98 protein-coding genes, 1 tRNA gene and 7 pseudogenes (2 of these 106 cut by a window edge) are annotated in these 115343 nt (G+C 62.9%); 64 read left to right on the top strand and 42 right to left on the bottom strand.

Annotation, left to right across the window (positions count from 1 at the left end; genetic code table 11):
- From NKL06_RS09455 to NKL06_RS09445, 3 genes are all read right to left on the bottom strand, one after another.
- Positions 1-404 carry the start of an SH3 domain-containing protein gene (locus NKL06_RS09455; protein WP_023692384.1) on the bottom strand. The gene continues 442 nt to the left of window position 1, outside the view, so 404 of the gene's 846 nt are visible here — the first part of the coding sequence; it begins with the start codon at positions 402-404; the stop codon falls past the left edge of the window.
- 275 nt (positions 405-679) lie between these two features.
- Positions 680-1966 carry an NAD(P)/FAD-dependent oxidoreductase gene (locus NKL06_RS09450; protein WP_023692383.1) on the bottom strand — a complete coding sequence of 429 codons (1287 nt, stop codon included), beginning with the start codon at positions 1964-1966 and terminating at the stop codon, positions 680-682.
- Positions 1967-2086: 120 nt separating this feature from the next.
- Positions 2087-3523, bottom strand: a complete 1437-nt coding sequence (locus tag NKL06_RS09445; protein ID WP_023681878.1) for a glutamine synthetase family protein — start codon at positions 3521-3523, stop codon at positions 2087-2089.
- Positions 3524-3670: 147 nt separating this feature from the next.
- Here NKL06_RS09445 and NKL06_RS09440 point away from each other — a divergent pair, with 147 nt between their 5' ends.
- Positions 3671-4378, top strand: coding sequence for an HAD family hydrolase (locus NKL06_RS09440; protein ID WP_023692382.1), 708 nt, complete (start codon positions 3671-3673; stop codon positions 4376-4378).
- A 30-nt stretch (positions 4379-4408) separates the two neighbouring features.
- Here the strand turns inward: NKL06_RS09440 and NKL06_RS09435 are convergent, their stop codons facing one another.
- The 3 genes from NKL06_RS09435 to aceA all read right to left on the bottom strand — a co-directional run bounded on the left by NKL06_RS09435 (position 4409) and on the right by aceA (position 6731).
- Positions 4409-4870, bottom strand: a complete 462-nt coding sequence (locus tag NKL06_RS09435; protein WP_023669317.1) for a response regulator — start codon at positions 4868-4870, stop codon at positions 4409-4411.
- A 276-nt stretch (positions 4871-5146) separates the two neighbouring features.
- Positions 5147-5389, bottom strand: coding sequence for an SMc00767 family acetate metabolism repressor (locus NKL06_RS09430; RefSeq protein WP_023669318.1), 243 nt, complete (start codon positions 5387-5389; stop codon positions 5147-5149).
- Between the two features lie 52 nt (positions 5390-5441).
- Positions 5442-6731, bottom strand: a complete 1290-nt coding sequence (gene aceA / locus NKL06_RS09425; protein ID WP_023681876.1) for an isocitrate lyase — start codon at positions 6729-6731, stop codon at positions 5442-5444.
- A gap of 246 nt (positions 6732-6977) precedes the next feature.
- On the opposite strand from aceA, the gene NKL06_RS09420 reads away from it, so the two are divergent.
- From NKL06_RS09420 to NKL06_RS09390, 7 genes are all read left to right on the top strand, one after another.
- Complete coding sequence (locus NKL06_RS09420) at positions 6978-8405, top strand: helix-turn-helix domain-containing protein (RefSeq protein WP_023692381.1); 1428 nt, start codon at positions 6978-6980, stop codon at positions 8403-8405.
- Between the two features lie 149 nt (positions 8406-8554).
- Complete coding sequence (locus tag NKL06_RS09415; RefSeq protein WP_031196137.1) at positions 8555-9454, top strand: DUF2167 domain-containing protein; 900 nt, start codon at positions 8555-8557, stop codon at positions 9452-9454.
- A 161-nt stretch (positions 9455-9615) separates the two neighbouring features.
- On the top strand, positions 9616-10569 hold the full coding sequence (locus tag NKL06_RS09410) for a DMT family transporter (protein ID WP_023692379.1): 954 nt from the start codon (positions 9616-9618) through the stop codon (positions 10567-10569).
- Between the two features lie 425 nt (positions 10570-10994).
- Positions 10995-12092 carry a polyamine ABC transporter substrate-binding protein gene (locus NKL06_RS09405; RefSeq protein WP_023681872.1) on the top strand — a complete coding sequence of 366 codons (1098 nt, stop codon included), beginning with the start codon at positions 10995-10997 and terminating at the stop codon, positions 12090-12092.
- Positions 12093-12175: 83 nt separating this feature from the next.
- Complete coding sequence (locus NKL06_RS09400) at positions 12176-13315, top strand: ABC transporter ATP-binding protein (protein WP_023692378.1); 1140 nt, start codon at positions 12176-12178, stop codon at positions 13313-13315.
- A gap of 9 nt (positions 13316-13324) precedes the next feature.
- Complete coding sequence (locus NKL06_RS09395; RefSeq protein WP_023681870.1) at positions 13325-14290, top strand: ABC transporter permease subunit; 966 nt, start codon at positions 13325-13327, stop codon at positions 14288-14290.
- Complete coding sequence (locus tag NKL06_RS09390) at positions 14287-15105, top strand: ABC transporter permease (protein WP_023692377.1); 819 nt, start codon at positions 14287-14289, stop codon at positions 15103-15105. The genes NKL06_RS09395 and NKL06_RS09390 overlap by 4 nt, the downstream gene beginning before the upstream one ends.
- A 42-nt stretch (positions 15106-15147) precedes the next feature.
- Here NKL06_RS09390 and NKL06_RS09385 read toward each other — a convergent pair whose 3' ends face one another.
- Positions 15148-17001, bottom strand: a complete 1854-nt coding sequence (locus NKL06_RS09385) for an AsmA family protein (protein ID WP_023692376.1) — start codon at positions 16999-17001, stop codon at positions 15148-15150.
- A gap of 363 nt (positions 17002-17364) precedes the next feature.
- Between NKL06_RS09385 and NKL06_RS09380 the strand changes: the two genes are divergently transcribed.
- Positions 17365-19335: an acetoacetate--CoA ligase gene (locus tag NKL06_RS09380; RefSeq protein ID WP_023692375.1), complete on the top strand. Its 1971-nt coding sequence runs from the start codon at positions 17365-17367 to the stop codon at positions 19333-19335.
- A 265-nt stretch (positions 19336-19600) separates the two neighbouring features.
- Here NKL06_RS09380 and NKL06_RS09375 read toward each other — a convergent pair whose 3' ends face one another.
- The gene (locus tag NKL06_RS09375) at positions 19601-23620 is read right to left on the bottom strand and encodes a PAS domain S-box protein (RefSeq protein WP_023692374.1); all 4020 of its coding nucleotides are present in this window, start codon (positions 23618-23620) and stop codon (positions 19601-19603) included.
- 324 nt (positions 23621-23944) lie between these two features.
- On the opposite strand from NKL06_RS09375, the gene NKL06_RS09370 reads away from it, so the two are divergent.
- Together NKL06_RS09370 and NKL06_RS09365 are read left to right on the top strand one after the other, a co-directional pair.
- Positions 23945-24403 (top strand): phasin, encoded by a 459-nt coding sequence (locus tag NKL06_RS09370; RefSeq protein ID WP_023669330.1) that lies wholly within the window; start codon positions 23945-23947, stop codon positions 24401-24403.
- A 346-nt stretch (positions 24404-24749) separates the two neighbouring features.
- A tRNA-His gene (locus NKL06_RS09365) sits at positions 24750-24826 on the top strand.
- Between the two features lie 469 nt (positions 24827-25295).
- Here the strand turns inward: NKL06_RS09365 and NKL06_RS09360 are convergent.
- The 3 genes and pseudogenes from NKL06_RS09360 to NKL06_RS09350 form a co-directional block, all read right to left on the bottom strand.
- A pseudogene (locus NKL06_RS09360) lies at positions 25296-25418 on the bottom strand (glutathione-dependent formaldehyde dehydrogenase); the annotation flags it as partial.
- A gap of 187 nt (positions 25419-25605) precedes the next feature.
- A pseudogene (locus NKL06_RS09355) lies at positions 25606-25719 on the bottom strand (SDR family NAD(P)-dependent oxidoreductase); the annotation flags it as partial.
- Between the two features lie 68 nt (positions 25720-25787).
- The gene (locus NKL06_RS09350; protein WP_023807591.1) at positions 25788-26165 is read right to left on the bottom strand and encodes a hypothetical protein; all 378 of its coding nucleotides are present in this window, start codon (positions 26163-26165) and stop codon (positions 25788-25790) included.
- 415 nt (positions 26166-26580) lie between these two features.
- Between NKL06_RS09350 and NKL06_RS09345 the strand changes: the two genes are divergently transcribed.
- A complete protein-coding gene (locus NKL06_RS09345) occupies positions 26581-26925 on the top strand; it encodes a hypothetical protein (RefSeq protein WP_081725440.1) in 345 nt (114 codons plus the stop codon).
- Positions 26926-27595: 670 nt separating this feature from the next.
- Here the strand turns inward: NKL06_RS09345 and NKL06_RS09340 are convergent.
- Complete coding sequence (locus NKL06_RS09340; RefSeq protein ID WP_023807590.1) at positions 27596-28402, bottom strand: IclR family transcriptional regulator; 807 nt, start codon at positions 28400-28402, stop codon at positions 27596-27598.
- 229 nt (positions 28403-28631) lie between these two features.
- Here NKL06_RS09340 and NKL06_RS09335 point away from each other — a divergent pair, with 229 nt between their 5' ends.
- The 4 genes from NKL06_RS09335 to NKL06_RS09320 are packed head-to-tail and all read left to right on the top strand — an operon-like array spanning position 28632 to position 33141.
- Positions 28632-29684, top strand: a complete 1053-nt coding sequence (locus NKL06_RS09335) for an ABC transporter substrate-binding protein (RefSeq protein ID WP_023807589.1) — start codon at positions 28632-28634, stop codon at positions 29682-29684.
- Between the two features lie 27 nt (positions 29685-29711).
- Positions 29712-31211: a sugar ABC transporter ATP-binding protein gene (locus NKL06_RS09330; protein WP_198027046.1), complete on the top strand. Its 1500-nt coding sequence runs from the start codon at positions 29712-29714 to the stop codon at positions 31209-31211.
- Complete coding sequence (locus tag NKL06_RS09325) at positions 31208-32173, top strand: ABC transporter permease (protein WP_023686801.1); 966 nt, start codon at positions 31208-31210, stop codon at positions 32171-32173. Before NKL06_RS09330 ends, NKL06_RS09325 begins: the two co-directional genes overlap by 4 nt.
- A complete protein-coding gene (locus tag NKL06_RS09320; protein ID WP_023695084.1) occupies positions 32170-33141 on the top strand; it encodes an ABC transporter permease in 972 nt (323 codons plus the stop codon). Before NKL06_RS09325 ends, NKL06_RS09320 begins: the two co-directional genes overlap by 4 nt.
- Here the strand turns inward: NKL06_RS09320 and NKL06_RS09315 are convergent.
- A complete protein-coding gene (locus tag NKL06_RS09315; protein ID WP_023692366.1) occupies positions 33115-34056 on the bottom strand; it encodes an amidohydrolase family protein in 942 nt (313 codons plus the stop codon). The genes NKL06_RS09320 and NKL06_RS09315 overlap by 27 nt on opposite strands.
- 71 nt (positions 34057-34127) lie before the next feature.
- Between NKL06_RS09315 and NKL06_RS09310 the strand changes: the two genes are divergently transcribed.
- Genes NKL06_RS09310 through NKL06_RS09295 form a run of 4 tightly spaced genes read left to right on the top strand, consistent with a single transcriptional unit; the run spans position 34128 to position 38052 of the window.
- Positions 34128-35453: an alanine racemase gene (locus tag NKL06_RS09310; protein WP_023686803.1), complete on the top strand. Its 1326-nt coding sequence runs from the start codon at positions 34128-34130 to the stop codon at positions 35451-35453.
- A 38-nt stretch (positions 35454-35491) separates the two neighbouring features.
- Positions 35492-35836 carry a RidA family protein gene (locus NKL06_RS09305; protein WP_023686804.1) on the top strand — a complete coding sequence of 115 codons (345 nt, stop codon included), beginning with the start codon at positions 35492-35494 and terminating at the stop codon, positions 35834-35836.
- A gap of 2 nt (positions 35837-35838) precedes the next feature.
- On the top strand, positions 35839-36849 hold the full coding sequence (locus tag NKL06_RS09300; RefSeq protein WP_023686805.1) for a succinylglutamate desuccinylase/aspartoacylase family protein: 1011 nt from the start codon (positions 35839-35841) through the stop codon (positions 36847-36849).
- 21 nt (positions 36850-36870) lie between these two features.
- The gene (locus NKL06_RS09295; RefSeq protein ID WP_023807587.1) at positions 36871-38052 is read left to right on the top strand and encodes a hypothetical protein; all 1182 of its coding nucleotides are present in this window, start codon (positions 36871-36873) and stop codon (positions 38050-38052) included.
- A gap of 75 nt (positions 38053-38127) precedes the next feature.
- Here the strand turns inward: NKL06_RS09295 and NKL06_RS09290 are convergent, their stop codons facing one another.
- From NKL06_RS09290 to NKL06_RS09280, 3 genes are read right to left on the bottom strand one after another with little or no spacing between them, the layout of a single operon-like run.
- Positions 38128-38979 carry a TIGR01459 family HAD-type hydrolase gene (locus NKL06_RS09290; RefSeq protein ID WP_023686807.1) on the bottom strand — a complete coding sequence of 284 codons (852 nt, stop codon included), beginning with the start codon at positions 38977-38979 and terminating at the stop codon, positions 38128-38130.
- Entirely contained in the window at positions 38976-40265 is a 1290-nt protein-coding gene (locus NKL06_RS09285) for an FGGY-family carbohydrate kinase (RefSeq protein WP_023807586.1), read from the bottom strand. Before NKL06_RS09285 ends, NKL06_RS09290 begins: the two co-directional genes overlap by 4 nt.
- Entirely contained in the window at positions 40249-41292 is a 1044-nt protein-coding gene (locus NKL06_RS09280) for a class II aldolase/adducin family protein (RefSeq protein WP_023681852.1), read from the bottom strand. The genes NKL06_RS09285 and NKL06_RS09280 overlap by 17 nt, the downstream gene beginning before the upstream one ends.
- 192 nt (positions 41293-41484) lie before the next feature.
- Here NKL06_RS09280 and NKL06_RS09275 point away from each other — a divergent pair, with 192 nt between their 5' ends.
- The 7 genes from NKL06_RS09275 (at position 41485) to NKL06_RS09245 (ending at position 49012) form a co-directional block, all read left to right on the top strand.
- Positions 41485-42267 carry a DeoR/GlpR family DNA-binding transcription regulator gene (locus tag NKL06_RS09275; RefSeq protein WP_023686810.1) on the top strand — a complete coding sequence of 261 codons (783 nt, stop codon included), beginning with the start codon at positions 41485-41487 and terminating at the stop codon, positions 42265-42267.
- Positions 42264-43643 (top strand): FGGY-family carbohydrate kinase, encoded by a 1380-nt coding sequence (locus NKL06_RS09270; protein WP_023692363.1) that lies wholly within the window; start codon positions 42264-42266, stop codon positions 43641-43643. The genes NKL06_RS09275 and NKL06_RS09270 overlap by 4 nt, the downstream gene beginning before the upstream one ends.
- 44 nt (positions 43644-43687) lie before the next feature.
- Complete coding sequence (locus NKL06_RS09265; RefSeq protein ID WP_050587058.1) at positions 43688-45184, top strand: sugar ABC transporter ATP-binding protein; 1497 nt, start codon at positions 43688-43690, stop codon at positions 45182-45184.
- On the top strand, positions 45181-46173 hold the full coding sequence (locus NKL06_RS09260) for an ABC transporter permease subunit (protein ID WP_023692361.1): 993 nt from the start codon (positions 45181-45183) through the stop codon (positions 46171-46173). Before NKL06_RS09265 ends, NKL06_RS09260 begins: the two co-directional genes overlap by 4 nt.
- Positions 46174-46249: 76 nt before the next feature.
- Positions 46250-47188 carry an ABC transporter substrate-binding protein gene (locus tag NKL06_RS09255; RefSeq protein WP_023670567.1) on the top strand — a complete coding sequence of 313 codons (939 nt, stop codon included), beginning with the start codon at positions 46250-46252 and terminating at the stop codon, positions 47186-47188.
- A 66-nt stretch (positions 47189-47254) separates the two neighbouring features.
- On the top strand, positions 47255-48148 hold the full coding sequence (locus NKL06_RS09250; RefSeq protein WP_023692360.1) for a sugar phosphate isomerase/epimerase family protein: 894 nt from the start codon (positions 47255-47257) through the stop codon (positions 48146-48148).
- Positions 48149-48769: 621 nt separating this feature from the next.
- Positions 48770-49012 carry a DUF768 domain-containing protein gene (locus NKL06_RS09245; protein ID WP_023670565.1) on the top strand — a complete coding sequence of 81 codons (243 nt, stop codon included), beginning with the start codon at positions 48770-48772 and terminating at the stop codon, positions 49010-49012.
- Positions 49013-49111: 99 nt separating this feature from the next.
- Here NKL06_RS09245 and NKL06_RS09240 read toward each other — a convergent pair.
- Together NKL06_RS09240 and xseA are read right to left on the bottom strand one after the other, a co-directional pair.
- A pseudogene (locus NKL06_RS09240) lies at positions 49112-49317 on the bottom strand (P1 family peptidase); the annotation flags it as partial.
- Positions 49318-49325: 8 nt separating this feature from the next.
- Positions 49326-50999 carry an exodeoxyribonuclease VII large subunit gene (xseA, locus tag NKL06_RS09235; protein ID WP_023692358.1) on the bottom strand — a complete coding sequence of 558 codons (1674 nt, stop codon included), beginning with the start codon at positions 50997-50999 and terminating at the stop codon, positions 49326-49328.
- Between the two features lie 91 nt (positions 51000-51090).
- Here xseA and NKL06_RS09230 point away from each other — a divergent pair, with 91 nt between their 5' ends.
- Positions 51091-53289 carry a bifunctional diguanylate cyclase/phosphodiesterase gene (locus NKL06_RS09230; RefSeq protein ID WP_023692357.1) on the top strand — a complete coding sequence of 733 codons (2199 nt, stop codon included), beginning with the start codon at positions 51091-51093 and terminating at the stop codon, positions 53287-53289.
- Between the two features lie 6 nt (positions 53290-53295).
- Here NKL06_RS09230 and NKL06_RS09225 read toward each other — a convergent pair whose 3' ends face one another.
- On the bottom strand, positions 53296-54252 hold the full coding sequence (locus NKL06_RS09225) for a LysR substrate-binding domain-containing protein (RefSeq protein WP_023692356.1): 957 nt from the start codon (positions 54250-54252) through the stop codon (positions 53296-53298).
- A gap of 178 nt (positions 54253-54430) precedes the next feature.
- Here NKL06_RS09225 and NKL06_RS09220 point away from each other — a divergent pair, with 178 nt between their 5' ends.
- Positions 54431-54721: a DUF1127 domain-containing protein gene (locus tag NKL06_RS09220; protein WP_023692355.1), complete on the top strand. Its 291-nt coding sequence runs from the start codon at positions 54431-54433 to the stop codon at positions 54719-54721.
- Between the two features lie 232 nt (positions 54722-54953).
- On the opposite strand, the gene NKL06_RS09215 is transcribed toward NKL06_RS09220, so the two are convergent.
- From NKL06_RS09215 to NKL06_RS09200, 4 genes are all read right to left on the bottom strand, one after another.
- On the bottom strand, positions 54954-56015 hold the full coding sequence (locus NKL06_RS09215; protein WP_023692354.1) for a DUF937 domain-containing protein: 1062 nt from the start codon (positions 56013-56015) through the stop codon (positions 54954-54956).
- Between the two features lie 90 nt (positions 56016-56105).
- Positions 56106-57479 (bottom strand): glutamate--cysteine ligase, encoded by a 1374-nt coding sequence (locus NKL06_RS09210; protein WP_023692353.1) that lies wholly within the window; start codon positions 57477-57479, stop codon positions 56106-56108.
- 114 nt (positions 57480-57593) lie between these two features.
- Positions 57594-58328 carry a 16S rRNA (uracil(1498)-N(3))-methyltransferase gene (locus NKL06_RS09205; RefSeq protein ID WP_023692352.1) on the bottom strand — a complete coding sequence of 245 codons (735 nt, stop codon included), beginning with the start codon at positions 58326-58328 and terminating at the stop codon, positions 57594-57596.
- Between the two features lie 31 nt (positions 58329-58359).
- On the bottom strand, positions 58360-59007 hold the full coding sequence (locus tag NKL06_RS09200; RefSeq protein ID WP_023692351.1) for a hypothetical protein: 648 nt from the start codon (positions 59005-59007) through the stop codon (positions 58360-58362).
- Positions 59008-59093: 86 nt separating this feature from the next.
- On the opposite strand from NKL06_RS09200, the gene NKL06_RS09195 reads away from it, so the two are divergent.
- Both NKL06_RS09195 and NKL06_RS09190 read left to right on the top strand, forming a co-directional pair.
- Complete coding sequence (locus NKL06_RS09195; RefSeq protein WP_023692350.1) at positions 59094-59792, top strand: type 1 glutamine amidotransferase; 699 nt, start codon at positions 59094-59096, stop codon at positions 59790-59792.
- Positions 59793-60069: 277 nt separating this feature from the next.
- Entirely contained in the window at positions 60070-60210 is a 141-nt protein-coding gene (locus NKL06_RS09190; RefSeq protein WP_006206855.1) for a hypothetical protein, read from the top strand.
- Here the strand turns inward: NKL06_RS09190 and NKL06_RS09185 are convergent.
- From NKL06_RS09185 to NKL06_RS09175, 3 genes are read right to left on the bottom strand one after another with little or no spacing between them, the layout of a single operon-like run.
- Positions 60207-60974: a metallophosphoesterase family protein gene (locus NKL06_RS09185; protein WP_023681837.1), complete on the bottom strand. Its 768-nt coding sequence runs from the start codon at positions 60972-60974 to the stop codon at positions 60207-60209. The genes NKL06_RS09190 and NKL06_RS09185 overlap by 4 nt on opposite strands.
- A gap of 55 nt (positions 60975-61029) precedes the next feature.
- Entirely contained in the window at positions 61030-62166 is a 1137-nt protein-coding gene (locus NKL06_RS09180; protein ID WP_023681836.1) for an alpha-hydroxy acid oxidase, read from the bottom strand.
- A gap of 12 nt (positions 62167-62178) precedes the next feature.
- A complete protein-coding gene (locus NKL06_RS09175; RefSeq protein WP_023692349.1) occupies positions 62179-62976 on the bottom strand; it encodes an FCD domain-containing protein in 798 nt (265 codons plus the stop codon).
- A gap of 205 nt (positions 62977-63181) precedes the next feature.
- On the opposite strand from NKL06_RS09175, the gene NKL06_RS09170 reads away from it, so the two are divergent.
- From NKL06_RS09170 to glcF, 4 genes are all read left to right on the top strand, one after another.
- Positions 63182-64504, top strand: coding sequence for a DUF3422 family protein (locus NKL06_RS09170; protein WP_023686827.1), 1323 nt, complete (start codon positions 63182-63184; stop codon positions 64502-64504).
- A 259-nt stretch (positions 64505-64763) separates the two neighbouring features.
- Complete coding sequence (locus NKL06_RS09165) at positions 64764-66260, top strand: FAD-linked oxidase C-terminal domain-containing protein (protein ID WP_286439457.1); 1497 nt, start codon at positions 64764-64766, stop codon at positions 66258-66260.
- 234 nt (positions 66261-66494) lie between these two features.
- Positions 66495-67706 (top strand): FAD-binding protein, encoded by a 1212-nt coding sequence (locus NKL06_RS09160; protein ID WP_023692347.1) that lies wholly within the window; start codon positions 66495-66497, stop codon positions 67704-67706.
- 4 nt (positions 67707-67710) lie between these two features.
- Complete coding sequence (gene glcF, locus NKL06_RS09155) at positions 67711-69036, top strand: glycolate oxidase subunit GlcF (protein WP_023692346.1); 1326 nt, start codon at positions 67711-67713, stop codon at positions 69034-69036.
- 4 nt (positions 69037-69040) lie between these two features.
- Here the strand turns inward: glcF and NKL06_RS09150 are convergent, their stop codons facing one another.
- On the bottom strand, positions 69041-69961 hold the full coding sequence (locus NKL06_RS09150) for a bifunctional 5,10-methylenetetrahydrofolate dehydrogenase/5,10-methenyltetrahydrofolate cyclohydrolase (RefSeq protein ID WP_023692345.1): 921 nt from the start codon (positions 69959-69961) through the stop codon (positions 69041-69043).
- Positions 69962-70228: 267 nt separating this feature from the next.
- Positions 70229-70972, bottom strand: a complete 744-nt coding sequence (locus NKL06_RS09145; RefSeq protein WP_023692344.1) for a L,D-transpeptidase — start codon at positions 70970-70972, stop codon at positions 70229-70231.
- Between the two features lie 209 nt (positions 70973-71181).
- Here NKL06_RS09145 and NKL06_RS09140 point away from each other — a divergent pair.
- Positions 71182-71819: pseudogene (locus NKL06_RS09140) on the top strand (DNA-3-methyladenine glycosylase I).
- Positions 71820-71945: 126 nt separating this feature from the next.
- Here NKL06_RS09140 and NKL06_RS09135 read toward each other — a convergent pair.
- Positions 71946-72191 carry a hypothetical protein gene (locus tag NKL06_RS09135; RefSeq protein WP_023692341.1) on the bottom strand — a complete coding sequence of 82 codons (246 nt, stop codon included), beginning with the start codon at positions 72189-72191 and terminating at the stop codon, positions 71946-71948.
- A gap of 203 nt (positions 72192-72394) precedes the next feature.
- Between NKL06_RS09135 and hisS the strand changes: the two genes are divergently transcribed.
- From hisS to NKL06_RS09110, 5 genes are all read left to right on the top strand, one after another.
- Positions 72395-73900 (top strand): histidine--tRNA ligase, encoded by a 1506-nt coding sequence (gene hisS, locus NKL06_RS09130; RefSeq protein WP_352580185.1) that lies wholly within the window; start codon positions 72395-72397, stop codon positions 73898-73900.
- Positions 73901-74072: 172 nt separating this feature from the next.
- Positions 74073-75191, top strand: a complete 1119-nt coding sequence (locus tag NKL06_RS09125; protein ID WP_023807582.1) for an ATP phosphoribosyltransferase regulatory subunit — start codon at positions 74073-74075, stop codon at positions 75189-75191.
- Positions 75188-75889: an ATP phosphoribosyltransferase gene (gene hisG, locus NKL06_RS09120; protein ID WP_023692339.1), complete on the top strand. Its 702-nt coding sequence runs from the start codon at positions 75188-75190 to the stop codon at positions 75887-75889. Before NKL06_RS09125 ends, hisG begins: the two co-directional genes overlap by 4 nt.
- Positions 75890-76123: 234 nt before the next feature.
- Complete coding sequence (locus tag NKL06_RS09115) at positions 76124-77884, top strand: AMP-binding protein (RefSeq protein ID WP_023692338.1); 1761 nt, start codon at positions 76124-76126, stop codon at positions 77882-77884.
- Positions 77885-77979: 95 nt separating this feature from the next.
- Positions 77980-79083, top strand: coding sequence for a calcium:cation antiporter (locus NKL06_RS09110; RefSeq protein ID WP_023692337.1), 1104 nt, complete (start codon positions 77980-77982; stop codon positions 79081-79083).
- Positions 79084-79190: 107 nt separating this feature from the next.
- On the opposite strand, the gene NKL06_RS09105 is transcribed toward NKL06_RS09110, so the two are convergent.
- Positions 79191-80099 (bottom strand): hydrogen peroxide-inducible genes activator, encoded by a 909-nt coding sequence (locus NKL06_RS09105; RefSeq protein WP_023667719.1) that lies wholly within the window; start codon positions 80097-80099, stop codon positions 79191-79193.
- A 140-nt stretch (positions 80100-80239) separates the two neighbouring features.
- Between NKL06_RS09105 and katG the strand changes: the two genes are divergently transcribed.
- Positions 80240-82435, top strand: coding sequence for a catalase/peroxidase HPI (katG, locus tag NKL06_RS09100; RefSeq protein ID WP_023692336.1), 2196 nt, complete (start codon positions 80240-80242; stop codon positions 82433-82435).
- A gap of 64 nt (positions 82436-82499) precedes the next feature.
- On the opposite strand, the gene NKL06_RS09095 is transcribed toward katG, so the two are convergent.
- On the bottom strand, positions 82500-83177 hold the full coding sequence (locus NKL06_RS09095) for an MIP family channel protein (RefSeq protein ID WP_023681822.1): 678 nt from the start codon (positions 83175-83177) through the stop codon (positions 82500-82502).
- Between the two features lie 319 nt (positions 83178-83496).
- Between NKL06_RS09095 and NKL06_RS09090 the strand changes: the two genes are divergently transcribed.
- The 7 genes and pseudogenes from NKL06_RS09090 to NKL06_RS09060 all read left to right on the top strand — a co-directional run bounded on the left by NKL06_RS09090 (position 83497) and on the right by NKL06_RS09060 (position 89436).
- On the top strand, positions 83497-84786 hold the full coding sequence (locus NKL06_RS09090; protein ID WP_023692335.1) for an RsmB/NOP family class I SAM-dependent RNA methyltransferase: 1290 nt from the start codon (positions 83497-83499) through the stop codon (positions 84784-84786).
- A 74-nt stretch (positions 84787-84860) separates the two neighbouring features.
- Entirely contained in the window at positions 84861-85313 is a 453-nt protein-coding gene (locus NKL06_RS09085; RefSeq protein WP_023692334.1) for a TspO/MBR family protein, read from the top strand.
- Between the two features lie 84 nt (positions 85314-85397).
- Entirely contained in the window at positions 85398-85856 is a 459-nt protein-coding gene (locus tag NKL06_RS09080) for a PaaI family thioesterase (RefSeq protein WP_023686843.1), read from the top strand.
- Positions 85856-86521 carry a 5'-methylthioadenosine/S-adenosylhomocysteine nucleosidase gene (locus NKL06_RS09075; protein WP_023807579.1) on the top strand — a complete coding sequence of 222 codons (666 nt, stop codon included), beginning with the start codon at positions 85856-85858 and terminating at the stop codon, positions 86519-86521. The genes NKL06_RS09080 and NKL06_RS09075 overlap by 1 nt, the downstream gene beginning before the upstream one ends.
- A gap of 55 nt (positions 86522-86576) precedes the next feature.
- Positions 86577-88139 carry a glutamine-hydrolyzing GMP synthase gene (gene guaA / locus NKL06_RS09070; protein ID WP_023692332.1) on the top strand — a complete coding sequence of 521 codons (1563 nt, stop codon included), beginning with the start codon at positions 86577-86579 and terminating at the stop codon, positions 88137-88139.
- A 282-nt stretch (positions 88140-88421) separates the two neighbouring features.
- Positions 88422-88698, top strand: a pseudogene (locus NKL06_RS09065) (Arm DNA-binding domain-containing protein); the annotation flags it as partial.
- A gap of 189 nt (positions 88699-88887) precedes the next feature.
- Positions 88888-89436: a hypothetical protein gene (locus NKL06_RS09060; protein ID WP_023692331.1), complete on the top strand. Its 549-nt coding sequence runs from the start codon at positions 88888-88890 to the stop codon at positions 89434-89436.
- Positions 89437-89608: 172 nt separating this feature from the next.
- Here the strand turns inward: NKL06_RS09060 and NKL06_RS09055 are convergent, their stop codons facing one another.
- The 3 genes from NKL06_RS09055 to NKL06_RS09045 are packed head-to-tail and all read right to left on the bottom strand — an operon-like array spanning position 89609 to position 91536.
- Entirely contained in the window at positions 89609-89917 is a 309-nt protein-coding gene (locus NKL06_RS09055; RefSeq protein WP_155927194.1) for a MucR family transcriptional regulator, read from the bottom strand.
- Between the two features lie 28 nt (positions 89918-89945).
- The gene (locus tag NKL06_RS09050; RefSeq protein WP_280939971.1) at positions 89946-90137 is read right to left on the bottom strand and encodes a hypothetical protein; all 192 of its coding nucleotides are present in this window, start codon (positions 90135-90137) and stop codon (positions 89946-89948) included.
- Between the two features lie 52 nt (positions 90138-90189).
- The gene (locus tag NKL06_RS09045; RefSeq protein WP_023692329.1) at positions 90190-91536 is read right to left on the bottom strand and encodes a family 1 glycosylhydrolase; all 1347 of its coding nucleotides are present in this window, start codon (positions 91534-91536) and stop codon (positions 90190-90192) included.
- A 711-nt stretch (positions 91537-92247) separates the two neighbouring features.
- On the opposite strand from NKL06_RS09045, the gene NKL06_RS09040 reads away from it, so the two are divergent.
- The 7 genes from NKL06_RS09040 to NKL06_RS09010 all read left to right on the top strand — a co-directional run bounded on the left by NKL06_RS09040 (position 92248) and on the right by NKL06_RS09010 (position 99905).
- A complete protein-coding gene (locus NKL06_RS09040) occupies positions 92248-93462 on the top strand; it encodes an ROK family transcriptional regulator (protein ID WP_023681814.1) in 1215 nt (404 codons plus the stop codon).
- Positions 93459-94712, top strand: a complete 1254-nt coding sequence (locus tag NKL06_RS09035) for a M20 family metallopeptidase (protein WP_023692328.1) — start codon at positions 93459-93461, stop codon at positions 94710-94712. Before NKL06_RS09040 ends, NKL06_RS09035 begins: the two co-directional genes overlap by 4 nt.
- Before the next feature lie 31 nt (positions 94713-94743).
- On the top strand, positions 94744-95805 hold the full coding sequence (locus NKL06_RS09030; protein WP_023667731.1) for a substrate-binding domain-containing protein: 1062 nt from the start codon (positions 94744-94746) through the stop codon (positions 95803-95805).
- 69 nt (positions 95806-95874) lie between these two features.
- Positions 95875-96936 (top strand): substrate-binding domain-containing protein, encoded by a 1062-nt coding sequence (locus NKL06_RS09025; RefSeq protein WP_023692326.1) that lies wholly within the window; start codon positions 95875-95877, stop codon positions 96934-96936.
- A gap of 35 nt (positions 96937-96971) precedes the next feature.
- A complete protein-coding gene (locus NKL06_RS09020; RefSeq protein WP_023692325.1) occupies positions 96972-97940 on the top strand; it encodes an ABC transporter permease in 969 nt (322 codons plus the stop codon).
- A 12-nt stretch (positions 97941-97952) separates the two neighbouring features.
- Positions 97953-99152 carry an alanine racemase gene (locus NKL06_RS09015; protein WP_023692324.1) on the top strand — a complete coding sequence of 400 codons (1200 nt, stop codon included), beginning with the start codon at positions 97953-97955 and terminating at the stop codon, positions 99150-99152.
- Between the two features lie 9 nt (positions 99153-99161).
- Positions 99162-99905, top strand: coding sequence for an ATP-binding cassette domain-containing protein (locus NKL06_RS09010; protein ID WP_023686849.1), 744 nt, complete (start codon positions 99162-99164; stop codon positions 99903-99905).
- 23 nt (positions 99906-99928) lie between these two features.
- Here NKL06_RS09010 and NKL06_RS09005 read toward each other — a convergent pair.
- A pseudogene (locus NKL06_RS09005) lies at positions 99929-100182 on the bottom strand (MBL fold metallo-hydrolase); the annotation flags it as partial.
- Here NKL06_RS09005 and NKL06_RS09000 point away from each other — a divergent pair.
- Positions 100142-100477 carry a hypothetical protein gene (locus NKL06_RS09000; RefSeq protein ID WP_023807576.1) on the top strand — a complete coding sequence of 112 codons (336 nt, stop codon included), beginning with the start codon at positions 100142-100144 and terminating at the stop codon, positions 100475-100477. The pseudogene NKL06_RS09005 and the gene NKL06_RS09000 overlap by 41 nt on opposite strands.
- On the opposite strand, the gene NKL06_RS08995 is transcribed toward NKL06_RS09000, so the two are convergent.
- Positions 100458-100787, bottom strand: a complete 330-nt coding sequence (locus NKL06_RS08995; protein WP_023692322.1) for a GMC oxidoreductase — start codon at positions 100785-100787, stop codon at positions 100458-100460. The genes NKL06_RS09000 and NKL06_RS08995 overlap by 20 nt on opposite strands.
- A 120-nt stretch (positions 100788-100907) precedes the next feature.
- Here NKL06_RS08995 and NKL06_RS08990 point away from each other — a divergent pair, with 120 nt between their 5' ends.
- Positions 100908-101432 carry an ABC transporter permease gene (locus NKL06_RS08990; protein WP_050587046.1) on the top strand — a complete coding sequence of 175 codons (525 nt, stop codon included), beginning with the start codon at positions 100908-100910 and terminating at the stop codon, positions 101430-101432.
- Between the two features lie 204 nt (positions 101433-101636).
- Here the strand turns inward: NKL06_RS08990 and NKL06_RS08985 are convergent.
- The 6 genes and pseudogenes from NKL06_RS08985 to NKL06_RS08960 all read right to left on the bottom strand — a co-directional run bounded on the left by NKL06_RS08985 (position 101637) and on the right by NKL06_RS08960 (position 108538).
- A pseudogene (locus NKL06_RS08985) lies at positions 101637-102487 on the bottom strand (sugar phosphate isomerase/epimerase family protein).
- Positions 102484-103509: an ABC transporter permease gene (locus NKL06_RS08980; protein WP_023667740.1), complete on the bottom strand. Its 1026-nt coding sequence runs from the start codon at positions 103507-103509 to the stop codon at positions 102484-102486. The pseudogene NKL06_RS08985 and the gene NKL06_RS08980 overlap by 4 nt, the downstream one beginning before the upstream one ends.
- Positions 103506-104513, bottom strand: a complete 1008-nt coding sequence (locus NKL06_RS08975; RefSeq protein WP_023692321.1) for an ABC transporter permease — start codon at positions 104511-104513, stop codon at positions 103506-103508. Before NKL06_RS08975 ends, NKL06_RS08980 begins: the two co-directional genes overlap by 4 nt.
- Positions 104506-106020, bottom strand: a complete 1515-nt coding sequence (locus NKL06_RS08970) for a sugar ABC transporter ATP-binding protein (protein WP_023692320.1) — start codon at positions 106018-106020, stop codon at positions 104506-104508. Before NKL06_RS08970 ends, NKL06_RS08975 begins: the two co-directional genes overlap by 8 nt.
- Before the next feature lie 80 nt (positions 106021-106100).
- Positions 106101-107093: a substrate-binding domain-containing protein gene (locus NKL06_RS08965; RefSeq protein WP_023692319.1), complete on the bottom strand. Its 993-nt coding sequence runs from the start codon at positions 107091-107093 to the stop codon at positions 106101-106103.
- A gap of 365 nt (positions 107094-107458) precedes the next feature.
- Complete coding sequence (locus NKL06_RS08960) at positions 107459-108538, bottom strand: substrate-binding domain-containing protein (protein WP_023692318.1); 1080 nt, start codon at positions 108536-108538, stop codon at positions 107459-107461.
- 1011 nt (positions 108539-109549) lie between these two features.
- Here NKL06_RS08960 and NKL06_RS08955 point away from each other — a divergent pair.
- From NKL06_RS08955 to NKL06_RS08930, 6 genes are all read left to right on the top strand, one after another.
- Entirely contained in the window at positions 109550-110572 is a 1023-nt protein-coding gene (locus tag NKL06_RS08955) for a LacI family DNA-binding transcriptional regulator (protein WP_023667745.1), read from the top strand.
- Between the two features lie 173 nt (positions 110573-110745).
- Positions 110746-111759, top strand: coding sequence for an SIS domain-containing protein (locus NKL06_RS08950; protein ID WP_023692317.1), 1014 nt, complete (start codon positions 110746-110748; stop codon positions 111757-111759).
- A gap of 28 nt (positions 111760-111787) precedes the next feature.
- Complete coding sequence (locus tag NKL06_RS08945) at positions 111788-113110, top strand: ABC transporter substrate-binding protein (protein ID WP_023686870.1); 1323 nt, start codon at positions 111788-111790, stop codon at positions 113108-113110.
- Between the two features lie 11 nt (positions 113111-113121).
- On the top strand, positions 113122-114081 hold the full coding sequence (locus NKL06_RS08940) for a carbohydrate ABC transporter permease (RefSeq protein ID WP_023682778.1): 960 nt from the start codon (positions 113122-113124) through the stop codon (positions 114079-114081).
- Positions 114078-114938, top strand: coding sequence for a carbohydrate ABC transporter permease (locus NKL06_RS08935; RefSeq protein ID WP_023692316.1), 861 nt, complete (start codon positions 114078-114080; stop codon positions 114936-114938). The genes NKL06_RS08940 and NKL06_RS08935 overlap by 4 nt, the downstream gene beginning before the upstream one ends.
- A gap of 21 nt (positions 114939-114959) precedes the next feature.
- Positions 114960-115343 carry the 5' portion of a sugar phosphate isomerase/epimerase family protein gene (locus NKL06_RS08930; RefSeq protein ID WP_023692315.1) on the top strand. It continues 471 nt past the right edge of the window, so 384 of the gene's 855 nt are visible here — the first part of the coding sequence; it begins with the start codon at positions 114960-114962; the stop codon falls past the right edge of the window.

Genomic DNA, 115343 nt, shown 5'->3' with positions numbered 1-115343 from the left:
TCGCTGTTGGATTGCGCCGCAGTCCAGCGCGGATCGTTGGCCGACAGCGGCGGCATCGCAGCCCCACCCACAGCGACCGTCGATGAAACCGCGTCGCCCTTGCGCGCGGCTTGTGGCGCCGCTACCGCGGTAGCCGTCGCCGCGACCGGGGCAATCTTGGTCGTCTTGACCGGAAAAGTCGGAACGTTCTGCTGTGTGCTGGCGATCGCTTGCCGGTCGTTGGCCGGCAATGCCAGCCAAAGCGCTATGCCCGCCACACCAAGCAGCGCTGCGGTGCCGACCGCGGCGATCACCAGATGCGAATTCGTGCGCACCCCCTGCCAGAAGGAGGGCCGCATGTCATAACCGAATTGCATGGCGAAGCGCCGACGTTCCGGCGCGCCGAAACTGAAGGGCTCGTTCACTCTTGCCACCTCCAAAAGATGAGCCGGTGTTCTTTCGATCGGCGCCGGCAGCCCGGCATTCGATCGGCATCGGTCCCAACAACAAAGCGGGCAGGCCCGCAGAAATCCCCGTTCAATCGCCCAGAACCGGCATCCTTTGCCCTTGATTGTGGCATCAGTGCGCCCTCAGGGGAATTGTGCGCTCTTGTTAAGGATTCTGCAACGTCTCGCTGCGGCAACCAACAGCTCAATAGAATCGGCTCAGTACCAGCCACGGCTGATATGAGATACTTTCCCTATATTCGGTCCCTCAGGGCAAACCAGTTCAGTGCCAAGAACAATAATGGCGTTCTAAATCGCCGGCCGCCGGGAAAAGCCGGGATGTTCAGGTCCTCGATCAGCTTCAGTCTGTCGCGGTTGCCGGCGACGGTCTGGGCATAGAGCTTGCCGAAGAAGTTCGACAGCATCACGCCGTGGCCGGAATAGCCTCCGGCCGAGATCACATTGGGCATCACCTCGCGCACGAACGGTTTCCTGGGCATGGTGATGCCGACATAGCCGCCCCAGCCATGGGTGATCTCGACATCGCTCAGTTCCGGATAAAGCTCGGCTATCTGCCGGCGGATATGGACATGGATGTCCTTCGGATCGTTGACGCCATAGACCTCGCGCCCGCCGAACAGCAGCCTTCCATCCCTGGATTTGCGGAAATAACGCACGACGAAACGCGAATCGTCGACCGCCTCGCCGCCCGGCAGCACTTTCGAATCGACGCCCAGCGGCACCGTCGCGCCGATGAAGGAACCGATGGGCATGATGTGCGCGGCACTCACCGGCTCGAGCGTGCCGCCATAGGCATTTACACCGATCAGGCATTTCTGGGCGGTGATGGTTCCTCTCGAAGTCGTCACCCTGACCTTGCCGCCGCTGGAGGTAACACCGGTCGATAGTGTCTGCTCGAACAGGTGCGCGCCGGCCGCTGCCGCGACCTTTGCCGTGCCGATCACCAGTTTCATCGGGTGGATGTGTCCGGTGCCGGTGTCGCGGGTGCCGCCGAAGTAGCGTGTGGAGCCCAGCCGTTCGGCCGTTTCCCTGGCATCCATGAAGGCGATGTGCGGATAATTGAAGCGGCCCGCCATGATCTCGGCATGCGCCTTGTAGTCGTCGAGATAACGCGGCTTGTGCGCCACGGACAACTGGCCGGGCATATAGTCGATGTCGATCTGGTTGACGGCGGCGAATTCGAGCAGGTGCGCTTTCGCCTCCTCGGCAAGGTCGAACAGCGCCTTGGCGCGGGAGAAGCCGTATTCGGCCTCCATCTCTTCGGCCCAGGCGCGCTGGCCCGTGCCGAGCTGGCCGCCATTGCGCCCTGAAGCGCCGTCGCCGAAGCGATGCGCCTCGATCAGAACGACGTCGGCTCCCGCCTTGGCCAAATGAGCGGCCGCCGACAGCCCGGTGAAGCCACCGCCGACGACGACGACGTCGCAGCTGCGGTCGCCGTCCAGGGCAGGGTACTCAGGGCGTGGTCCGGCTGTGTCTTCGTACCAGGAGCGACCGGGGGAGATAGGTGATTGGTAAGGCATGGGGACACCAGCCAATGGTGAATGGTGAATGGCTGCGAGACGCACGACGTCTGCGCTCATCCATCCAATATGAAACTACTCACCATTCACTATTCACCATTCACACGACGAAGTCGCCGCTCACACGTTGAGCAACAGATACTCCCGCTCCCACGGGCTGATCACTTCCATGAAGGTCTCGAACTCCGCCCGCTTGATCGCTGCATAGGTTGCGGCAAAGGACTTGCCCAAAAGGGCGCACAGCTCCTCGTCGCCCTCAAACAGGTCGACGGCTTCGAGCAGGCCGCGCGGCAGGTCGATCTCATCGGCGTTTGCGGTGGTCAGCACCGGAGGCTCGGCCTTGATCTTGTTGGTGATGCCGATCAGCCCGCAGGCAAGTGAGGCCGCCAGCGCCAGATAGGGGTTGGCGTCGGAAGACGGGATGCGGTTTTCGACACGCCGCGCCGCCGGATCCGAGCGCGGCACGCGGAACGCCGTGGTGCGGTTGTCATAGCCCCATTTGTTGTTGACCGGCGCCGAGGCCGACTGCGTCAGCCGGCGGTAGGAATTGACGTAAGGGGCAAACATCACCAGCGCGTTCGGCACATGCTTCTGCATGCCGCCGATGAAATGGAAGAAGTCGTCGGTTTCCGAGCCGTCCTTCGCCGAAAAGATATTCAGCCCGGTCTTCTTGTCGATGATCGACTGGTGGATGTGCATGGCAGAACCTGGCTGGCCCTGGATCGGCTTGGCCATGAAGGTGGCATAGATCTCATGCTTGAGCGCTGCCTCGCGGATGGTGCGTTTGAACATGAACACCTGATCGGCGAGCTCGACCGGATCGCCGTGACGCAGATTGATCTCGAGCTGGCCGGCGCCTTCCTCGTGGATCAGCGTGTCGATCTCCAGGCCCTGGCTTTCGGAGAAATGGTAGATGTCGTCGATCAGTTCGTCGAACTCGTTGACGCCGGCGATCGAATAGCCGGCTCCGCCGCCGATTGGCCGCCCGGAACGCCCGACTGGTGGCGTCAATGGGTAATCCGGGTCGGGGTTCTTGCGCACTAGGTAGAATTCGATCTCGGGCGCCACCACCGGCTTCAGCCCGCGCTTGTCATAGGCTGCTACCACGCGCTTCAGGACGTTGCGCGGCGTGAACTCGACCGAACGGCCATCCTGATGGACGAGGTCGCAGATGACGGCGGCCGTCGGGTCTTCTTCCCACGGCACGACGGTCAACGTCGACAGATCCGGCATCAGCTTTAGGTCGCCATCATCCTCCGGATAGTGGAAACCGTTGCCGTCCTCGGGATAGCCGCCCGAAATCGTCGTCATGAACACTGCCGATGGCAGCGCCAGCGAGGTGTTGGAAGTGAATTTCTTCGACGGCATCATCTTGCCGCGCGCGACGCCAGCCTGATCAGGCGTGATGCATTCTATGTCTTCGATGCCGCGCCATTCCAGCCAAGCGCTGACTTCCTTCCAGTTCTTCACGCCGCGTTGATTTTTCACGAAGGCAGGCGTTCGGACGCGTCCTCCGCGGGTCGACGGACGGACTTCCTTTTTCGCAGGCGGCATCATTCACCAGTTTGGGTTGCAATTATCACAGTATAGCTGTTGCCGGTGATGGAAGGGAAGGGGAGCTGCCTGTCTTCGGCTTCCTGGTTGAAAATCGCGCCACGCAGATTAGGGTCAACCTCCCGCAGATCGAGCAGCAGAAGACACCGTATGCCAGGCAAATTGACCACCATCGGCTTCGACGCCGACGATACCCTATGGCAGAACGAACAGTTCTTCCGCCTGACCGAGAAGCATTTTGCAACCCTACTCGCCGACCATGGCGAGGCCGAGCACATTTCGGCACGGCTGCTGGAGGCCGAGAAGCGCAACCTTGCCGTCTACGGCTTCGGCATCAAGGGCTTTACCTTGTCGATGATCGAGACGGCAATAGAAGTGACCGAGGGCCGTGTGCCGGGGTCGACCATCGCCGAAATCCTCGCCGCCGGCCGCGACATGCTGGGACATCCGGTCGAGGCTTTGCCGCATGCGCGTGAGACCGTGGAAAGGCTCGCCGGCGCCTACCATCTGGTGCTGATCACCAAGAGCGATCTGTTCGACCAGGAGCGCAAGCTGGCGGCGTCCGGCCTTGGCGACCTGTTCGATGCCGTCGAGATCGTCAGCGACAAGAGCGCCGCCACCTATGCCAGGATCTTTGGCCGTCACGGCAGCCCGCAGACCAGCATGATGGTCGGCAATTCGCTCAAGTCGGACGTGGTGCCGGCCATCGAGGCCGGCAGCTGGGGTGTGTATGTGCCGCACGAGCTGACCTGGGTGCTCGAACACGTCGAGCCGCCGGTCGAGGCACCGCGTTTTCGTCAGCTTGTCGATCTTGGCGAACTGCCGGCTTTGATCGAGAGCATCGGCAAGGAACGCTGACCGCCCCGCACGTGTTCGGGCGGATTGCGATCAGCCGCGCCCGAGGCTGATCAGCCGGTCGACCACCGGCTGCAGCCTTTCGGTGGTGATCGGCTTGGTTACCACCACATCGACCACGCTCGACAGGCCCAGGCTGTCGGGCGTGCCGGTCTTGGTTGAAAGCAGGATCACCTTGGGGAGCGACCGCCCAGATGTCCGCCGCAAGGCGTCGATGGCCGCCATTAGCGCGCGGCAGTCCTCGTTGTCGGGGCCGCCATCGAGAACGACGGCGCCCGGAATGAGGGTTCGCAATGTCTTGGCCGCCATTTCGGGCGACTCGGAGATCGGCTTCAGTCCGGACTTCTCGACGATCTTCGACACCACCACCCGGTTGATCGGCGATTTTCCAACGACCAGCACGTGGGAGAAATCCGTTGATATCTCGGAGTTCGCGTCCCTGCTTGACGAATTCAGATGTTTGGCGGTGTCGGTCTCGCGGTTCACAGGGCACATGGGCGGGGCGGGCACTCGGCGCTGCTTCAATGCAGGGTTGAAATCCGAGAGCCAATTGGCGTGAGATCGCCCGCCATGTCAAGCTGAAATGACGGACCTGCGAAATATAGCCGGAAATATTAAACCTCGGAGACAAGGTCTGTTTTCGAACTGTAGTTAAGTTTACGCTCAAAAGCGAAAGTCACCCGCGCTGAAAACCCGCGGGTGACGTTGAAATCGGCCAGTGAGCGACGGGGCCCATAGGTTCCACAAGCACAAAGCTTCCGTAAGGGAAGATCAGCCGTGACTCTTCTGCGTGACGATCACCGGGATCAGCAGGTCGCCCCAATTGCCGTCGCCGCCATGATGCCGGGCCGAGCGCACCAGTTCCACCGAGACGCCGGCCTCCACTGCCTTCATCACCGATTGATTGAGCCGGTGCAGGTCGTTGGCCAGCATGCGGATGGTCGCCTGTTGGTCGACACTCATCGTGGTGGACTGCTCTTCTGCACGTTCCTTGACGCGGCTTATCGATGCCATTTTCTTCTCCCTTGCCCTTCGGGCGTTTCCTCTGTTGGTTATGTCGATCGGTTCATTCCGCTGCCGGCTTGAACTGGACGTGCTCGGTCGATTCATGCATGGCGGTGGTCGACGACTGGCCGCCGCTAATTGCCATCGACACGGCGTCGAAATAGCCGGTGCCGACCTCGCGCTGGTGCTTGGTCGCGGTGTAGCCGTGGACTTCGGCCGCGAACTCGGCTTCCTGCAACTCGGAATAGGCCGCCATCTGCCGCGCCTTGTAGCCGCGGGCCAGCTCGAACATGCCGAAATTGAGCTGGTGGAACCCGGCCAATGTGATGAACTGGAACTTGTAGCCCATGGCGCCGAGCTCGCGCTGGAACTTGGCGATCGTCGCGTCGTCGAGGTTCTTCTTCCAGTTGAACGACGGCGAGCAATTATAGGCGAGCAGCTTGCCCGGATGATGCCTGCGCACGCCTTCGGCGAATTTCTTGGCCTGCGCCAGATCGGGCTTGGATGTTTCGCACCAGATCAGGTCGGCATGCGGCGCATAGGCAATGGCGCGCGCGATGCACGGTTCGATGCCGTTCCTGACCTGGTAGAAGCCTTCAACCGTGCGGCCGGCATCGTAGTCGACGAAAGGCTGGTCGCGCTCGTCAATGTCGGAGGTCAGAAGCTTTGCCGCTTCCGCATCGGTGCGTGCCACGACTAGCGTCGGCGTGCCCATCACGTCGGCCGCCAGACGCGCCGCGTTGAGGTTGCGGATATGCGCGGCGGTCGGGATCAGCACTTTGCCGCCGAGATGGCCGCACTTCTTCTCAGAGGCCAGCTGGTCCTCATAGTGGACGCCGGCAGCGCCGGCCTCGATGAACGCCTTCATGATCTCGAAGGCGTTGAGCGGTCCGCCGAAGCCGGCCTCGGCATCGGCGACGATCGGCGCGAACCAGGTGTCGACCGACAGGCCGTTGCCTTCCGAGGTCTCGATCTGATCGGCGCGCTGCAGCGTGCGGTTGATGCGCTTGACCAGTTCGGGCGCCGCATTGGCGGGATAGAGCGACTGGTCCGGATACATGGCCGACGCGGTGTTGGCGTCGGCGGCGACCTGCCACCCCGAAAGATAGATTGCCTTCAGCCCGGCACGCACCTGCTGCATCGCCTGGTTGCCCGACATGGCGCCGAGTGCATTGACGAAGTCTTCCTCGTGGATGAGCTTCCACAGCCGGTTGGCGCCCATTTCGGCAAGACTCTGGCGTATCTGGACCGACCCGCGCAGCCGCTTCACATCGTCCGGCGAATAGGCTCGTTCGATGCCGTCGAAGCGGCCTTCGGGCGCGGATGGGACAAGATTGTAAAAATCAGTCATTGGTCACTCCAGATCAATCGATGTCAGTGTCTTGAAACGCCGCGCCCTGGGATGGTGTGCGTCGTCTGTGTGTGACTCATTTACATTGCGCCGCGACGAGAGCGAGGAAAACCGCCATTTCCGGTAAAAAATAAGAGAAAACCTGTGTTGTGTTTGACTGCTTGCCTGTAAATCTGTCATGATTGTAAAAAGATGGTGCGCCGTTCATCGCTCGCAAGTCGTGTAAATTCCTGTCAAGGAAAGCCGATGGCCGACCAGAAGATATTCGCCGGGCCGCGCATCCGCCGCATCCGCATCGCCAAAGGCCTGACCCAGACGGCGATGGCCGAGGGGCTCGGCATCTCGCCGTCCTATCTCAACCTGATCGAGCGCAACCAGCGGCCGCTGACGGTGCAGCTGATCCTGAAGCTGGCCTCTGTCTACAAGGTCGACCCGCATGAATTGCAGGGTGAGGCGAGAGGGTCGATCTCGGCCTTGAAGGAAGTGTTCGGCGACCCGCTGCTTGCCGGTGAGCTGCCGGGCGACCAGGAACTGATCGAACTGGCCGAGGCCGCCCCCAATGCATCGGCTGCGATGATAAAACTGTTTCGCGCTTACCGCGAGCAGGCCGAGCGGCTGTCCGATCTCAACGAGCTTCTGGCGCGCGAGGGCCGCGCCACGGCGCTGTCCGGTGCGCGGCTGCCGATCGACGAAGTGCACGAGATTTTCGAGCGCCGGCCGAACCATTTTGCAGCACTGGAGGAGGAGGCCGAGGCCTTCACCTCGATGCTCGACCCCGGCGACGATCTGTTCGGCGCGCTGAAGGCGTGGCTGAAGCGCGAGTATGGCATCGTCGTCAAGGTGCTGCCGGTCGCCACCATGCCGAACTGGCGCCGCCGTTATGACCGTCATTCGCAGCGTCTTTTTCTATCGGAGCGGCTGTCGCCGTTCGACCAGTTGCGCGAAGTCGCCATGGAGGCCTGCCTGATCCGCATGACGGTCGCTGTCGCCGGCGAAATTCAGACGCTGAAGCTCGGTACGGACGAAGCCCGTCGGCTCGCCCGCTTCGAGTTCGGCCGCTACGCCGCCAATGCCTTGATGATGCCCTATCAGGCATTTCATGCCGCCGCCGTGCGGGCTCGTTACGACATCGATGTGCTGCGCTCGCGTTTCGGCGTCTCCTTCGAACAGGCGGCGAACCGCCTGACCATGCTGCAGCGTCCTGGCTTGTCCGGAGTGCCGTTCTTCATGCTCGAGGTCGACAATGCCGGCAATCGCTTCCGCAAGGCCGGCGGCCAGGGCTTTCCGCAAAGCCGCTTTGGCGGCGGCTGCCCGAAACTGCCGGTCCATGCCGCTTTCGCTTCGCCTGGCCAGATCCTGGTCGAGGCGGTGGAAATGCCCGACGGCGCCGAGTTCCTCTGCATCGCCCGCACGCTCGAGGGGCCGCAGGGTTCGTTCTCCGAGCGTCCGCGCCGCACCGCGCTGCTGTTGGGCTGTGATATCGGCTTTCGCGACGAGACCGTCTATGGCGCCGGGCTGCCGGCAAAGGCCGGACAGGGCGCCGCCACGCCGGTCGGTCCCGCTTGCCGGCTGTGCGAACGCATCGGCTGCCTGGCCCGCGCCGAGCCGCCGGTGACCCGTCCGCTGGGCCTGGACGAGATGGTGACGGGCCTGAGCGCCTTCGATTTCCAGTGATGCTTCTCGGGCTGGAGGTCGCGGAAGACCGCAGCTGTTTGCGCTAAGCAATAGAGCGCGGCCCGAACCATCGCCGAACCAAATATTGATTAAGCATCGGCGCTGCGCTATCGAAGGTGAGCTGCAGGGCAGCCAAGGGGGGGCGGCTTATGAACAGGAAAGCTTTGTGGCTTGGCGTGGCGCTTGCCCTTTTGGCGGGGCCTGTTCTGGCAGAAAAATCCTCGGAATTCTTCAAGGACTATCAACAGTATAGTGACGACGGCAAGGCATTCCTGGACAAGATCGATCCAAAGACCGGCGCGGTCGACCTTCCCGAAGGCATCCATCTCGATCTCAAGGACAAGTTCTATTTTCTGGGCAAGAAGGACGCGACGTCCGTCCTGACCGAGGCCTGGGGCAATCCGCCTGATACCGCGTCCGAAGCAATCGGCATGATCTTCCCGGCCAAGTACGAGCCCATCGCCGGCAACGGTTGGGGCATCGAATTGCGCTATGAAAAGATCGGCCATGTCGATGACGCCGACGCGGCATCCATCGACTACACCGAACTGCTGAGCAGCATGCAGGCGGACACATTGTCGGCCAACGATCAGCGGGTAAAGGACGGCTTTCCCCCGATCAAGCTAATCGGCTGGGCCTCGCCGCCGGTCTATGATTTCGTCCACAAGCGGCTGCACTGGGCCAAGGAACTGCAGTTCGGAGACGATACCGTCCACACGCTCAATTACGACGTCCGTTTCCTCGGCCGGGAAGGCGTCTTCGTGATGAGCTACATCGCTACGGTTGAACAATTGCCGGAGATCAAGCAGAGCCTGGACGAAGTGCTGGGCGTGGCGGACTTCAGCACCGGCAAGAAATACACCGATTTTCTGCCCGGCACCGACACGGTCGCCGCGGTTGGCATTGGCGGCCTCATCGCCGGAAAACTCGCGGCAAAGGCCGGCCTGATTGCGGTCGCGGTCATCGCCCTGAAAAAGTTCGGCATTCTGCTGCTGGTACCGTTGGCCGGTCTTTGGCGCTTTATCCGCGGCAACAAGGGCACGTCCTAGAAACGGCGGTGTTTGCCCGTATGGCTGCCGGTTGGCGGTGCGCCAAAGGGAATGCCGGGCTGGATCACGTCCGGCGGTAGCCTATGCGCTAGGCGAATACGGCACGTTTCTGTCGTCCATTGTGCATCATGCCGCCCCGAGATAGCCGACAGTGGCACCCCATGACCGATACCGCATCTTCTCCAATCGCCGCACCGCCGATCGTCTCGCCTCGCGAAGAGCGGGTCGGCTTGCTGCTGGTGTTCCTGTCGGCGCTGATGTGGAGCTTTGGCGGCACCATCGCCCGCTTCATCGACACCGCTGACAGTTGGACCGTGGTGTTCTGGCGATCGCTGTGGGCGGCTGTGTTCCTGATTTGCTTCATGGCCTGGCGCGACGGCTGGCGCGGCATGTTGCGGCTGTTTCGCGACATGGGCCTGCCCGGCCTTGCCGTGGCCGTCTGTTTCGCCACGGCGTCGACGTGCTTCGTTGTCGCGCTCGCCTACACCACCGTTGCCAATATCCTGTTGATGCAGGCCGGTGTGCCGCTGCTGGCGGCATTGCTTGCCTGGGTGCTGTTTCGCGAACGCGTCGCCATCGCGACCTGGGTGGCGATCGCCGCCGTCATCGCCGGCGTCGCCATCATGGTGTCGGAATCGCTCGACGGCGCCGTATCGCCCATCGGCGACGGGCTGTCGCTGCTGATCGCCGTCATGTTCTCGATCGCCACTGTCATCACCCGGCGCTTCGCCCATGTGCGCATGACGCCGGCGACGTGCCTCGGCACGATGCTGGCAGCGGCTTTCGCCGCATCGCAAGCCACGCAGTTTGCCACGTCGACCCACGACATGGCTTTCCTGTTTGCCTTAGGCGTTATCAATCTCGGCCTGGGCCTTGCCTTCTTCGCCACCGGCGCGAGGCTGGTTCCGGCGGCGATCGCAGCACTCCTCGGCACGTTCGAGCCGATCCTCGGACCGATCTGGGTCTGGCTCGTTCATGGCGAGGTGCCCTCGGTGCGCACCATCATCGGCGGCGCGGTGGTGGTCGCCGCGCTGCTCGTCCATATCGCGCTTGAATTCAAGCGCCAGGCGAGGCCTGCACGGCCGGGGACCACTGGCCTGCCATCCCCTAATTGACCCGCCTTTCCCTTGGTTGAGCCCGTCTTCCCTAATAACGCCCGTCTTTCCCCAATTAGCGAAGCCGCACGCCCTATTGACCGAGCTTCCCCGCGCGGGCCATTGACAACCTTGCTGCGGCACGGGCAGGCTGGGGCACGGCAACAACAAGACAGGCTTATCTTGCCAAGTGTCCCCGCCGGTCGGACCAAGACCGGACCACAGCGTCGTATCCCTGCCAGCGCCGCGGCGAAAGCCTCTGACGGCGTCAGCGCGCCCGCCATGCGGGCACACAGAGCCATCATCTGCCGCTCGTCGAACCGCCCGGACGGCGCTGGCAGTTCATGCTTGTGGCTGCCCGGAAAGCTCAATACTCTGAAGCAAATGCCCAATCGCGCTCGAACAGCGACGACTTGGCGAAGGAACACTCATCAAAGGAGAACAGCATGATCCGCAAAGCGCTCTGGCTTTCGGCAACCTCGGCATTTCTGACGCTTTTCGCCGTTGGCGGCCATGCCGAGGATCGCGTCGTCAACGTCTTCAACTGGTCGGATTACATCGACAGTTCGATCATTGACGACTTCACCAAGGAGACCGGCATCAAGGTCGTCTACGACACCTTCGATTCCAATGAAATCCTCGAAACCAAGCTGCTTGCCGGCGGCAGCGGCTATGACGTCGTCGTGCCCAGCGGCAACTTCCTGGCCCGCCAGATCCAGGCCGGCGTGTTCCAGAAGCTCGACAAGTCGAAGCTGCCCAACATTTCCAACATGTGGGACACGGTTTCGGAGCGCACCGCCAAATACGATCCGGGCAACGAATATTCGATCAACTACATGTGGGGCACGGTCGGCATCGGCTACAACATCAAGAAGGTGAAGGCTGCACTCGGCACCGACAAGATCGACAGCTGGGATGTGTTCTTCAATCCCGACAGCCTGGCCAAGCTGAAGGACTGCGGCGTCTATGTGCTGGACTCGCCGGCCGACATCATCCCGGCGGCGCTCAAATATCTCGGCCTCGATCCGAACAGCACCTCACCTGACGACATCGCCAAGGCCGAGGAGACGTTGCTGAAGGTGCGGCCGTATATCCGCAAATTCCATTCGTCCGAATACATCAACGCGCTCGCCAACGGCGATATCTGTTTGGCGGTCGGCTGGTCGGGTGACGTCTTCCAGGCGCGCAACCGCGCGGTCGAGGCCAAGCAAGGCGTCGAGATCGGCTATTCCGTGCCCAAGGAAGGCGCCCAGATGTGGTTCGACCAGATGGCGATTCCCGCCGATGCGCCGCATGCCGCCGAGGCACTCGAATTTCTCAACTACATGATGAAGCCGGAAGTGATCGCCAAGTCGTCCAACTATGTGCTGTACGCCAACGGCAACAAGGCTTCGCAGCAGTTCGTCGACAAGGCACTGCTGGATGATCCGGCGGTCTATCCGGACGCCGAGACCTTGAAAAAGCTCTATACGGTCCAGCCCTACGATCCCAAGACCCAGCGCCTGATCACGCGCAGCTGGACCAAGATCGTCACCGGCCAGTAAGCAATGCGACATGGTCCCGGCAGCCACCTGCCGGGACCATTCTTCTCTGGGGCAAGAAGCAAAAAAATAGGACGGAGTGGGACATGAAATCGCTTGGCAGCATCCGCAGGGATTTCGCGCCATGGAACGACCCGAACGCCAAGCCATATATCCAATTCGAGAACGTCACCAAGAAGTTCGGTGACTTCACCGCCGTCAACAATCTGTCGCTGACCATTTTCGAGCGCGAGTTCTTCGCCCTGCTCGGCGCGTCGGGCTGCGGAAAGTCGACGTTGCTGCGGATGCTTGCCGGCTTCGAGGATCCCACCGCCGGCCGTATCCTTCTCGACGGCCAGGACTTGCGCGGCATCCCGCCCTACCGCCGCCCGGTCAACATGATGTTCCAGTCCTATGCGCTGTTCCCGCATATGAGCGTGGAAAAGAACATTGCCTTCGGCCTCAAGCAGGAAGGCATGCCGGGACCGGATATCGAAAAGCGCGTCGCCGAGATGCTGAAGCTGGTGAAGCTAGAGCAGTTCGCCAAGCGCAAGCCGCACCAATTGTCGGGCGGCCAGCGCCAGCGCGTCGCGCTCGCCCGCTCGGTTGCCAAGCGGCCAAAAGTCTTGCTGCTCGATGAGCCGCTCGGCGCGCTCGACAAGAAGCTGCGCGAGGAAACGCAGTTCGAGCTGATGGACCTGCAGCAAAATCTCGGCCTTACCTTCGTCGTCGTCACCCACGACCAGGAAGAGGCGATGACCATGGCCGACCGCATCGCCATCATCGACAAGGGCGAGGTGATGCAGGTGGCGACGCCGGCGGAAGTCTATGAGGCGCCGAGCTCACGCTTCGTTGCCCACTTCGTCGGCAATGTGAACATGTTCGAAGGCAAGGTCGCCGAGCGTGCGGCAAACACCACGCGCATTACCGGCGCGACAGGGGCCCAGATCGTCGTCGAAAACAGCACCGATACAAAGGCCGGTTCCGACATCGTCTTCGCCATCAGGCCGGAGAAGATCAAGGTGTCGTCGAAGAAACCGGCCGACGCAGTCAATGCGCTTGAGGGCGAGGTCTACGACGTTGCCTATCTCGGCGACATGACCGTCTACCACATCCGGCTGGATGACGGGCAGATGATCAGGGCAAGCGCGCTCAACGCGGCGCGAGTCACCGAGGACCCGCTGACCTGGAACGACCGCGCCTGGGTCTCCTTCCGGCCGGATGCCGGCGTCGTGCTGACGCGGTAGGGAGCGGCCATGTCCAACATCGCCATCACCGACGCCGGTCCATCGGCCGCGGCCAAACCATTGCCGACGCGGCTCGCCAGCGGCTTCGTCAGCCGGCTCGTCATCATCGTTCCCTATCTCTGGCTGCTGTTCTTCTTTTTCATTCCGTTCATTATCGTCTTCAAGATTTCGCTGTCGCAGTCGGCGATCGCCATGCCGCCCTACACGCCGGTGCTCGATTTCAGGGATGGCATTTCCGGATTCGTTGCCCGCTTCCGCGAACTCAGCTTCGACAATTATGTCTGGCTGACGCAGGACGCGCTTTACTTCAAAGCCTATGTCACCAGCGTCATCATCGCGGCGATCTCGACGATACTGACCTTGCTCGTCGGCTTCCCGATCGCTTACGGCATGGCGCGCGCGCCGGCGACGATCCGCCCGACCTTGCTGATGCTGGTGATCCTGCCGTTCTGGACGTCGTTCCTGATCCGCGTCTACGCCTGGATCGGCATCCTCAAGCCCGAGGGGCTGCTCAATCAACTGCTGCTGTCGCTGAACATCATCGATCAGCCGCTGATCATCCTCAACACCTACACGGCGATCTTCATAGGCATCGTCTATTCCTATCTGCCATTCATGGTGCTGCCGCTCTATTCGTCGCTGGAAAAAATGGATTACTCGCTGATCGAGGCGGCAAAGGATCTCGGCTGCCCGCCGACAGCCGCCTTCTGGAAGATCACCTTTCCGCTGTCGCTGCCCGGCGTCATCGCCGGCTGCCTGCTGGTGTTCATCCCGGCCGTTGGCGAGTTCGTCATTCCCGACCTGCTCGGCGGGTCGCAGACGCTGATGATCGGCAAGACCTTGTGGAATGAATTCTTCGCCAACCGTGACTGGCCGGTGTCGTCTGCCGTCGCCGTTATCCTGCTGCTGCTCCTGATCGTGCCGATCATGCTCTTCCAGCAGGCTCAGGCACGCGCCCAGGAGCAAGACAAATGAACGCCACCTGGAGCCGCTTCAACGTCACCTCGGTCGTGCTGGGCTTTGCCTTTCTCTATCTGCCGATCGTGCTGCTCATCGTCTTCTCCTTCAACGAGTCGAAGCTGGTTACCGTCTGGGGCGGCTTCTCGACCAAATGGTATGCCTCGCTGTTTCACAATCAGGGGCTGATGGACGCCACCTGGGTGACGGCGCGTGTGGGGGTCATCTCCGCCACGGTGGCAACGGTGCTCGGCACGCTGGCAGCGCTGACCTTGACCCGCTACACCCGCTTCAGGGGCCGCATCCTGTTTTCCGGCATGGTGTTTGCGCCGCTGGTCATGCCGGAAGTCATCACCGGCCTTTCGCTGTTGCTGCTGTTCGTTGCCGTCGGTCTCGACCGTGGCTTCCTGACCGTGACGCTTGCTCACATCACCTTGACCATGTGCTTCGTGGCTGTCGTCGTGCAGTCGCGCCTGGTGTCGTTCGATCGTTCGCTGGAAGAAGCTGCCTTGGACCTCGGCGCAACGCCGGTAAAGACCTTCTTTCAGATCACGCTGCCGGTGATCATGCCGGCCATCGTCTCCGGCTGGATGCTGGCCTTCACCTTGTCGCTTGACGATCTGGTGATAGCCTCCTTCACCTCCGGGCCTGGCGCCACCACGCTGCCGATGAAGATCTACAGCCAGGTGCGTCTCGGCGTGACGCCGGAAATCAACGCCGCCTGCACCATCCTGATCGCCGTCGTGGCGGTAGGCGTTATCATCGCTTCGGTCGCCAACAAGCGGCGTGAGGTGCAACGCCAGCTCGACGAACGGGCCGCGCAGCGCGGTTGATTGCGTCAAACGAGGGATAGGGCGGTCCCGGTAAGGGTCCGCCTATTCGCCTGAGACGCCGCGGCTGATCGGCGAGATGAACGGCGTGCTCCAGGTGCCGCCGACGAAGAATGACGACTGGTTGGATCCCTGCTGGCCATTGACCGGTGCCGCTGCCGGGTCGGCCTGGGTGACACCCCCCGAAAGCGCCAGCCCGCGTCCGCCGTAAGAGGCGATGCCGGACAGCCAGACCTTGTATTTCGCCGAATTGGCCTCGGCCTTGTCCAGCCTTGCCACACCCTTCGAGATGGTGGCCTTGAGCTCGGCGCCGTCCATCGGCAGTGTCCCGTCCGAGACGTCGTCGAGCGCGAAGAAGCCGCCCTGTTCCGTGTGCTTCAGAAATGCCGGCAAATTGAGCCCGCTCAGCGCGCCCGGCCCGAACGTCGCAGAGACCGAGCCGTCGGCGTTCTCGAAGATCGAGTCCCAGGATTTGCCCGGCCCTTTGAGAATGACCGAGACAGTGCCGGTGCTGGCCGGCACCAGCCGCGTCATTCCGGCCGCGGTGCCGAAAGCGGCGCCGTCAATGTCGGAGGCGAGCAGCCGGATCTCGACCTGCGAGCCCTCCGGTTTACGGTCGAAACGCAGGCTGCTTTGCACGTTGCCGCCAAAGGCCGACGCATCGGAGATATCAAAGACGGCAAGCCCGTTCTTCACCTGCGCCGTAGCGGCGACGTCGGCAAGCTGGATTGCGCCGGCCGAGGCATGCGCCGCTGACAGCCTCAGATCGAGATTGATCCGGTCGGCGAAGCTGGTGTCGATTTCGCCGGGACCGGTTTCACCGGTGGGCGCCAGCGGCGTGAAGGCCGAAAACAGCGACCTGAGGTCGAGCGTGTCGAAGGCGAGTGTGCCTGATATCACCGGCAAGGCGTCGCCGAACGAGAAATCCAGCGCCCCCATTCCCGGGTTGCTGTCGAGCGTCACCGCGGTGTTTTCGAATTTGACGCGGCCGGCGGTCGCCGTGATCTTGCTCGAAATCGAGACCGAACCGATCGCCGTACCAGGAGCAATGCCGGCCTGCGACCATTCCAGCACGCGCCGCAGCGAGGGTGCGGCGAATTTCGCCTGGCCATCGAAATAGGCGTTTTGCGACATGCTGGCCGTGCCATCGAACGAGAAGCTGGCCGGCGCTGCCTTGAACGAAAACGTGACCGGTGCGGCGCCGCCGGCAAACAGCACCAGCGGCTTGGGCGAGGCGGCATCGACGGTGACGCTCTCTCCGCGCCAGATTCCGGTCGCCGACAAGGTCGCGTTGCTGTTCATCGCTGCCCAGCTCGCCTGGCCGGACAGGCTGGTCAGCAATTCGACGTCCTTGCCGCCGATGGAGGCGACCATGCGGCCGTCCCTGAATTCCACTGTGCCGAACGGATCGGCGGGCAGCTTGCTCAGGTCCGGCTTCGTCGGATCGGCGTTGACTAGGCCGCGCGCCGTGTCGATGGAGCGGGTGATGCGTCCGCCCGTTGGTATGGCGGGCAGGAATATGCCGTTTGCGGCGCGCTGGACCCGGATTGTCGGCCGCACCAGCCGCGCCGTCGAAAACACCACATCGCCCTGCAGCGCCGCCATCGCCGAAAGGTCGACCTCGACCCGTTCGGCCTCGATCACCGGCGGCGCGTCGGTCTCGGTCCACTGGGACAGCGTGACGTCGCTCAATATGGCGCGGAACTTCGGCCACACCTCGATGCGCGGCGAACCGGCGATGGTGACCCTGAAACCGCTCCACGCGCTCATCTCCCAGGCGATGCGATCGCGCACGATCCGGGTCGAGGCAAACAGCGGCAGAGCGGCGACGACCAGCGCGATGACGAGCACGGCAACGCCGATCGCCCATATTCCGCGCCGGATCAAAGGTGATGGCATATTGCCCCGGTTGCTTTCATTCCGATAAACGCCTGACGGGTGTAACCGCCAGTCGTCACCACGCCTTCCAGCCGTCACTACGACTCAGGGCTGAGGCATTTCAAGTCTTTATGGCCCGGCGATGGCAATTGCGCACATATGGCCGAGTTTAGCGGAACAAAATCTTGCTCTGCCGCACGGTGGTAGGCATAAGCGATGCAGCTTCAGCCTGTTACGAGGCGCGGCGTTTTTGGGACAGCGGCGCCTGTAAAGCTGAGGCTAGTGCATGTCGCCCGGAAGAGTGCAGCGGTTCCGGGACAACGACGTGCATCAAACAAAAGCATATCTATCTTGCGACGCGACGGGCTTCAAGGAGGATCGATCATGGCTGCCGAAGCACCGCTCTGGACTCCGACGCAAGACCAGATCGACGCAACACCACTGACCGCGTTCATGAAGGCAGCAGCGGCCAAAAGCGGCACATCCTTCGCCTCCTACGCCGAACTGCACCGCTGGTCGGTCGAGGATCGCGAGGGCTTCTGGAGCCTGCTGTGGGACTTTTGCGGCATTGTCGGCGACAAAGGGACCGATGCGGGCGAGCCCGTGCTCGTCGATGGCGACAAGATGCCCGGCGCATCGTTCTTTCCCAAAGCGACGCTGAACTTCGCCGAAAACCTGCTGAAGAAGACCGGTTCCGGTGACGCGATCGTCTTTCGCGGCGAGGACAAGATCGAGCGGCGGCTGTCGTGGAGCGAACTGCACCAGCTGACCTCGCGCTTTCAGCAGCTTTTCCTGTCGCTCAAGGTGAAAAAGGGCGACCGCATCGCGGCGATGATGCCCAACATGCCGGAAACCGTCGCCGCCATGCTGGCGGCCGCCTCCATCGGCGCGGTCTGGTCGTCCTGTTCCCCCGATTTCGGCGAGCAGGGCGTGCTCGACCGTTTCGGCCAGATCGAGCCGGTCATATTCATTGCGCCGGACGGCTATTGGTACAATGGCAAGGCAATCGAGGTAGCCGACAAGATCGCTACCGTTGCGGCGAAGCTCGAAACCGTCCGCAAGGTCCTGATCGTCGACTATCTCGGTACCTCGCGCGATATCGCAGCGATCATCGACAAGGCCGTGGCGCTCGAAGAGGCGCTGTTACCCTTTACCGCCAAAGCGGTCACGTTCGAGCGGCTGCCGTTCGCGCATCCGCTCTACATCCTGTTCTCGTCAGGCACGACCGGCATTCCCAAATGCATCGTCCATTCGGCCGGCGGCACGCTGGTCCAGCATGTCAAGGAACACCGGCTGCATGCCGGACTCATCGAAGGCGACCGCTTCTTCTACTTCACCACCTGCGGCTGGATGATGTGGAACTGGCTGGTGTCGGGCCTGGCCTCGGGCGCCACGCTGCTGCTCTATGACGGCTCGCCCTTCCACCCCGACGGCAATGTGCTGTTCAGCTTCGCAGATGCCGAGAAGATGACCTTTTTCGGCACCTCGGCCAAATTCATCGATTCCGTGCGCAAGGCCGGGCTCAAGCCGATCCGCAGCCATGATCTGTCGAGTGTGCGGGCTATTTCCTCCACCGGCTCACCGTTGTCGCCGGAGGATTTCCGCTTCGTCTATGACGGCATCAAGAAGGACGTACATCTCGCCTCGGTTTCCGGCGGCACCGACATCGTCTCCTGTTTCGTGCTCGGCGTACCGACGCAACCGGTCTGGACCGGCGAGATCCAGGGTCCCGGCCTCGGCCTTGCCGTCGATGTATGGGACGATGACGGCAAGCCGATCCGCGAGCAAAAGGGTGAGCTGGTCTGCACAAAAGCGTTCCCGTCGATGCCGATCGGCTTCTGGAACGATCCTGAGGGCAAGAAATACCAGGCCGCCTATTTCGAGCGCTTCGACAATGTCTGGTGCCACGGCGACTTCGCCGAATGGACCGCGCATGGCGGCATGATCATCCACGGCCGTTCCGACGCGACGCTCAATCCGGGCGGTGTGCGCATCGGCACGGCGGAGATCTACAATCAGGTCGAACAGATGCCGGAGATCCTTGAGGCGCTGTGCATCGGTCAGGATTTCGACAATGACGTCCGCGTCGTGCTGTTCGTGCGGCTGGCCGCCGGCGTGACGCTGGACGAGGATCTGGAAAAGCGCATTCGTTCCAAGATCCGCAGCGGCGCCAGCCCGCGCCACGTGCCGGCAAGGATCGTCGCCGTCAGCGACATTCCGCGCACCAAATCGGGCAAGATCACCGAGCTTGCAGTGCGCGACGTGGTGCATGGCCGCGCCATCAAGAACAAGGAAGCGTTGGCCAATCCAGAGGCGCTGGAGCTGTTCAGGAACCTGCCGCAGCTGGCTGAGTGACGCGGCCGGGATGGTTAACCAGATATGTCGGTCGAATTTACCTAGATTTCATGAGTGGTACACATTCGTAAATTTTTTGGACGGCCGGTAAGGAGTTGTTAAGGCCCGGCGTCGATAGTCGCACGTAACTTGAGGGAGAAATCCCGTTCCTCGTCCCCTGAGGATCAGATTCGCTCAAGCCCCCGTTGTGACAGCAAATCCCATTTAAGGCGTCCTGTTGGACGCCTTTTCTTTGTCCGGGATTCTCGCCCGGGAATGGCCGGCCCTATTCGGCCAGCACCCGCGTCGACGGGAAGGCGACCTCGACCAGCGTCCCTTCGCCCGGCGTCGAGGTGATGGTGAAGCGGGCGCGGTTGGCTTCCACCATCGCCTTGGTCAGCGGCAGGCCGAGACCGGTGCCGTCGCCACGCCCGCGCTTCAGCGCATTGATCTGCTTGAACGGCTTCAGCGCCTGCTCGATCTCGGCATGGCTCATGCCAATGCCGGTATCGCGCACCCGCATGACAACGTCGCCGGAGGTTTCATAGGCGGTCGACACGATCACCTGTCCGCCGGCTTGCGTATAGCGAATGGCATTGGACAGGATGTTGAGCGCGATCTGGCGCACGCTTCTGAGGTCGGCGACCACTTCGGGCAGTCGCGAGGCGAAGCTGGAGCGAATGATGACACGCTCGCGGTTGGCCTGCGGCTGCATCATCGCCACAGTCTCGGCCAGCGTATCGTTGAGCGACACCGCCTCGTAGTCCATTTCCTGCTGGCCGGCCTCGATCTTCGAAATGTCGAGGAGGTCATTGACGAGATCGAGCACATGGTTGCCCGAGCGGTTGATGTCTCTGAGATAGTCGCGGTAGCGGTCATTGGCTACCGGGCCGAACTTCTCGTCCACCATCAGCTCGGAAAAGCCGATAATGGCGTTGAGCGGCGTGCGGATCTCGTGGCTGATGCGGGCGAGGAAATCGGTCTTCTGCGAGGAGGCGCGCTCGGCCACCGCGCGCGCCTGGGTCAGATCCTCTTCGGCCCGCTTCCACTGCGTGATGTCGCGCACCACGGCGCAGAAGCCGCTGTCATTGGGCAGCCTGCCGATGGTCATGAACAGCGGGATGAAGCGCCCTTGCGCCTCGCGCCCGATCACCTCGCGGCCATCGTTCATCACACTCGCCACGCCGGGCTCGGACAGGCCGTTCAGATAGTCGCGGGCCGCGCGCTGGCTTTCGATGGCAAACAGCGAGGCGAACGGTTTACCGCTGACGTCGTCGCTGTCGAAGCCGAACAGCGCCTCGGCCGGCCGGCTGATCGAGCGGATGTCGCCGTCGCGGCCGATCAACACCACACCATCGGTCGCGGTGTCGATGATGGTGCGCATCTCGGCAATGCGCGCTTTGAGTTCGGAGACATCGGGCTGCGTCTGCTCCTCGGCTGCGAGATGCGCAACCATCGGCGGCTCGTTATCGCCGGTACGTCGCACCACCAGCATCAGCGCCTTGCCGGCGCGCCACGGCACCGAACGCAAAATGGCTTCGATCGGAAATTCCTGGCCCTCGCGCGTCTTCAGCTTGAGTGTGTGGTCGCTTTCGCCGGCCGTTTCTGAATAGGGATCGGCAAACAGCGCGTCGAGCCCGCCGGCGTCGCTCAGGTCCTCAAGCGTGTCATAGCCGGTCAGGCCGAGGAATTCCTCATTGGCGTAATGAAGCTCGTCGCCCGAATGGATGAGCAGCGGCACCGGCAGCTTGCCGAGGATCGACGTGTCAGGGGCCTTGTGTTCATCTCCGGCCGAGAATGCCGAAGGCATGAACCCCTCAAGCTTGAGCGGCGGCACTTTCAGGCGCTGTGGTTCTGCCGGCACTGTGTCCGCATCGCCGGCCTTGTCCCCGTCTTCCACGGCCGAGTCAGTCGCCTCGTCGGACGGCGCCCAATCCTCATTGTCCTCGGCATCGCGGAAATCGGCCGACGTCATGCTGTCGTCTTCACCGGCATTGGCCGGCGTCTCGGCAACAACCGGCTGTGACTCTGCGGCCTCGACGATCTCTTGCGCTTGCGTATCATCCGGTTCGGGAGCCGGCGCCGGTTCGTCTTTGGAAGACGTCGCTTCCGTACTGTCTCCGGTGACGGAGCCTGGTTCGGGATCGGCATAGTCGAGCAGGGAGCGCGACACTGTCGGCGCCTTCGCCTCGCCTGCTTCGCTGTCCGCAAGGCCGTCGTCCGGCTGCTCGCCGTCAAGCCGCGCCAGGTCCTTTTCGTCCTCGGCATCGCTTTCCGGCGGTTCGGCCTCAGCCGTTTCGCTTTCGGGCGCGGAGGCCGACGGTTCAGCCGCGGCAGCCGGGCCGGCTTCGTCCGGACTCGAGACCTCGGCGGCTTGCCGGGCTGGAGCGGCTGTTTGAGCCTGGTCCGCTTCGACATGGTCCGGTTTGGGATGATCTCCCTTGGCCCGCTCCAGCCTGGCCTCGTCCGGCGTTGTTTGACTGGTCCTGGTCGGCTCGGCCTGCTTGCCGGCATCCGGCTGCTCCGGGGGGGGATTGTCCTTCTTCAGCCGCTCGCCGATTTCGCGGAAAGCGCTGCGCTCCAGCGTCGACAGGCCCCTCTCGCTTGTCGGCTGCTTGTCGTTGGCGGGCTGCCGATGCTCGGCCAGCCGGATGACCTTGTCGGCAAAACGACGTTCCTGCTTCGGCACGATGGTCAGTGCCGGCACTTCGCCCTCGAACGGATCGGCCGCCCTGGGAGCTTCCGCCACGGGCTGTTCCGGGGCCGGCTCGGCTGCTGCCGCTGGCGCGCCATTGGGGACCAGCGCCATGCCGATTGCTTCCGGATCGACCACCGCATCGCCGGCGCGGGCGACGCCGAAACCACGAAAACCTTCGAAGGCGCGGCTGCGGCCATAGACAGGCAGTGCTGCCAGATCGACCGGTATCTTCAGGTCGGAGCCGGCAACCGGCCACAGTACCGAGCGGCCCGACCAGGTGTCGCGCCGTTCAAGCAGGCCCGCGATCTCGCCCGAGGCGTCGAGGCCGAAAATTGTCGCGACGTCCTTGAAGCGGCGGCCGATCACGTCGGCGGCGGCTTTGCCGACAATGTCGCCGAATTCCGGCGACAGCGCGCTGAACTTGCCCTCGGCGTCGGTGCGCCAGACGAAGCGCAGCGGCGGCGCCGAGCGGTCGATCTCACGTTTGGCGGGAGGCGCAGCCGGTGGGGCTGCGTCAGAGGGCAGGGCGGGCGCAGCGGCACTGCAGTCCAACTGCGCACTCTCGGCCGGGGAAACAGAGTCCGGCTCGGCCTGCGCCGGGCTGTCCGGCTCGCCAGCCTGCGGCTCTTCGCCGGCATGGAAGTACCAATGATCATGTTGCGCCGGCGCGCTGTCATTCGCCGCCTGCTCGCGGCCGGTCGTCTGCTCGCGATGGTCCGCCTTTGTATCGGTTGACGCCGAAGCATCATGCTCGGTGGCAGCCCGACCTGTCTCCCCGACATCAGGCGCGGCCGCGAGTGGGGCGCCCTGATTCCCGCTTGCGGTGGGGTGGTCAGCCACCGCATCCACCGTTACCGCGTTCTCCGCGGCGGCTTGCGCCGGGCCATCGTCGACCTGCGCTGCAGCAGGTTCGGCATCCAGCTCGCCGACAGGATTTTCCTCACCGAGCTGATCCTCGTCGATGACCACCAGCAGATGCCTGGACTCGGTCAGGCGCGCGAAGCCGGCCGGATAGGACGTGGCGCCGCCGGGAACCAGCCGCTTGACGATGCGGTCGTCCTGGCTCGCCACGTCGGCGACAAGCGCGGCCAGCGTCTCAGGCCGGATGGCGAGCGCGCCAAAGCCATCCGAAGCCGCCTCGACAGTGCCGGCGGCGTCGACAAAGGCGATGAAATGGCCGTCTTCGGTAAAGCCGCTGATGGCGCGGGCCGCAATGTCGGCAGCACTGCGCGAGCCGGCCTGCGCTGCCGGCACCACCAGCATAATGGCGCTTTCGCCGTCCGGCATAGTCACCGCACTGGCCAGGAAGCCGACGGCGCGGCTGGTGATGCCGGTCGCCAGCCGTACCGTAATGGCGCGGTCGCTGCCGATCTGCGGGAAGCCCGCGGTCGCCATGATCTGGCGCCTGGCGATCAGCGGCAGCTGAGCCGAGGCGCCGATGATGGCCTCGATATCGGGATAGCCGAACACCGCAGCGCCCGGGCCGTTGGCCCAGATCACCTGTTCGAGGTCGGCCGACAGAATCGCGATCGCGTCGCCGGCGGCGAAGCGCTGGCGAACCGCATCAAGCACGGCGACATCGAGGAAAGAGTAGTTCTCGGAAGGCATGCGCTTGGCGGACCCTTTCGGTGAAACCTCTTGGCGAACCCCTCTTGGCGAACCTACAAGGCGGGCAATTTGCAGTTAACGCTTTGTTAATAAAAGCCCGCGCGGCGAAGGTCCACAAGCCATGGCGGGAAGCAGGTGGAATCTCTGGCCACTTGGTTAACAGCGTCTCGGAATGTCCCTGGATAACCTCTTGGGTGACGCATGGGAAGAAATTTATGGTGCACTGCAACAAAGATATTGCATCGCACAAAAAAACCGCTATATTGCCATCATACATGAACGAGACGGCTTTTTGTCAAAGCCGCTACCCCGAAAGGATGGAAAATGACCAAGGCCAAGACCGCTGAGACCATCGAAAACGTCGAATTCCCGAGCTTCGACGCTTCCAAGGCAACCGACCAGATCCGCGCTTTCGCCGAAAAGGGCGTCGAGCAGTCGAAGGAAGCCTACTCCAAGCTGAAGACCGGCGCCGAAGAGACCCAGAAAGTCCTGGAATCGACCTTCGAGACTGCCAAGACCGTTTCCAGCGACCTGTCGCTCAAGACCATCGCCGCTCTGCGCGCCAATGCCGAAGCCGGCTTCTCGCATCTCGAGGCCCTCATCGGCGCCAAGTCGCTGTCGGAAGTGGTCGAACTGCAGACCGCCTTCCTGCGCAAGCGCGTCGAGACCACGGTCGAGCAGGCCAAGGACTTCCAGGCTGTTGCTTCGAAGGCTGCCGAAGACGTCTCCAAGCCGGTCAAGACCGCTTTCGAGAAGGCCCTGAAGGACATCAAGGCCGCCTAATAATTGCGCACAACTCTGCGATGCATCAAAACGTCGCATTTCGTCAGACAAATAGGTGTGCGATAGAGTTGTCCAAATGAATACCCGGCGAGTGGAACCTCCTCCCTCTGCTCTCCGGGGTGACCAGCCAGCACCTCCTCCCGCTGGCTCGTAACAGGAAAAGGCCGGCACCTCCTCCCGCCGGCCTTTTTCTTTTGCCGAAGAAACCGGCGCCTGTTGGCAGAACCGGCTTTGCCTTATCAAAGGCCTTGAATTAGTCTCTGATAGACCGTATTGGACGCATCGCCGAACGACAGAGCGGATCTCGGAGAATGAATTTTCACCACGATCTGGCTCAGGCGAACGTGCCGTTGTAGCTCAGATGGTTAGAGCGCCGGATTGTGGATCCGGAGGTCGCTGGTTCGATCCCAGCCAACGGTACCATCGAATTTCCCGCTAAAGTATTGATTGCCGATCCCGACGATCCACGAGAGATCAAGACACCTGTATGGCCCTTTCGGCAGGGCAGGAAGACCCTGACTGCGCACACACACCGCGGTGCGGATACCCGCGCCGCAGCTTAGGTTTCATCTTACTCCAGCGGTTCGTCGGTCGGCCGAGGCGTCGTGCCTGCCTGACGAGGACGGCCGGCATTGCGATTTGCAATACGGCTGTCGAGCGGCGATCTGGACGCTTGCTGGGCGCCAGCGGTCTTGGGTGCCGTCGGCCTGGCGCCGGAATCGCTGTCTTCAGCATCGCGACGGGGATGTGGCAGGCCGGCGGCGTCAGGCGACCTGACCGGGGGTGTGGCGGCCGGGTTTGTCGATGCGGGTTTATCCTTGGCCATTTTCAACTCTCGCCTTTTCAGCATGCAGACGGCCGGACAACAAAGTCGGGCCATTGGATAGAACGGTCAGCCGTGCGGGCGCATCACCACTTTGATGCAGCCGTCCTCCTTGTCGCGGAAGGTTTTGTAAAGCTCGGGCCCGGCCTCGAGGCCAGCCGGATGGGTGATCACGAATGACGGGTCGATATCGCTGTTGTGAACTTTCTGCAGCGATGTCGCGTTCATCCTGGATCGTCGGATCGGCCACCTGATCGCAGCGTATGTCGCCTTTGCCGTGCCATGTGAGGGCCTGCATGTGCTGTTCCTTGACGACAAGCTCTGCAAGCCCGAACTTGGCTTGATGTGAAATGTTCCCGCTTCGAACGAGCATCCGGCCTCAACCCTTGGCGGCCGAGCCGGGTTCGGCCATGCCGCAATGCTGCTCGGCCAGGGTGCCGGCCGGCGTTCCATGCGCCGCTGCAACCTGCAGCTTGTTTTTCCAGCCGCTGATCGCCTGCTGCCACGACCGCATCCCTGATCGCTTCGCAGGGCAGAGGTTTGGCGCAAGCGCAGGATCTGCTATCGCGCCAGCATCGCGGCGACAACGAACACGACGGCGGCAACGACGACAAGCGCGACAATGGCCAGCACCGGGCCGTTTTTACTCGGGGCCGGAGCGCGCTCGTCGTCCGGCCGCCGCATTGCATTGGCGAAGCTTGCTTGATTAGCGAAAGCCGGCGTGCCCGTCGCTGCGGGAACCGGCACGGCGCCGGTGTCTGCCGCTTCGGCATCGGTTTCCATAGGCGCCGCCGCCGGGTCGAATCCCGGCGTCTTGTCCTCTGTCACCCCAGACTGAATATCGCCTCTGTCTTCGGCCGGGTTACGTTCGACGTTCATGATGATGCTCCTGCCGCTGGCCCGGGCTTCCCCAACCGCGAGCGGATCAGGATGTTCCATCGGGCGGAATCGCCAACAACCAGGAGCAAATTTCAGATAGCCTTCAAACAGATGTCCCTGGTGGCAACGCGGGCCTTGCAACCAGTCAGCACCGGATTGGTGGTCTCGTTGTAATCGGCCATGGTCGGCAGCGCGGCAGATTCGGCAAAGTTCCAGTCTGGCTCGCAATGCCTGCTTACGCACACCGCCGCTCGTTGACCTTGAGCTGGCTCGTTCCAGCCACTCCAACCCAAATTGCCAGTCCGGCTCCAGGCGGCGCGCTGTTTGTATTCCGTGGGAACATCAACAGCGCCAGCGAGTTCGGTATGTGCAGCGAGTTCCCTGTTCGCCGCATGGCCAACGTCCGGAACTCTTGACCGTCTCGCGTCTTCGCTCCTGGAGCGCGGGCCACTCCTCTTAGCCCAAGGTTGCGATCATGAGCAGAAACATTCCGGAAAAGCGGGCCAGGCAGGGTGGCTTGGGGCGACCGGTCCTTGGCGTGCTCTTGGCCGGCCTTGTCTTGGCGCTCGTTGCCTGGGGGATCGCTGAAATCTATGGCGAGCAGGCTAAGACACCGGCGACACAACAAAACAGCCGGGTTCCATCGCCAGATACTTACAGCCCAAATCCAGGCGAAACGGACCCGGCAAACTCCAAGGCCGATGATGTGAATGGTGAACCGGTGGACCGAAATCCCAAGCTCGACAAGGATCCAACGCCGCGATCAAGCACTGGCGGGGATCAGCCAGGGACACCGCCAACTCAACCTGCTTCGCCATAGCGTTCGGACCTGTTGATGAACACATCCAACAGCAGATGCGGAAATGTGGAGCGGCGATTTCAGCCAATTTCAAGAGCCGGGTCTGTCAATAATCGCCGGCGCTCTCTGATAGCTGGGGAGCCACAAAACCTCCGCTGATTCTTACCGCTTGCTGGATGGCACTGGCGGCTCCAGACCGACTGCGCGCTGTGTCACGCCGGCAGACCTTTGCACCTCTGGGCGCTTTTGAACTTGCAAGTCGATGGAATCGGGCAAGCTGGGTGTAGATGATGCAGTCGTCATCTTATCGAGGTCCGGCAGCAACACCATCTTTGCGTAGCGTGGAGGAACCAGATGGCCTCCGAAAACAGCGAATATCCCGCACACGAATAAAGCGAGAAGCAGGGCCGTAAGCACATCTGTGAAAATCTCGACAAATCTCATGTGCTCGCTCCGCGCGTAAGGATCCCGCCGCGCTCTCGACAGTAAGAGCGGCGGGATCCTCAACCGGCGATGAAGGGACTTTGATCGACGGTCTTCTCCTAATGTGGCTTCCGGTTGCGTGTTCCCTGGTTTGGACCTTATCCACCGACTATGGGACTAAGGTCCGGAACCTAAATGGAACCAATGGGGAAGAGCGGAATCCATGTGCCTTTAAGAGGCTTCAACCTGAGGGCACGACGGCTGATCGTCAGCCTCCCGCCAGAGACAGTCCACGGGCGCGCTCGCGCAGCAACGCAAGCAGTTCGTCGCGCCGTGGCTCCGGCGTGTCGACGGGTAACACCAAACACAAGGTCCTTTTGATGGCGCCGTAGCCGTCACGGATGGGGGCCGCCATGCACCAGGTGAAACGGTCGGCCAAGGCTGTGGTCTCGCTGAAACCCTGCCGGTGGGCCAAGGCAACATCGGCAAAGAATTCGGCTGGTGCAATGATGCGGCCGTCGGGAAGCCTGTAGTCGCCAGATGGGATGAAATCCCTCAACTCTTGCTCGTTCATATGGCCGAGGAGCAGCCGTCCGGATGCCGTCCATGGGATCGGCACCTCAACCCCAACATCGCTTGAGATCCGGAACGGGCCTGGGGAATCTCGGCAGTCAAGAACGACGTATTTGTTGCCACGCAGGCCGCATAGCTGGACCGTCTCGCCTGTCTCGGCGGCCAACTTATCCAAGGTCTCGATGATGCGACGGTAATGGGCATTGTGATGTGAGTAGGCCCAGCCGAACAGATGCATGGCGCGTCCGAAATAGACGTAACCTTCACCGCCGACGTTTTCGAGCATTTCGGCGTCGAGCAGGCTGTTGACGATCTCGTAGGTGGTCGAACGCGGCGCGCCGATCATTTTGGCGATGTCGCCGACGCGCATTGGCGCGCGGTGCCGCAGCAACGCCTCGAGCAGCATGATGACGCGGTCAATGCCGCGTCGTCGTTCGCCGTTGCGCGGCTCCGCGCCGGCTTCCTTCCCGATCGCATCGTTAGTGCCGTCGCTCATGACCATCCGCCAAAATCATTTCGGTTCTCGTCTCAAGGCGCTTGAAAGATGTCAAGGCTCGGTCTAGCATCCAATTTGTCCGATATACAGACACATTGTCTGAAATACCAGACAAACTAACGAGCCTGACGCAGACAAATCCCGAGAGGACACACGGTTTCCAAGACCCGGCGACCGACGGGTTTCCTCGCCCTTGTTCTGCACGTCGAGGCCACAACCTCTGAAGGGAACAGTCATGATGAAATCACCGTTTTTCGCATCCGCCAGCGCGCTTTGCCTCGGTCTCGTGCTGAGCTTTGGCGTCGCCTCGCAGGCCAATGCCGCCGCCAACTGCATCAAGGGCGACCGCAAGGCGCCGTACACGATCGGCTGGGCCAACATCTATTCCGTGCCGACCTGGATGAAGCAGACCCAAGGCACGATCGAAGCCGAAGTCGAGACCCTGAAGAAGCAGGGACTGGTCGACAAGCTCGTCGTCACCGACGCTCAGGGCGATGCCAACGTCCAGATCCAGCAGATTCAGTCGATGATCGATTCCGATGTCGACGCCATCATCCTGATCGCCGGTTCGTCGACCGCACCGGCACGCGTTCTGGCCGACGCCTGCGCCAAGGGCATCGCCATCATCAACTTCGACAGCCTCGTCGATACCGACAAGGTCACCGCCAAGGTCAATACCGATTCTTCGCAGTGGGGCGACCAGGCGGCCAAGTTCCTGATCGACGCTATCGGCGGCAAGGGCAAGATTCTCATCCTCAACGGCCCGGCCGGGGTTTCGGTCAGCGATGACAGGCGCAAAGGCGCCGACGCTGAGCTCAAGGCCCATCCCGACGTGACGGTGCTTGCCGAGACCAACACGCCCTACAACGTCGCGCCGGCACAGGAAGCCGTCACCAGCCTCCTCTTCGCCAACCCCGAGATCGACGGCATCCTGTCGCTCGGCGGCGCTCTGTCGGCAGGCGCCGTGCTGGCCCTCGACAAGCAGGGCCGTGAACAGGTGCCGATCACCGGTGAGAACGCCCGGCAGTTTTTGGAACTCTGGAAAGAAAAGGGCTTGAAGAGCTGGGCGACGATGCAGCCGAACTGGCTCGGCGCCTTCGCCACCTACACTGCCGTCCAGGCGCTGGAAGGCAAGAATGTGCCGGCTTTCGTCAAGATTCCGCTGCCGGTAATCGACAATTCCAACATCGACGAATATCTCGCCCGGGCCAAGGACTTCCCGGCTGACGGCTACATCTTTTCTCCTTACGATGAGGAGCTGTTCAAGAAGCTGCTGGCTCAGAAATAAGCCTGAAGGGTTGTAGCGTTGACAACCATGGCTCCGCTGCTCGCGGCGCGGGGTGTGTCGAAGTCTTTCTTCGGCAACCCCGTCCTGTGCGACGTTTCAATCGCTCTCCAGCCGGGCCGCGTGCATGCGCTGCTCGGCGAGAACGGCGCCGGAAAGTCGACCTTGATCAACCTTTTGTCCGGCGCCTTGAGACCGGATGGCGGGACGATCGAGGTCGATGGACGCGCGGTCTCACGCATGACGCCGGCTGTTGCGCGGCAGGCCGGCATCGCCGTCGTCCAGCAGGAACTCAGCCTGACGGCCAGTCTTTCCATCGCCGAAAATATTGGTCTCGGCGCCTATCCCAAACGGTTCGGCCTGATCGACTACCGCGAACTCGCTGCGCGGGCGAGGGCCGCATGCGAACTTGTCGGCCTGCACGAGCCGCTGTCGACGCCGGTCGGGAATCTGTCGCTCGGCCGCCGCCAAATGGTGGAGATCGCCAAGGCGCTCTACCGCCGGCCGCGCGTGCTCATTCTCGACGAACCGACATCGTCGCTATCGGCAACCGAAACCAAAATCCTCACCGATCTGCTGCAGCGGTTGCGCGGCGAAGGCATCGCCATTCTCTACATCTCGCACCGACTGAACGAAGTCATGGCGCTGTGCCAGCACGTCACCGTGCTGAAGGACGGCACCTGCACGGCCGACCGCACCCTGGAAGGCACCGACGCCGCCGGGTTGGTTCGGCTGATGGTCGGCCGCGATCCCGGTGATCTTTTTCCGCAATGGCAGCCTTCCAGTTTGCTTGCCGACGCTATCTCCGTCCGAAATCTTTCGGCCGGCCTGATGCGCGACGTCGATCTGGATATCAAAACGGGCGAAGTGCTTGGCATTGGCGGCCTGGTCGGGCAAGGGCAGGAAGATCTGCTGCTCGGTCTCTACGGCGCCATTCCGGCACGGACGGCGTCGGCGACCGTCAACGGCGCCTCCGGCCTGCCCGGCGGCGTGCCGAAAGCCAACGCGCTGGGGCTGGCCTATGTGCCCGCGGATCGCAAGCGCGAGGGCCTGCACCTGATCCATCCCATCATCACCAACATGATGCTGCCCGCCTTTGCCAGGCTGCCGGCGCTGAAGCTGCGCAGCCGCCGCGCAGAGCGCGAGACGGCCAAAAGCCTTGCCGCCCAACTCGGCATCAAGGGTCACCTCGGCCGGGCGGCGCAGGCTCTATCGGGCGGCAACCAGCAGAAGGTGGCGCTGGCGAAATGGATGCCGCACGACCCGTTGGTGCTTCTGCTCAACGATCCGACGCGCGGCGTCGACGTCGAAACCAAGCGTGAGATCTACATGATGCTTCGCAATTTCGCCGCCGCCGGCAAGGCGGTCGTGCTGCTCAGTTCCGACACGCCCGAACTCGTGCACCTTTGCGACCGTGTAGGCATCGTCCGCGAAGGCCGCATCGTCGCCATGCTGGCGCGTGGAGCGCTGAGCGAGGAAGCCATCGTCTCCGCGGCGATGGGCGCCGAACAGCGGAAGGTTGCGGCATGAACACATCTTCCTCCGCCCGGCAGACCGGCGCGCTCTACTGGCCGGTGCAACTGCGTCGCAATGTCGGCGTGCGCAGCCTGTTTGCCGTCGTCCTGGTGTTTCTCATCGCCTATGGCGTCCTCTTTCCGGGTCTGTTCACGGCGTCCGGCTTCGCCAAATTCACGCAGAGCTGGTTTCCATTGGCTCTGGTCGCGATGGCGCAGGCGATCCTGATGCTCACCGGCGGCATCAGCCTGGCCATCGGCGCGACGGTCAGCTTGGGCGCGGTCATCGCCGCGACGACGATGGCCGGGCCGCTGGGCGTCGCCGGGGGCACTGCCGCGGTGGCGCTGACGGGCCTCGGCATCGGGGCGGCGACCGGCTTCATCGTGGTACGGCTTCGGCTGCCGGCCATCGTGGTGACGCTTGCCGGGTCGTTCATCATCGGCGGCGCCGCACTGCTGATCCTGCCGCGGCCCGGCGGCGCAATCCCGGCGTGGCTGTCCGACCTGCTTGCCGGCAACACACCGGCGGCATTCGTGCTGCTGGTGCTCATCGTTCTCCTGTGGAAGCTCTATCTCGCCACGCCGCTTGGCTTGAGCCTCTATGCCGCCGGCGAGAATCCGGTCGGCGCCTATCGCTCCGGCGTGCCGGTCGACGGCGCGCGCATTGCGGCCTATGCGATCAGCGGTCTGCTCTCCACCGGCGCCGGCTTGTTCGTCGCCGCACAGACCGGTTCGGGCGACCCGGTCATCGGCGCCGCCTTTACCCTGAACTCGATTGCCGCTGCGGTGCTCGGCGGCATCGGCTTCCTCGGCGGCCAGGGCACGATGCGCGGCGCGCTTGCCGGCAGCCTGCTGCTCAGCCTGATGATCAGCGTCATGTTCTTCCTCGGCTTCACGCCGGTCGCACAATATGTGGCCCAGGGCCTGATCATCATCGGCGCGGTCGCCATCCCGCAATTCCGCAAGGCACAGCAATGACAGCATGGAATGACAGCGCGGGCGGCAAACGCGCCCTGACGGTCCTGCGCAGCCGGCCGTTTCTCACCGTTGCCATCGTTGCCGCGGTCTGGATCGTGGCGAGCTTCGTTTCGCGCGGCTTCGGCGCTTATGGCCATCTGCGCTATCTGGTGGAGCTCGGCGCCGTCATCGGCCTGGTTGCCGCGGGCCAGACTTTTGTGGTGATCGCCGGCGGCATCGACCTTTCCGTCGCGGCCATCGTCACGGTCAGCGCCGTCAGCCTGCCGCTGCTGTCGTGGCAGGTGGATCCGACCGGCATCACCGCCATTCTTGCCGTTCTGGTGCTGACCACGGCAATCGGCCTGGTCAACGGGCTCGGCGTCGCTTTGCTGCGCGTCCACCCGATGATCATGACATTGGCCATGGCGACATTCTTGCAGGGTCTGTTGATCATCATCGCCGGCGGCAGCGCCGTGACCGCCGAGAACCCGCTGGTCCACTGGCTCGGCAATGGCCGGCCGGCCGGCATTCCCGCTGGCGTATTGTTGTGGGTGGTCGTCTCGGCGATCGTGCTGACCACGATGCATGCGACATCGCTCGGCGCCCGGATTTTTGCCATGGGCGCCAACCCGCTTGCCGCGGCGCTGTCCGGTGTTCCGGTCACGTCCACGACGCTTGCGGTCTACGGCATCAGCGGCTTCTGCTCGGGACTTGCCGGCGTGCTCGTGTTGGGCATGAACGGACAGGGCTATGTCGGCATCGGCGATCCCTATCTGCTCGCCTCGATTGCCGCCGTGGTCCTCGGTGGCACCTCGATCCTCGGCGGGCTTGGCACCTATGCCGGCACCATCCCCGGCGCCATCCTGCTGGTCACCATCACCGCGCTGATCACCGTCGTCAACGCATCGCCCGGCTGGCGCAGCATCCTGTTCGGCTCGCTGATCCTCGGCCTGCTGCTGCTCTCAGGCCGGGAGCAGGCGCGCCGATGACACATCGTCGAGCCGATAGATGCGCCTTGCGTTGCCGAAGAACAGCGCCGTCTGCTCGTCGGCGGAAAAGTCCGCTGTGATGGTTTTGAAGCCGTCATATATGTCATCGAACGAGGCATGCAGGCCGGCGACCGGAAAGTCGCTGCCGAACATGGCGCGACCGGTGCCGAAACAATCGATGCAATGCAGGACGACGGGCTTCAGGCTGTCGAGCGTCCAGTCATGATCGTAGGCGACCAGATCCGATATTTTGATGGCGACGTTGTCGCATTGCGACAGAAGCCGCAGCCCGTCGCGCCACACCTGCATGCCATCGGCGTCGCGGTCGATCGGGCTACCGCAATGGTTGAGCACGAATTGCTGATCGGGGAAGGCCCTGGCAAGCAGCCCCGCGTCGGCGAGCTGGCGCGGAAACACCATCATGTCGAAGGCCAGCCGATGCTGGCCAAGCAAGGCAAGCCCGGCGCGCCAGGCCGGATCGTCCATGATGCCGTCACGGGCCGCAAAACGGCGGGCAGGGTCGGGATCCCAGCTCAATATGTCGCGCACGCCGGCGACACGCTCGAACGCGGCTTGCGCTTCGATCAGCGCCGGCGCCTGGCGATCGGCGAGCGGCACGTGAACGACATAGCGGGCGGCGACGCCGCGCGATTTGTCGAGTGTTTCAAGCCAGCGCGTTTCTCCGATGCAGTCGCCACTCGCCCAGCCGGCTTCGACATGGACGGTGGCGACGACATTATGCCCTATGGCATCGCGCGCATAATCCCCGGGCAGATAGTTCCGCCGCAAGGGGCCAAGCTCGCCGAGGCCGCCGCGCTCGCTGGCCGTGGCGGCGAGCCAGGGATGCCGTCCCAGTCTGAGATCCCAAAGATGATGATGGGCGTCGATGATCGGTCCGGCGTAAGGTTCTGGCACGTATCTCTCTCAGGCTGTGACCGGCGATCGATCCTGGCTTCGTTCTGCGACGGTAAAAGGGTTAGCATCGCATGACTGAAAACTCACCGGTTCCAGCCCTTTCGGTGCGCGAAAATTTTCGGCTCGACGACCGCATCCGCGGCGTGCCTCCCGGCACAACCGGGCTGGACAGCAGCCTTGTCGCGGCCGAGCACTGGCATCCGGCCGATGGACGCATGGCGCTTCCGGTGCTGACCCTCGACGAGGCGGCCTTCTCCGCCAATCGCGACCTGTTCCTGCGCTATGCGCGCGAACACAATGTTGCGATCGCTCCGCATGCCAAGACGCCGATGGCGCCCGATCTTACCCGGTCGCTGGTCGAGGCCGGCGCATGGGGCACGACGGTCGCCGACATCAGGCAAGCGACAGTGATGCTGAAGGCCGGCTTGACACGGCTGATCATCGCCAATGAGGTTGGAGGAGCCGGCGGCGCCAACCGGCTGGCCGTGCTTGCTGGTGCCTGGCCGGATGCCGAGCTCTATGTCTTTGCCGACTCGGTCGACGCCGTGAACGCGCTTGCCGAGGCTTGGCGCGCCAATGCGGCGCTGCCGCCGCTGCGCGTGCTGGTCGAACTTGGTGCGGGCAGGGCGGGCGCCCGCACCACCGCGCAAGCCGAGGCCATCGCCGATGCGATCACGGCTGCCGGCGGGCGGCTGCTGATCGCCGGCGTTGCGACCTATGAAGGGGCGGCGGCGCAACCCGAGCCCGGTCGCACCGATGAGGTGATATCCGGCCTGCTGGCAATGACCGCCGACATGTTCCTGCGGCTGCGTGCCCGCGTCGGCGGCGACGCACCGCTGATCGTCACAGCCGGCGGCTCCGCCTTCTTCGACCAGGTGGTCGCGGCGCTTGCACCCCTCGTTTCCAGCGACGGCAACGCAACGCTGGTGCTGCGCAGCGGCGCCATCTTCTTCCACGACCACGGCACCTATGACCGTTCGCTCGGCGCCCTCGATGCCCGCAAAGGTTTTGCCATAGGCGGCATCAGCGCTTCGGCGCGGCATTCCTTTCGCCCTGCGCTACGCCTTTGGGCCGAAGTGCTGTCGCGTCCGGAGCCGGGCCTTGTCATCTGCGGCATGGGCATGCGCGACGTGTCGTTCGACCAGGGCTTTCCAACGCCGCTCACCGTCTTTCGTGCCTGCAAGCCGCTGCCGATGCCGGCGGCGCGCGCCGAGGTGGTCAAGCTCAACGACCAGCATTCCTTCCTGTCGATTGCACCGAGCGACGACGTGGCCGTCGGCGACGTCGTCGAATTCGGCATCTCGCATCCCTGCACCTGCCTCGACCGTTATCGCGTGATCTTCGGCGTCGACGCGACCGGCCACGTCCGCCACGCTTTCCCCACCTGGTTCGGCTGACCAGATCCCCCAAAAAGAGAACCTCGAAAGGATCCGATATGATCAAGTATTTTCAGTCCGGCTCGCGCATGTCGCAGGCAGTCGTCTATGGCGGCCTCGTTCACATAGCCGGCCAAGTGGCCAACGATCGCAAGGCCGGCATCGAAGGCCAGACCAGCGACGTGCTTGCCAAAGTCGAGGCGCTGCTGGTCGAGGTCGGCAGCAGCAAGTCGAAGTTGGTGGCGGTCAACATCTTCCTGCCGCAGATCGGTGATTTCGAGGCCATGAACAGCATCTACGATGCCTGGATCGATCCTGCCCGCCTGCCGGCGCGGGCCTGCGTCGAGGCGCGGCTTGCCGACCCTGATCTCCGCATCGAAATCACCGCGGTCGCGGCGGTCTGACCATGCACACCGGCCTCGCCCACACGCTCGATTTCGACCGCGACGGCAAGACGCTCAGCCATCTAAGCATTCCGTTCTCGATCGATCGCTCGCCCTACTTTCAGGTCAAGGTGCCGATCTGCCTTATCCGCAATGGCGACGGCCCGTCACTGCTTTTGATGGCCGGCAATCACGGCGACGAATATGAGGGCGAGCTGTCGCTGGCAAAACTGGCGCGCCGGCTCGATCCGAAGCGGATCAAGGGCCGCATCACCATCATGCCGATGGCCAACGCCCCTGCGGTGATGGCCGCCAAGCGCTGCTCGCCGCTCGACGGCGGCAATCTCAACCGGGCGTTTCCCGGCGATCCCTCGGGAACGCCGACAAGCCGGCTCGCCAATTTCCTTGAGACGGAGCTGTTTCCTCGTCACGACGTCGTCTTCGATATCCATTCGGGCGGCACGTCGATGGAGCATCTGCCGACCGCGCTGGTCGAACGCAACGCCGATCCCGAGCGCCACCGGCGTGGCGTCGAGCTGATGCGCACGCTCGGCATGCCCTACGGCTTTATCGCTGACAACGGCCAGGCCTCGCCAACCTCGATGGGCGCAGCGCGCCGCGCCGGCGCCGTCGGCGTCAGCGGTGAGTTCGGCGGCGGTGGCACCGCAACGGTCGATTCGATGGCGATCACGGCCCGCGCGCTCGACCGTCTGATGATAGCAATGGGTGTGGTCGACGCGCCGGTTCTTGGCGCGGGCGAAAAGCCTTCGGCGCCGACAAGGCTGCTGTCCCTGTCCAGGCACAGCCAGGGCCTCTATGCCACCCGCCGCGGCTGGTTCGAGCCCGCCGCTAGGCTCGGCGACAGTGTCACTTCAGGACAATTGGCCGGCTGGTACCACGATCTCGAGCGGCTCGATGTTGCCGAGGAGGCCCTGCATTTCGCCGAAAGCGGCTTGGTGCTGTCGCGCCGGCTGCACACGATGTGTGAGGCGGGCGACTGCCTAATGCAGGTCGCAGAGCCGGTCGACGGCTGAGCCAAAGGCAGAGGATATTCCATGCAGCAACTGTCCATGTGGACCTATCCCTGGGACATCCAGGATCTCGGCCTGGAGACGGTCGAACGTGATCTTGTCGAGCGCGCCGGGCTCAACATGATCAGCCTGGCGACATCCTATCATGCCGGGCGCTTCCTGCAGCCGCGCAGCCCGCGCCGCAAGGCCTATTTCCCTGAGGACGGCACCATCTATTTCAAGCCGACCGCTGCGCGCTGGGGAAGTCTAGCCATCCAGCCCAAGGTGGCTGACGTGATCACTGAGGGCGGCGACGTGCTCGGTCAGCTCATCCGCCGTCGCGACGCGGGCGGACTAGGAGTTTCGTGCTGGACGGTCTGCCTGCACAACACCCGCCTGGGCATGCTGCATCCGCAGGCCGTCACCCGCAACGCCTTCGGCGATGCCAATTACTACAATCTCTGCCCCTCCCATCCCGATGCGCGCGCCTATGTCCGCGCGCTGATCGCCGACATCTCGCACAGCTACCGGCCGGACCGGATAGAACTTGAAAGCCCGTCCTTCATGGGCTTTGCCCATGAATACCATCACGAGAAGGACGGTGTCGGGCTGACGCCGGAAGACGATTTTCTTTTGTCTCTGTGCTTCTGTCCGTCCTGCGTCGCCCGTGCGGCAAAAGCCGGCATCGATGCCGAGGCGGCGCGCAAGCTCACCAGGCAATGGATCGTCGAGACCTGCGAGCGTGCGATGCCTGAGCGGCGCTTTCCCGATTTTCCCGCCTGCGGCATCGACGCCTTTGCCCCCTGGCCGGAGCTCCATGCCTATCTCTTGTGGCGATTCGAGCCAGTGACCAGCCTGGTCGCCGAACTGCGCGAGGTAGCCGATCCCACGACGCGGGTCGTTATTATCGATCTGAAAGACGGCTGGCTTGGCGGTTGCGATCTGGCAGCGCTGGGCAAGGTCTGCGACGGGGCGATCCTGTGCGCCTACGACATGCAGGCCGGCGATGTCGCCAGCCTGATGGCGGCCGGCCGTGCGGCACTGGGCGCGGACAAATTCCTCGGCGCCGGCTACCGGCTGTTCTATCCGGAAATGGCCCGCCCCGACATTCTTGCGGCCAAGGTGAAGCCAGCGCTGGCGCCCGGTGTCGACGGCATCAATTTCTACAATTACGGCCTCATTCCAGCCGCGCGGCTCGACTGGATCCGCGCTGTTCGGCAGCCTTGAGCCAGCCGGCCAATGCTCGCCGGCCACGAGGCGTTGAGGCCGGATTCGGGCGCGAGCGCTGCGGGGTGAATCAAATCAGCGAAACCTGAAGCCATCCATGGTGTAATCCGGGTATGCGTCCATCGTGTCGAACAGGTCGAACAGGTCAGGTGTGTCCGCCAATATTCCTGACAGAACCAGCACCGTGGCCACGCCGGCAGCAAGTCCGCCAGCGATGTCGTGTTCGACACTGTCGCCGACGCAGACCACAGTGCCGCGGTCTGGATTGCCTGCCAGCGCTAGTGCGGCGCCGAATATGGCGGGGTAAGGCTTGCCGATACGCGTGACGCTACCACCGAGGTCCTCGTAGAGATCCGCCAGCCGGCCGGCACCGAAGCGCGGCCCCACTGCCGTCAGCATGATCTTGTCAGGGTTGGTGCAGAAGCATGGCACCTGCCGCACCGCAGCCGGCGCAAGAAGTCGGCGATAGTGCTCAAGATCATAGCGGTCGCCCTCGCTGGCCGAAATCAGCACCAGCCCGGCATCGTCACCGTCCTTAGTCAATGCGAACGGCAGACCTTCGATCGCCGAGCGGTCATCGTCGCGGCTTATCAACAGGCATTTCGTGTTTGGCAGTAGCTTTCCGGATACCGCCATGTCGTGGAAGAACTCCCACGCGACCTCGCCGGAAGAAACAAAATGGTCCCAGCTTCCCGGTTCGAAGCCGAGCTTTAGCAGCCGGCTCTCGTTAGGCCCCGCCCGCTTGCCGGAGTTCGAGATCAGCACAATGGTCTTGCCGGCGCGCTTCAGCGCCGACAGTGCTTCCACTGCCCCTGGATAGGGGCTGGCGCCGTCATGCAGCACGCCGAACTGATCGAGCAGGAAAAAATCATAGCGCTCGGCCAGCTGGTTGACGCCGTTGAGGTGTTCGACTGTTTTCGCGCTCATAGAAGCCCCGCCGCGCTTGCGCCCATCAGCGCCAGCCGCGCTGTGCCGGCGGCGGCTTCGTCCGAAAGCGCCGGCAGGAAATCAACACCAAGTCTGCGCTGCCGGATCGCCGTCCAGGCGGCATTCGCCGCACCGCCGCCGACGCTTCTGACCGACGTCAGCTGCGGAGCGCCGAGCTCGGCGAGCCTGTCATAGCCGAGCGCCTCGATCGCGGCGATACCCTCGAACATTGCTTTCAAATAGTCGGCGTCGTTCGCCGGCCGCGGCGCAAGGCGCGGCGGCAGGGCGGGATCGGCGACTGGAAATCGCTCGCCTGTCGCGGGAAGCGGATAATAGTCGAGGCCGGTCGCGGTCGCCGGGTCGATCGCGGCGCTGAGCTCGATGATGCGCGCCAGCGAAAAATGCTGCGCCAGCACCTTGCCGCCGGAGTTCGACGCGCCGCCGGCCAGCCAGGCATCGCCCAGCCGGTGGCTGTAGATGCCGAAGCGTGGCGCCGAGATAGGCCGGTCGGACAGGATCTTGACGGTCAACGACGACCCCAGCGCGGTGACGCCGTCGCCCATTGCCGCGGCACCTGTCGCCAGGAACGAGGCGCAGCCATCGGTCGTTCCGCCGACGACGGCGATTTCGCGCGGTAAGCGGAACATATCCGCGGCATCTGCGGTGAGCTTGCCGACGACATCGCCCGGCCTGACGACACCGGGCAGCAATTCCATGCGCATTTCGGTCGCCGCAATCCAGTCCGGCCAGCAGCGGGCCGTGGCGTCGTAACCGGTTTTCAAGGCATTGTTCTCGTCGCTGACATCGAAGCGACCGGAGAATTGTCCCGCGATCCAGTCCGCCTGATGCAGCACCGCGGCAACACCGGGCGTGCGCTGGAACCAGAGCGCCTTGGCGAGACCGGACGTCGCCCCAAGTGCGGCACTGGTCGCTGGGGCTTCGCGAGCGATCGCGACCAGAATGGCGTTGTCGGCGACCGTATCGTTGTACATCAGCGGCTCGGCCAGCGGCCGCCCGGCGCCGTCGACCGGCAGCAACGTACCTGAAGTGCCGTCAACAGCGATCGACCGGACCGCTGTTCGGTCGATGCCCGAAAGCAGTTCCGCCAGCGCTGCGCCGACCGCTGACCACCACACTGCAGGGTCGCGGGCATTCCGGCCAAACAACTCGAGCGAAACGGCGGAACGCGCGGCAATGGAAAAATCTGGACGCATGGCGACCGCGCGCGCGCCGGACGTGCCGATGTCGATGCCTATGGCAAGCGGCGTGTCAGCGGCTGGCGGCATTGAGTTTCTGGCGATACTTCTCGGCGTCCCAGTTGACCAGTTCATCGTTCTCGGCGGCGGTGAGGTAGTTCAGCCGCGCTGCAATGTCGATGCGTGCCGTCACGTCGGCAAGGCAGCGTTGCATGGCGTCGGCGCCGGCACTGGCGTCGCCGCGCATCAGCACGCCCAGCCCGGGAAACAGGATCGCCACGGGCTTTGCACCGCACCGCTCGATGACGCGCGGCACATCCTCACCGGGCTTTGCCACCACCGACCCCCGACCCAGAAAGATGACGTGATCGGGGTAGAGGCTGCCCCCCGACGCCATGCGGCGGCTTTCGGGATCGATGGCGACCGCGTGCGCCTCGATTTCCGCCGGCAGCCTGTAACCGGTTTTCCCGGCCAGCGCCGCCAATCCCGCAACATCCGGTTCCGCCACTTGGCGCGCCGGCCGCGCCAGAAGCAGAGTGACGCGGCGCAGCAGCACTTCGGCCTCGGCGACGGTATCGGCCGCGACGACCAGCCCGTGATTGGCAAGGATCAGCACGTCGACCCCAGCCTGAAGCCGCTCGGCAATACCCTGGGCAAGCGGCAGGCCTGGCCGGAAATAAGGAACATACGCCCATTTGAGACCATCAAGGCGTCTGGCGGCTTCCACCTCGCAATTGGCCTGTACCGCCAGCGAAATGGTTTCGACGCAATGGACATGCAGGACGACGCGCTGCGGCATCAGCGCGTGAACGGTGGTTTCAATCGAAGGGCGCAGGCGCCGGGCGTTGAGCGTCTCGATAGCGAAGATCTGCGGCTGGTCGGCGGCGCTGTCGCGCTGTTCGACAGCCCTGAGCAGCGGCGCCATCGCCACCGGCACCATGATGTCTTCGGAGAGCGCATCCTTCAGCCATGTGCCGGAAGCCTTGATCCACAGCGTGTCGCCGGCTTTCAGCGAGGTGTTGCCGCCGGCGGCCTGGGTCAGGTTTGGGCTGCGCCCGATGCTGGCCGAAAGCGCCCGCAAGGCAGCCATTTCCTGCGCATCCGCATAGGTCGCCATGGCGCATTTCCTCTATCAGCCCCGCCAGCCTCGCAGCTTCGGATACCCGTCGTGGGATGTTGATGTGTATCGCAGATGCGAGCGACTTACGTCAATGGTGATCTAATTTCATCAAATGTTCTTGCAATCGGAAAGATGTTGAGTAAGTTACGTCAAATGCCGCGCTAAAAACGGCTCCTGGGAGGAAAACGATTGAGCGACTCCGGCCGCCAGCGTCAGATCGTCGAGTTGCTGCGGGATCGCCCCTTCGCGTCGGTGCGCGAACTGCAGGAGCAGCTCGGCGTGTCGGCGGCGACGGTGCGGCGCGACATCGACAAGATCGACGAGGCCGGTGAAGCACGGAAGGTCTATGGCGGCATCTCGGCGCTCGACGGCGCTTCACAGGCGGGTGTTGCCTATGCCAGACCCTATGACGAGAACCGCGACCTCGCGGTCGAGGCCAAGCGGCAGATCGCCGCTCTCGCGGCCACGATGGTGCGCGACGGCGATGCGGTCATCGTGCATGGCGGTTCGACCTGCTTCCACCTTGGGGTCAAGCTGGCTGAGCGCAGCATCCGTCTCTATACCAATTCGATGCCGCTCGCGGCCTATCTGAGCGACCACGGCCATTGCAGCCTGACCGTTGCCGGTGGCGATCTGCATCGTGAGCCGGGCATCATCCATTCACCGACCCAGGCGGAGCCGTTCTACGCATCGAAGTTCTTTCTCGGCGCGCAAGGCCTTGGCCAGGAGGGCGTGCTGGAATCGCACCCGCTGCTGGTCCGCTCCATCGCCGATCTCAGCCTGTGTGCCGACCAGATCGTGGTGCTGGCCGACAGCCGCAAACTGTCGATCCACGCCCGTAACATCGCGCTGCCCTTGTCGCGCATCGGCACGCTGGTGACCGATGACGGCCTGTCCGACGTCGACGCGCGCATGCTGGAAGACGCGGGCGTCATGGTGCGCGTCGCCTCGGCTTCGGGAGCCATCCAGTGAAGATGGCCGTCCTCGATTTCGGCAAGACCAATTCGAAGCTGTTCGTCTTCGCTCAGGACGGGCGCATCGTCGACGAGCGCCGGACCCGGCCGAACTGGATGCGCAAAGATGGCTTCAGCGTGCTTGATGAGGCAGCACTTCACGATTGGGCGGTTCGCGCCGTAAGCGAGGCCGCCGACATCCATGGCGTAGAGGGCGTGATGGTGTCGGGCCATGGCTGCACCTTTGCCCTGGTCGACGAGGCGGCGCTGACGCATCCGATACTCGATTACGAGCAAGAGCCGCCGGCTGATATTGCCGCGCAAATTGATCGCCTCGTTCCGGATTTCACCGAGACCTTCTCGCCGCGATTGCCGCTCGGCTTCAACTACGGTCGCCACATGCTGTGGCTACAGGCGGTGCAACCCGGTGCATTCACGGCCGCGAAATCGATCCTCGGCTATCCACAATACTGGAGCTGGCGGTTTGGCGGCCGGGCGGTCTCGGAAGTGTCCTATCTCGGCTGCCACTCGCATTTATGGGCGCCGCGCAAGCGCGACTTCAGTTCGCTGGTCGACATTGAGGGCTGGCGCGACCGGATGCCCGCTTTCGAGCGGGCGGGCTCGGTTGTCGGCGAGCAACGCCTCGGCGATACGAAGCGGCGGATCGCCATCCACAATGGTGTCCATGACAGCAATGCCGCGCTCCATGCCTATCGCCGGCAGGAGCTTGGCCCGGTCACCGTCGTCTCGACCGGCACCTGGGTCGTCGTGCTTAATCCGGATTGCCTGCTCGACGCGCTCGATGGCCAGCGCGACATGCTGGTCAATGTCGATGTCGACGGCGGCCCTGTGCCGACCATCCGCTTTATGGGCGGGCGCGAATTCGCCACGATCAGCGACGGCTGGCAAGGCGCGATCGCGCCGGCGACAGTGCAGCGGGTGATCAACGCCGGCAGCATGGCGCTGCCGAGCTTCGCGCCGGGCGGCCCAATGCCCGGCCGCGCCGGCAAATTGGTCGGCCGCATGCCAAGCGCCGAGGAACGCGCAGCCGTGGCGCTGCTCTACGTCGCGCTGATGGTCGACCTCTGCCTCGACCAGATCCATTCGGATAACACCGTGATCGTCGATGGCGGACTGAACGCTGGCGGCCTGCTCGCCGGGCTAGTGGCGCAACTGCATCCCAGCCAGGCCTTCCTGCAAGGGGCCACACTGGAGGGCAGCGCCACCGGGGCGGCGGCGCTGGCCTTCGAGACCGTCGGCCGCGAATTTGCCGCGGAAGTGCCGGAGCCCGTGCGTGCCGCAAGCTTCACCGGACTTGCCCGATATCGCGACACATGGCGTGGCCTCATCGGCGAGCAGGGCATCCCCCGCGCGGCAGCGGGAGGCGCACGGTGATCGTCGCTGCTCAGGCCGAAGTCACGCGCCGGCCAGTGCTGGAAATGCGGCACATCTCGAAGACGTTCGGGCCAGTCCGCGCCTTGCAGGACGTGTCGCTGACCGTCCATGCGGGCGAAGTCCATGCGCTGATGGGTGAAAACGGTGCCGGCAAGTCGACTTTGATGAAGGTGCTGTCCGGCGCCTATCGGCCTGATGCCGGCGGCGAGATACTGATTGACGGCGTGCCGGTCGCCACCGGCGACCCGATCAAGGCGCGGGCTCACGGCATTGCGGTTATCTACCAGGAACTGTCGCTGGCGCCCAACCTGACGGTCGCGCAGAACATCTTCCTCGGCAATGAGCCGAGGCGTTTCGGCATCGTCGACCGCGACCAATGCTACCGGCGCAGCAATGAGATCATCAAGCGTCTCGGCGTGTCCTTCTCCGCACGGGCCCAGGTTTCCAGCCTGTCGCTCGGCGAGCGTCAGCTGGTCGAAATCGCCCGCGCGCTTTCGACCAGCGCGCGCATCATCGTCATGGACGAGCCAACCACCTCGCTGACCTCGCGCGAGACCGACCGTCTCTTCGAGGTCATCGCGACGCTGAAGTCGGAAGGCATCGCCATCATCTACATCAGCCACCGCATGGAAGAGGTCTACCAGTTGGCCGACCGTGTCAGCGTGCTGCGCGACAGCGGCTATGTCGGCACACTCGAGCGCGCCGAGCTGAACGCCTCGCGCCTCGTCTCGATGATGGTTGGCCGCGACCTGTCCGCTTTTTACAGGAAGGATCATCGCCCGCCGGACAACAAGCGCGCGGTCGCCTTGTCGGTGCGCGGCATGGCGGACGGCAATCTCCTGAAGAACTGCTCCTTCGAACTGTACAAGGGCGAGGTGCTGGCTCTGGCTGGCCTTGTCGGCTCGGGCCGCACCGAACTCGCGCGACTGATCTTCGGTGCCGACAGACGCATCGCCGGCACGCTGGAACTCGACGGCAAGCCCGTAACCATCGGCTCGCCAAGCGAGGCACTGAATGCCGGCATCGCCTATCTCACCGAGGACCGCAAGGAGCTCGGCCTCTTTCTCGACATGTCGATCTCCGACAACATCAGCATGGGCGTGCTGGCCAGGGATGCGCGGCCCGGCGGCTTGCGCGATTTCAAAGCCGCCGAGAGACGTGCTGCCACTGCCGTTTCGGATCTCTCCATCCGCACCAGGTCGGTACAGGCCAATGCGGGTTCGCTGTCGGGCGGCAACCAGCAGAAAGTGTTGCTTGCCCGCCTGCTCGAGACCGAGCCGCAAGTGGTCATCCTGGATGAACCGACGCGCGGCGTCGATGTCGGAGCGAAGTCGGAAATCTACCGGCTGATCGACAATCTCGCCAAAAAGGGCATCGCCATCCTGATGATCTCCAGCGAACTGCCGGAGGTGATCGGCGTTGCCGACCGCGTGCTGGTAATGCGCGACGGCACGATTGCCGGCGAGGTTACGGCGTCCAAAGACCAGCCGCTGCGCCAGGAAGCAATCATGGAACTTGCAACGGGAGCGGCCAAGGGATGACCCACAAGGCGACCGAGATCAGTGGCCAGGCTCTCGGCAGGAGCCGGCGGTTGCGCACCGCCTTCGCCGCCCTTGGCATGCTGCCGATCCTGATCCTGCTGGCGGTCGGCTTCCAGTTGATGAACGCGCGCTTCTTCACCCAGACCAATTTGCTGATCGTCATGCAGCAATCGTCGATCAACATCGTGCTGGCAGCGGGCATGACCTTCGTCATCCTGACCGGCGGGATCGACCTGTCCGTCGGCTCGATACTTGCCGCCTCGGCGATGGTGGCGGTGATGGTGTCGCTGGTGCCCGATTGGGGACTGCTGGGCGTGCCGGCGGCCATTCTCGTCGGCCTCGGCTTCGGCGTCATCAACGGGCTGCTGATCGCCTATATCAGACTGCCGCCCTTCATCGTCACGCTGGGGTCGCTGACCGCTGTGCGCGGCGTCGCCCGCCTGCTCGGCCAGGACACCACGGTGTTCAACTCGGACCTGCCGTTCGACTTCATCGGCAACGGTACGCTGTTCGGCATTCCCTGGCTGGTCATCATCGCCTTGTCGGTCGTGGTGCTGTCCTGGCTGGTGCTCAAGCGCACCGTGCTCGGCACCTGGATCTATGCCGTCGGCGGCAATGCCGAAGCGGCGCGGCTGACCGGCATCAAGGTGCCGCTGGTGCTGCTCTTTGTCTATGGCGTTTCCGGCCTGCTGGCCGGCCTTGGCGGCGCCATGTCAGCGGCCCGGCTTTATGCGGCCAACGGGCTGCAACTCGGCCAGTCCTACGAGTTGGATGCCATCGCCGCGGTCATTCTCGGCGGCACCAGCTTCGTCGGCGGCGTCGGCTCGATCTGGGGCACGCTGATCGGTGGCCTGATCATAGCGGTGCTCTCCAACGGGCTTATCTTGGCCGGTGTCTCGGACATCTGGCAGTACATCATCAAGGGATTGGTCATCATCGTGGCAGTCGCCCTCGACCGCTACAGGCTCCAGGCAGGAGCGAGAACGTGATTGACCTTGGTCGCCGGCGTAAACGACCGGTTTGTGTAACGCACCGTGAGAGGCGCGGGGCAATTGGAGGAAAGCAATGAAGACCATCGCTAAACTGCTCTGCGGCGTCGCACTCGCGGCTGCCGCCATCGCGCCCGCATCGGCCAAGGACCTCAACAAGGTCGGCATCTCGGTCGGCCTGCTCGGCAACCCCTTCTTCGTCGCGACCATCAAGGGTATCGAGGACGCGGCCAAGAAGATCAACCCGAAGGTCGAGGTAACCTCAGTGTCGGCCGACTACGACCTCAACAAGCAGGTCTCTCAGGTCGATTCCTTCATCGCCGCCGGGGTCGACGTGATCATGCTCAATGCGGTCGATGCCAAGGCGATCGGCCCGGCGGTGAAGAAGGCGCAAGCAGCGGGCATCGTCGTTGCCGCCTTCGACGTCTCGGCGCCAGGCGCCGACGTCACCGTGATGACCAACAATGTCAAGGCCGGCGAAGAGGCCTGCCAGTATCTGGTCGACCACACCGGCGGCAAGGGCGACTACGTTATCCTCAACGGCCCGGCGTCGTCGTCGATCCTGGAGCGGGTGAAGGGCTGCAAGGACGTCCTTGCAAAACACCCCGACATCAAGATCCTCTCCGACGACCAGAATGCCGAAGGCTCGCGCGACGGCGGCCTGAAGGTCTTCCAGTCGCTGCTCACCCGCTTCGACAAGATCGATGCGGTGTTTGCCATCAACGATCCGACGGCGATCGGCGCCCAGCTTGCGGCCAAGCAGCTCAATCGCTCGGAGTTCATCTTCACCGCAGTGGATGGCGCTCCCGATATCGAGAAGGAACTCGCTTCCGGCACCTCGATGATCAAGGCCTCGGCTTCGCAGGATCCCTACGTGATGGCTGGCCAGTCGCTGACGATGGCGGCTGAGCTGCTTGCCGGCAAGAAGCCGGCGGAGCCGACCGTGCTGCTCGACCCGAAGCTGATCACGGCCGAGAACCTGAAAGACTACAAGGGCTGGACCGCGGCCCGCTAAGCCTCCCAAGGCCGATGCGGCCGGGGCAACCCGGCCGCATCTCAATTCCAGAAACGGGAGACGATCATGTCGCGCATCGGTATTCATTCCTTCGTCTGGTCGGCGAGTTCGGCGCAAGGCGACCTCGAACGCACGCTGGCCAACACCAGAGAGGCCGGCTTCGACCTGATCGAGTTCTCCTATCTTGACCCGGCCAATGTCGACGTTGGCGGGTTGGCCAGGCGCATCGCCGACCTCAAGCTCGGCGTCGCGATCAGCATCGGCCTGCCGGCCGACGGCGACATTTCGAGTGCCGACAAGGCGGTTGCCGCGCGCGGCGTCGAGATCCTCAACGAGACGATCGCGCTCACCCGCGATCTCGGCGGCCAGAAGATTGGCGGCATCCTCAGCACCAGCCACGGCTTGCAGACGCAGGCGCCGACGCGCGATCAGTGGAACCGCAGCGCGGGGACACTTGCGAAGGTTGCGGAGACGGCCAAGTCCGCCGGCGTCACGCTCAATCTGGAGATCGTCAACCGCTTCGAAAGCAATCTGCTCAACACCGCTTCACAAGGCCTGGCCTTCATCGCGGACACCGGCTCCGACAACATCTTCCTGCATCTCGATACCTTCCACATGAACATCGAGGAGGCCGATGTCGGACTGGCTATCCGCCATGCCGCTGACAAGATCGGCTATGTCCATATCGGCGAGAGCCATCGCGGTTTCCTCGGCACCGGCAATATCGACTTTGCCGCTATCTTCGATGCGCTGACCGCAATCGGCTATAGGGACGACCTCAGCTTTGAATCCTTCTCGTCGAAGATCGTCGACGAGAACCTGTCACGGAAGACCGCGATCTGGCGCAATCTGTGGGCCGACAATATGGAACTGGCCCGGCATGCGCGCGCCTTCATCTCAATCGGGCTGGAGACGGCGCAGCGCAAGGCAGAGCTTGTCGCATCGAGACATCGTCCTTAGCAGGAGCGCGCTGCCAAAGCGCCAATGTTGTCGTTCATCCGGCCCGCGCCTTACGTGCAAGGAATCGACGTCGGAGGCGCTGAGTGTGGCGGAGGCAGTCGAGCGGGGTGACGCTGACGAGAGCTTTCTGATTTTGGCTCACGAAACGCAATAAAATCAACATCTTCATACGCCTTCCGGGGCCATCCAATCTCCATACTGGACGGGGATGACGTTTGACACAGCGCGGCGGAAAGAAGCAGGATGGCTGATAGAGTCGACATCGCATAATGATGTCACTATATAGCGGCGGCTTCGACCGTGTAGCTGTGGCGGTGTACCACGAAGCAGCAGAAAATGTGTTACGCGTTGTGATCCCTATTGTGATACAAATCGGCCGTCGACAGCAGGAAAAGATCGTAAGAACAACAGCATAGAGCCGAAGCCGATCCCGGCCAACGTACCACTCTATCAAACAATCAGAACGTGCTCATTGAACCCTTCCCTTCATTCGGCTCTTCGGACCTCCGACAAGATCAACTTGCCGGGCGAAGCCGACTCGGTTCGAATGGCAGCATGCATCCTTTACCGGGTGCGGACGTTTACGGTTACCAACCGGCATAGCCGCCAGGGAAAAGCAGTATGAGTGAACATGCGATCGAGTTCTTGCGCGGATGGATCGGTGAAAAGGTCCACTGCCAGCACTCGCCGGTAAAGATCGAGAAGCAGGCCGAGACCCTCGCCAAGGAGTGCGCGGCCAAGGCCGCTGAGGTCGGCATTCCGCTGGAAGATATCCAGGAAGAAGTCGGCGACATCCAGGAACTGATCGCATCGCGGCTCGAAGAGGCGGCCGAGGCCGACCAGAGCAACGCGGCCAAGCCGTGACGCAACAGGCCTGGCGCCGCCAGGCCTTGTCCTCTATCCAAATCGATCTACGCCTTGCGCCACCGCATCGAAGAACGGATCGATATCGACGTCCGGGATGAGGATGGCGGTGACGCCGGTGCGCACCGGCCCCGTGCCAACCTCGAGCAGACCCTCGCCGGAATCAGCGTCGCATAGCCGACCGATACGCCGGGCACATCGGTGATGGCGTTGAAGCCGCCCGGCGTGCCCTCGAAGGTAATGCCGAAAGCACGCGCGCGCGGCTTGCCCGCCGGCGTTTGAAGATGCGGGTCATGTCCGGTCATGCGGTCCTCTAAAAAAGCGAGCCCTGATTGCCCGGCTCTTTCGGTTTGCTGGCCGTCGGCTTTGCGGCGGGTTTGCTGGCGGGCGGCGTGGCCGCTGGTTTGGCAACGGCCTGCACCCGCTCGGCGTCGCCGGTCGCGACTGCATTTACGATGCCGTCGGCGAACTCCAGCTGCAGGCCAGCGCCCGGCGCCACATCAACTGCCAGTTTGATCACCGCGCCGCCGGCATCCTTGACCAGCGCGAAGCCGCGGGCCAGCACAGCCTTGTGCGACAGCGTTGCCATCAGCCTCTCGGATTGGACGATGCGGCCGCGCAGTCGCTCCAGCCTGAGCAGTACCGCTTGCGTGCCTCGTCTCGTCAAAGCTGTCAGAAGATCCCTCTGCACGGTTTGCCGCCGTGCCGTTGGCTCGATCGTAATGCGGCCTTGCAGCAAAGCCAGTTGCTGCCTGTGCCGTTGCAGGGATGCTTTCGCACATTTTGGCAACTGATCCGCCGCACGATTCAACTCCGCGCGCCGGGCTCTCGCCAATGCGCGCAGCGCCCCCTGGGCGCGCAAAAGGTTGCGGTCGTTGGTGCGTCGCGCCTCGGCAATCCGCCGCGACAGCGTTGCCGGAGTGAGCTTCACGGCGAAGAACCGAGCTTGCTTTCTTTCGGTGGAGACCATCAGCCCCCGGCTAAGCCGGCTGGCCGCCTCGTCCAGCCGCCGTCGCGGCAGCGCCAGCAACTGGTCGGGCGAGGGCAGTGCCCGGGCCGCCGCACGCGAGGCCTGCCGCTTGCGTTCGAAATTGCGCAAGGTGGCTGCTTTGAGACGTGCGCCAAGACTGGCTAGTGTCGCTTCGAGGTCCGCTTTCACCGGCACCGCGATCTCCGCCGCACCTGTCGGCGTCGGTGCGCGCATGTCGGCGACGAGGTCGATCAAGGTCCAGTCGGTCTCGTGCCCGACGGCCGAAATCACCGGAATGCGCGAGGCGGCGACGGCGCGCGCCAGCCCTTCATCGTTGAACCCCCAGAGGTCCTCGAGGCTGCCGCCGCCGCGCGCCACGATCAGAAGGTCGGGCTGGGCAATCGCGCCATCCCAGGCCAGCGCGTTGAAGCCGTTGACGGCGGCCGTCACTTCCGCCCCCGCCGTCTCGCCCTGGACTCTTACCGGCCAGACCAGCACATGCAGCGGAAAGCGGTCCTTGATGCGATGGATGATGTCACGGATCACCGATCCGGTCGGCGAGGTGACGACGCCGATGGTGCGCGGCATGAACGGCAGCCGCCGCTTGCGGCCGGCATCGAAAAGTCCTTCGGCCTGCAGTCGCCGCTTGCGCTCTTCCAAAAGCGCCATCAGCGCCCCGGCGCCGGCGGGTTCTAGATTGTCGATGACGATCTGGTAGTTGGATTTGCCGGGATAGGTGGTGAGTTTGCCGGTGGCGATCACCTCCATCCCCTCTTCGGGGCGGAATTTCAGCCGGCTCATCGTGCCTTTCCAGACCACGGCATCGAGCCGCGCGCGGTCGTCCTTCAGTGTGAAATAGGCATGGCCGGAAGAGTGCGGCCCGCGATAGCCGGAAATTTCGCCGCGCACCCGCACATGGCCGAAGACATCCTCGACCGTGCGCTTCAGCGCGCCGGAAATCTCGCTCACCGTGTATTCGGTGGCATTGGTTCGTGATTCGGATTCTGCGTCGCTCATCGGCCGATTGAGCGGCTGTTGTCGCTCCGCGTCAAGATTCCATAACTTGATCTTAAGCCTGTCCTGATTGACTCTGGGCCAAGGAGGACGCATGAGCGCCCGCAGACAACGCAGCCCGTTGACGTTCCAGGTCACCCTGACGGTGCTGACGCTTGCCGTTTTTGCACTGGCCATCGTTGTCGGCTTCGGCCTTTACGCCACCATGCAGGCCGACCGGGTCTCGCTCGAGCGGCAGAAGGTTTTCCTGGCCAACGGCCTGCAGGACCAGATCGCCGCGGTAAAGCGCGAGCAGGAAAGCGTCGCCGTCTGGGATGATTCCGTTATCAACGCCAAGGCCGGCAACCAGACCTGGATGGCAGAGAATCTCAGCGTCTGGATGTCCTCGTATTACGGCCACAACCGGGTCTATGTGCTGGACGACGCCAACCGGCCGGTCCACGCCATGCGCGAAGGCAAGGTCGTGTCGCCTGCCGTCTTTGGCGAGGACGAACCCGCTTTGCGGCCGACCATCGCCAGGTTGCGCCAGATGATGAGCAAGGACGCAAGCCAGGCCGGCGCAAAATTCGTTGCCGACGATCTGGTCTCGCTTGGCGGTCAGCCTGCCATACTCAGCGTCATGCCTCTGGTGCCGAGTTCGGATCGCGTCACCCAGGCATCCGGCAGCGAATATCTGCATGTCTCCATAGAGTTCATCAACGACGCGGTGATCGGCAAGATCGCGCAGAAATATCTTCTGGCGGGGGCGCATCTCCTGCCGATGGCTCAGCCGCTTGGCTCGGCTGCCATTCCGCTTATCGACAAACAGGGTGTCATCCTCGGCTATATTGCCTGGGACCAGGAACGGCCCGGCCTGACGCTGGTGGGCAAGGCCAGCCCGGCCCTGGCTCTGGCCGCGCTGGTTGCGGCGAGCGTGCTCGCCTTTCTGCTCCGGCGTCTGCGCCGTGCGTCATCGGCGCTGCAGACCAGCCAGGCCCAGGCGCAATATCTCGCCTTTCACGACACGCTCACCGGCCTGCCCAACCGGGCACTGTTCGAGGACAGGCTGCGGCGTGCCTTGCTTACCTCCGGCAATGAAAGCAAGGTCGCGCTGCTTTATCTCGATCTAGATCGCTTCAAGCATGTCAACGACACGCTTGGTCACCCGGCAGGCGACGAACTCGTGCGCCAGACGGCGGCCAGGCTTCAGCATACGGTTCGCGACGTCGACACGGTGGCAAGACTGGGTGGCGACGAATTCGCGGTGATCCTGATCGATGTCCGCGACGTAAGGAACGCCGAGGATATTTCCGAGAGGGTGCTGCAGAAACTGCAGGAGCCGTTCAAGCTGATGGACGATCAGGTCTTTATCAGCGCCAGCATCGGCATAGCCTTGTCGACAGGCCCTGATGCCGACGCAGACGATCTGCTGCGCAAGGCCGACATCGCGCTCTACGAAGCCAAGAAGAACGGCCGTGGCCGCTACCAGGTCTTCGCCGGCGACATGGACGACCTTTTGCTGCGCAAGCGCAAGGTCGAGAGCGAGCTGCGCAGCGCGCTGAATGGCGGCACCGGTATCAAGCTCGCCTACCAGCCGGTCTTTGCCAGCGACGGCAAGACCATTGTCGGCGCCGAGGCGCTGATCCGCTGGGCGCATGAGGTCCATGGCGCACTGCCGGCGGCGCAGTTCATCGCCATCGCCGAGGAACGCGGCATGATCGGGCAGCTCGGCGCATGGGCCCTGCTGGAAGCCTGCCGCTTCGCCGTGAAGACCAAACTGCCGTGGCTCGCCGTCAATGTCTCGCCGCTGCAATTGCGCGACGCCGGCTTTGCCGAAGAGGTTGCCTCGATCCTCGCCGAAACCGGACTGGCGCCGAAGCGCCTGCAGCTCGAAATCACCGAAAACGTTCTCCTGGAAAACAACGACACCACCAGAGCGGCTCTGGCAGCCTTGCGCCAGTCGGGCGTCGGCATTGTGCTCGACGATTTCGGCACCGGCTATTCGTCGCTGAGCTATCTGCGCCGCCATGCCATCGACAAGCTCAAGATCGACCGCTCCTTCGTGCGGCTTCTCGACGGCGACGGCAATTCGGGCGCCATCGTCAAGGCGCTGATCGATCTCGCCGGCGCGCTCAAGGTCGAGGTCACCGCCGAGGGCGTAGAGACCGAGGTGCAAAAGGCGCTGCTGGTCGCCATGGGCTGCCAGCAGCTGCAGGGCTACCTCTTGTCGCCGCCGCTGGAGCCGGCGCAATTGGTGGCGCTGCCCGGCCTGTCGTCGGCCAACGCAACGACGGAGGCGGCAGCGTCGGCCTGATCGTTCCTACCAGCCAGGCAGGATCTGGTTCGGCTTGCCCCGCTTCATCTTGGCGAAGGCGAGCGAGGCGAAATCGAAGCTTCCCGTTTCTTCGCCGAGCGGCACGGAAATATTGTCGAGGCTTTCCGAGATGTGCCGGGCCAGAGCGTCGACGATTTCGGGACGCGAGGTCTGGCCGCGCATGATGCCGATGCGGCAGTCGGGCAGGGCGCCAAAACCGTCGGCTTCGCCCAGCACTCGCATGCCGGGCCGCAGCGCGCATTCCGGCAGCACCGAGATCGCCAGCCCCGACAGCACCGCGGCGGTGATGACGGTGGCCGAGAAGCTGGTGAACAGGATTCGATAGTCGCGGTTTTGCCGGTCGAGCACATCGACGGCGGCGCGCCGCCAGATGCAGTTCGGCCGGCCGAAGGCCATCGGCAGCACTTCCTGTTCGTGCGTGGCATGGTTGGCCGAGGTCACCCATAGCAGCGGCTCGCGCCGCACCACTTCCGACTGGCCGCGCGTATCGTTGTGCGTCACCAGCGCAAGATCGAGATTGCCGCGCTTGATATGCTCGACCAAGCCTGGTGTCGGCTCGCAGATCACGGTCAGCTCGACGCGTGGGTTGGAGCGCGTGAAGCGCGCCATGATCTCGGGCAGGAACCGGTCGGCATAGTCGTCGGGGGTGCCGATTCGGATGGTGCCTTCGAGCCGCTGGTCATCGAAGGCGGCCAGCGTTTCGCGGTTGAGATAGAGCAGGCGGCGCGCGTAGGAGAGCAGCTTGTCGCCTTCCTCGGTCAGCCTGTTGGTGCGGCCGTCCTTTTCGAACAGCGGCTTGCCGATCCGCTCTTCCAGCCGGCGCATCTGCATCGACACCGCCGATTGCGTGCGCAGCACTTCCTCGGCCGCGCGGGTGAAGCTGCCGGTATCGGCAATCGAGATGAAGGTCTGCAACTGGTCGAGATCGAGTGGCGCTTTCATCGGTCCAATCCATCACTAGCGTTGATGCTAAAGATTAGAAACATTCGTTGGATTAATCAATCGGTGCGTGGCAAATTCACATTGTCCACATGAAAGCATGTGAATCGAGACCGGAACGGCCGCTGTCCCCAGCGCCGATCGCCTGGTCTTGTCCAGTTCGAGTCTGAAGGAGACCGACATGACCACGTTTGATTTCGCCACCGAGACCTCGCGCATCACCTCGCGTCCGGCCGTTGCGACGCGCGTGGCCAACACTCTTCTCAATGCCTACCAGGCCTGGAAAAATCGCCGCGCCTTCTATCGCCTTGGCGAGATGTCGGACGCCGAACTCGCCGATATCGGCCTGACGCGCTCGGACCTCCATGTCGCCATCGATGTGCCGTTCGGCGCCGATCCGACCGTGAAGCTGCGTGCGATTGCGAGCGATCGTGCCGATACGATCGAAGATCTCGCCCGCCAGATAGCGTGATATCGGGCGCATTGTTTCGGTTGCCGTGAACCTTTCTCAGGCTCGCTGCGACCAACGAGTATAGCAGGCTCCCCACTCCCTGCCGGTTCCCCGCCGGCCAGCCTGCACACTGGCCCGGTCCTCCTCCAGGACCGGGCTTTTCTTTTAAAGCTCCGTCGTCATCGTGCGGTCTGCGCCGCTCGCTTCGTTCCTTGCTCCGAAGCCGCGAAGGTCAGCGCCCAACTACCGCCAACTACCGCCGGTCCATGTCCCGCTTGAACTGGTCGAAGATCGTTTCCACGCCCTTCTGATAGTCGTCGCGCTGCTGGGCGCCGGTCTCGAACATCTTGCCGAAAATATCGTCGAACGGATTGCGTGGCCTGCCGCTCGGATTGGCCTGCGGTTGCGGCGCCTCGCGCTCCTGCGGTGCCTGTCGCGGCTGGGGTGCTTGCGGCTGCTGCGGCGCCGGCTGCCCACCGGGCAGGCCGAAGCCGCCACCACCGCCTTGCCGCATCATCTCTTCAAAAATCTTGCCCAGCGGGTTGTCGCCGTAAGGGCTCTGCGTCTGTTGCGGCTGTGTTGGCTGCTGCGGCCGGCCCTGCGGTTGCTGTGCCGCGCCACCGCCGAACATGTCCTGCAGCACCTTGCCCAGCGGATTGTCGCCATAGGAGTTGGGCGCCTGTTGCGGCTGGCTTTGCGGCTGTTGGGCGCCGCCGCCGAACATGTCCTGCAGCACTTTGCCCAGCGGGTTCTCACCGTAAGGATTGGGTGCTGGCTGCGGCGGAGGCTGTGCCCCGCCGCCCGCCTGCCGCATCATCTGTTCGATGATCTCGCCGAGCGGATTGCTGCCGCCGCCGAAGCCACCGGCGGCCTGCATCTGACCCCCGGTCAACTGGTTTGTCGTCTGCTTGAACAATCCGCCCATCACCATCGAAGCGATGGCCGGCAGCATCTGCTGCAGGATCTGCTGGCTGACGCCGGTCGCCTGCGCGGCCTGGCTGGCCACCGCGCGCGACAGCTCCTTCGAGCCGAACAGATGACCCAGAATGCCATTGCCCTCATTGACGCCTTGCGGTGAGAAAGCCCTGGTCGCGTCCTCGAAATATTTCGCGTGCTGGCCGCTCGCCATCGCCGTCATGAAGGCGCCTAGCCCATAGGGATCGGCGGTGTTGCGTTGCAACCCTTGCGAGAAGGCCGGCAGCAGAGCGGCGACAGCCGCCTGCGTCTGCTGCATGGAAAGCCCGTACTGCTGGGCAAGCGCCTGCATGCCGTTGCCGTTCTGCGCCTGCGCCAATATGTCGAACAAGGTAGGCATCGGTTTCTCCTCCGGGAAATCCTCGAGGGAGAACCTAGTTCGTTTCGATGTTCGATTGAAGCGGCTTTTGCCGCTGCTCAAGGCGCGACGCTAATACGCATATTCCATGAACACCGGCTCGATCGAGCCGCCCCAGCGCGTGTGGTAGGCCGACAGCATTTCCTCAGCACTGGTGGTACCGCGCGCCACGACTTCGTCCAGCGTGTTGAGGAACGAGGTCTCGTCATAGCCGTCGCGGTTCTTCCTGCCGCGATTTTTCAGCCCAAGGCGCGAAATCGTCATTACATCGCGGCCGATCTCACGCAGCGTCGTGTTGCGGAACGGCGCGGAAATGCCTTGTTCCGGCACCGCATTGCGCATCGCCAGCGTTTCTTCATACGTCCAGCTCGAAGTCAGCGCCTCGGCGGCGTCGAGCGCGGCCTCGTCATAGAGCAGCCCGACCCAGAAGGCCGGCAGTGCGCAGATGCGGCGCCACGGCCCGCCATCGGCGCCGCGCATTTCGAGGAAGCGCTTCAGCCTGACGTCGGGGAACAGCGTCGACAGATGGTTCGCCCAGTCGCCCATGGTCGGCAGTCCGTCTGGTACTTCATTGCGGGCAGCGCCGGCCATGAACCGGCGGAAGGTGATGTGCGTCATGTCGTGATAGTGGCCGTCGCGGATGACGAAATACATCGGCACGTCGAGCGCCCATTCGACATAGTCGGCAAAGCCGAACTCGGGCGAGAAGCAGAATTCGAGCAGGCCCGAGCGCTGGTTGTCGGTGTCGCGCCAGATGTCGCCGCGCCAGCTCTGCAGCCCGTTCGGCCGGCTGTCGGTGAAGGGCGAGTTGGCAAACAGCGCCGTCGACAGTGGCTGCAGCTTCAGCGACACCTGCATCTTGCGGCGCATGTCGGCTTCGCTTTCGAAGTCGAGGTTCACCTGGATGGTGCAGGTGCGATACATCATGTCGAGACCCTTGGTGCCGACCTTGGGCATGTAGCGGGTCATGATTTCGTAGCGCGATTTCGGCATTTTCGGCGTCTCGGCCAGCGACCATTTCGGGCTGCCGCCGAGGCCGAGAAAGCGGATGCCCATCGGCTCGGCGATCTCGCGGACCTGCGCCAGATGCGCATTGCCCTCGCGACAGGTCTGGTGGATCGTTTCCAGCGGCGCGCCCGACAGCTCGAACTGGCCACCAGGCTCCAGCGAGATCGCGCCCTGTCCGGTCGGCTCGACCAGGCCGATGATGCGGCCGTCATCGATGATCGGGTCCCAGCCGAGCTTTTGCTGCATGCCTTCGAGGATGGCGCGGATGCCGCGCTCGCCGCCATAGGGCACCGGCGCGTTCCCGTCGACATAGAAGGGGAACTTCTCGTGCTCGGTCCCGATGCGCCACTTGTCGCGCGGCTTGTTGCCTTCGGCCAGATGCTCGACCAGTTCGTCGATGCCTTCGATTGCCCGGAAATCGGTTGTGTCGCGCGCCATGGGGCCCCCTCTGCGGCTCTCGGAGCCCGCCGGCGCTAAATGGACGAAATGTCAGCAGCCGATCAAGCGAAAAATCCTGAGCCACAGGTCAACAGGAATTGATCTTTACGCTTCTTACCAGTCTCCGACCGTCGCCTGCATCACCGCAAGCGCCGCCACCGCTGCCGTATCGGCGCGCAGGATGCGCGGTCCGAGCGGGATGGCGGTGACGAAGGGGAGCGCCCGCAGCATCTTGCGTTCCTCGTCGGAAAAGCCGCCTTCCGGTCCGACCATCAGCGCCAGTTTCTTTTCCCTCAACCCCTGCAGCGCTGGCAGTGGATTGTTGGTCGAGGCATCCTCGTCGCAGAAGATAAGCCGGCGTTCCTTGTCCCAGCCGGAGAGCAGGCGCTCGAATTTCTCGGCCTCGCGCACTTCCGGCACCGCCAGTATGCCGCATTGCTCGGCCGCCTCGACGACATTGGCGCGCAGCCGGTCGATGGAGGGTTTTGCCACTTGCGTGTGCTGGGTGATCACCGGCTGCAGGATGCCGGCGCCCATCTCGACCGCCTTCTGCACGAGATAGTCGAGCCGGCCCTGTTTCAGCGGCGCGAAGCAATAGATCAGGTCAGGCAGGGGCGGTTGCGGTCTCTGCGAGGCCAGCACCTTCAGCCGCACCGCCCTTTTCGACCTGGTGGCAATCGCCGCCGACCACTCGCCGTCGCGGCCGTTGAAGACCAGGATCTCGGCGCCTTCGCCGAGCCGCAGCACATGCATGAGATAATGGCTCTGCTGCTGGCCGGCATCGAATTCGATGCCTGCCGCGAGGTCGTCCGGCACGAACAGCCGCTGCATCTTGTAATTGGCGCGCATCGCCGAGGAATGGGCGAGGCGGTGCCTGGCGTCAAGTCTCGGCGGAACGATGCCACACCGGTTCAAAACCGTGCCGCAGCACCGAAACGGTCGTGGCCGGTGTGAGCAGGCGCAGCGACCGGCCGGCAAGGCTGTCGAAGGCCGCCGCATCGCCATAGCCTGCGAACGACCAGGGCAGCGCGTTGCCGCCGCGCAGCGCATAGGCCGAGCCGCCATCCGCGATCATCGCTCCGTCCGGCAATTCGGCAAGCTCTCCCATGGTGACATCAGGTGGCTTGCCGCCGGAAGCCAGCCGCTCCTTGTGCAGCCGCTTGTCCACCATTGGCGCGCGCGGTTCGTTTACACCGAAGACTTTGCCGAAACGCCCGACAAAATCCGTGGCTCGCTCACGCCGGCAATAGAAACAGGGACGGTGCCCGGCGGCCAGCGCCGTCACCTCGTCGAGGAAGAACAACTCGGTCCAGCCGGCCCTGCCGCCCGGCCTGTTCCTGCCCATCGGCTCGCGCCGCACATTGCGGAATTGGCAGACGCAGATGATCCAGGCCGGCAAGGCCCAACGCTTTTTCAGCAGCGTCTTGGTCTCAGGATCGTGGATGATGCCGCGATTGCCGGTGAACAGGCCGCGCTCGGATATGGCATGGATGGCGCCGAACGGATCGACCCGGTTCTGCAGTGGCATAGCTCTCTCCCGAATACGCATCTTGGCTGCAATACGGGCGACATGATATCGCTCGTCGCGTCATTTCATGTCAGCAGGGTTTTGCGATGCGGGTGCTGGTGGTCCAGAACTACGACAACACCGGCCTTGGCCAGGTTGGTGCCGCGCTCGCCGAAGCCGGCGCCGATCTCGACCTGCGCCGGCCCTACAAGGGCGATGCGCTGCCGGACGACGCGACCGGACACGATGCCATGGTGATGCTTGGCGGCGGTCAGAATGCGCTGGCCGACGATGACTACCCGTATTTCCCGGCGCTGCTCGAACTGACCCGCGATTTCGCCGCCAAGGATCGCTCGGTTCTCGGTATCTGCCTGGGCAGCCAGTTGGTTGCCCGCACTTTCGGCGGTGAGAACCAGATCGGCGGCGCCTCGGAATTCGGCTGGCACAAGGTATCGCTGACGCCGGACGCCAGAACCGATCCGGTGCTTGGCGCACTTCCCCAGGATTTCCCCATCTTCGAATGGCACGACGACACTTTCGCGCTGCCGTCAAATGCGGTGCGGCTTGCCGGCAGCGAAATTGCTGAGAACCAGGCGTTCCGAATCGGCCGCGCCGTCTACGGCTTCCAGTTCCATTTCGAGGCCGACCGGCCGATGGTGAGGGACTGGAGCACGTCCTTCGCGCCGCTGATTGCCGATCGCCATCCCGACTGGCACGATCGCCTCGACAGCGAAATGGCTCTCAACGGCCCCGAGGCTGATGCCGCGGGCTTGGCCATTGCCCGCGCCTGGGTGGCGACGATCTGAACCCAGCCAACGCGCGGCCGTTGCATAATTGGCACGCGGCGGGGAATCTGCCGGGGACAACTTCTTTCGTCCTTGGTTTGTGGCCGAACGCCATCCTACAAGGCGCGCGCTATGCATCGGCAATGCAACCGCGATGAACCTTCTGTGTGATCCGCGCGACACACCGCCGATACAGAATCGACCTACAAGCGCGAAATCGTCGAAACTTTGAGACGAATTCTCGGTTTCAACCCATTGGTAACCGCCTCGTGCCCAGATGCAGGAAGCTCAACTAGAGATGACGTCCGTGAAAGCAGCGCTTCTGTCCTTTGTCATGCTGTCTGCCATCGTTTTGTGCGGTCTCGGCATTTATTCCGCCGATGCAGCCAACAACCATCAGGCCGTCGACGGCTACGGCGTCACCGCCGCGCTTCGCTAAAACGCTTTTCCCTGCACAGTCAGGATACGCTTGTCCGCGCCGTCCACGGCGAGCGCGCTGAGCATGCCTGACTGCCAGGCGAGTGTGTCGACATTGACGCGGTTCGGCATCACCTCCGCCTGCGGCACCGGTGTGTGGCCGTGCACGATCACCTTCGGGTAAAGCCCTGGATGGTTGTGGAAGACGTCGCGGATCCAGACCAGATCCTGCGGGCTCTGGCTCGCCAGCGGCACGTCAGGCCTGACGCCGGCATGGCATAAGAAGAAATCACCTGATATCAGTGACAATTGCAGCGACCGCAGGAAGTCGACATGGGCTTGCGGTACAGCATTGACCAGTGCCTGGTGTCCCCGCCGTAACGCCTCGGCCTTGCCGAACCAGCTTGCGTGTCCCGCTAAGTCGACACCATAGGATTGTGCCGTCTGCACGCCGCCATAACGGATGAACAGCCCTTCCGGGTCAGGCTCGTCGAGAAAGTCGAGGAAGCCGATATCGTGGTTGCCGGCGAGCATCAGATGCCGCGGATCGCGTTTCTGTGCCTCGATCAGGAAGTCTATGACGCCCTTGGACTCTGGTCCGCGGTCGACATAGTCGCCGAGGTGGATGACGCGCCAATCGCTGGTCGGCTTGTATTCGAGTTCGCTCTCGATGCGGCGATGCATGGCGGCGAGCAGATCGAGCCGGCCATGCACGTCGCCGATCGCATAGAGGCGCATGCCATCGGGTGCGCGCGCGTCGAGGTAGTGGATGCCGGTCTCGGTCAAGGCGGCTTCGTCTCCGTGATCCAGCGAGGCTAGGGTCTAATCGGTGAACAAGACCCTAGCGCCGCAACTGGTCCTTGCCCATGTCGGTCACCAGCCGCTTGCCGCACAGTGCCAGCGTGATGTCCATCTCCTTGCGGATGATGTCCAGCGCCAGGGTCACGCCTTGCTTGCCCATGGCGCCCAATCCGTACAGGAACGGGCGGCCGATATAGGTGCCCTTGGCGCCGAGGCAAAGCGCCTTCAGCACGTCCTGGCCCGAGCGGATGCCGCCGTCCATATGCACCTCGATCCTGTCGCCGACGGCATCGGCGATCTCTTCCAGCGCCATGATTGACGACGATGCGCCGTCGAGCTGGCGCCCGCCATGGTTGGAAACGATGATGGCGTCGGCGCCGGTCTCGACCGCCATCAGCGCGTCCTCCTTGTCGAGAATGCCTTTCAGGATCAGCTTGCCGCCCCAACGTTCCTTGATCCAGGCGACATCCTTCCACGACAGATGCGGGTCGAACTGCTCCGTCGTCCACGATGCCAGCGAAGCGACGTCGCCGACGCCCTTGGCATGGCCGACAATGTTGCGGAAGGTGCGGCGCTTGGTGCCGGCAATGCCCATCAGCCAGCGTGGCCGCATGGCGATGTTGGCAATGTTGGCCAGCGTCATCTTGGGCGGCGCCGACAGCCCGTTGCGGACATCCTTGTGGCGCTGCCCCAAGATCTGCAGGTCGAGCGTCAACACCAGCGCCGAGCATTTTGCAGCCTTCGCCCTGTCGATCAGGTCGAGCACGAAATCCTTGTCGCGAAGCACGTAGAGCTGGAACCAGAACGGCTTCTTGGTCACCGACGCGACATCCTCGATCGAGCAGATGCTCATCGTCGACAGCGTGAACGGCACGCCGAATTCCTCTGCCGCCTGCGCGGCCAGCATCTCGCCATCGGCATGCTGCATGCCGGTCATTCCAGTTGGGGCAAGCGCCACCGGCATCGCCACTTTCTCGCCGATCATGGTCGATTCCAGCGAGCGGTTGCTCATGTCGACCAGTACGCGCTGACGGAATTTTATCTTCTGGAAGTCCTCTTCGTTGGCGCGGTAGGTGCTTTCGGTCCAGGCGCCGGAATCGGCATAGTCGAAGAACATCTTCGGCACCCGCCGGCGCGCCAGGTCCTTGAGATCGGCAATGGTGAGGATGTCGCTCATGGTGGTTCCTCGTTAGCCAGTCGTCTTGAAGCCGTCGTCGGCGTCGGAGCGCTGCTTAAGCCTGAGCCGCGACACGCGCTGCCAGTCGCCGCTGCGTTCGGCCTCGAGCATCGAGCGCTCGACATAGGAGATATGGTCCATCGCCGCTTGGCGGGCAGCTGAGGGATCGCCGGCCTTCACGGCTTTGTAGATCGCGCCGTGCTGGGCCAGCAGCGCCTCGCGCGCTCCGGGCACGCTGAACACCAGAAGCCGGTTCTGGAACACGCCTTCAGACAGCAGCCGGTAGCAGGAGCGCAGCGTGTGCAAGAGGATGATGTTGTGCGCGCATTCGCACACAGCATGGTGGAACTCGACGTCGATTTCCGCCTCGTCGTCGAAATCGCCGGTGCGGTGCGCCTCGTCCATGCGCGCCACGATGCGGTCGAGCAGCGCAATGTCGTCCGCTGTCGCGCGCCGCGCCGCATATTCGGCCGCAACACCTTCGATCTCGCGGCGGTATTCCAGATAATCGGTCACCGCCTTGCGGTGCATCGAGATGAGGTCGGTCACCGGCTTGGTGAACAACTGGCCGATGACGTCGGCGACATGGGTGCCGCCGCCGGCCTTGGTGATCAGCAGCCCGCGCCCTTCCAGCGCCTTCAGCGCATCGCGCAGGATCGGCCGCGACACGTCGAACTGGCGCGCCAGCTCGCGCTCGCCCGGCAGCCGGTCGCCGGTGCGCAGCACGCCTTCAAGGATCAGGCTTTCGATCTGCTGCACCACCTCGTCGGCGGTGCGCGAATGCTCGATCCTGGAGAAAATATCGCTCAACGGGGGCCTGGGAAATTGAACCGGCGTCGCGCAAGATAAAGCCAGCGTCGCCAACTGGTCAAATTATTTATCCAATTTGCCCAATCGGGTCGGTCTGCGCGTCGCGCCGGCAGGACCTACGATGCTAGACTTTGGTGTTTACGCGCCTCATGGATTGCCTTTAGAGGACGCCATCACACGAAGGGTCGAGAACAGGGGGACCACCGTGTCGGACGAGACGTCCAACCTCGAATTCCAGCCGCGCGCCCAGGGCAGCGTGATGGGCTTTCCCGCGCATGAGGGACGGCCCGGCGCGATCGGCGAGGTCCATGCCCGGCCGCATCCGCTGATCGAGAAGCCGCGCGTGCTTGTGCAACTCGCCTTCATGACCGAGGGCGGCTCCGGCGTCGACATGGCCGTGCTCTCCGAACTGTCGCGGCGCCTCGGCATCGCGGCGCCCGACCGTCATGCCCGCCACCACGCCATGAAGTGGGGCAAGGGCACGCTGCGCTGGGAGCGGCATACGGAATTCTCGACCTATCTTTGGGAAGGGCCGCTTGCCGAAAGCGGCAGGGCGCAGGAGGATTCTCCTTTCGGCAACGGGTTCTCGCCGCCGGGAACGGTGATCTCAGGCATAAGGCTGGAGATCCGCAAATGGACGCCGGCAAGCGAGAAGCTGATTGCGGCCTTCGACCCGACGAGCCTCTGCTATTCGCTGGTCGAGCGCGGCAATGCGGCCATCGTCACCGATTTCCGCCAGGACGGCGACGGCCTGACCCGCATCCTGGTGCTTGATCGCGGCCTGACGCCGGCGCGGACCGGGGCGCTGTCGCAGCGGCTGATCGACGTCGAGACCTACCGCACGCTTGCCATGCTCGGCCTGCCGCTGGCGCTGACCCTGTCGAGCCGCGCCCGCCGCATCGAAGACCGGTTGGCGCAGACCACGCTGGAAATGAAGGTCACTGAAACCCGCGACAGCCAGACGCTGCTCGCCGACCTGACCGAGCTTGCCGCCGAGCTGGAAGCCGATGCCGCCTCCAGCCTCTATCGCTTCGGCGCCAGCCGCGCCTATGACGGCATCGTTGTCGAGCGGCTGGAGGCGCTGGACGAAGAAGCCGTGCCCGGCTACGACACTTGGGGCGGCTTCCTGCAGCGGCGGGTGGCGCCTGCCATGCGCACCTGCCGTTCGGTCGAGGAGCGCCAGGCCAACCTGTCGCGCAAACTAACCCGCGCCACGACGCTGCTGCGCACGTGGGTTGATGTCGAGGTCGAGAAGCAGAACCGCGATCTGCTGGCGTCGATGAACAACCGCGCCCGGCTGCAACTGCGGTTGCAGCAGACGGTCGAGGGCCTGTCGGTGGCAGCAGTGTCCTACTATGTCGTCGGTCTGATCTCCTACCTTGCCAAGGGCGCCTCGATCTTCGGCCATGCCATTGCGCCCGAAGTCGTCACCGCCGCCTCGGTGCCGGTCGCCATCGTGCTGGTCTGGTGGGGGGTGCGGCGAGTGAGGCGGATGCACTCCGAGCCGGCGAAACATCCGGGGGAGTAGGAGCGCACTTTACCCTCCCCCTTGTTGGGAGGGTCGATCCGCATAGCGGATCGGGGTGGGGGTGCTCGTAAAGAGCTTTCGTCGCGCGGACCCCCACCCCGCTCACTGCGTTCGCGACCCTCCCCACAAGGGGGAGGGTGAATAGCGGCAGATTGCCGCTGCGGAAGGCGGGCAGTACGCTCTTTGCCCGACGCGGTGTTTGCAACATCCGAATGTAATTGGTAAAAGATTTTTACCAGCCAAGCGGAGAACGCCGCCGATGTCCGGCCTTGTCATGCCCAAGCCAGACGACGCCACTATGCGAAGGCGGGCGGAGATCGTCGCCGACATGCGCATCATCGTGCCGGGCGAGGGCGTCGTCGACGCCACCAATGAGATGCGCGCCTTCGAAAGCGACGGCCTCACCGCCTACCGGCAATTGCCGCTGGTCGTGGTGCTGCCGGAAACGGTGGCGCAGGTGTCGCGCATCTTGAAATACTGCAACGACCGCAACATCCGTGTCGTGCCGCGCGGCTCCGGAACCTCGTTGTCGGGCGGCGCGCTGCCGCTCGAGGATGCCGTGCTGCTGGTCATGAGCCGCTTCAACCGCATCCTTGCCATCGACTATCCCGACCGCATCGTCGTCGCTCAGCCAGGCGTCACCAATCTTGGCATCACCATTGCCGTCGAGCAGGAGGGCTTTTACTACGCCCCTGACCCATCCTCCCAGATCGCGTGCTCGATTGGCGGCAATGTCGCGGAAAATTCCGGCGGCGTGCACTGCCTGAAATACGGCCTGACCGCCAACAATGTGCTCGGCATCGAGATGGTGCTGATGAACGGCGAGGTGGTGCGCCTGGGCGGCAATCATCTGGACTCGGAAGGCTATGATCTCCTCGGCGTCATGACGGGGTCCGAAGGCCTGCTCGGCGTCGTCACCGAGGTCACCGTGCGCATCCTGAAAAAGCCGGAGACGGCCCGCGCTCTGCTGATCGGCTTTCCGACCAGCGAGCAGGGCGGCCAATGCGTCGCCGACATCATCGGCGCCGGCATTATCCCTGGCGGCATGGAGATGATGGACCGGCCGGCGATCCATGCCGCGGAAGATTTCGTCCATGCCGGCTACCCCCTTGATGTCGAGGCGCTGCTGATCGTCGAACTCGACGGGCCGGGCGTCGAGGTCGATCACCTGATCGGTCTCGTCGAAGCGATCGCCTATAGGAACGGCTCCACCACCTGTCGCATCTCGCAATCCGAACAGGAGCGGCTGAGTTTCTGGGCCGGCCGCAAGGCGGCCTTCCCGGCGGTCGGCCGCATCTCGCCCGACTATTACTGCATGGATGGCACCATCCCGCGCAAGGAATTGCCGCGTGTGCTCGCCGGCATGCGCGAACTGTCGGAGAAATACGGCCTTGGCGTCGCCAATGTCTTCCACGCCGGCGACGGCAATCTGCATCCGCTGATCCTCTACGACGCCAACGTGCCGGGCGAACTCGACAAGGCGGAAAGTTTTGGCGCCGACATCTTGCGGCTCTGCGTCAAGGTCGGCGGCGTCTTGACCGGCGAGCACGGCGTCGGCGTCGAGAAGCGCGACTTGATGCCTGAAATGTTCGACCAGATCGACCTCGATCAGCAAATGCGCGTCAAATGCGCCTTCGACCCCAATCATTTGCTCAACCCCGGCAAGGTGTTTCCACAACTGCGCCGCTGCGCGGAGCTTGGGCGCATGCACGTGCATCGCGGCCAGGTGGCGTTTCCGGACATTCCGAGGTTTTGATGGGGGCGGAATGTCTCACGTCGGCGATCCTTCGCGCCCCCCTCTGTCCTGCCGGACATCTCCCCCACAAGGGGGGAGATCACCAGTCATCTCTGCCTTCGCCAATCTTCGACGTTGCTAGAGAAGCGCGGTCGCCAAAGCTGCTAATCTCCCCCAAGTGGGGGAGATGTCCGGCAGGACAGAGGGGGGCGCGAAGGAACTCGACGTCTCTGCACTCGCAAGCGGCGCGTCGCCATGACCACCTTCACTCCCACCTCATCCACCGAAGTCCTCTCCACCGTCCAATGGGCGGCTGCGGAGGAATCGCCGCTGGAGACCATCGGCCACGGCTCCAAGCGCGGCATCGGCCGGCCACAGCAGAGCGAACACACGCTCGATCTTTCGAAGCTCACCGGCGTCACCCTCTACGAGCCGGCCGAACTGGTGCTGTCGGCGAAGGCCGGCACACCGCTTTCCGATATAGAAAGCCTGCTCGCCGAAAACGGCCAGCAACTTGCTTTCGAGCCGATGGACTACGGCCCATTGTTCGGCGGTATCAAGGGAAGAGGCACGATCGGCGGCGTGCTTGCCGCCAACCTGTCCGGCCCGCGCCGGCTGAAGGCGGGCGCCGCGCGCGACCATATCCTTGGCATCAATGCGGTTGCCGGACGCGGCGAGGCCTTCAAGTCCGGCGGCCGCGTCGTCAAGAATGTCACCGGCTACGATCTGTCGAAGCTGATGGCCAACAGCTGGGGCACGCTGGCCGTGTTCACCGATGTCACCTTCAAGGTGCTGCCGGCGGCCGAGACCGAGGTGACGCTTGCCATGCGCGGCCTACTCGACGATGCCGCCTCTGCCGCCATGGCGCTGGCGCTCGGCTCCAGCGCCGAAGTGTCGAGCGCGGCCCATCTGCCCGAACGCATCGCCGCGCGCGTTGCCGGGGGCAGTCTAGGCACCGACGCTGCAACGCTGCTGCGCGTCGAAGGGTTTGGCCCATCGGTCGCCTATCGCATTGAGGCGCTGAAGACCCTGCTGAAAAATGCCGGCCCGCTGCAGGAGATCGCAGGTGAGACATCACATACCCTCTGGCGTGACATAAGGGACTGCACGCCATTCGCCGACCGTAGCGAAAAGCCGGTCTGGCGCGTCTCCATGGCGCCGTCTCAGGCCCATCAGATGGTGCTGACGCTGCGCATGCAGATCGGTGTCAGCGCCTTCTACGACTGGCAGGGCGGGCTGGTCTGGCTGCGCATGGAGGAGGGCGATCCCGAGGCCGCCCTGCTGCGCGGGCTGATCAGAAAGCTTGGCGGCGGCCACGCCACGCTGGTGCGCGCCACCCCTTCGCATCGCGCCGCCGTCCCGGTGTTCGAGCCGCAGGCACCGCATAAGGCCGCACTGTCGGCGCGGCTCAAGGCCGAGTTCGATCCCAAGTCCATCCTCAATCCCGGCCGCATGGCCCAAGGCTAAGATAATGCAAACCAACTTCTCCCTTGCCCAGCTCGCCGATCCGCATGTCGCGGAATCGGAGAAGATCCTGCGCAAATGCGTGCATTGCGGCTTCTGCACCGCCACTTGCCCGACCTATGTGACATTGGGCAACGAGCTGGATTCGCCACGCGGGCGGATTTATCTCATCAAGGACATGCTGGAGAACGGCCGCCCGGCCGACAAGCAGATCGTCACCCATATCGACCGTTGCCTGTCCTGCCTGGCCTGCATGACCACCTGCCCGTCGGGCGTCAATTACATGCACTTGGTCGACCATGCCCGCGCCCATATCGAGGAAACTTACAAGCGGCCGCTGCTCGATCGGCTGATCCGCGCCATGCTGTCCATGGTGCTGCCCTATCCCACACGCTTTCGCGCCGCGCTGAAGTTGGCGAAACTGGGCAAGCCATTCATTGGCCTATTCGAAAGGCTGCCGGCGCTGAGGCCGCTGGGTGCGATGCTGAAGCTGGCGCCGGCATCGATCCCGGCGGCCTCGCCGATGGCCTCTCCCGGCGTCCATGCCGGCAAGGGGACGAAGAAAGGTCGCGTCGCCATCCTCACCGGCTGCGCCCAATCGGTACTCGACCCCGCCATCAACGAGACGACGATTGCATTGCTGACCAGGCTTGGCGTCGAGGTCGTGGTGCCGCAGGGCGAAGCCTGCTGTGGCGCGCTGGTCCATCATATGGGCCGCGAGGCAGCAGCCCTTGCCTCGGCCCGGCAGAATGTCGATGCGTGGACGCGTGCCATCGACCAGGGCGGGCTCGATGCCATCGTCATCACCGCGTCCGGCTGCGGCACAACGATCAAGGACTACGGCTTCATGCTGCGCCTCGATCCGGCCTATGCCGACAAGGCCGCGCGGGTCTCGGCGCTGGCCAGGGACATTACCGAATATCTCGCAAGCCTCGACCTGCCCGAGCCGGTGCGCAAACCCGGCACCGTCGTCGCCTATCACTCCGCCTGCTCGATGCAGCACGGTCAGAAGATCATCCGCCAGCCGAAGGAGCTGCTGTCCAAGGCGGGCTTCGTCGTGCGCGAACCGCGCGAGGGGCATCTGTGCTGCGGCTCCGCCGGCACCTACAACATCCTGCAGCCGGAGATTTCCGCAAGGTTGCGTGACCGCAAGGTGAAGAACATTGAGGCGACCGGCGCGGAGATCGTTGCCACCGGCAACATCGGCTGCATCACCCAGATCGCTTCCGCCGCGAAGCTGCCGGTGGTGCACACGATCAAGCTGCTCGACTGGGCCTATGGTGGTCCGAAGCCGGAGGGCGTCTCCGAAGGAAACCTGGTCGCCGCCGAGTAAGCAGCTATTCCGCTGCCAGCCGGTCCACCACGCCATACGTCGCCTGGTAGCGCGCGCGCTGGCGGCTGAGCGCTACCATTGTGTTGCGCAGCAGGATCGCCACGGTGATCGGACCGACGCCGCCGGGCACCGGCGTGATCCAGGACGCGACTTCCTTCACGCTCTCGGTGTCGACGTCGCCGACGATGCGGCTCGCGCCGTCCGGGCCGATCTCGGAATTGATGCCGATGTCGATGACGGCCGCACCGGGCTTCACCATGTCGGCCTTGATCAACCGCGGCTTGCCGACGGCGACGAACAGCGCATCGGCGCGGCGCGCATGTGCCGCCACCGAGCGCGTCATGTGATGGCACACCGTCACCGTTGCGCCTTCGCTCATCAGCAGGAAGGCAATCGGCTTGCCGACGATCTCGGAATGGCCGACGACGACAACTTCGAGCCCCTTGAGGTCGAGGCCGGTTTCCTTGAGCAGCTCGACTGAGGCCGCAGCCGTGCAAGGCGCGAGGTCGAGCTGGTTGTAGACGATATTGCCGATCGACGCCGGATGCATGCCCTCGACGTCCTTCAGTGGATGCACCGCCGCTTGCAGCGTCTTGATCGGGATATGCGCCGGCACCGGCCGCTGGATGATGATGCCGGTGACGCGCGAGTCGGCGTTCAGGCCGTGGATCGCCGCCTCGAGTTCGCCGGCGCTGATGTCGGCGGGGAACCGCCGCTCCTCGAAACCGATGCCGGCAAGCGCGGCCTTGGCGCGCTGGTTGCGCACATAGACATCGACGGCAGCGGTATCGCCGACGGTGATCGACACCAGCTTGGGCGGAAAACCTTCGGCGGTGGCGATGGCGGCATCCTCGCGCACGGATGCCATGATGCGCTGGGCGACCGGGCCGCCCCGGAGATAGCGGCTATCGTCTGGCGGAGACATGGCTGAACCTTTGCAGCGAGTTTGGCGCAGGGGAGTTTGGCCGTCCCTATAGCAGGGGAAATGCGGCAAGGCAGCGTGAAAGCGAACCGTCATCCCCCTGGCGCGTTCTGGCGCAGCCTGGCTCAGCTATAGCCGCAAAGAGAAAGGGCAGCGCGGTTTCCCAGGCTGCCCTTTCCTGACTGGCCGCATCCCCACACGGCCCGTCCCCCGTAAACTCTTCCCGACCCTGAAGGTCTAACCTTCTGGACCAGATGATTCGGTAGGCGACTATATCACGACCACGGTGGTTCCAACATTGACCCTCTCGTAAAGGTCAACCACGTCCTCGTTGCGCATGCGGATACAGCCGGAAGACACCGAGCCGCCGATGGTCCATGGCTGGTTGGTGCCGTGGATGCGGTATTCCGTCGTGCCGAGATAGAGCGCGCGGGCGCCGAGCGGGTTCTCTTCGCCACCGGCCAGATAGGTCGGGAGGTAGCGGCCCTTGGCGGCCTCGCGCTTGATCATCTCCGCTGGCGGGCGCCAGTCCGGCCAGACGCGCTTGTTGGTGATCTTGTGCGTGCCAGACCATTCGAACCCAGGCTTGCCGGTGCCGACGCCATAGCGCCGCGCCTTGCCGTTCTTCTCGACCAGGAACAGGAAGTTCTGCGTCGTATCGATGACGATCGTGCCCGGCTTCTGCGGGCCGTCATAGGCGACTTCCTGCGGCAGGTAGAGCGGATTGATCTGCGGCCGCATCACCACGCGCTTGGCCGGCGCCTGCACGGAAGCAGTGCGCACCCGATCGGGTCGCGCCGGCTGCGCATAGCGAACGCGCGGCTGTTGGACCACCTGTCGGCTCTGCCGCACGATGCCGGGCGCGCGGCCAAGCTGCAGCACCCAGGGTGCGGAAAGGTCGGGGCTCACCATCACCGGCGGCCTGTCGGCATAGCGGTCGTTGGCGGCAGAGGAGGTGACGCCGGCGGCCAGAATGGCCACGGCGCCGAGCACGGAACGCAAAAAGATCTTCATCGGAACGCACCTTGATCGTCGAACGGACGGAGGCGGAACTTGCCCCCGGTTGCGCGATCCTTGGCGCGAAGCGGCAACCGAAACATGAATCGGAATGCGTAAAATGCCGCTTTGTCAGTAAACCTTTTGGTGTGGTTACCGCCGGGTTCAGGAATCTGGTAAAGCCGCGGTAAATGCAGCGCGAAAGCGCGTTAACGGATGGATTGGCCATGGCGCAAGACAACACCGGACTGCTTACCGGCTCCGACGGGATCACGCGCTGCTTCTGGCACGGCAATCTGCCGGACTATCTGCACTACCACGACCATGAATGGGGCCGGCCGGTCGCCGACGACCGCAGGCTGTTCGAAAAGATCTGCCTCGAAGGCTTTCAGTCCGGCCTGTCCTGGCTGACCATTCTGCGCAAGCGCGAGAATTTCCGCGAGGCCTTCGCCGGTTTCGACTTCGACAAGGTCGCTGCCTTCACCGACGAGGATGTCGAGCGCCTGGTCGCCAATGCCGGCATCATCCGCCACCGCGGCAAGATCGTCTCGACCATCAACAACGCCAAACGGGCGTGCGAAATGGTCGACGAGTTCGGCTCGCTGGCCGCCTGGTTCTGGAAGTTCGAGCCGGGGCCGAAGGAGCGGCCGGCGGTGGTGGACATGGCGCATCTACGCGCCAACCCGACGACAGGGGTCTCGATCAGGATTTCGAAGGAGTTGAAAAAGCGCGGCTGGACCTTTGTCGGCCCGAGACGGTCTACGCCTTCATGCAGGCGATGGGTCTGGTCAACGACCATCTCGAAGGCTGCGTGTGCCGGGAGCAGGTGGAGAAGGAACGCAAGGCCTTTAAGAGGCCGAAGTAGGGCGCTGTCCCCTACCTCCCCCTTGTGGGGAGGTCGCGCCGAAGGCGCGGGTGGGGGTATCTTGGCGCTGCACCCCCACCCCGACGCTACGCGTCGACCCTCCCCACAAGGGGGAGGGTAAGGAACTCACGTCCCGCTGGCGCCCGTCAGAAAAAGCCCGGCGACAATCGCCGCCAGTGCCGCAAAGGCCGGATAAATCACCAGCAATCCAGTCATCAGCGCCTCGCGCATGGTCGAACCCTTGCGCTCGTCGGCAGTGACCTCAAACGGACCGGGGCTCGCCGTCACCTGCGCACGGCTCTCGGCCGGCCGCAGCCGGACTTCATGCAAGCCGTCGTCTCTGATATCGAATTTGCGTTCCGCCGTGGTCATTGGCCCAACCCCTTGTGTCGGCACGCTTATCGGCTCTGATTGTGTCGGCACGATGCCGCGCCGATGGCGGAATTGTTTCCTTTTGGTGCGTTTCGTTTCGAAGGAGAAGGAAAGAGCGCAAACCCTTGCCGCACCAAGCCGCTTCGGTTAGGACACGCCCACTCCAAACAAGTCATCGATTACTAAGCGAAAAGACCCATCCCATGGCCGACAAATCGGAAAAGACGAAAGCGCGGCTGCCGCGCGGCTTTGCCGACCGCAGCGCCGACGATATCCGCGCCGTCGAGAAGATGATGGCGACGATCCGTTCGGTCTATGAGCTCTACGGTTTCGAGCCGGCCGACCAGCCGCTGATCGAGTACACCGATGCGCTCGGCAAATTCCTGCCCGACCAGGACCGGCCGAACGAAGGCGTTTTCTCGTTCCAGGACGATGATGAGCAGTGGCTGTCGCTGCGCTATGATTTGACTGCGCCGACGGCGCGTTTCGTCGCCGAGAATTTTGAGAAGCTGCCGAAACCCTATCGCAGCTACCGCTCCGGCTGGGTGTTCCGCAACGAAAAGCCCGGCCCGGGCCGCTTCCGCCAGTTCATGCAGTTCGACGCCGACACGATCGGTACGCCGGGCGTCGCAGCCGACGCCGAGATGGCCATGATGATGGCCGACGTGATGGAAGCGCTTGGCATCAAGCGTGGCGACTACGTCATCCGGGTCAACAACCGCAAGGTGCTGGATGGCGTGCTGGAGGCGATCGGCCTTGGCGGTGACAACAATGCCGGCCGCCGGCTGACCGTGCTGCGCGCCATCGACAAGCTGGACAAGCTCGGGCCGGAAGGCGTGAAGCTTCTGCTTGGGCCGGGCCGATGGGATGGCGGCAAGGAAGGCGAGGGCGACTTCGCCAAGGGCGCTGGTTTGGACGACGGGCAAGCTGAAGCAGTTCTTCTCGCCACGGCAAGGAACGCACAGGTCGACCAGGTTTCCATAGTGAGCTCGAACTCGACTTACCAAGAAGGCGTCGGCGAGCTCGCGACGATTGAAGCCCTGGTCAGGGCGGCCGGATATGGCGAAGATCGCATCGCCATGGACCGCTCCGTCGTGCGCGGCCTCGAATACTACACCGGCCCGGTCTTCGAAGCCGAATTGCTCGCCGAAATCCCCAACGAAGACGGCCAGATCGTGCGCTTCGGTTCGGTCGGCGGTGGCGGCCGCTATGACGGGCTGGTCTCGCGCTTCCGTGGCGAGCCGGTGCCGGCTACCGGCTTTTCGATCGGCGTCTCCCGCCTGATGACGGCGCTGAAGAACCTCGGCAAGCTGGACCCCACCGATGTCATCGCGCCGGTCGTCGTGCTGGTCATGGACAAGGATACCGATAGCCTTGGCCGCTACCAGAAGATGGTCGCAGAGCTACGCGCCGCCGGCATCCGTTCCGAAATGTATCTCGGCGGCGCCGGCATGAAGGCGCAGCTGAAATATGCCGACCGCCGCGGCAGCCCGGTCTCCGTTATCCAGGGCGGCGATGAGCGCGCCAAGGGCGAGCTGCAGATCAAGGATCTGATCGAAGGCGCGCGGATGTCGGCTGAGATCACCGACAACGCCGAATGGCGCGCCGCAAGACCGGCACAGGTCACGGTGCCGGAGGCTGAGCTGGTCGCCGAGGTGAAGAAGATTTTGGCTGCGCAGGCCGCTGACCGTGCGAAGGGTGGCGCTTGAACGCCCCCCTCTGGCCTGCCGGCCATCTCCCCCTCAAGGGGGGAGATTGGATGTTGCGTAGGCTTTCGCCAATCTCCGCCGGTGAAGAAGAGGCGCTGCGCCGTAAGCTGCCAATCTCCCCCCTTGAGGGGGAGATGGCCGGCAGGCCAGAGGGGGGTGCCTCGCGCCGCCCATGACCTCCCGCCCCGCCATCGCATCCGAAATCACCAAGCTCTTCGCCACCCGCAACACCCATGCGGTGGAGGTCGCCGTGCTGCAGCCGGCCGATCCGTTCCTCGACATGGCCGGCGAGGATTTGCGCCGCCGCATCTTCCTCACCGAAAGCGAGACCGGCAAGACGCTGTGTCTGCGGCCGGAATTCACCATCCCCGTCTGCCTCGACCACATCGCCTCGCAGGCCGGCACGCCGCGCCGCTATAGCTATCTCGGCGAAGTGTTCCGCCAGCGCCGCGAGGGCGGCAACGAGTTTTTCCAAGCCGGCATCGAGGATCTCGGCGACCGCGATACGGCCAAGGCCGATGCGCGTTCGCTGGCCGATGCGCATGCGCTGCTGCAGCTGGTGCTGCCGGCGCAACCTCTTGCGATCACGCTCGGCGACCAGACCATCTTCGAGGCGGTGCTGGCGGCCCTCGGCCTGCCGCGCGGCTGGCGCATGCGACTTGCGCGCGCCTTCGGTTCGGCGCCGATGCTGCAGGCAGCGTTGTCCGATCTCGCCAACCCGCCACGCAACGGTCAGCTTGACGGCGAAGTCGCGGCCCTTGTCCTCGATGGCGATCTCGAAGCGCTTTCCGCCCACATTGCCGGCGGCATGGAAGAGGCCGGCCTGCTGGCATCCGGCGGACGCGCGCCCGCCGACATTGCCCGGCGGCTGATCGAAAAGGCCGAACTGCGCAGCGTGCGGTTGTCGAACGAAGCGTTTGCGGCGCTCAGGGATTTTCTCGCCATCGACGTGCCGCTCGACGGCGCGAGTGCTGCGCTCGAAAGTTTTGCGGCCTCTGCCGGGCTTTCGCTGGGCGCGGCGCTGGAAAAATTCGCCGCCCGCGCCAAAGCCATCGAGGCACATGGCCTGCCTGCAAAGACGATCCGCTACGACGCTGCCTTCGGCCGTCCGCTGGATTACTACACCGGCATCGTCTTCGAGATCGCAGCACTTGGTGGCGAGCGGCCGCTGGCCGGCGGCGGTCGCTACGACCGGCTGCTGACCCTGCTCGGCGCCAAGACGCCGATCCCCGGCGTCGGCTTCTCTGTCTGGCTCGACCGCATCGAAGCGCTGCGGGGAGAGCCGCAATGATCACGCTGGCGATCCCATCGAAAGGCCGGCTCAAGGAGCAGGCCGTGGAGGTACTGGCCAGGGCCGGGCTTGCCGTCAGCCTGCCCGGCGATGAGCGCCAGTACCGCGCCCGCATCGACGGCACTGAGGGCATCGAGGTGGCGTTCCTGTCGGCGTCCGAAATCGCCGGCGAGATTGGGCAAGGTTCGGTCGACCTCGGCATTACCGGCGAGGATCTGCTGCGCGAAAACCTCGCCGACTGGGAGGCGCGCGCCGAAATCGTCGCTCGCCTCGGCTTCGGCCATGCCGATGTCGTGGTCGCGGTGCCCGCCATCTGGCTCGACGTCGATACCATGGCCGATCTCGACGATGTCGCCGCCGATTTCCGCCAGCGCCACGGCAGGCGGCTGAGGATCGCAACCAAATATTGGCGGCTGACGCAACAATTCTTCTCGCAAAAGCACGGCATCCAGGTTTACCGCATCGTCGAAAGCCTCGGCGCCACCGAAGGCGCGCCGGCGGCAGGCCTTGCCGATGTCATCGTCGACATCACCACCACCGGCTCGACCCTACGCGCCAACCATCTCAAGGTGCTGGCCGATGGGGTTGTGCTGAAGTCGCAGGCCTGCCTCGTGGCTGCCAGGAAAGATCGTGCTGCTGCGGATGAGGCGCTAGTGCGGGAAATAGCCGCGAAGATGAGCGCGCTCCCTCCCCCTTGAGGGGAGGGTGGACAGCCGCCAAAGGCGGATGGACGGGTGGGGTCGCTCCGGCAGTGCTCGACGCGAGACGACCCAAGCCGGGTCGACCGTGAGCAAGGAAGTCGAGCACTTCGCCGAGGGTCCCACCCGCCTCGCTTCGCGAGGCACCCTCCCCGCGAGGGGGAGGGGAACCGCCTCTACTTTCCACCATCCCATCAGGCTGATAGGCTCGCCATATCCCGGGAGGAAACGGCGATGGCGATCAATCTCGACGAGCTCAAGAACGCCACCAATCTGCGCGGGCGCGGCAGGGCTTTCATCGCTCCGCTCGACGGCCGGGCACATGTGTCGGGCGACCGTTCGGTGCCGCTGCTCGACAAGACGATCCCTCAGCTTTTCTCCGGCACGGTCAGCAAATACGCCACGCAGGATGCTGCCGTCTTCGTCGGCCAGGACAAGCGCTTCACCTGGAGCGAATTGTCGGACACGGTCGATACGCTCGCCGCCGGCTTCCTGGCGCTCGGCCTCGAAAAAGGCGACCGTGTCGGCATCTGGTCGCCCAACCGCTGGGAATGGCTGGTCACCCAATTCGCCACCGCTCGCATCGGCCTGATCCTGGTCAACATCAACCCGGCCTACCGGCTGACGGAGCTGGAATATGCCCTCAACAAGGTCGGCTGCAAGGCGCTGGTCACCGCCGCCAGTTTCAAGACCTCCGACTATCTCGGCATGATCGAGACGCTGGCGCCTGAGCTCGCCAAGGCCACCCCCGGCAAGCTCAAGGCGCAGAAATTGCCGGCGCTGAAGATCGTCATCCGCATGGGCGATGACAACTCGCCCGGCATGTTCAATTTCGCCGACGTGCTGTCGATGGCCGGCCGTGACGAGCATGACAGCCTCGACCGCATCTCCGAAGGGTTGAAGCCGGGCGAAGCCATCAACATCCAGTTCACTTCGGGCACGACGGGCGCGCCCAAGGGCGCGACGCTGACCCACACCAACATCGTCAACAACGGCAATTTCGTCACCGCGGCAACCAAGCTCACCGTCGACGACCGGCTCTGCATCCCGGTGCCGCTCTACCACTGCTTCGGCATGTCGATGGGCACGATGGGCTGCGTCACCAAGGGCGCGACCATGGTGTTTCCTGGCGAGGGTTTTGACGCCGGCGCGACGCTGAAGGCGGTGGCGCAGGAACGCTGCACCGGCCTCTACGGCGTGCCGACCATGTTCGTCGCCATGCTTGACCACGCCGACTTCACCAGCTTCGATCTCTCCAGCCTGCGCACCGGCATCATGGCGGGCTCACCATGCCCGATCGAGGTGATGAAGAAGGTGGTGACGCTGATGCATATGGAAGAGGTGACCATCGCCTACGGCATGACCGAGACCAGCCCGGTCTCGTTCCAGAGCAGCGTCGACGATCCGCTGGAAAAACGCGTCTCCACTGTCGGCCGCATCCATCCGCATGTCGAGGTCAAGGCCATCGACGCCGAGGGCGCCACCGTCGCCGTCGGCGCGCCGGGCGAGCTGTGCACCCGCGGCTATTCCGTCATGAAAGGCTACTGGGACGACGCGGAAAAAACCCGCGAGGCGATCGACGCCGACGGCTGGATGCACACCGGTGATCTCGCCACCATCGACGCCGAGGGCTATTGCAACATTGTCGGCCGGGTCAAGGACATGGTCATCCGCGGCGGCGAAAACGTCTATCCCAGAGAGGTCGAGGAATTCCTCTACCGCCATCCCAAGGTCAAGGAGGTGCAGGTGTTCGGCATTCCCGACGCCAAATATGGCGAGGAGCTGTGCGCCTGGATCGTGCTGAAGCCCAACCAGATCGCCACCGAGCAGGAGATCAAGAATTTCTGCGCCGGCCAGATCGCCCACTACAAAATCCCCCGCTACATCCGCTTCCGCACCGAACTGCCGATGACGGTGACGGGCAAGCCGCAGAAGTTTCTGATGCGGGAAGCGATGGTGGAGGAACTGGGGCTGGTGGTGCAGAAGACGGCTTGAGGGTTGAACGCCGGGGACGGGACTGCCGGGCTTCGAAACGACATTGGGGTGCTCGACAGGCTTCCGCAAGGTTCGCCGAACGCATTGGGGCTTGAATGACTGGTTTCGCACGATCAGCGACTTCCTATGCGATGCCTTTGGCCGCGCTGGCACTGGCCGTTGCGGTCAGAGTCAGCGGGCTATCGGTGGACGAAGGTTCGCCGAGCGTCAGGATTCTCGTCGGAGCGCTCTCGAGTGCGATCATGTTCATCACTATTTTCGTGGTGCTCGATCACGCCGAGGCGGTGGCCCACCGTGTGGGGGAGCCTTACGGCACATTGGTGCTGACTTTTGCCGTGACGGCAATCGAAGTGTCGATCATCGTTTCCATGATGCTGCATGGAGAGAACAACCCCACGCTTGCACGTGAATCGGTCTTCTCGACAGTGATGATTGCCTCCACCGGCGTTGTCGGAATGTGTCTCACGTTTGGCGGCTGGCGGCATCGCAAGCAGGCAATTGTCCGGCAAGGGACCAGCGCATATCTGGCGGTTTTGGCCGCACTGACCGTCATGACGCTTATCCTGCCGACCTACACGCGGACCACCGATCCCGGCACATTTTCGGCAGCTCAGCTTGGCCTGGTAAGCGTTCTTTCCGTGCTGCTCTATGCAAGCTTTGTGTTCGCGCAGACAGTCCGGCACCGGGACGATTTCATCGAAGGACTGGCACACGACCTTTCGGCGCGAACCGCCCCTCACAAAAGCATCTCTTCCAGCGCTCTGCTCCTGGTAATCGGACTGATCGGAATTGTCATGCTCGCCGAGCAGGTCGCCGCAAGTGTTGAAAATGCGCTCGTTGCTTACCAGGTGACCCAGGCTGACAGCATTGTGGGGGCAATGATCGCGGGTCTGGTTTTGATGCCGGAAGCCATTTCGGCGGTTCGCGCTTCACTCAACAATGAGCTGCAGCGCGGCCTGAATGTCGCAATGGGTTCGGCTTGCGCCACGATTGGTTTGACGATACCTGCGGTCGCAGCAGCCAGCCTGCTTACGGGACGAGGGTTGACCCTGGGGCTCCCGGAAGCTGACGCCGTACTTTTGGTTTTAGCGCTTTTCATATGCGGCGTAAGCTTTAGCAACGAAAGGACGACCTTCCTGACCGGAATCGTCCATGCCGTTGTGTTTTTTACGTATGTATTTCTGATATTTATCCCTTGAGGCTTTGGTGCGATCTGGCGACCAACCATCAAGGCGGGTATTCTCGAACGCGCCTGATTTGAGTTTCTTTTCGGGGTTCCCAAGGCGCCATCCAAGACCCGAACGACTCACACCCCCAGCACCGCCGCATCCAACCCCCGAATGATCTTCGCCAGTTCCACGCATTCATCATGCCGCACCTTGTTGCGGCGCCAGGCGAGGCAGATCGTGCGTTGCGGCATTGGCTCCTGGAACGGCACGATCTTGAGGTCCGGCATGGCGCTGGCCGGCCTTGCCGCCATTTCGGGGATGAGCGTGACGCCGAGACCATGCGCCACCATCTGCAGCAGCGTCGTCAGGCTGGTGGCGCCGTAGCTTGCCATCGCTACGGGACGCACGCTGCCGCACAGGGCCAGCGCCTGTTCGCGCAGGCAGTGGCCTTCCTCCAAAAGCATCAACCGCTCCAGCGCCGGGCTTTCCGGCGGCACCGGTGGCGAGGCGAAGGCTGGATCTCCGGCTGGCACGGCGAGGAAGAAGCGGTCGGCGAACAGTTCCTCGGTGACCAGGCCCGGCTGCTCGAGCGGCAGCGCGGCGATGAAGGCGTCGAGCCGTCCGGTTGCCGTGTCCTCGACCAGTGATGCCGTCACTGCTTCGCGCAGTTCGAGCTGCAGGGACGGAAAATGCCGTTTCAGTTCCGGGAGCACATGCGGCAAAAGATACGGCGCCACGGTCGGGATGATGCCTAGCCGGAAGCGGCCTTCCATGGCCGGGCGGCCGCGCCGGGCCGTCGTCTCGACGTCGCTGATATCGCGCAGGATGCGCTCGATGCGTGGCAGCAGCGCTTGCGCCTCTTCCGTCATCCGCACCGTCTTGCCGCCGCGCTCGAACAGCCGGCAGTTCAGCCTTTGCTCCATCTCGGCGATTTGCGCGGACAGCGCCGGCTGGCTGACACCGGCGAGTTTTGCGGCGCGGCCGAAATGCAGCGTTTGCGCCAAAGCCTCGAAATATTGCATCTGCCGCACGGTCAAGCCAATCATAAGGAAAGCCTATCGCAACAAACAGGAAAGGCAATTTGTTTTTATCGAAGAGACGGCTTAGTCTGGAACCATTCCAGAGTGGCGCGGCTCCCGGCCGGCCCGGAAAAAACAACACATAAATCAGCAATTCGGAGGCCAAGATGGACGCGATGACCGACGACAACAGCGCCGGCAAATGCCCGGTCGCGCATGGAACCTCCGCCAGGACCAACCGCGACTGGTGGCCGAACCAGCTCGACATCGGCGTTCTCCACCAGCAGTCGAGCCTTTCGGACCCAATGGGCGAAGCTTTCGACTACGCCGCGGAGTTCAAGACGCTCGACCTCGACGCGGTGATCGAGGATTTGCACAAGGTGATGACGGATTCGCAGGATTGGTGGCCGGCCGATTTCGGCCATTACGGGCCGCTGTTCATCCGCATGGCCTGGCACAGCGCCGGCACCTATCGCATCGGCGACGGCCGGGGTGGCGCCGGTGCGGGCCAGCAGCGTTTCGCGCCGCTGAACAGCTGGCCGGACAACGCCAATCTCGACAAGGCGCGCCGGCTTTTGTGGCCGGTCAAGCAGAAATACGGCCGCAAGATCTCCTGGGCCGACCTGTTGATTCTCACCGGCAACGTCGCGCTGGAATCGATGGGCTTCAAGACCTTTGGCTTTGCCGGTGGCCGCGCCGATGTCTGGGAGCCCGAGCAGGATGTCGACTGGGGTTCGGAAACCAAGTGGCTCGACGACAAGCGCTATTCCGGCGACCGTGAGTTGCACGGCCATCTCGGCGCGGTGCAGATGGGCCTGATCTACGTCAACCCGGAAGGGCCGAACGGCAAGCCGGATCCGCTGGCCTCGGCCCGCGACATCCGCGAGACCTTCGGACGCATGGCAATGAACGATGAGGAAACCGTGGCGCTGATCGCCGGCGGCCACACCTTCGGCAAGACCCATGGCGCCGGTGATGCAACACTGGTCGGCGCCGAGCCGGAAGGCGCGGGCATCGAGGCGCAGGGCCTCGGCTGGTCGAGCAAGCATGCCACCGGCATTGCCGGCGACGCGATCACATCCGGCCTCGAAGTTACCTGGACGACGACGCCGACCAAGTGGAGCAACAACTTCTTCGACAATCTCTTCAACTTCGAATGGGAGCTGACCAAGAGCCCGGCCGGGGCCTATCAGTGGACGCCGAAGGGCGGCTCTGGCGCGGTTACGGTGCCGGACGCGCACAATCCCTCGAAGCGTCATGCGCCGGCAATGCTGACCACCGACCTCGCGCTGCGGGCCGACCCGGCCTATGAGAAGATCTCGCGCCGCTTCCATGAGCATCCGGAGCAGTTCGCCGATGCCTTCGCCCGTGCCTGGTACAAGCTCACCCATCGCGACATGGGGCCGGTCGTGCGGTATCTCGGCCCGTTGGTGCCGAAGGAAGAGCTGATCTGGCAGGATCCGGTTCCGGCCGTCGACCATGAGCTGGTCAGCGACCAGGACATCGCATTGCTGAAGGCCAAGATCCTGGCTTCGGGCCTCAGCGTTTCGCAATTGGTCTCGACCGCCTGGGCCTCGACCTCGACCTTCCGCAACTCCGACAAGCGCGGCGGCGCCAATGGCGCGCGCATTCGCCTGGCGCCGCAGAAGGACTGGGAGGTCAACCAGCCTGTCGAACTGGCTACCGTGCTGGCGAAGCTCGAAGCCATCCAGAACGAGTTCAACGCAAGCGGCAAGAAGGTCTCGCTGGCCGACCTCATCGTGCTCGGCGGCGTCGCCGCGGTCGAGAAAGCCGCAACGGATGGCGGCAATGCGGTGAAGGTTCCCTTCACGCCCGGCCGCACCGACGCCTCGCAGGCGCAGACCGACGTCCATTCCTTTGCGGCGCTCGAGCCGAAAATTGACGGCTTCCGCAACTATGTCAGGGGCAAACCGCCGATGTCGGTCGAAGCCATGCTGGTCGACCGGGCGCAACTGCTCAACCTGACGGCGCCGGAGATGACGGTGCTGGTTGGTGGCCTGCGCGTGCTCGGCGCCAACACCGGCGGCTCGAAGCATGGTGTGTTGACCGACAGGCCGGGCACGCTGACGAACGACTTCTTCGTCAACCTGCTCTCGATGAGCACCATCTGGGATCCGGCCTCCGAGCCGGGCTCGCATGAGGTCTATGAAGCACGCGACCGCAAGACCAGGGCAGTCAGGTGGACCGCCACACGCGCCGACCTGATCTTCGGCTCGCATGCGCAGCTGCGCGCGCTGGCCGAGGTCTACGGGTCGGCGGATGCCGGGCAGAAATTCGTTGGCGATTTCGTCAAGGCGTGGACCAAGGTGATGAACGCCGACCGTTTCGACATCGCTGCCTGATACAACCTCCCAAACGAAGGGCGCGGGCCGAGGCCCGCGCCCTTCGTTTTCGCAGGCTTCGAAATCAGTCCTTTTCGAAGATGCGTGCCTTGGCGACGACGCCAGCGATTGCGCCGCCGATCAGCGGCGCAACGATGAACAGCCAGAGCTGGCTGAGGGCTGCGCCGCCGGTAAACAGCGCCGGGCCGATCGAACGCGCCGGATTGAGCGAGGTGCCGGTCACCGGGATCATTGCGAAGTGCAGTCCGGCCAGCGTCAGGCCGATGACCAGGCCGGCGAACGCCGTCGAGTGCTTCTCGGCGGTGACGCCGAGGATGACTGTGACGAAGGTGAAGGTGCCGATCAGCTCCCACAGGAAGGCCGAACTCGTCCCCCATTTCGCCACGTCCCAGCCATTGGCGCCGAAACCGGTGGTGTGCCCGCCGGTCTGGCCGGAGACGATGATCCACAGCGCCAGCGAGGCCAGAATGGCGCCGATGATCTGCGCGATCCAGTAAGGAATCACATCCTTGGCCGGCAGCCGGCCGGCAAGGAAGACGCCGAGCGTGACGGCCGGGTTGAGATGTGCGCCTGAGATGGGACCCACCGCGTAAGCCGCCGCAATCAGGCCGATGCCGAACGCCAGGCCGATGGCTTCCTGGCCCAGCGGCAAGTCGGCGAGAAAGCCACCCGTCGCCACCGACGCCGTGCCGATAAACACCAATAGAAATGTCCCTAGAACTTCCGCAAGATACGTTTTCATTGCCCTCTCCTCGTATCGATCCGTCGGTCCGCTTTTCCGCGCCGCGAATCATGGCGCAAAGAGTATTCCCAACGCAAAAGCTTGGAAAGCAGAGCAATTGCGCCACAGATCGTGCTTACGGCGGCCAGTTACCAACATTAGAGATCTTGCATATATTTGAGATTTGTTATCGCCGGCGGGCGGACATTTGCCGGCGGGGAAAATCGTCGGCCGCGAGCGGAAGGCCTCGTCGCCGCGAAATTCAAGCGGGGTTCAATCTCGACGCGAAACGCTCTAAGAGCAGGCCGAAGGATACTGTGCTCGATAGGTGGAATGACGAATGCGACTGGGCGGACGGCTGGCGGCAGCCATTGAAGTGCTGGACGACATTGGCCGGCGCCACCGGCCGGTGGCCGATGCGCTGAAAGATTGGGGCCTGTCGCATCGCTTTGCCGGCGGCGGCGACCGCGCGGCGATCGGCAACATCGTCTACGACGCGCTGCGCCACAAACGTTCCGCCGGCTGGCTTTTGGGTGAAGACACGCCCCGCGCCATCGGCTTCGGCGCGCTGCTCATCGAATGGGGCCAGACGCCGCAATCGCTTAACGATGCGCTCCAGGGTGACAAGTTCGCGCCGCCGCTGCTCAGCGCCGCCGAGTTGCAGGCGCTGGCCGAGCGCCGGCCTGAAGACGCGCCGGAGGCGGTGCGGGCGGACATACCCGACTGGTGCGCGCCGCTCTTCGAACGATCCTTTGGCGCAGACTGGGTTGCGGAAGGGGCGGCTTTGGCGACCCGCCCGCCGCTCGACATCAGGGTCAATACGCTGCAGTCCGACCGCGCCAAAGTGCTGGCGGAACTCGCCGAAACCGGCGCCAAGGCAGCCGCTATCGCGCCGCAAGGCATTCGCATCCCGCCCATCGACGGCGACGGCAGGCACCCGAACGTACAGGCCGAGCCGGCCTTCCAGAAAGGCTGGTTCGAGGTCCAGGACGAAGGCTCGCAGATCGTTGCCGCCCTTGCCGGCGCGCAAGCCGGGATGCAGGTGCTCGATTTCTGCGCCGGCGCCGGCGGCAAGACGCTGGCGCTGTCGGCGGCGATGGCCAACAAAGGCCAGGTCTTCGCCCATGATGCCGAAAAAGCGCGGCTGGCGCCGATCTTCGACCGCCTCCGCCGTTCGGAAAACCGCAACGTCCAGGTTGTCACCAAGCCGGCTGAGCTCAGCCCCCTCGCAGGCCACATGGACATCGTGCTGGTTGATGCGCCCTGCACCGGCAGTGGCACCTGGCGGCGCCGTCCAGACGCCAAATGGCGGCTGACGCAAAGACAGCTCGATGCCCGCAAGGGCGAGCAGTCGGCGATCCTCGATGCGGCGAAGGCCTATGTCAAACCGGGCGGCCTGCTGGTCTACATCACCTGTTCGGTGTTCGACGAGGAGAATGGCGAGCAGGTCGCCGCCTTTCGCGAACGGCACAAGGGCTTCGTTCCGGTCGATCATCGCGCGCTCTGGGATGCCAGCTTCCCCGGTCACGCAGCGGCCGCCCGGATCGGCAAGACAAGCGATATCTCGCTGTCGCCGGCTCTGAGCGGCACCGACGGCTTCTATTTCTGTGCGCTGCGTCGGGCGAATTGACGCTGCGATTGACAGGCTGACATAGCGCTCCAGTTGCAGATGCGCGGCGTCGGCCGCAAGACGGGGTAGAATTCTTGCAAAGATATGTGTCGCTTTTGCTTTTCCTCCTTCTGGTGCTCGGCGGAGGTCTGCTGATCGGCTATGCGACGTTGCCGGGTGAATGGTATGCCTCGCTCGCCAAGCCGCCCTTCAACCCGCCCAACTGGGTCTTCGCGCCGGCCTGGACGCTCCTCTATGTGCTGATCGCCGTAGCCGGCTGGCGGACATGGGAGCGGGAACGAGCAGGCGCCGCGATGAAGATCTGGGCCCTCCAGCTTGTTCTGAACTTCGCGTGGTCGCCGACTTTCTTCGGCGCCAAACTGGTGGGGCCGGCACTGGTCGTGATCCTGGCTCTTCTCGCCAGCATTGCGCTGTTCATAGCCACGGTGTGGAACCGCGACCGGGTTTCCGGCTGGCTGTTTGCGCCCTATGCCCTATGGGTGGCCTTCGCCACCTTGCTCAACGCGTCGCTGCTCCTGTTGAACTGAGTGCTTTGCTGCAGTGCAGCAAAAGCATTTGCGTGGCGTTCAGGCGTCTGCGATAAGCTTTGCAGATAAATCAGGGCGATGGCCATGGCAGCAAAGATCGTACCCGCACCCGATTATGAGGACCGCGTCAGGGCGTCGTTCGCGCGCCAGCAGGCGATGGCGACCATCGGCGCCGAACTGACGCTTGTGACGCCGGGCATCATCGAGATCGAAATGCCCTATTCGGCCGCACTCACGCAGCAGCATGGTTTCCTGCATGCCGGCGTGATTTCGACCGCACTGGACTCGGCTTGCGGCTACGCCGCGTTCTCGCTGATGCCGGAAAATTCCGGCGTGCTGACCATCGAGTTCAAGGTCAACCTCCTGGCGCCCGGCCGGGGCGAACGCTTCCTGTTCCGCGGCTCGGTGACCAAGCCCGGCCGCACCATCATCGTCGCCGACGGCCAGGCCTACGCCTTTGCCGCCGATGGCGAGGCCAAGCTGATCGCGACCATGACCGGCACGATGATGACGGTGGTTGGCCGTGACGGGATAGCAGGCTGATGGCCAAAATTACGCGAATTGGTGGCAAGGACGTCCTCTTCGTCATGGCGGCGCAGGCCGAGTACGGTCCGCATCTGCAAAAACTGTTCACGCCGCTGATGACGGGCGTCGGCCCGGTAGAGGCAGGTGTGCGGCTCGGCGCCGAACTGTCATGGCTGAAATCCGAGAAGGCGTTGCCCGATCTCGTCGTCTCGCTCGGCTCCGCCGGCAGCCGCACACTAGAGCAGACGGAAATCTACCAGGCGGTCTCGGTCAGCTATCGCGACATCGACGCTTCGCCGCTAGGCTTCGAAAAAGGCGCGACGCCGTTCCTCGACCTGCCGGTGACCGTCCCGCTATCATTCAGGATACCGGGCATGAAAGAAGCCAGCCTGTCGACCGGCGGCGCCATCATCACCGGCGCCGCCTACGACGCCATCGCCGCCGATATGGTCGACATGGAAACCTTCGCCTGCCTGCGCGCCTGCCAGTTGTTCGATATCCCGCTTATCGGCCTGCGCGGCATTTCAGACGGTGCAGCCGATCTGCGCCACGTTGGAGACTGGACCGAATATCTGCATGTCATCGACGAGAAGCTGGCGGATGCGGTCGTGCGCCTCGAACAGGCCATCGGCTCCGGCACGCTACACAAGGAGCAGCCTGGGCAAGAGCCGGCAGCGCTCTGAAAGTCGGGCTACGCACCCCATTGCGCCGACTCGTTTCTTTCTCTAAAGGCTCGCCATGACGACAGCCAATCATCCCGATACAGTCCTGATTGTCGATTTCGGCAGTCAGTTTACGCAGCTCATCGCCCGCCGCATCCGCGAGGCCGGCGTGTTTTCCGAGATCGTGCCGTTTCAATCGGCCGAAGCTGCCTTCAAGCGTATCAATCCAAAAGCCGTGATCCTGTCGGGCGGTCCCGCCTCGACATCGGACATCGGCAGCCCGCGCGCTCCGCAGATCGTCTTCGATGCCGGCGTGCCGGTGCTCGGTATCTGCTACGGCCAGATGGCCATGTGCGTGCAGATGGGCGGCGTCGCCGAAAGCTCGAACCATCGCGAATTCGGCCGCGCCTTCGTCGAGATCGAAAAGGACAGCCCGCTGTTCGAGGGCCTGTGGGCGCCCGGCCAGCGTCACCAGGTGTGGATGAGCCATGGCGACCGCGTCATCTCGCTGCCCAAGGGGTTCGAAGTCTTCGGCAAGTCGGAAGGCTCGCCCTTCGCCATCTTCGGCAATGTCGCGCGCAAGATGTACGGCATCATGTTCCACCCCGAAGTGGTGCATACGCCGGATGGCGCCAGGCTGCTGAGAAACTTCGTGCACAACATCGCCGGCATCGAAGGCGACTGGACGATGCGCGCCTATCGTGAGCACGCGGTCGAGACCATTCGCAAACAGGTCGGCAGGGGCAAGGTGATCTGCGCGCTGTCGGGCGGCGTGGATTCATCGGTCGCTGCCTTGCTGATCCACGAAGCGGTAGGCGACCAGCTGACCTGCATCCTCGTCGACCATGGCCTTATGCGCAAGGACGAGGCGGCCGGCGTCGTGGCGATGTTCCGCCAGCACTACAATCTGCCGCTGATCCTGGTCGACGCGTCGGAAAAATTCATCTCGGCGCTGGAAGGCGAGTCCGACCCCGAGAAGAAGCGCAAGACCATCGGCCGGCTGTTCATCGAAGTGTTCGAGGAAGAGGCCAAGAAACTCGGCGGCGCCGATTTCCTGGCGCAAGGCACGCTCTATCCCGACGTCATCGAGAGCGTCTCCTTCACCGGCGGCCCGTCGGTGACCATCAAGTCGCACCACAATGTCGGCGGCCTGCCGGCGCGCATGAACATGCAGCTGGTCGAGCCGCTGCGCGAACTGTTCAAGGACGAGGTGAGGGCACTGGGCAAGGAACTCGGCCTGCCCGAAAGTTTTATTGGCCGCCATCCGTTCCCCGGACCAGGCCTTGCCATCCGCTGCCCCGGCGGTATCACCCGCGAAAAGCTCGAAATCCTGCGCGAGGCCGACGCCATCTATCTCGACGAGATCCGCAAGGCCGGCCTCTACGACGCCATCTGGCAGGCTTTCGCCGTGCTGCTTCCGGTGCAGACCGTCGGTGTGATGGGCGACGGCCGCACCTACGAATTCGTCTGCGCCCTGCGCGCCGTGACGTCCGTCGACGGCATGACCGCCGACTTCTACCACTACGACATGGCTTTCCTCGGCGCGGCGGCCACCCGCATCATCAACGAAGTCCGCGGCATCAACCGCGTCGTCTACGACGTGACGTCAAAGCCGCCAGGCACCATCGAGTGGGAGTGATTCAGGCCCACTCAAACGCCGCCGAAAACACGCCATTGTACGCCATAACTATTTGACAACACATATAAACCCATTCGGCGACAATCGGTGCGCAGAGATTGGATTGACGGACCGGCTGACGGACCTTCCGCATATTGGTAGCTCAGATTTTTCGAAGTACCGTCAGATCCAATGAGGCTCTGACGGTATTTTTTTATGCCTTAAGGAATTGAAGATAAAACAAAATTTCTGCCGAAGAGCCTCTAAATTGTACTGACGGTACTTTTCAGGAGGTAGCGGGGAATGCTGACGGACGTCGCCCTTAAAGCCCTGAACCAAAAGAGAACATCTACAAGATTGCGGACCGCGACGGCATGTATGTTCGCGTCATGCCCAGTGGCGCGATCTCCTTTCGGCTGGATTACAGGCTCAACGGACGCCGCGAGACGGTCTATCTTGGCAGGTATGGACGGGACGGAATCTCGCTTGCCTCAGCCGGGAGAAGTGTCTCGACGCGAAGCGCGCTATTGGCGAGGGACGGTCGCCGGCGATAGAAAAGCAGCGCGACAAGCGCCGAGTTGTCACCCCGATCTCCGGCCGACTTCAGCGCCGAAATGGCTACCAAACCAAAGCGATGCCCGGGCCTTCAAGGCCTCTTCTTATTCCGGCCAAGCCGGCCCGGAGCGCCGCATTCACTCACATCCCTTGAACCTGAGTGCAGAGTTGCCGCATCGAAGCCATTTGAGCAGCCGAGTTCGCGCCCGAACCCGTGCTGGTGCTGGCGGTCGTATCGCCAGCTGTATTCGAGGATCCCGACGTGCCGGTGGTTGTACCCGAACCAGTGCTGTTGCTGGCCGTGGTGTTACTGCCGGTCGAACCAGAGCTGCCTGAAGTGCCGGTGGCTGTGCCAGAGCCGGTGCCGATACTCGCCGTTGTATCACTGCCGGTCGAAGCCGAGCTACCTGACGTGCCGGTCATTGTGCCAGAGCCAGTGCCGTTACTGGCCGTCATTCTCGAGCAGTCGGAGCGAACCTGTGCCTGCTGTTCAGAGCTCAGGGACGACCAGTTCTTGCGGATCTCATCCTGCGACAGAAGTCTTCCCGAATTGGCGTCGCTGAAGAATGAGCCGGAGAGCTTGCTGTCCCAGCCGCTCGGGATACCGCTTTGGCCGGAGCCGGACGTAGAGCTCATACCCGACCCGGCCGATGAGCCGGAAGTTCCGTTCGTGCCGCTGGATGTTCCCGACGACTGCGCCAAGGCCGCGGTGGCGAGACAGAGAGAGATCGCTGTAGCTGTCAAAATCTTACGTTTCATGTGAGTCTCCTTTGGGGTTCGACGCCGTTGCGGCGTCGAATCCTAATCCCGAGGAAAGGCACTTGTTCCTGTAAAGAGTGGAATTCGATGTCATGATCCTTGTGCACCAGCCTTGGCCTCGAATGCGATGCCGGAGCGCTTCAACGACGACTGACGCCTCAGGCGAGAGCTGTCCGCTACTGGGTGTTAGAGGCGATATGCGGAACGCTTCCCGAATAGTTGGGTGCCACCATCGGGTAATTGCGAGGCAGGTTCCATTTGGTTCGGTAATCGTCCGAATTCATGCCCAGTCGGCCAAGGTGCGAACTGCGTCGGGTCTCGGTTAGAGACAGGAGGGTGGCCTTTGCCGCGGCGTATAGCTCGACATGCGGAGCTCGTCTCGACCGCGCACACTCAATATGTTTTACGATGACGCCGCCAGATGTCATATGAGCGAATGCCTTTCCGGCGAAATAAATTGCTCCCAGCAGGTCGACGCTCAGCACCTTCAGCCAGCCCGCTCTAGTGAATGCCTCAATGGTTAAAGATTACCAGGCCGGCGCGTTGTTGACGATTATCACCAACCTGCCGAACGCGTGAGCGCAAGTCGACAGCACCGTGATAGCGGTCTCCCCGGAGCGCCCCTTGTCGAACCGCATGCGCGCCTTCTGGACCTTGCCTCCACCCACGTCGGCTCACCCGTGCACCTTCGGTGCCCAACCGCATGGCGATGGCCAGTCCAATCCCGCTTGCAGCACCGGTTACGATTGCAGTCTTGTTATCCAGGCGCATCAGGTTCGACCTCTTTCTGGGGAGCAGCAAGTGGTTCAGTCCAGCCTTCAGCGACCCGATCCACGCTCAGCAGGCTGCGCGCATAATTCTGTTGCGCGCGAACAATGGCATCGTCCTGCTGTGAGGGAAGAAAGACCGGCAAAGCAAGGCAGACACTTTGTGTGGCCAGCAGCTTGTTCCAGTTCGCGATCAGCGCCTTGAAAGCGCGCCCCACCGCCCTCGGATTTCGGTCGAGGTCATAGAGGCCGAGCGGATTGATCCGTCCGTTGTTCTCCCGAAGCGCACTGTCCCAGTCCACCTGATCCGTCAGCGAGTACCAGGTGAAGCCTACGATGGGGATGCCATCGTTGCGGATCCGCAGCACGTTGGCCCACTCTTTCCACAGCCAATAGACGGCTTCGTCTCCATTGGGGCCTTCGCTGATGTTGGTCTCCGTATGCATTACGGGAAGCCGGTAGCGGTTGAAGTACTGCCGCGTGATCTCGTCATAGCCAAACACCTCGCCGGACCCGGACGTCGTTCCGTCTGCCCAAACCCGATGTTCGTTGGTCTGGTAATAGTCGGTGCCCATCACGCAATGCCTGCGCAGATGGCTCTCCAGGAAGAAACTGTATTCTTCGGCCGTCATCCCGTTTTCGAGAAGATAGCGATAGGTGTGCGCGTCGACGTCATGACCGTAGTTGAGATCAAGCGACAGGAAACGCTCGCTGTTGAACCGTTCCGCTCTGCCGACCGCCTCGGGAGAATCGGCGTGGAAGTATTCCGAGGATTCGCTCTGTATGAAGATGGCGTCCGGCCGCACCTCGAGGATCGCCCGCATGGCAAGCACGTTCGCCTTCACGATGTGCTTGAGGGCGGTGACGAAAGCAGTGTCGCTGCTCAGTTGTTCGTTCCACCATCCCCAGCGAGCCGAAAAGGTGGCGCAGATGAACATCTCATTTATTGGGGTGAAGAGCTGGATCCACGGATAGCGCATCGCGAAATCCCTGGCGTAGTGCTCGAATAGTGTCGGAAAGTCCGGGTTCTGGAAGTTGCCAACCCAGTCCGGCACGCCAAAATGGCAAAGGTCGACGATCGGAAGAATGTCTTTCGCCTTCAGGTCCGCGAAGGTCTCATCGGCGAATGCCCAATCATAACGTCCATCACCCAGCCACGTTTTGTGGATGGGAGGTCCGTAGCGGAGGAAATGCACCCCGAGATCCTGGACCAGTTCGAAGTCGGTGCGCCATCGTTCGTAGAAGCGGCATTTTTCCATTTCGTCGACGCGCTCCCGGCCTTGTCGAATGGTGGGGGTGCTGTTCTCGATGCCGGTGGCAAACATGAACGTGAACATTGATGGTCCTTAGCCAAGGCGGAGATGCCCGCGCTTGGTCAAACGTTCAGTGCTCGACGCAGTTCCTGCAAGACTGCTTGTCAAGTTCGGTAGGCGCCTGACAACCACGTGCCTGAAATTGGCGGAATTCTATCCCACGGTTCAAGCGAGCAGCTTGCGCCGAACATGGTCGGACTATGCTGGACGGAGATGTCGGCTTCGGGCCAGACCAGTTGGCGTCAAACGCGCCTTTGCAAGTGAAAGCGGTATGGTAGCTATCCACGTTTGCAAACTGCAAGCGGACGTTCCGCTGCCGGCCCCATTTGAGCCATTCACTGGGAGGCAGACCCGCGGTACATCACCAATATTCGAAGCCAATAGTTAGTCTCGTTCATCGTCCTTTGGTTCGACAGACCCATACGAGAGAATACGAGAGATATGGACCGGCGAACCATCCGCTGTGTTGATCTCCTGTAGAAAACAGTGACCCTCAGAGACTAACATGATCGTTATTTGTCAATGCGCTACGAAGCTGTTCGCCCAATTGATTCAAGAAGCTGATCCAGCCACTCCCTGACCGCATTTATCTTCTGCCGAACGGCAGCAACGCGCCTGAATCCTGCCTCCGGATCAATGTTCGCGTGCGCAAAAACGGCCGCTCGCGAACATACATTGACAGGTCCAGTTCCGAATAATAAGTTCGGTTATAGAACGAATTAACCGGAGTTCAATGTGACTGACCTGCCGCGCATATCCCGTCAGTTCTCACAGCGCTCCGTGATGGAAGCGATCGTCCAGGGCGGGCCGATCTCCCGCGCCTCGATCGCCAAGCTGACGGGCTTGTCGAAGCAGACCATCTCCGAAATCATGCGCGGGCTCGAGCAGGAGGGCTGGGTCCAGGAAACCGGCCGCACCAGCGGCCATGTCGGGCGCACCGCCGTCACCTACGAACTGGTCCACGACGCAGCCTATATCATCGCCGTCGACCTTGGCGGCACCAAGGTGCGGGTCGCGCTGACCGACCTTGCCTGCCAGATCTTTGCCGAAGCCGCCACACCGACCGACCCGCGCGGCGGCCAGTTCGTCGTCGATCAGATTGCAGCGCTGGCCTTCGATGCCGCGGCCAGACAGCACGTCGCGCGCAAGAAGATACGCCTGGCCGTCATCGGCGCGCCTGGCGCTCCTGACCCGGCCACCGGCCGCATTTTAATGGCGCCGAACATTGCCGGCTTCGACACAATGAATGTGCTGGATGCCTTCGAAGAAGCGCTCGGCGTCGCGGTGATGATCGAGAACGACGTCAATCTCGCGGTGCTTGGCGAGAACTGGCTCGGCCAAGGCCAGGGCATCGACAATCTCGCCTACATCGCGCTCGGCACCGGCATCGGCAGCGGGCTGATGCTGGGCGGCCATCTGGTGCGGGGTGCTGGGCACGCCGCCGGCGAGATCGGTTTCATGCCGATCGGGGCCGATCCCTTCACCGAGGAATCACTGCGCACCGGCGCATTCGAACGCGCGGTGGCCACCCACGCCATGACCGATCGCTACCACGCTCTCACCGGCAGGCAGGTCTCGGTGCCGGCAATATTCGAGAATGCCGCGCTTGGCGACAAGGACGCGCTCACCGTGCTCGACGAAACTGCCCGCCATCTGGCGCAAGGCGTTGCGGCAATCGCGGCAATCGCCAATCCAGAAAAGTTTATCCTCGGCGGCTCGATTGGGTTGCGGCCCGAAATCCTGTCCAGGGTGCAGGCGCTTCTGCCGCTATGCTTCCCCTATCCGGTCAGGGTCGAGGCGAGCGAACTCGGCGCACGCGCAGCCCTCATTGGCGCGGCGGCAATCGGCCTTGGCCAGTTGCACAACACGCTGTTCGGCGTCGACGCGCCTGATGGCCGGATTTCGCTGCCGCCTGCCCAGGCCGCCGCGCTGAAGGAGGCCGCGATATGACTTGCAATATTACCGCCCGCCTGCAGGCAGCGCTCGACCGTGACGACGCACTAACGCTGTTTCGCGGCGCCATCGGCCGAGAGAGCATCACCGGCAACGAAGCCAACTTCGTCGACTTCCTCGAAGCCAGGATGCGCGACCTTGACCTCAGCGGCCTGACCAGGACGGAATTCCTTCCTGGGCGGCCCAACATCTGGGGCGAGCGCAAGGGGGCCGACCAGGGAAAGCGCCTGTTGTTCATCGGCCATACCGACACCGTCCATGTCGACGGCTGGCGCGAGCATTGGGCAGGCACCGACCGTGAGGATCCGTTCGCCGCCCCGATCATTGATGGTGCTGTCTGGGGCCGAGGCTCCGGCGACCTCAAGGCCGGCATCATTGCTTCGCTGGCGGCACTCGCGCTGCTCGACAAGGCCGGCGTTCGCCTCAAGGGCGACGTCGCCTTTGCCTTCGTCGGCGACGAGGAGAGCGGCCAGCCCGGCACCGGCATTTCCGCCGGGATCAAGCACTTCGTCGGACGCATCGAGACCGGCGAGGTCACAGCACCCGATTTCAGCGTCTATGTCGAGCCGACCCGCCTGGCCGTCTATGCGGCGCAGATCGGCTTCTTCATCACCGATATCTCGATTACCGGCAAATCCGCCTATTTCGGTGTGCCAGAACTCGGCAAGGATGCGCTCCGTGCAAGCCATGCCGCGATGACGGCGCTTTGGAAGCATTCGGATGAGGTCGCCGCGCGCGCCGAGCACAAACTGGTCGGGCGCGGCTTCCTGCTTATCACCGGGCTTGCCGGCGGCGGCTACATTGCCGTTCCCGAGCGCTGCACGCTCTCGCTGATCCGCAAGCTGTTGCCTGGCGAAGACCTCGACACCGCCGCCGCCGAGATCGAGGCTGCCGTGCGCGGCGCGATCGCCGATCCGGATATTTCGGTAGAGTTCGCCTACCCCGCCGGCCGCGACCACAGGCTGGGCGGCACCGCTGCCGAGATCGGCGAAACGCGGGCGGAAGTCGCCATGCTGTCCGACGCGATGGCTGGCGCAATGAGCGGACGCGGCGTCATCGAGGGCGCACCGTTCTGGTCGGAGTCCCCCTTCATCATCAATCAGCTCGGTATTCCTGCCGTCTATTGCGCGCCCGGCGACATCAGGAATTGCCACACATTCGAGGAGCACGTCGATGTCGAGGAATATTTCGCCGGCATAGTCGGCTTCGCCGCCTTCATGGCCCGCTACTGCGGCGTGGCCGACTGAACCACCAACGAAGCAAAATGGGAGAACTGACATGCCGATGAAGACACTGATCGCCGCCGCCTTTGCCGGCGGATTGATGCTTGCCGCCAACCCAGCTTTCGCACAGACGGTCGGCCCGCAGGGCGAGAGCGCCACGCCAAGTGCCGACGTGATCCTAAGCGATGCCGACATCGCCGCGCTCAAGGACAAGGGCTACAAGGCTGCCTTGCTCTGGCACACCTCGTCCGATTTCACCAATGCGGTAACCGCCGGCGCCACCGACGAATTCGCCCGCGCCGGCATCACCATTGCGGTCAAAACGGATGCCCAGTTCGACTCCGCCCGCCAGCGCAGCGACATCGAGACGGCGTTGGCCGCCAAGCCCAACGTCATCTTGGCCCTGCCGCTCGACCCGGTCACCTCGGCAGAAGCCTTCCGCCAGGCGGTCAAGGACGGCACCAAACTGGTGTTCCTGTCCAACTTGCCCAAGGGCTACAAGCAGGGCACCGATTACGCTTCGATCGTGACTGACGATCTATTCCAGATGGGCAAGCAGGCTGCGGACGCGATGGCCAAGGCGATCGGCGGCAAGGGCAAGGTCGGCTACATTTTCCACGACGCTGCCTACTATGTCACCAACCAGCGCGACCAAGCCTTCAAGACCACCATCGAGAAGGTCTATCCCGACATCAAGATCGTCGCCGAACAGGGCATATCCGACCCGGCCCGCGCCGAGGAACTGGCCAACGCGATGCTTTTGCAGCATCCCGATCTCGACGGCATCTACGTGACCTGGGCCGAGCCGGCCGACGGCGTGCTGTCGGCGCTACGCGGCGCCGGCAACGCCAGGACCAAGATCGTCACGCTCGACCTCGCCGAGCCGGTCGCGCTCGACATGGTCAAGGGCGGCAATGTCGCAGCCCTCGTCGCCGACAAGGCCTATGAACTCGGCCGCGCCATGGCTGCTTCCGGCATGAAGTCGCTGCTTGGCCAGCCGACACCGGCCTTCGTCGTCGCCCCGGCCCTGACCGTCACCAAGGAGAATGTCGCGCAGGGCTGGAAGGACTCGCTCAACCGCGACGCGCCGCAGCCGGTGCTCGACGCGGCCAAGTAGGGCTCTCGCTCCGGCGCGGCCCGCCGCACCGGAGCTTTTCTTCGACACAACAAAAAGGGAACCCGGGACATGCGCAAAGCATCTGTAATCATAACGACAGTGGCGAGCCTGCTAGCCATGCACGCCTTCGCCGCTGAAGGCGTCAACACAGGACCGAACGGTGAAAAGCCGGTGCCGGCGAGCAGTCTTACGCTGACGCCAGCCGAAGAGCAGCAGATCAAGGACGGCAAGTTCACCGCCGCCCTCGTCTGGCACGAGATGAGCGAATACACCAACGCCGTCAACGCCGGCGCCCATGACGAATTCAAGCGCCTCGGCATCGAGGTGGTGGCGCAGACCGATGCCGGTTTCGACGCCGCGCGACAGAAGGCCGATATCGAGACGGTGATGGCCAAAAAGCCGTCGATCATCCTGTCGCTTCCCGTCGATCCGGCGACCGCAGCTTCGGTCTACGATCCGGCACGCCAGGCCGGCGTCAAGCTCGGCTTCGTCGACAATTCCCCGGCCGGCTACAAGCAGGGCAGGGACTATGTCACCATCGTCTCCGACGATCTCTTTCAGATGGGCAACAAGGCCGGCATCGCCATGGCCGAGGCGCTCAGCAAGAAAGGCAAGGTCGGCTACATCTTCCACGATGCCGACTTCTACGTCACCAACCAGCGCGACCAGGCCTTCAAGAAGACCATCGAGCAGGACTATCCCGATATGAAGATCGAGGCCGAGGCCGGCATGGCCGACCCGGCGCGCAGCGAAGACATCGCCCAGGCGATGATCACCCAGCATCCGGACCTGGACGGCATCTATGTCACCTGGGCCGAACCGGCGCTGAGCGTGCTTTCGGCCTTGCGCGGTGCCGGCAACACACACACCAAGATTGTCACGCTCGACCTCAACGAGCCTGCCGCGCTCGACATGGTCAAGGGCGGCAACATCGCGGCCCTCGTCGCCGACGAGGCCTACAGCATTGGCGTGACGCTGGCGCGCGCCTCGGCAGGTTCGCTGGTCGGCAAGAAGGCCGAACCATTCTATGCCGTAGATTCCATCGCCGTCACCAAGGACACGGTGAAGGACGGTTGGAAGAAGTCCCTCAACAGGGACGTACCGGCGGCCATCGCGGACGCGGTGAAATAGGCTCGAGGCGAAGCGCTCACCACCGGAGGGATAAAATGTCCAGTGCCAACACCAGTGCCGGTGGCAGCTTCGCCAGCCGCTTCAACCTGCAGCAATACGTCGTCTACCTCGGTTTCCTGGCGATCTTCCTGTTCTTCGCCATTGTGCTGCGGGACAGCGGCTTCCTCACCGTCCGAAACTTATCGAACATCGTGTTGCAGACGACGCCGGTGACGATCATGGCCATCGGCCTGGTCTTCGTCATGTCGGCCGGAGAAATCGATTTGTCGATCGGCTCGATCGTGGCGGTGGCGGCCCTTGCAGCCGCCGTCACCATCAACGCGTACGGCATGCCGGCAGGGATAGTCGCCGGCCTCGGCGCCGGCCTGCTGATCGGCGTCATCAACGGCGTGCTGGTGGCGTATGTCAGGCTGCCCTCCTTCCTGGTGACGCTGGCGACGCTCGGCCTGTTCGCCGGCGTTTCGCGTTCGATGACAGACCTTCGCTCGATCTCGGTGACCAACGAAGCGTTCACCGGCTTCTTCGGTTCCGGCTCGCTGCTCGGTGTCCCCTCACTCGTCTGGTGGTCGGTGATTGCCGTGGCCATCGGCCACCTGGTGTTCCGCGAAACCCGTTTCGGCGCGCATGTGCTGGCGACCGGCGACAATGCCCGCGCCGCAAGCGTATCGGGCATCAGCGTGCCCAGGATCAGGCTCGCCGTGCTGACCATCAGCGGCGGGCTCGCCGGTCTTGCCGGCCTGCTCTATGCCGGTCGCCTGCAGGCGGCGAAATATACTCTCGGCGAAACCGACCTGATGACGGTCATCGCCGCCGTCATCGTCGGCGGCACGCTGCTCAATGGCGGCAAGGGCTCCGTGGTCGGCGCGCTGGTCGGCTCGTTGATGATGGGCATGCTCAACAACGGCCTGATCCTGATGGGCCTGTCGGTCTCCGACCAGATGATCGTGCGCGGCCTCATCATCCTGACCGCAGTCGCCGTGTCGCTGCGCGAAAAGAACCGCTGAAGGAAGCCATCCATGTTTCTCGAAATTCTGCGCCGCCGCAACCCCGCCTTCATCGAATCAGCTATCCGGTTGCACCAGCAAGGTAAGCTGCCGGCCAATGCTTATGTGCTCGATCTCGACACGGTTGAGGCCAATGCGCGGGTTCTCAAGAGCGAAGCCAACCGCAACGGCCTGAAGATCTTCGCCATGACCAAGCAGGTCGGCCGCTCCTCGTCGTTCTGCCGGGCTGTGATGCGCGGCGGCATTGACCGCGCGGTCGCCGTCGACATGGCTTGCGCCCGCGCCACCCACAAGGCAGGCATGAAGCTTGGCCATCTCGGCCATCTCCAGCAGGTCGCAAAATTCGAAGCGGCGGCTGCGGCGAAAACCCTCAAGCCGGACTACTGGACCGTGTTCAACGATACCAAGGCTGGGGAAGCGGCAGCAGGCGCCAAGGCGGCCGGCTATGTGCAGGACCTGCTGGCCCGCATCGCCGCCGAAGGCGATATCTTCTATCGCGGCCATGAAGGCGGTTTCAATGCCGCCGACATTATCGATGTCGCCGACCGGCTGGATGCCGTCGAAGGCGGCCGTTTCGCCGGCATCACCACTTTCCCTGCTCTGCTGTTCGACCATGCTTCGCGAAAAGTACTGCCGACCCCCAATCTGGCGACGCTCGCGAAAGCTGCGGAAGCGTTGGCCAAGGCAGGCCGCAAGGACATTGAGATCAACGCGCCGGGCACCACGTCGAGTGTCATGCTGGCGGCACTCGCCGAGGCTGGCGCGACGCAGTGCGAGCCCGGCAATGGACTGCATGGCACCACCGCATTGCATGTCATGGAAGATTTGCCGGAGCTGCCGGCGGTGCTCTATCTCACCGAGGTCTCGCATCTCTCCGGCGGCAAGGCCTATTGCCTTGGCGGCGGCTTCTACATCGATCCGATCTTCCCCGACTACGACGTCAAGGCGATCGTCTCGGCTGACCCGACGACGGCAGGCTCGGCACTGCGCAGCGTCGAGGTGCCGCCGCCCTCGGCGATCGACTATTACGCCATGATCGATGCCGCCGGCGCGAACGCGCCGAAGCCTGGCGACAGCGCCGTGTTCGGCTTCCGTGGCCAGGCCTTCGTCACCCGCGCCCATATTGTCGGCGTGTCGGGCATTTCGACGGACAATCCGAAAGTGGAAACCATCGAGAACGGTTTCGGTGAACCCTATGCCTGGCCAGTCTAGGAGAAACACATGACGGTGAGCGCGCCCATCCTTCAGCTGCACGACATTCGCAAGAATTTCGGCGGCATCACCGCGATCGAGAGTTTTTCGCTCGAGGTTTTCCCGGGCGAGATCGTTGCACTCGTCGGCGACAACGGCGCCGGAAAGTCGACGCTGGTCAAGATCGTCTCGGGGGTCCACCCGCCCTCGTCCGGCACCATCGTCATCGAAGGAAAACCGGTGACGATGTCGAATGCCACCATGGGGCGCGCGCACGGCATCGAGGTCGTCTACCAGGACCTGGCGCTGGCCGACCAGCAGACGGTCTACATGAACATGTTCCTCGGCCGCGAGCCGCTGAACCGCCTCGGTTTGCTCGACCGCCGCCGCATGATCGACGAGACCGAGAAACTGGTGAAGGAACTGGACGTGCGCATCCCCTCCGCCCACGCCACTATCCGCGATCTCTCCGGCGGCCAGCGCCAGGGCGTTGCGATCGCGCGCGCCACGCATTGGGCAAGCAAGCTGATCCTGCTGGATGAGCCGACGGCGGCGCTGGGCGTTGCCGAAACCGCCCGGGTGGAGGCTATCGTCCAGTCGCTGAAGCAGCGCAATGTCGGCATCCTGATCATCAGCCACAGCCTCGACCAGGTCTTCAAGCTCTCCGACCGCATCTGTGTTCTCAGGCGTGGCAAGCAGATTGGAATTCGCGAGACCGCGAAGACCGATAAGAACGAGATCATTGCCATGATCACCGGCCTGCAGCAGCAATAGCAGGAACTTCTCTGAGAGCCCCCGCCCGAGATCCGGATGTTGTCGGCGATCACGCGATCGATCAGCTTGTGCCGCGTGGTGATCGCCATCGGCCCGTCCTAGTCGTAGCTGCCTTGCCACTCCGGATGCGGCGCCAGCAGCGCTGGCACATACATCGTGTCGCCCGAAATCATGCGCTGTTCCTTGCCGTAGTTTGCGAGGTAGACCGAGTGGCCGGGCGTGTGGCCGGCGCAGCGATGATCTGGAAGCCGGGCGCGACTTCGGCGCCGTCATGGATGCTGCTGGAACTGCTGCGTCTGGTGAAGCTGCCTGCATCGCCTGAATTTCTCCAGGCGTTCCGCACCAGCTTTCTGGCGGCCAACAGCAGCGCGTTGGCATCGCTATCCCAGTCTCGATTTGATAGGACCTATGCAATGTATGGCGGCGCCGACATCACCGTGCCGCCCGGCGGCGTCAAGCTGTCCGGTTTCGGTCGCGACAAAGTCGCTGCATGCGCTGGACAGATACACCGTCTCAAAACAGCCTGGATTTCTCTGGGCTGCCCGTTTCTCGCTAAGCGCTGCCGAGGATGAAATCGGCGCACCGATCGGCGATCATGATCACCGGCGCGTTGGTGTTGCCGCTGATGAGACGCGGCATGATCGAGGCGTCGCAGATGCGTAGGCGCGGCACGCCGCGCACGCGCAATTGCGGGTCGACCACCGCCTGGTCATCGGTGCCCATCCGGCAGGTGCCGCAGGGGTGATAAACCGTCTTGGCGTGTTCGAGGATGTGGTCTGTTATGGACTGATCGGAAAGGTCGGCGGCCCCGCCCGGCGACAGCTCCTCGGCTATCACCGCCTGCAGGGCCGGCTGACGCAGGATGGTGCGGGCGATCTTCATGCCGGCGAGCAGCAGGGCAACACCAAGATGCGACGGCAGGCTTTCCCTACGAAACCCGCTTCGAGGATCTGGAATATCTCACCACCGGTCGCACCGATCTGGTTTCGGTTCTTACCAACAATGCCTACCTCCATTCCCATTCCTCATTCTTTTGTCTTCCTGCTTGTCCTGGCGGCGGTGATGTTGGTCGTTCTGCACCGTACCGCCTTCGGACTATACCTCTACGCCGTCGGCAAAAATGAAGAGGCCGCGCGGTTTTCGGGAATCCGTACCGGCCGGGTTATCATCTGCGCCTATGTGATCTGCGCCGGGCTGACGGCGCTGTCATCCATCTTTCTCACACGCTCGATCCTGCCAAGCTCGCACGGCAATTTCTACGAGCTCTACGCGATCGCCGCCGCCGTCATTGGAGGGTTCTCGTTGCGGGGCGGGGAAGGCTCAATCATTGGTGTGGTGCTTGGAACGATCTTGCTGCAGGTGCTTCAGAACCTTGTCAATCTTCTAGGCATTCCCTCCTCACTCAACTTTGCCGTGAGTGGATCGGTGATCCTGATCGGGGTACTGGCCGACCAGGAATACACAGAGTTTCGAAAGCGCCGCGAATTGATGCGGGGCCGGCTCGCAACCGCCGAAGGTAGGCTGTGATGCCCGAGCCGGTGAAATAGATTGTTCACGGCAGTTGCGATCGCCGACCGGTTGGCTGCTTGCGCCCGGGGGGCAGCCGAAGGCCGGGATCTAAAACGCCGCAATATTGCCTCTCAAGCGGCTCCTGCTTCGAAGGCAGTCGCCGCAATGTCGATGCAGTCGGCTCATGATGTGCCGAGTTTCGATCTCGCATGGCGATGTAACTTATGCGATCAGCCCGTACTGCCGTGCCTTGTTGCGCAAGAACGGCAGACCGTTGCCCATTACAACCGCTTCACTCTCGGCCACCGGACGCCACACGCTGAGGCCAAACGCCAGACGCGGATCCATGTTGATGAAGCTCTCCATCGCGAGCCCGCCCTTGAAGCCGATCGCGGCCAGCGTTGCGAACGTCTCATCCCAATTGCAATTGCCCTCGCCTGGGGTGCCGCGATCAGACTCGGAGAGGTGGATATATTTGAGGTAATCGCGGGCGACGATAATACCGTTGCCCATACCTTTCTCCTCTATGTTCATGTGATAGGTATCAAGGTGCACGAACATATTGTCGGCGCCGACTCTCTCGATTAGTGCCACCGCCTGAGCCGCGGTGTTGATGATGTGGTTCTCGTAGCGGTTCACGGCTTCAACACCGAGTTCGATGCCGCGAGACTTGGCTTGCGCGGCGGCGGACGTCATCACTTTTGCAATGTTATCAAGTTCGTCCTGCGTAGGTGGCACGCCAGTACGCTCGCCGATGCCGCCATAGATTACGCCGCATAGCGCCTGGGCTCCGATGTCGGCCGTCTTGTCGATAGCCACCTTGAGAAAGTCAATCGCCTCCTGTGGGTGGCGCGATGCCCACGCATATTCGGGCAACCCTAGCGAGCACACCGCCTGCATGCCATTTGCCGCCAGCAGCTTGCGGGTGTGATCGGCATCGCAAGAAAATGGATCGGCCAGCGAAATTTCAATGAAATCGAGATCGTATTTTTCACCGCCGCTACAGTGTGCTCGGCGCCCTCTACGGACCAACCACTCGTCCACATGCTCGTATGAACGCCAAAACCCTTCATCGTGTTATCCTCATGAAATTGAGCTGCCCGGCAGCCCACCGCAAGATCATGACGCCGATCAGCATGATGCCCCAAATGGCTGTGGCCAGGTGCTGGCTGGCGCCCAAGAGATTCAGTCCCGAAGAAAGCAACTGCAAAACGATGAGGGCTAGGAAGACCGAAACGACCTTGCCGAAGCCGCCAAACGGATTCACCCCGCCCAAAAAGCAGGCAAGCACCGTAATCAGCACATAGGACTCGCCATGGCCGACACGGACGGAATTGAATCGTGCCATCATGATAATGCCGGCCAACGCACACATGGCGCCAGACAGCGCGTAGATCAGAATGATCACGCGTCGCGTCGAGATGCCGGAATAGCGCGTCGCCTCGATGTTGGAGCCGACCATATAGTTTGAAAAGCCAAGCCTGGTTCGGGTCATCAAGACATGCCAGACGATGACTGCGCCGAGCAGTATCAGCAGCGGGACAGGAATGCCGACGATGCTGCCGTGGCCCAGGGGCTGGATGAATTCGGGAAAGCCCGAAATATCGGCGCCGCGGGTCAGAAACTCGCCAAGGCCGCGCAGGAAAATCATCACCGAGAGCGAAACGAGGATGGGGTGCGCGCCGGTATAGGCTATCACCGGGCCCATGACCAAGCCGCTTGCCGTGCCAACGCCGACCGCAAGAACGGAACCGAGTAGAAAGGCATAGATGCTTGCGTCCGGTCCTCCGTTGGCCTGAAGAACCCAGGCGAGCGTGAGGCCGCAGAGATTGGCCGTGAACGTCACGGCGAGATTGATGCCGCCCGAGATGATCGGCATCAACATCGCGAGCGTAAGCAGTCCAAGTTCAGGCAACTGGAAGGCCACCGATTCAAAGGTAGCTTTGGACAGGAATCGCGGCGAGAGAGATCCGAAGAATGCAATCACCAAAATCAATGCCAGCAAAAGTCCGATATTCTCGGCGCCCAACGTGCCGGCAAGACGGCGCAAGAATCCGTGCCGTAGCGCTCCAGTTTCGAGCACGCGCTGCGTCATGTACCCATCCTCTGCCGCAAGCCCGCGAGGATATGCCCGAGCGGCGCGTTGGACAGCGTGATGGCAATCAAGATGATCGCCCCGACGATCATCTTGAAAGCATAGGGAGAGATGCCGAGGAGGTTCAGCCCGTTTTGCGTCACCGACACAAGAAACACGCCAAGGATGCAACCGAGCACGGTGCCGCGCCCGCCACCCAGCCTGGCACCGCCAAGGACAACAGCTGCCAGCACGTCCATCTCGCGCCCCACCAATGCGTTGGGCACGACTTCCTGGGAATAGTGCACCTGCACAAGTCCCGCGATCCCGGCCATCAAACCAAGCCAGCCGAAGGCAATGAAGTGCATCGCCGCGATGTTGATACCGAGGCGACGGGCGCCCTCCGGGTTATCGCCAAAAGCGTATAGCTGCCGTCCCGTGGTGGTATACCGGATAAGCCCCCAGGTGGCGGCGACACAGACCGCCATGATCGCAACCGGCAGTGTTAGCTCGGCCCAATTGCCATTCGCCTGTTGGAACTCGAAAAGCACAGTGCGATGCGTCCACCAGGCAGGCAGATTGTAGATCGATACACCGTGCGTGAAGAACATCAGCAGGCCGAAAAAAATATTGAAGGTGGCGATGGTGACAACGATTGAAATGATCTGGAAATAGTAGATGAGGCCGGCGTTCACCGCACCCAGGGCGATCCCGACGATTGCCGCCAAGGTGAGGCCGATGAACCAATCACCACCTCCCATTTGGGCTAGAGCCAGCGCCACAACGTATTGAACCACTGACGCGGCCACGGCGAAGGAGATATCGATGCCCCCAGCGATCAACACCACCAGCAGCCCAACCGCGAAGATCAGATTTGTCGAGCTTGTGTTGAGCAGATTGAAGAGATTGGCAATGGTGAAGAATTTGTCGCTCGCAACGGAGAGACCTGCGCTCATGATGAGAAGAACCACAACGAGCCATGTCTCGGTGGGATGAGCCCGGAAGAGCTTGCCGCGGTTACGCATAGACGGCAGCTTCCAGGTCGCCGAGCGAGATGGCGTGCGGGTCGTATTCGGCGACTATCTTGCCCGCGGCCATATGGAGGATGCGGTCGGCGTTGAAATAGACCTCCGGCACTTCATCGGATATCAGCAGAATCGCCAGGCCTTCGGCAGCAAGCTTGGCGACAATCTCGAAGATGCCGGCCCGCGCGCCAACGTCCACCCCCACGGTTGGCGAATCAAGAATGATCAGTTTCAGTCCGACCGCCAGCCATTTGGCGATGGCCACCCTTTGCTGGTTGCCGCCCGAGAGCGTGGAAATCGCATCGGTCTGCCGCCCGACTTTTATCGCCAATTCCTCGATCCAATGATTGACGAGCGCATCCTTCTTCTCCGAGGAGATCAGCCCTCGATCAAGGATCTTGTCGAGCACCGGGATAACGGCGTTGTCGGCGATGGACTGAGCTTGTATGAGACCAAGGGACAAGCGGTCTTCGGAGAGATATCCAATACCCGCGCGGATTGCGTCGCGGTTGGAGTTCAGATGAAGAACCGTCCCGTTGAGTGCGATGCTGCCGCGGTCTGGGCGCAGCATGCCGAAAATAGAAAGCGCGAGTTCTGTGCGACCGGCGCCGAGTAGCCCGGTCAGGCCAAGCGTTTCACCTCGCCGTATTGTCAGCGAAACGTCGTCATAGTCGCCTGCGCGGGTCAATCGATCGATCTTCAACACGACGGGTGATCCACTAAGGTTTCTCGTGCTCACGGTTTGGTCGAAAGTCTTGCCGGTCATCAGTTCGGTGAGGCGTGATTGGGTCATTCCGGCGGTCGGGAACACCCCAACGACCTTACCGTCGCGCAGAACGGTGACGCGACTTGAGATCTCCAGAACTTCCGCAAGGCGATGGCTGACGAAGACGATGGCCATGCCTTCATTCGAGAGTGTTCGAACGATCGCGAGCAACCGGTCTGTTTCCGATTGAGTAAGCGACGATGTGGGCTCGTCCATGAAAATAACCTTCGCATCGCCGGCGAGCGCCCGGGCGATGGCGACGATCTGACGTTGGGCGATTGCAAAGCTACGCAGAGGCGCGTCGACATCGAGGTCGGCGCCAAGCCGCACCAACAGCCCTCGCGCCACCTCGCGAATGCGCGAAGGATCGACGAGCCGAGGCATGTTGCCGAGGACAGTTCTGATCCCGATATTTTCCGCGACTGTCATTTCAGGAAACAGTGCGAGGTCCTGCCAGATGACTTCCACCCCGGCGCTGCGCGCCGCAGCCGGCGACATGATGTCGACAGACTTTCCGGCGATCGACATGTTTGCGCCGGCTAGCGGCTGACAAACGCCGGTGATTACCTTGATCAGGGTGCTCTTGCCGCTGCCGTTCTCACCGGCGATGCATTGCACTTCACCCGGGAGAACCTCGAAGGCGACATCCTGGAGGGCTCTAACGCCACCAAATGTGACGCTTATGTTGCTAAACGACAGAACCGATGGGAGGTCCTGCGTCGTAGACGCGACGAGGTTCACGGCGGGCCCTTCTGAAATGACAAGGATGGGGCGTGCCGGGATTGATTTGCCACCCCGGCACGCCAGCCATGGTCCGCCATCTAAAGCCCTAGGGCTGCAAGACCATCGACCGTTTCGACCGTGATAGGCTGCACAGCGTCCACGATGATGGTGCCGGTTTTGAAGTCAGGGTGAACGACACCCAGACCTTCGATCGTCATGCCGTCGGTGATTTCACCGCCGCCCGCCAGAAAATCAGCCATCGTTACGAATACTTTGCCCGCTTCCAGAGGATTCCACATATAGCCGCCGTCAATAATGCCGGATTTGAGCATTGCGCTGCCTTGGCTAGGCGAGAATGAACCGACAAGAACCACCTTGTCACCAAGCTTCTGCTCCTCGATCGCGCGTCCGGCGCCGATCGGTCCCTGACTGCCGAACGTCAGGAAGCCGCCGAGGTCAGGATTGGCGGCAAGCACATCCAGAGCCGTCTTTCGGCTGTCATCGGCGCTCTCGGCGACGCCATATCTGTCGCCAACCATCTGCATGTCGGGAAAGTTCTTCTTCAGGTAGGCGATTGCAGCATCGGCCCAGGCATTGTGTGCGGGCACAGTAAGAGAACCTACGTACACCACGTACTTGCCTTTGCCGCCCATTTTCTCGGCAAATAGCTTAGCATGGGCCTCACCGAAACCAACGGCCGAGACCATTTCGAAGTCCCAATCAGCGTTCACCTGGTCTGGCGATTCATGAGTTATAACCTTGATGCCCGTTTCGCGCGCCTTTTTTAGAACCGGCTCGAGAACGTTTGCATCATTCGGCACGACGCCAATTACGCTGACGCCCTGAGCTATCAGGTCTTCGATCGCGCGGACCTGAAGTGCCGGGTCGGCGCTGGTCGGCCCGACCATGAAGCCGTCGTCGCCAAGCTCTTTCGACTTTTCCTTTATTCCCGTTTCCATGGCATTGAACCAGGGAATACCGCCGATCTTCACGACGACTCCAACCTTGACGTCCTTCGCCAGCGCAGCATCCATTGTGGCGACCGAAAGGGCTGCGCCGAACGCCGCCGCGAGTATAGTTTTTGCTAACATTTAGTTCCTCCCTGATTGACGAGTTTTTGGGTTGCCTATTGCCCATGTCGGCTTTGTTTGGCCCACCCCTTTGGGCCCTACGGCATTGACGCACTCGGCGCCGCATTCCTCCCAGAACGCGCCATAAAAGACTTTGAATGCCGGCCGGTCAAGGTGCTAAATAGATTTAGCAAGACGGTCACGCCACCAGCGTCTAAAAACATTTCTCGATTGATGTAAACGATCCGCCCTTTCGCACTCAGGCTGCACCCGTAGAAACGACATGCGATCCCCCGCGAGCCTTGGGTCGAGGCGGTGCTACCCAGATCCGAGGTGCTGATGAACGGAGTTGAACTTCTGCAACGATGTCTTGCGACAAAGAATTGCTAGTGGTCGATGCTCGATTTGGATGCCGAATCCCAATCTTCTTGGGCGCCGTCATGCTCTCCGGTTCGCCCAAAGCTGGTCGGTACGGTCACCAGCGGAAAGTGGTCTATCGAATAATTCTCCAGAAGCGAAAATCCTTCAGCAATCATCACCTCGACATTCTGTCGGACCATGGTCACATCGAAGGGCAAATGCGCCGCGAATGGATCCCAGTCGAAGCTTCCGACAACAACCCGTCCAAGCTCACTTGAGGCTAGTGTCGAAGTGAACCGCAATGTTCCTTCAAGAGCGGTCACGCCGTTGACGAACATACCTGAGGGCAGATGCCCAAGCTGAGCGTATCGTGCAGCGAGAGACCGAGCAGCGTTGGTCGGTGCGTAGCCGCAGCAGTCAATCGTGCCCGGGCCCGTAACAATCCCATGCGCTGCCAGCGCATCGTGAAAACCCAGCAAACGGCTACGTGTTGCGTCATCATCGCTGACCCCGCCAAAGAAGAAGAGATCTTCGGTGGAGCCCCCTCGTTCTTTCAATTTCTGAACAATGATCTCCGTGAGCGCCTTGGCGCCCCCGTAGTTGTCAGAAACAACTGAGGGAGCCCGGCGGCCTGGCAGATCGATGTTGATGCACCGGACGCCCGCTGCCCGGCACAGGTCATTCAGCGGATCGGGGTCACGAACGCCCGCAAGGAAGAGAAATTCCACCTGCTGAGCCAGCAGGGTTTCCGTCACACTCAACTCGTTATCAGGATTGCGATGGGTGCTGACGACGATCGGGCACAAGCGGTGGACGCGGGATTCCGCTTCAAAGGCTTCGGCCAATCCGGCGAAGAAGCGATTGCGGTAATGTGGCAAGATCATTCCAGCGAGTCCGGATCGGGAAAGCCGCAATCCTCGTGCCTTGAGGTTGACAGCATAGCCAAGCCGCTCAGCCCAATCGAGGATGGTCGCTGCGGTTTCCGCCTTGATCCGGTGCTGTTGCCACGAGCCATTGAGGACGAGACTGACGGCGGTCGGGGACGACTTTGCCGCCACCGCGATATCATAAATCGTTGACTTGCGTCGGACAGACTTTCTCGCCATTGGTGACGCTCCCGCTGGGAGATGCAGTAGACGCTAGTGCGGGGTCAAGGCAACATCTCTAAATTGCGTCAAACGGTTTGGAGGAGCGACCCCACGGAAGGACGCGGCCTCTCGTGCCTGCGGTCCGGTCTCCCTGATTGTCTCGATCGTTGCAATGACAGCGCCAGGGCAATCGGCAGATTTGGGATTTTCCCTGAAGCTTCGTCAGCGTCACTGGAGACACCAACCCCAGTGTTTCGGCTTTGGTCTCCCCGATGATCAATCACCTTGCAAGGTCGACGAGAAGTTTCGATCAGTTTGGAGCCCACCGTTGGCGATGGTCGGGCGCACGCGTCACGATCGAGTCCTCCGTTTCAATAGCGGGAAGATGAAAGTTTTGGGTTTCTGAGTCTCTATCTGGCCCCAAAAGGGTGCTGCCGGATGCGCCTTCGTCTCCGGGCGTTGTTTGCGTACTTGGCCGAGGTGCCCTTGCTTGGCAAGTTCCTTCCGCGACAAGGGTCTGCTCGACAGCATTTTCGTCGCTATTGCCAATGCGGAGCCCCGGAGGATCAAAACCGGTTAGCAGCATGATGCCGACGGTTCAGAGCAAGCGACTCAGATTCCCGATTTGCTCAGAGTCTCCCAGCCTGTGGCTCTCCGTGCAGCGGGCCTTGAGCGTCTGGCTCGACCTTTTTGAAAGCTCGCCTCCAATCGCTGGACGAGTTTGGCGGCAAGGCTAGTCGTCTCCATCGGTGTTATGATCGATGCCAGGGAGGCCGCCTGGACCATGGCGTGAACTCATTGCCGTATGCTGGCAGTGCAAGGCAATGAACTGACTGCACAACATGTAGGTGCATTCGTGGATCAAATTTCCAGATAGCCAAACAGCGCGCGTATCTCGATTAGGTGGCAAGGAGTTGCGAAAGCTATGTTCGCAGTTTGAGAATCGTCCGATATGCCGCACAACGATGCCGGCAAGACGAGCCGAGAATGATCTGACGCAATGTTCAGATCCAAGAAGGACGGTTACCTGTGGCCCAGAAAGGAATCACATTAAAGGACGTTGCCGCAGCGGCTAAGGTGTCGCGCGCCACGGCCGCCCGGGCGCTCAACAGCTATGGTTACGTTGGCGACGAGACGGCGCTCCGCGTGGTTGAGGCAGCCGAAAGGCTGGGCTATCGGGCCAACCTCGTCGCGCAGGCGCTGCGCAGCGGACAATTGCCGATCATAGGCTTCGTGCCCGGCGATATCCAGAATCCGTTCTTCGCCCGAATCGCGCACGACATAGAGGTGGAACTGCGCAAGCACCGCCACAATCTTCTGATTGCCAGCAGCGAGGAGAATGTAGAACAGGAGAAAGAACTGCTTGAGAGCCTTCGCTCGCTCAGCATTCGCGGCTTCATCCTTGCCCCAACGTCTGCAACCGACAGCCAGCATATTGTGCAACTGGCCCGCGAAGGCGCACCGATCGTGCTCATCGACCGCGTGGTAAAGGACCTGCAATGCGACAGCGTCGTCGTCGACAACGAGGGCGGGGCACGCGAGGCAGTGGACTATCTGGTTGGCAACGGTCACCACCGGATCGGTCTTTTGCGCGACGAGTCACGCATCTTTACGGCACAGGAACGCTTGGCTGGCTACGAAAACTCGCTCCACTCGCATGGGATCGCAATCGATGAAGCGCTCATCGGCGTATCGCGCTCGACCGTCGAGCACGCCATCGAAGCCACGATCCGCCTGTTCAGCCGGCGCAATCGCCCCACCGCACTGTTCACGGTGGACAGCCTCATGACGCAAGGCGCGCTTCTTGGCCTGCGTTCAATGGGGCTCTCGATTCCGCATGATGTGTCGGTGGTTGGCTTCGATGACTTCAACCTCGCCACGTTCACCGATCCGCAGATAACGGTCGTGGCGCAACCCATCTCCGAGATCGGACCGCTCGCCGCCAGATATCTGCTGGAGCGGCTTGCCGGCAAAAAGGTTGCACCGCGCCGTACCCGATTTCAGACCCGCTTGATCGTACGCGGATCGGTTGCCCGGCGCGCTGTGCGCTAAAGAGCAAACCCCTCGATTTCGGAGAATTTCGTCTAAAGGACTTGCCATTGGCGAAATTGCGTGCCCATTATTGCTTGTGAGATCGATCTCACATCGGAAAAACGAGCTAGACGGCCCACCGACGCCTAAGGCGGGCTAGAGGCCTGTCACATGCGAAATACAAGGAAAACGTCATGCTGAACTTCGATAGGGACCGCTTCGTGAAGATCCAAAGCGGGGCCGTCGCCGTCGCAGGTGAGGTTCGCTCACTCATGCGCACACTGCTGGCAGATGGCGTCGAGCGGCTGTTTTTCATGGGCACCGGCGGCGTGCAGCTTCTAACCTTGCCCGCGATCGAGTTGGCGCAGCGCTGGTCCACCTTCCCGGTGAGCGGTGCCTATCCGGCGCAGGTCGTGATCGATCCGCCCGCCGGTCTCGACAGCAAGGCCGTGGTGGTCATCCCGTCCTTGTCGGGCACGACCAAGGAAGGCGTCGAGCTCATGGCCTTTCTGAAAAAACGTGGTGTGCGCACGATTTCGCTCACCGGCCATTCGGATACGCCAATCGCACGGGAGGCTGACCACAATTTCACGAACTTCGCCGAAGACGACACCTCGTCGGAATCCTTCTACCTGCAGACGCTGCTGATCGTCCTGGCCCTGCTGGAAGAGCGCGGCGAATATGATGATTTTGATGGCACTGTCGCCGAACTCAAACTGCTGCCGGATCTGCTTGCCGACGCCAAGGCTGCCTTTGAGGACAGGGCGGCCGAACTGGCCCAGACAATCAAGGACGATACCTATCACATCTTCACCGGCGCCGGCTCGGTGTGGCCGGAGGCACACTATTACGGCATGTGCATCCTCGAAGAGATGCAGTGGATTCGCACCCGCCCGGTGCACGCCGCCGACTTCTTCCACGGTACGCTCGAGTTGGTCGAGCCGGGCGTCAGCGTTTTCGTGTTCAAGGGCGAAGATGCCCTTCGGCCACTGGCCGACCGGGTCGAGAACTTCGCCAGGCGCTACACGGACCGCGTTCGCACGCTGGACGCGGCCTCGGTCAAGTTGCCGGGCATCTCCGCAAAGGTCCGCGGCATGATCTCGCCGGTTCTGCTCGCCACCTTGCTCGAGCGGCTGAGCGCCCATCTCGAGGTGCTGCGCAACCACCCGCTGACCACCCGTCGCTACTACAAACGCGTGGAATATTGATCCCCTCTTACCTCTGAAGGAGCTATCCATGAAACGTTCGCTGCAAGTCGTGGCGGTCACGGTGGCCGCGGTATCATCATTGGGGTTGTCGATAAGCGGCAGTTCCGCCGCTTCGCCGGCTGTCACGGCCGACCCAAACGCCAAGGTGGAATACACCGGCACGCTTTCGGTCCTGACCAAGTTCGGGCTGCAACAGCTGTCGCCCTATTTCGTCAACCTGGCACAGGCCTATGAGAAGCTCCATCCGGATGTGAAGGTCGAACTTATCCAGGAGAGCGACGACAGCGTGAAGGGCAAGACCAAGACGCTGGTCGCTTCCAACTCGCTGCCCGATATCTATTTCTCCTGGACAGGCAGTTGGGGTGGCAATTTCGTGCGCGGCAATCGCGCCGTTGATCTCACGCCCGTCATTGCTGCCGATACCGAGTGGGGCAAGTCGCTGTCTCCAGCCGCCGTCAAGGCGTTCCAGTACAACGGCAAGTTCTATGGCATTCCGCTTTACCAGGATGCCAAGTTCATGGGCTACAACAAGCAGATCTTCGCCAAGCTCAGCCTCAAGGCACCCGCCACTTTCGAGGACTTGCTGACCAGCTGCGACGCCATCCGCAAATCCGGCGTGACACCGATCTCCTTCGGCAACAAGGAGGCTTGGCCGGCGATCCACTTTGCAGGCCAGCTGCTCGCCTACAACGTGCCGCAGGCAACGCTGGAACGCGACTTCGATCCGGCCACCGCCCAATACAGCGATCCAGGCTATGTCGCAGCACTCAAGCAGTTCAGCCAGCTTGTCGAGCGCTGCACCGATGGCGCCGGCGTCAACGGCACATCCTATGCCTCGGCTCTCCAGGCCTTCACCAACGCCCAGTCGGCCATGTACTACCAGGAAATCATCGAGTTCGATCAGGCCGCCACGCCGGAGTCGGCGTTAAAGCCCGCCGATTTCGGATTCTTCCGGCTGCCGGTGCCCGCCGGCGCCAAGGGTGACGCCAAGTCGATCGAGGGCGCGCCGGAGGGCTACATGATCAATGCGGCATCGAAGAACATCCCGCTGGCGATCGATTTCATGAAGTTCGTGACCTCGAAGGAAAATGCGCAGGTCTTGTCTGCGCCACCCTATGGCCAGCCGAGCGCCACCATCGGCGGCGCCTCGGAATCGAACATGAGCGCGGCTGTGGTCGATGGCCTCAAGGATATCAACGCCGCCTCATACCTCATGCCCTGGCTGGATACGGCCAACCCACCGCGCGTCGCCGCCGTCTGGCTGTCCAGCCTGCAGGCGCTGGCGGGCGGCTCGATGACGCCCGAGCAAGTGATGGACGAGGTGCGCAAAGCCGCATCCGCGGCCAAATAAAGCAGGCGAGCATGGCAAGGGCCTCGGACACAGTGGACAGCGGCGCCGACATCGGCGTCGCCAGGCCGCAACGGCCAAAGAGCCGGCGGGCCTGCTTCGCCAACCTGTTGTCGTTGCGATGGGCGGCGATCGCGCTCATCCTCATCGGCTGGTTCGTCTATTATCCGATCGTCGACAATTTCATCGTCAGCACCACCGACCAGGACATCTACACCGGCGAGGTCACCAATGTCGGCCTCGCCAACTACGACCGGCTGCTGCATGACCCGGTCGTGCTGCTGGCGCTGTGGAACAACTGCCTCTACGCTCTCATCTCCGTCATCTTCCAGGTCTTCGGCGCGTTCCTGCTGGCGGCCATTATCGAGGACCTGAAAAGCGAAAGCTGGCGCCGGCTGTGGCGCGCCGTCTATTTCGTGCCGTCGGCAATCTCGATCACGGTGACCGGCCTGCTGTTTTATTTCATCTACCAGCCGCAGATCGGCTTGCTGGATGCCGCGCTCAGCCGTGTTGGACTGAGCCAGCTCGTCATGCCTTGGCTCGGCAATGAGCACACCGCCATCTATGCCATCATCGCCATGAGCCAATGGCAGGGTTTTGGCTATTCGACGCTGCTGTTCGCCATCGCCATCCAGAAGATCCCGCGCGACCTCTACGATGCCGCAACGATCGACGGCGCGGGTCCTCTTCGCCGCCTGTGGAGCATCACCTTTCCGCTGACCCGGGAAATGACGGGGTTGATGATCATCGTCACCATCACGGGCGCGTTCCAGGTGTTCAACGAGGTCATGGTGATGACCGCAGGCGGGCCCAACAACAGCAGCCAGGTGCTGGGCACGTGGCTCTACCAGAAGGCCTTCATCGAGGACAATTTCGGCTATGGCGCGGCGATCGCCGCCGTCATCTTCATGTTGACCATGCTCACAGGTGCGGCACAGCTCTGGTACACCAAGCGCCGCCGGGTGCAGCTATGAGTGCGATGGTCGCAGCCGGTCGCAGCCGGCACGTCAATGTGTGGTCGGTCATCGCCAGGACGTTGCTCTATTCATTCCTGGTCTGCCTTGGTGTCGTCGTCATCTATCCGCTGATCTGGATGGCGCTGAGCGGCTTCAAGGACAATGCGCAGATCTTCGGCGATCCCTTCGCCCTGCCCACCCATTGGTCGTGGAACAATTACGTGCAGGCATGGAACCAGGGCGTGCGTGGCTACGTGACAGTCTCGGTGCTGGTGACCATCGCTTCGGCCATATGCACCGTGCTGATCAGCGCCTGGACGGCCTTCGGCCTGACCCGCACCAAGATGCCGGCAAAGCCGCTGGTTATCGCCATCGTTCTGGGCGGCTTGATGCTGAGCCCCACGGTGGCGATCATTCCACTGGTGAAGATGTTGCAGGCGCTCGGTCTCTACAACACCTACTGGGCGCTGATCATTCTCTACACGGCGTTCCGGGTGCCGTTCACCACCTTCCTCATCCGCGCCTACATGCTGGATCTGCCTGAAGACATCGACGAGGCGGCGACGATGGATGGCGCCAGCGAGGGTCAGATCTTCTGGCGCATCACCTTGCCGCTGTGCCGGCCGATCATCATTTCCTGCGTCATCCTGCACGTCCTGTTCGCCTGGAATGAATATCTCTTCGCCATGATCTTCACGAGCGGCTCCGATGTGCAGACGCTGCCGGTCGGACTGACGTCGATCATGGCAACGCACGGGACCAACTATGCCGTGGTGTTCGCGGCCATGACGATCTCGGCGCTGCCTATCGTGATCGTGTTCTTTGCCGCGCAACGCTACTTCATCCGTGGCTTGGCCGAAGGCATCGGCAAATAACAATTCCCGAAAGGAGCCTTCATGCCGCAGCTCGCTGCTCATCAGCTGATCGGAGCCAATTTCAGCTTTCAGCACTTCCCCTTCGATGAGGTCGCCAGGACGATCCGAGGCTTTGGCCTGCTCGAGGTCGAACTGTGGGGGATTGCCCAGCATCTGGACTTGTTCCATGCCACGGACGCGCGTGTCGAATCCGTTCGCCGGGTACTCGCCGACAACGAGCTGTCGGCTTGGTGCTTTACGCCTGAGCAGGTGTTGTATCCAATCAACATCGCCTCCGGCGACGCCGCACTGCGCCAGGACAGCATTGAGCGGTTTTGCCGTGCAGCCGACATCTGCGCGGCGCTTGGCGCCCGCTATCTCTTCCTGACGCCCGGCCGGGGCTACGAGAGCCAACCCCGGCAACCG

This window comes from Mesorhizobium sp. C268A (assembly GCF_040324475.1).
Classification (GTDB): Bacteria; Pseudomonadota; Alphaproteobacteria; order Rhizobiales; family Rhizobiaceae; genus Mesorhizobium.
This window is presented reverse-complemented; position numbering and strand designations above follow the sequence as displayed.

Coding starts and splice junctions, on each gene's coding strand:
- NKL06_RS09450 (WP_023692383.1), bottom strand. CDS start 1,966: ATGCCTTACCAATCACCTATCTCCCCCGGTCGCTCCTGGTACGAAGAC.
- NKL06_RS09445 (WP_023681878.1), bottom strand. CDS start 3,523: ATGATGCCGCCTGCGAAAAAGGAAGTCCGTCCGTCGACCCGCGGAGGA.
- NKL06_RS09440 (WP_023692382.1), top strand. CDS start 3,671: ATGCCAGGCAAATTGACCACCATCGGCTTCGACGCCGACGATACCCTA.
- NKL06_RS09435 (WP_023669317.1), bottom strand. CDS start 4,870: ATGTGCCCTGTGAACCGCGAGACCGACACCGCCAAACATCTGAATTCG.
- NKL06_RS09430 (WP_023669318.1), bottom strand. CDS start 5,389: ATGGCATCGATAAGCCGCGTCAAGGAACGTGCAGAAGAGCAGTCCACC.
- aceA (WP_023681876.1), bottom strand. CDS start 6,731: ATGACTGATTTTTACAATCTTGTCCCATCCGCGCCCGAAGGCCGCTTC.
- NKL06_RS09420 (WP_023692381.1), top strand. CDS start 6,978: ATGGCCGACCAGAAGATATTCGCCGGGCCGCGCATCCGCCGCATCCGC.
- NKL06_RS09415 (WP_031196137.1), top strand. CDS start 8,555: ATGAACAGGAAAGCTTTGTGGCTTGGCGTGGCGCTTGCCCTTTTGGCG.
- NKL06_RS09410 (WP_023692379.1), top strand. CDS start 9,616: ATGACCGATACCGCATCTTCTCCAATCGCCGCACCGCCGATCGTCTCG.
- NKL06_RS09405 (WP_023681872.1), top strand. CDS start 10,995: ATGATCCGCAAAGCGCTCTGGCTTTCGGCAACCTCGGCATTTCTGACG.
- NKL06_RS09400 (WP_023692378.1), top strand. CDS start 12,176: ATGAAATCGCTTGGCAGCATCCGCAGGGATTTCGCGCCATGGAACGAC.
- NKL06_RS09395 (WP_023681870.1), top strand. CDS start 13,325: ATGTCCAACATCGCCATCACCGACGCCGGTCCATCGGCCGCGGCCAAA.
- NKL06_RS09390 (WP_023692377.1), top strand. CDS start 14,287: ATGAACGCCACCTGGAGCCGCTTCAACGTCACCTCGGTCGTGCTGGGC.
- NKL06_RS09385 (WP_023692376.1), bottom strand. CDS start 17,001: ATGCCATCACCTTTGATCCGGCGCGGAATATGGGCGATCGGCGTTGCC.
- NKL06_RS09380 (WP_023692375.1), top strand. CDS start 17,365: ATGGCTGCCGAAGCACCGCTCTGGACTCCGACGCAAGACCAGATCGAC.
- NKL06_RS09375 (WP_023692374.1), bottom strand. CDS start 23,620: ATGCCTTCCGAGAACTACTCTTTCCTCGATGTCGCCGTGCTTGATGCG.
- NKL06_RS09370 (WP_023669330.1), top strand. CDS start 23,945: ATGACCAAGGCCAAGACCGCTGAGACCATCGAAAACGTCGAATTCCCG.
- NKL06_RS09350 (WP_023807591.1), bottom strand. CDS start 26,165: ATGGAACATCCTGATCCGCTCGCGGTTGGGGAAGCCCGGGCCAGCGGC.
- NKL06_RS09345 (WP_081725440.1), top strand. CDS start 26,581: ATGAGCAGAAACATTCCGGAAAAGCGGGCCAGGCAGGGTGGCTTGGGG.
- NKL06_RS09340 (WP_023807590.1), bottom strand. CDS start 28,402: ATGGTCATGAGCGACGGCACTAACGATGCGATCGGGAAGGAAGCCGGC.
- NKL06_RS09335 (WP_023807589.1), top strand. CDS start 28,632: ATGATGAAATCACCGTTTTTCGCATCCGCCAGCGCGCTTTGCCTCGGT.
- NKL06_RS09330 (WP_198027046.1), top strand. CDS start 29,712: ATGGCTCCGCTGCTCGCGGCGCGGGGTGTGTCGAAGTCTTTCTTCGGC.
- NKL06_RS09325 (WP_023686801.1), top strand. CDS start 31,208: ATGAACACATCTTCCTCCGCCCGGCAGACCGGCGCGCTCTACTGGCCG.
- NKL06_RS09320 (WP_023695084.1), top strand. CDS start 32,170: ATGACAGCATGGAATGACAGCGCGGGCGGCAAACGCGCCCTGACGGTC.
- NKL06_RS09310 (WP_023686803.1), top strand. CDS start 34,128: ATGACTGAAAACTCACCGGTTCCAGCCCTTTCGGTGCGCGAAAATTTT.
- NKL06_RS09305 (WP_023686804.1), top strand. CDS start 35,492: ATGATCAAGTATTTTCAGTCCGGCTCGCGCATGTCGCAGGCAGTCGTC.
- NKL06_RS09300 (WP_023686805.1), top strand. CDS start 35,839: ATGCACACCGGCCTCGCCCACACGCTCGATTTCGACCGCGACGGCAAG.
- NKL06_RS09295 (WP_023807587.1), top strand. CDS start 36,871: ATGCAGCAACTGTCCATGTGGACCTATCCCTGGGACATCCAGGATCTC.
- NKL06_RS09290 (WP_023686807.1), bottom strand. CDS start 38,979: ATGAGCGCGAAAACAGTCGAACACCTCAACGGCGTCAACCAGCTGGCC.
- NKL06_RS09285 (WP_023807586.1), bottom strand. CDS start 40,265: ATGCCGCCAGCCGCTGACACGCCGCTTGCCATAGGCATCGACATCGGC.
- NKL06_RS09280 (WP_023681852.1), bottom strand. CDS start 41,292: ATGGCGACCTATGCGGATGCGCAGGAAATGGCTGCCTTGCGGGCGCTT.
- NKL06_RS09265 (WP_050587058.1), top strand. CDS start 43,688: ATGCGGCACATCTCGAAGACGTTCGGGCCAGTCCGCGCCTTGCAGGAC.
- NKL06_RS09260 (WP_023692361.1), top strand. CDS start 45,181: ATGACCCACAAGGCGACCGAGATCAGTGGCCAGGCTCTCGGCAGGAGC.
- NKL06_RS09255 (WP_023670567.1), top strand. CDS start 46,250: ATGAAGACCATCGCTAAACTGCTCTGCGGCGTCGCACTCGCGGCTGCC.
- NKL06_RS09250 (WP_023692360.1), top strand. CDS start 47,255: ATGTCGCGCATCGGTATTCATTCCTTCGTCTGGTCGGCGAGTTCGGCG.
- NKL06_RS09245 (WP_023670565.1), top strand. CDS start 48,770: ATGAGTGAACATGCGATCGAGTTCTTGCGCGGATGGATCGGTGAAAAG.
- xseA (WP_023692358.1), bottom strand. CDS start 50,999: ATGAGCGACGCAGAATCCGAATCACGAACCAATGCCACCGAATACACG.
- NKL06_RS09230 (WP_023692357.1), top strand. CDS start 51,091: ATGAGCGCCCGCAGACAACGCAGCCCGTTGACGTTCCAGGTCACCCTG.
- NKL06_RS09225 (WP_023692356.1), bottom strand. CDS start 54,252: ATGAAAGCGCCACTCGATCTCGACCAGTTGCAGACCTTCATCTCGATT.
- NKL06_RS09220 (WP_023692355.1), top strand. CDS start 54,431: ATGACCACGTTTGATTTCGCCACCGAGACCTCGCGCATCACCTCGCGT.
- NKL06_RS09215 (WP_023692354.1), bottom strand. CDS start 56,015: ATGCCTACCTTGTTCGACATATTGGCGCAGGCGCAGAACGGCAACGGC.
- NKL06_RS09210 (WP_023692353.1), bottom strand. CDS start 57,479: ATGGCGCGCGACACAACCGATTTCCGGGCAATCGAAGGCATCGACGAA.
- NKL06_RS09205 (WP_023692352.1), bottom strand. CDS start 58,328: ATGCGCGCCAATTACAAGATGCAGCGGCTGTTCGTGCCGGACGACCTC.
- NKL06_RS09200 (WP_023692351.1), bottom strand. CDS start 59,007: ATGCCACTGCAGAACCGGGTCGATCCGTTCGGCGCCATCCATGCCATA.
- NKL06_RS09195 (WP_023692350.1), top strand. CDS start 59,094: ATGCGGGTGCTGGTGGTCCAGAACTACGACAACACCGGCCTTGGCCAG.
- NKL06_RS09190 (WP_006206855.1), top strand. CDS start 60,070: ATGACGTCCGTGAAAGCAGCGCTTCTGTCCTTTGTCATGCTGTCTGCC.
- NKL06_RS09180 (WP_023681836.1), bottom strand. CDS start 62,166: ATGAGCGACATCCTCACCATTGCCGATCTCAAGGACCTGGCGCGCCGG.
- NKL06_RS09165 (WP_286439457.1), top strand. CDS start 64,764: ATGTCCGGCCTTGTCATGCCCAAGCCAGACGACGCCACTATGCGAAGG.
- NKL06_RS09160 (WP_023692347.1), top strand. CDS start 66,495: ATGACCACCTTCACTCCCACCTCATCCACCGAAGTCCTCTCCACCGTC.
- glcF (WP_023692346.1), top strand. CDS start 67,711: ATGCAAACCAACTTCTCCCTTGCCCAGCTCGCCGATCCGCATGTCGCG.
- NKL06_RS09150 (WP_023692345.1), bottom strand. CDS start 69,961: ATGTCTCCGCCAGACGATAGCCGCTATCTCCGGGGCGGCCCGGTCGCC.
- NKL06_RS09145 (WP_023692344.1), bottom strand. CDS start 70,972: ATGAAGATCTTTTTGCGTTCCGTGCTCGGCGCCGTGGCCATTCTGGCC.
- NKL06_RS09135 (WP_023692341.1), bottom strand. CDS start 72,191: ATGACCACGGCGGAACGCAAATTCGATATCAGAGACGACGGCTTGCAT.
- hisS (WP_352580185.1), top strand. CDS start 72,395: ATGGCCGACAAATCGGAAAAGACGAAAGCGCGGCTGCCGCGCGGCTTT.
- NKL06_RS09125 (WP_023807582.1), top strand. CDS start 74,073: ATGACCTCCCGCCCCGCCATCGCATCCGAAATCACCAAGCTCTTCGCC.
- hisG (WP_023692339.1), top strand. CDS start 75,188: ATGATCACGCTGGCGATCCCATCGAAAGGCCGGCTCAAGGAGCAGGCC.
- NKL06_RS09115 (WP_023692338.1), top strand. CDS start 76,124: ATGGCGATCAATCTCGACGAGCTCAAGAACGCCACCAATCTGCGCGGG.
- NKL06_RS09110 (WP_023692337.1), top strand. CDS start 77,980: ATGACTGGTTTCGCACGATCAGCGACTTCCTATGCGATGCCTTTGGCC.
- NKL06_RS09105 (WP_023667719.1), bottom strand. CDS start 80,099: ATGATTGGCTTGACCGTGCGGCAGATGCAATATTTCGAGGCTTTGGCG.
- katG (WP_023692336.1), top strand. CDS start 80,240: ATGGACGCGATGACCGACGACAACAGCGCCGGCAAATGCCCGGTCGCG.
- NKL06_RS09095 (WP_023681822.1), bottom strand. CDS start 83,177: ATGAAAACGTATCTTGCGGAAGTTCTAGGGACATTTCTATTGGTGTTT.
- NKL06_RS09090 (WP_023692335.1), top strand. CDS start 83,497: ATGCGACTGGGCGGACGGCTGGCGGCAGCCATTGAAGTGCTGGACGAC.
- NKL06_RS09080 (WP_023686843.1), top strand. CDS start 85,398: ATGGCAGCAAAGATCGTACCCGCACCCGATTATGAGGACCGCGTCAGG.
- NKL06_RS09075 (WP_023807579.1), top strand. CDS start 85,856: ATGGCCAAAATTACGCGAATTGGTGGCAAGGACGTCCTCTTCGTCATG.
- guaA (WP_023692332.1), top strand. CDS start 86,577: ATGACGACAGCCAATCATCCCGATACAGTCCTGATTGTCGATTTCGGC.
- NKL06_RS09050 (WP_280939971.1), bottom strand. CDS start 90,137: ATGCGGTTGGGCACCGAAGGTGCACGGGTGAGCCGACGTGGGTGGAGG.
- NKL06_RS09045 (WP_023692329.1), bottom strand. CDS start 91,536: ATGTTCACGTTCATGTTTGCCACCGGCATCGAGAACAGCACCCCCACC.
- NKL06_RS09035 (WP_023692328.1), top strand. CDS start 93,459: ATGACTTGCAATATTACCGCCCGCCTGCAGGCAGCGCTCGACCGTGAC.
- NKL06_RS09030 (WP_023667731.1), top strand. CDS start 94,744: ATGCCGATGAAGACACTGATCGCCGCCGCCTTTGCCGGCGGATTGATG.
- NKL06_RS09025 (WP_023692326.1), top strand. CDS start 95,875: ATGCGCAAAGCATCTGTAATCATAACGACAGTGGCGAGCCTGCTAGCC.
- NKL06_RS09020 (WP_023692325.1), top strand. CDS start 96,972: ATGTCCAGTGCCAACACCAGTGCCGGTGGCAGCTTCGCCAGCCGCTTC.
- NKL06_RS09015 (WP_023692324.1), top strand. CDS start 97,953: ATGTTTCTCGAAATTCTGCGCCGCCGCAACCCCGCCTTCATCGAATCA.
- NKL06_RS09010 (WP_023686849.1), top strand. CDS start 99,162: ATGACGGTGAGCGCGCCCATCCTTCAGCTGCACGACATTCGCAAGAAT.
- NKL06_RS09000 (WP_023807576.1), top strand. CDS start 100,142: ATGATCTGGAAGCCGGGCGCGACTTCGGCGCCGTCATGGATGCTGCTG.
- NKL06_RS08995 (WP_023692322.1), bottom strand. CDS start 100,787: ATGAAGATCGCCCGCACCATCCTGCGTCAGCCGGCCCTGCAGGCGGTG.
- NKL06_RS08990 (WP_050587046.1), top strand. CDS start 100,908: ATGCCTACCTCCATTCCCATTCCTCATTCTTTTGTCTTCCTGCTTGTC.
- NKL06_RS08980 (WP_023667740.1), bottom strand. CDS start 103,509: ATGACGCAGCGCGTGCTCGAAACTGGAGCGCTACGGCACGGATTCTTG.
- NKL06_RS08975 (WP_023692321.1), bottom strand. CDS start 104,513: ATGCGTAACCGCGGCAAGCTCTTCCGGGCTCATCCCACCGAGACATGG.
- NKL06_RS08965 (WP_023692319.1), bottom strand. CDS start 107,093: ATGTTAGCAAAAACTATACTCGCGGCGGCGTTCGGCGCAGCCCTTTCG.
- NKL06_RS08960 (WP_023692318.1), bottom strand. CDS start 108,538: ATGGCGAGAAAGTCTGTCCGACGCAAGTCAACGATTTATGATATCGCG.
- NKL06_RS08950 (WP_023692317.1), top strand. CDS start 110,746: ATGCTGAACTTCGATAGGGACCGCTTCGTGAAGATCCAAAGCGGGGCC.
- NKL06_RS08945 (WP_023686870.1), top strand. CDS start 111,788: ATGAAACGTTCGCTGCAAGTCGTGGCGGTCACGGTGGCCGCGGTATCA.
- NKL06_RS08940 (WP_023682778.1), top strand. CDS start 113,122: ATGGCAAGGGCCTCGGACACAGTGGACAGCGGCGCCGACATCGGCGTC.
- NKL06_RS08935 (WP_023692316.1), top strand. CDS start 114,078: ATGAGTGCGATGGTCGCAGCCGGTCGCAGCCGGCACGTCAATGTGTGG.